This window comes from Streptomyces sp. NPDC039424 (assembly GCF_055639495.1).
In genome coordinates this window covers 643,633-757,200 of record NZ_JBVKAI010000001.1, presented here as the reverse complement: position 1 = coordinate 757,200, position 113,568 = coordinate 643,633, and the positions used below count along the sequence as shown (strand labels likewise).

96 protein-coding genes and 4 pseudogenes (1 of these 100 only partly in view) are annotated in these 113,568 nt (G+C 72.4%); 46 read left to right on the top strand and 54 right to left on the bottom strand.

From position 1 onward, the window contains the following. The 4 genes from cyc2 to ACZ7L0_RS03475 form a co-directional block, all read left to right on the top strand. Positions 1-1,269, top strand: the 3' portion of a protein-coding gene (gene cyc2 / locus ACZ7L0_RS03490; RefSeq protein WP_471240708.1) for a germacradienol/geosmin synthase Cyc2. The gene continues 906 nt to the left of window position 1, outside the view; only the last 1,269 of its 2,175 coding nucleotides appear in the window; the start codon falls outside the window, past its left edge; it ends in the stop codon at positions 1,267-1,269. An 88-nt stretch (positions 1,270-1,357) separates the two neighbouring features. After that, on the top strand, positions 1,358-1,906 hold the full coding sequence (locus ACZ7L0_RS03485) for a PDZ domain-containing protein (protein WP_471240707.1): 549 nt from the start codon (positions 1,358-1,360) through the stop codon (positions 1,904-1,906). A 112-nt stretch (positions 1,907-2,018) separates the two neighbouring features. Then, positions 2,019-3,146, top strand: a complete 1,128-nt coding sequence (locus ACZ7L0_RS03480) for a M24 family metallopeptidase (protein WP_471240706.1) — start codon at positions 2,019-2,021, stop codon at positions 3,144-3,146. A 52-nt stretch (positions 3,147-3,198) separates the two neighbouring features. Then, positions 3,199-4,143, top strand: a complete 945-nt coding sequence (locus ACZ7L0_RS03475; protein WP_471240705.1) for an aminoglycoside phosphotransferase family protein — start codon at positions 3,199-3,201, stop codon at positions 4,141-4,143. Between the two features lie 127 nt (positions 4,144-4,270). Here ACZ7L0_RS03475 and treZ read toward each other — a convergent pair whose 3' ends face one another. Then, positions 4,271-6,019, bottom strand: a complete 1,749-nt coding sequence (gene treZ / locus ACZ7L0_RS03470; protein WP_471240704.1) for a malto-oligosyltrehalose trehalohydrolase — start codon at positions 6,017-6,019, stop codon at positions 4,271-4,273. 171 nt (positions 6,020-6,190) lie between these two features. Between treZ and ACZ7L0_RS03465 the strand changes: the two genes are divergently transcribed. The 3 genes from ACZ7L0_RS03465 (at position 6,191) to ACZ7L0_RS03455 (ending at position 8,677) form a co-directional block, all read left to right on the top strand. Then, positions 6,191-6,742 (top strand): FHA domain-containing protein, encoded by a 552-nt coding sequence (locus tag ACZ7L0_RS03465; RefSeq protein ID WP_471240703.1) that lies wholly within the window; start codon positions 6,191-6,193, stop codon positions 6,740-6,742. A 196-nt stretch (positions 6,743-6,938) separates the two neighbouring features. Beyond that, positions 6,939-8,261: a M14 family zinc carboxypeptidase gene (locus tag ACZ7L0_RS03460; protein ID WP_471240702.1), complete on the top strand. Its 1,323-nt coding sequence runs from the start codon at positions 6,939-6,941 to the stop codon at positions 8,259-8,261. Further along, on the top strand, positions 8,258-8,677 hold the full coding sequence (locus ACZ7L0_RS03455; RefSeq protein ID WP_471240701.1) for an SSI family serine proteinase inhibitor: 420 nt from the start codon (positions 8,258-8,260) through the stop codon (positions 8,675-8,677). The genes ACZ7L0_RS03460 and ACZ7L0_RS03455 overlap by 4 nt, the downstream gene beginning before the upstream one ends. 53 nt (positions 8,678-8,730) lie before the next feature. Here the strand turns inward: ACZ7L0_RS03455 and ACZ7L0_RS03450 are convergent, their stop codons facing one another. Together ACZ7L0_RS03450 and lpdA are read right to left on the bottom strand one after the other, a co-directional pair. Further along, positions 8,731-9,981 (bottom strand): M14 family zinc carboxypeptidase, encoded by a 1,251-nt coding sequence (locus ACZ7L0_RS03450; RefSeq protein WP_471240700.1) that lies wholly within the window; start codon positions 9,979-9,981, stop codon positions 8,731-8,733. Positions 9,982-10,105: 124 nt separating this feature from the next. Next, positions 10,106-11,524, bottom strand: a complete 1,419-nt coding sequence (gene lpdA, locus ACZ7L0_RS03445; protein ID WP_471240699.1) for a dihydrolipoyl dehydrogenase — start codon at positions 11,522-11,524, stop codon at positions 10,106-10,108. 77 nt (positions 11,525-11,601) lie between these two features. On the opposite strand from lpdA, the gene ACZ7L0_RS03440 reads away from it, so the two are divergent. After that, positions 11,602-12,540, top strand: coding sequence for a LysR family transcriptional regulator (locus ACZ7L0_RS03440; protein WP_471240698.1), 939 nt, complete (start codon positions 11,602-11,604; stop codon positions 12,538-12,540). Between the two features lie 184 nt (positions 12,541-12,724). Here ACZ7L0_RS03440 and treY read toward each other — a convergent pair whose 3' ends face one another. Both treY and glgX read right to left on the bottom strand, forming a co-directional pair. After that, positions 12,725-15,082 (bottom strand): malto-oligosyltrehalose synthase, encoded by a 2,358-nt coding sequence (gene treY / locus ACZ7L0_RS03435; RefSeq protein WP_471240697.1) that lies wholly within the window; start codon positions 15,080-15,082, stop codon positions 12,725-12,727. A gap of 73 nt (positions 15,083-15,155) precedes the next feature. Then, positions 15,156-17,273, bottom strand: coding sequence for a glycogen debranching protein GlgX (gene glgX, locus ACZ7L0_RS03430; RefSeq protein ID WP_471240696.1), 2,118 nt, complete (start codon positions 17,271-17,273; stop codon positions 15,156-15,158). Between the two features lie 195 nt (positions 17,274-17,468). Here glgX and ACZ7L0_RS03425 point away from each other — a divergent pair, with 195 nt between their 5' ends. From ACZ7L0_RS03425 to ACZ7L0_RS03410, 4 genes are all read left to right on the top strand, one after another. Beyond that, complete coding sequence (locus tag ACZ7L0_RS03425) at positions 17,469-18,290, top strand: Tat pathway signal sequence domain protein (protein WP_471240695.1); 822 nt, start codon at positions 17,469-17,471, stop codon at positions 18,288-18,290. Positions 18,291-18,358: 68 nt separating this feature from the next. After that, positions 18,359-19,675 (top strand): copper amine oxidase, encoded by a 1,317-nt coding sequence (locus ACZ7L0_RS03420; RefSeq protein WP_471240694.1) that lies wholly within the window; start codon positions 18,359-18,361, stop codon positions 19,673-19,675. 102 nt (positions 19,676-19,777) lie between these two features. Continuing rightward, on the top strand, positions 19,778-21,019 hold the full coding sequence (locus tag ACZ7L0_RS03415; RefSeq protein ID WP_471240693.1) for an SAV2148 family HEPN domain-containing protein: 1,242 nt from the start codon (positions 19,778-19,780) through the stop codon (positions 21,017-21,019). Positions 21,020-21,133: 114 nt separating this feature from the next. Continuing rightward, on the top strand, positions 21,134-21,856 hold the full coding sequence (locus ACZ7L0_RS03410) for an exonuclease domain-containing protein (RefSeq protein WP_471240692.1): 723 nt from the start codon (positions 21,134-21,136) through the stop codon (positions 21,854-21,856). Positions 21,857-21,883: 27 nt separating this feature from the next. On the opposite strand, the gene ACZ7L0_RS03405 is transcribed toward ACZ7L0_RS03410, so the two are convergent. Further along, entirely contained in the window at positions 21,884-22,747 is an 864-nt protein-coding gene (locus ACZ7L0_RS03405; RefSeq protein WP_471240691.1) for a phosphotransferase enzyme family protein, read from the bottom strand. A 100-nt stretch (positions 22,748-22,847) separates the two neighbouring features. Between ACZ7L0_RS03405 and ACZ7L0_RS03400 the strand changes: the two genes are divergently transcribed. The 3 genes from ACZ7L0_RS03400 to ACZ7L0_RS03390 are packed head-to-tail and all read left to right on the top strand — an operon-like array spanning position 22,848 to position 25,908. Next, the gene (locus ACZ7L0_RS03400; protein WP_471240690.1) at positions 22,848-23,795 is read left to right on the top strand and encodes a carbohydrate ABC transporter permease; all 948 of its coding nucleotides are present in this window, start codon (positions 22,848-22,850) and stop codon (positions 23,793-23,795) included. After that, positions 23,792-24,625 carry a carbohydrate ABC transporter permease gene (locus ACZ7L0_RS03395; protein ID WP_471240689.1) on the top strand — a complete coding sequence of 278 codons (834 nt, stop codon included), beginning with the start codon at positions 23,792-23,794 and terminating at the stop codon, positions 24,623-24,625. Before ACZ7L0_RS03400 ends, ACZ7L0_RS03395 begins: the two co-directional genes overlap by 4 nt. Next, entirely contained in the window at positions 24,625-25,908 is a 1,284-nt protein-coding gene (locus ACZ7L0_RS03390; RefSeq protein WP_471240688.1) for an ABC transporter substrate-binding protein, read from the top strand. Before ACZ7L0_RS03395 ends, ACZ7L0_RS03390 begins: the two co-directional genes overlap by 1 nt. 87 nt (positions 25,909-25,995) lie before the next feature. On the opposite strand, the gene ACZ7L0_RS03385 is transcribed toward ACZ7L0_RS03390, so the two are convergent. Next, positions 25,996-28,245, bottom strand: a complete 2,250-nt coding sequence (locus ACZ7L0_RS03385; RefSeq protein ID WP_471240687.1) for an MMPL family transporter — start codon at positions 28,243-28,245, stop codon at positions 25,996-25,998. A gap of 349 nt (positions 28,246-28,594) precedes the next feature. Here ACZ7L0_RS03385 and ACZ7L0_RS03380 point away from each other — a divergent pair, with 349 nt between their 5' ends. Beyond that, the gene (locus ACZ7L0_RS03380; protein WP_471240686.1) at positions 28,595-29,146 is read left to right on the top strand and encodes a DUF1697 domain-containing protein; all 552 of its coding nucleotides are present in this window, start codon (positions 28,595-28,597) and stop codon (positions 29,144-29,146) included. On the opposite strand, the gene ACZ7L0_RS03375 is transcribed toward ACZ7L0_RS03380, so the two are convergent. Continuing rightward, complete coding sequence (locus tag ACZ7L0_RS03375; RefSeq protein WP_471240685.1) at positions 29,127-29,987, bottom strand: transglutaminase-like domain-containing protein; 861 nt, start codon at positions 29,985-29,987, stop codon at positions 29,127-29,129. The genes ACZ7L0_RS03380 and ACZ7L0_RS03375 overlap by 20 nt on opposite strands. 65 nt (positions 29,988-30,052) lie before the next feature. On the opposite strand from ACZ7L0_RS03375, the gene ACZ7L0_RS03370 reads away from it, so the two are divergent. The 3 genes from ACZ7L0_RS03370 to ACZ7L0_RS03360 all read left to right on the top strand — a co-directional run bounded on the left by ACZ7L0_RS03370 (position 30,053) and on the right by ACZ7L0_RS03360 (position 34,482). Next, entirely contained in the window at positions 30,053-31,072 is a 1,020-nt protein-coding gene (locus tag ACZ7L0_RS03370; RefSeq protein WP_471240684.1) for a ketopantoate reductase family protein, read from the top strand. 66 nt (positions 31,073-31,138) lie between these two features. Beyond that, positions 31,139-31,774 carry a mycothiol-dependent nitroreductase Rv2466c family protein gene (locus ACZ7L0_RS03365; protein ID WP_471240683.1) on the top strand — a complete coding sequence of 212 codons (636 nt, stop codon included), beginning with the start codon at positions 31,139-31,141 and terminating at the stop codon, positions 31,772-31,774. Between the two features lie 92 nt (positions 31,775-31,866). Beyond that, positions 31,867-34,482 (top strand): fibronectin type III domain-containing protein, encoded by a 2,616-nt coding sequence (locus ACZ7L0_RS03360; RefSeq protein WP_471240682.1) that lies wholly within the window; start codon positions 31,867-31,869, stop codon positions 34,480-34,482. A 193-nt stretch (positions 34,483-34,675) separates the two neighbouring features. Here the strand turns inward: ACZ7L0_RS03360 and ACZ7L0_RS03355 are convergent, their stop codons facing one another. From ACZ7L0_RS03355 to ACZ7L0_RS03285, 15 genes are all read right to left on the bottom strand, one after another. After that, positions 34,676-35,413 (bottom strand): sirohydrochlorin chelatase, encoded by a 738-nt coding sequence (locus ACZ7L0_RS03355; protein ID WP_471240681.1) that lies wholly within the window; start codon positions 35,411-35,413, stop codon positions 34,676-34,678. Positions 35,414-35,419: 6 nt separating this feature from the next. Next, the gene (locus tag ACZ7L0_RS03350) at positions 35,420-36,304 is read right to left on the bottom strand and encodes an ABC transporter permease (RefSeq protein ID WP_471240680.1); all 885 of its coding nucleotides are present in this window, start codon (positions 36,302-36,304) and stop codon (positions 35,420-35,422) included. Continuing rightward, complete coding sequence (locus tag ACZ7L0_RS03345) at positions 36,291-37,076, bottom strand: ABC transporter ATP-binding protein (RefSeq protein ID WP_471240679.1); 786 nt, start codon at positions 37,074-37,076, stop codon at positions 36,291-36,293. The genes ACZ7L0_RS03350 and ACZ7L0_RS03345 overlap by 14 nt, the downstream gene beginning before the upstream one ends. A 33-nt stretch (positions 37,077-37,109) precedes the next feature. Then, positions 37,110-38,222 (bottom strand): aliphatic sulfonate ABC transporter substrate-binding protein, encoded by a 1,113-nt coding sequence (locus ACZ7L0_RS03340; protein ID WP_471240678.1) that lies wholly within the window; start codon positions 38,220-38,222, stop codon positions 37,110-37,112. Between the two features lie 234 nt (positions 38,223-38,456). Next, entirely contained in the window at positions 38,457-39,791 is a 1,335-nt protein-coding gene (locus ACZ7L0_RS03335; RefSeq protein ID WP_471240677.1) for a sulfate adenylyltransferase subunit 1, read from the bottom strand. A gap of 2 nt (positions 39,792-39,793) precedes the next feature. Then, positions 39,794-40,738 carry a sulfate adenylyltransferase subunit CysD gene (gene cysD, locus ACZ7L0_RS03330; protein WP_471240676.1) on the bottom strand — a complete coding sequence of 315 codons (945 nt, stop codon included), beginning with the start codon at positions 40,736-40,738 and terminating at the stop codon, positions 39,794-39,796. Then, positions 40,735-41,271 (bottom strand): adenylyl-sulfate kinase, encoded by a 537-nt coding sequence (gene cysC, locus ACZ7L0_RS03325; protein ID WP_471240675.1) that lies wholly within the window; start codon positions 41,269-41,271, stop codon positions 40,735-40,737. Before cysC ends, cysD begins: the two co-directional genes overlap by 4 nt. 64 nt (positions 41,272-41,335) lie before the next feature. Next, entirely contained in the window at positions 41,336-42,046 is a 711-nt protein-coding gene (locus ACZ7L0_RS03320; RefSeq protein WP_471240674.1) for a phosphoadenylyl-sulfate reductase, read from the bottom strand. Next, positions 42,043-42,225 (bottom strand): hypothetical protein, encoded by a 183-nt coding sequence (locus ACZ7L0_RS03315; protein WP_471240673.1) that lies wholly within the window; start codon positions 42,223-42,225, stop codon positions 42,043-42,045. Before ACZ7L0_RS03315 ends, ACZ7L0_RS03320 begins: the two co-directional genes overlap by 4 nt. Then, entirely contained in the window at positions 42,222-43,919 is a 1,698-nt protein-coding gene (locus tag ACZ7L0_RS03310) for a nitrite/sulfite reductase (RefSeq protein WP_471240672.1), read from the bottom strand. Before ACZ7L0_RS03310 ends, ACZ7L0_RS03315 begins: the two co-directional genes overlap by 4 nt. A gap of 146 nt (positions 43,920-44,065) precedes the next feature. Then, entirely contained in the window at positions 44,066-44,149 is an 84-nt protein-coding gene (locus ACZ7L0_RS03305; RefSeq protein ID WP_361451897.1) for a putative leader peptide, read from the bottom strand. A gap of 114 nt (positions 44,150-44,263) precedes the next feature. Beyond that, positions 44,264-44,827, bottom strand: coding sequence for a GNAT family N-acetyltransferase (locus tag ACZ7L0_RS03300; protein ID WP_471240671.1), 564 nt, complete (start codon positions 44,825-44,827; stop codon positions 44,264-44,266). Positions 44,828-44,844: 17 nt separating this feature from the next. After that, a complete protein-coding gene (locus ACZ7L0_RS03295) occupies positions 44,845-46,185 on the bottom strand; it encodes a hypothetical protein (RefSeq protein WP_471240670.1) in 1,341 nt (446 codons plus the stop codon). A 185-nt stretch (positions 46,186-46,370) separates the two neighbouring features. Then, a complete protein-coding gene (locus ACZ7L0_RS03290; RefSeq protein WP_471240976.1) occupies positions 46,371-47,618 on the bottom strand; it encodes a GAF domain-containing protein in 1,248 nt (415 codons plus the stop codon). A 374-nt stretch (positions 47,619-47,992) separates the two neighbouring features. Next, entirely contained in the window at positions 47,993-49,630 is a 1,638-nt protein-coding gene (locus ACZ7L0_RS03285; protein WP_471240669.1) for an acyl-CoA dehydrogenase family protein, read from the bottom strand. 129 nt (positions 49,631-49,759) lie between these two features. On the opposite strand from ACZ7L0_RS03285, the gene ACZ7L0_RS03280 reads away from it, so the two are divergent. Together ACZ7L0_RS03280 and ACZ7L0_RS03275 are read left to right on the top strand one after the other, a co-directional pair. Continuing rightward, a complete protein-coding gene (locus ACZ7L0_RS03280; RefSeq protein WP_471240668.1) occupies positions 49,760-50,917 on the top strand; it encodes a YihY/virulence factor BrkB family protein in 1,158 nt (385 codons plus the stop codon). Positions 50,918-51,071: 154 nt separating this feature from the next. Continuing rightward, a complete protein-coding gene (locus ACZ7L0_RS03275) occupies positions 51,072-51,758 on the top strand; it encodes a helix-turn-helix domain-containing protein (RefSeq protein WP_471240667.1) in 687 nt (228 codons plus the stop codon). Here the strand turns inward: ACZ7L0_RS03275 and ACZ7L0_RS03270 are convergent. Beyond that, on the bottom strand, positions 51,741-52,142 hold the full coding sequence (locus ACZ7L0_RS03270) for a VOC family protein (RefSeq protein ID WP_471240666.1): 402 nt from the start codon (positions 52,140-52,142) through the stop codon (positions 51,741-51,743). The genes ACZ7L0_RS03275 and ACZ7L0_RS03270 overlap by 18 nt on opposite strands. Positions 52,143-52,434: 292 nt before the next feature. Beyond that, positions 52,435-53,067, bottom strand: coding sequence for a VOC family protein (locus ACZ7L0_RS03265; RefSeq protein ID WP_471240665.1), 633 nt, complete (start codon positions 53,065-53,067; stop codon positions 52,435-52,437). Positions 53,068-53,336: 269 nt separating this feature from the next. Here ACZ7L0_RS03265 and ACZ7L0_RS03260 point away from each other — a divergent pair, with 269 nt between their 5' ends. Continuing rightward, the gene (locus ACZ7L0_RS03260; RefSeq protein ID WP_471240664.1) at positions 53,337-54,200 is read left to right on the top strand and encodes an isocitrate lyase/PEP mutase family protein; all 864 of its coding nucleotides are present in this window, start codon (positions 53,337-53,339) and stop codon (positions 54,198-54,200) included. Then, positions 54,197-54,451, top strand: a complete 255-nt coding sequence (locus ACZ7L0_RS03255) for a hypothetical protein (RefSeq protein ID WP_471240663.1) — start codon at positions 54,197-54,199, stop codon at positions 54,449-54,451. Before ACZ7L0_RS03260 ends, ACZ7L0_RS03255 begins: the two co-directional genes overlap by 4 nt. Positions 54,452-54,522: 71 nt before the next feature. On the opposite strand, the gene ACZ7L0_RS03250 is transcribed toward ACZ7L0_RS03255, so the two are convergent. Further along, positions 54,523-55,569: a LacI family DNA-binding transcriptional regulator gene (locus tag ACZ7L0_RS03250; protein WP_471240975.1), complete on the bottom strand. Its 1,047-nt coding sequence runs from the start codon at positions 55,567-55,569 to the stop codon at positions 54,523-54,525. A 267-nt stretch (positions 55,570-55,836) separates the two neighbouring features. Here ACZ7L0_RS03250 and ACZ7L0_RS03245 point away from each other — a divergent pair. From ACZ7L0_RS03245 to ACZ7L0_RS03235, 3 genes and pseudogenes are all read left to right on the top strand, one after another. After that, a pseudogene (locus tag ACZ7L0_RS03245) lies at positions 55,837-56,211 on the top strand (Ig family protein); the annotation flags it as partial. A 35-nt stretch (positions 56,212-56,246) separates the two neighbouring features. Next, positions 56,247-57,193: pseudogene (locus ACZ7L0_RS03240) on the top strand (hypothetical protein). A gap of 93 nt (positions 57,194-57,286) precedes the next feature. Next, complete coding sequence (locus ACZ7L0_RS03235; protein WP_471240662.1) at positions 57,287-58,849, top strand: carboxylesterase/lipase family protein; 1,563 nt, start codon at positions 57,287-57,289, stop codon at positions 58,847-58,849. A gap of 209 nt (positions 58,850-59,058) precedes the next feature. Here ACZ7L0_RS03235 and ACZ7L0_RS03230 read toward each other — a convergent pair. The 3 genes and pseudogenes from ACZ7L0_RS03230 to mmuM form a co-directional block, all read right to left on the bottom strand. Next, positions 59,059-59,238: pseudogene (locus ACZ7L0_RS03230) on the bottom strand (substrate-binding domain-containing protein); the annotation flags it as partial. Continuing rightward, positions 59,238-59,453, bottom strand: a complete 216-nt coding sequence (locus ACZ7L0_RS03225) for a LacI family DNA-binding transcriptional regulator (RefSeq protein ID WP_471240661.1) — start codon at positions 59,451-59,453, stop codon at positions 59,238-59,240. The pseudogene ACZ7L0_RS03230 and the gene ACZ7L0_RS03225, both read right to left, overlap by 1 nt. 126 nt (positions 59,454-59,579) lie before the next feature. Further along, positions 59,580-60,506, bottom strand: a complete 927-nt coding sequence (mmuM, locus tag ACZ7L0_RS03220; RefSeq protein WP_471240660.1) for a homocysteine S-methyltransferase — start codon at positions 60,504-60,506, stop codon at positions 59,580-59,582. A 126-nt stretch (positions 60,507-60,632) separates the two neighbouring features. Here mmuM and ACZ7L0_RS03215 point away from each other — a divergent pair, with 126 nt between their 5' ends. Then, positions 60,633-62,021 (top strand): amino acid permease, encoded by a 1,389-nt coding sequence (locus tag ACZ7L0_RS03215; RefSeq protein ID WP_471240659.1) that lies wholly within the window; start codon positions 60,633-60,635, stop codon positions 62,019-62,021. 20 nt (positions 62,022-62,041) lie between these two features. Here the strand turns inward: ACZ7L0_RS03215 and ACZ7L0_RS03210 are convergent, their stop codons facing one another. Beyond that, positions 62,042-64,141 carry an autotransporter gene (locus ACZ7L0_RS03210; protein ID WP_471240658.1) on the bottom strand — a complete coding sequence of 700 codons (2,100 nt, stop codon included), beginning with the start codon at positions 64,139-64,141 and terminating at the stop codon, positions 62,042-62,044. Between the two features lie 184 nt (positions 64,142-64,325). Here ACZ7L0_RS03210 and ACZ7L0_RS03205 point away from each other — a divergent pair, with 184 nt between their 5' ends. Together ACZ7L0_RS03205 and ACZ7L0_RS03200 are read left to right on the top strand one after the other, a co-directional pair. After that, positions 64,326-65,408 (top strand): glycoside hydrolase family 43 protein, encoded by a 1,083-nt coding sequence (locus ACZ7L0_RS03205; protein ID WP_471240657.1) that lies wholly within the window; start codon positions 64,326-64,328, stop codon positions 65,406-65,408. A 1-nt stretch (position 65,409) separates the two neighbouring features. Next, complete coding sequence (locus tag ACZ7L0_RS03200; protein WP_471240656.1) at positions 65,410-66,819, top strand: RICIN domain-containing protein; 1,410 nt, start codon at positions 65,410-65,412, stop codon at positions 66,817-66,819. A 2-nt stretch (positions 66,820-66,821) separates the two neighbouring features. Here ACZ7L0_RS03200 and ACZ7L0_RS03195 read toward each other — a convergent pair whose 3' ends face one another. Then, positions 66,822-68,498, bottom strand: a complete 1,677-nt coding sequence (locus ACZ7L0_RS03195; protein ID WP_471240655.1) for a rhamnogalacturonan lyase B N-terminal domain-containing protein — start codon at positions 68,496-68,498, stop codon at positions 66,822-66,824. A gap of 188 nt (positions 68,499-68,686) precedes the next feature. On the opposite strand from ACZ7L0_RS03195, the gene ACZ7L0_RS03190 reads away from it, so the two are divergent. Next, entirely contained in the window at positions 68,687-69,739 is a 1,053-nt protein-coding gene (locus tag ACZ7L0_RS03190) for a rhamnogalacturonan acetylesterase (protein WP_471240654.1), read from the top strand. An 81-nt stretch (positions 69,740-69,820) separates the two neighbouring features. Further along, positions 69,821-71,554, top strand: a complete 1,734-nt coding sequence (locus tag ACZ7L0_RS03185; RefSeq protein ID WP_471240653.1) for a DUF2264 domain-containing protein — start codon at positions 69,821-69,823, stop codon at positions 71,552-71,554. On the opposite strand, the gene ACZ7L0_RS03180 is transcribed toward ACZ7L0_RS03185, so the two are convergent. After that, positions 71,475-72,863: a hypothetical protein gene (locus ACZ7L0_RS03180; protein ID WP_471240652.1), complete on the bottom strand. Its 1,389-nt coding sequence runs from the start codon at positions 72,861-72,863 to the stop codon at positions 71,475-71,477. The two genes, ACZ7L0_RS03185 and ACZ7L0_RS03180, sit on opposite strands and share 80 nt — an antisense overlap. A gap of 82 nt (positions 72,864-72,945) precedes the next feature. Between ACZ7L0_RS03180 and ACZ7L0_RS03175 the strand changes: the two genes are divergently transcribed. From ACZ7L0_RS03175 to ACZ7L0_RS03160, 4 genes are all read left to right on the top strand, one after another. Beyond that, positions 72,946-73,314 carry a VOC family protein gene (locus ACZ7L0_RS03175; protein WP_471240651.1) on the top strand — a complete coding sequence of 123 codons (369 nt, stop codon included), beginning with the start codon at positions 72,946-72,948 and terminating at the stop codon, positions 73,312-73,314. Between the two features lie 76 nt (positions 73,315-73,390). Next, the gene (locus ACZ7L0_RS03170; RefSeq protein ID WP_471240650.1) at positions 73,391-73,867 is read left to right on the top strand and encodes a hypothetical protein; all 477 of its coding nucleotides are present in this window, start codon (positions 73,391-73,393) and stop codon (positions 73,865-73,867) included. Next, complete coding sequence (locus ACZ7L0_RS03165; RefSeq protein ID WP_471240649.1) at positions 73,864-74,619, top strand: isocitrate lyase/PEP mutase family protein; 756 nt, start codon at positions 73,864-73,866, stop codon at positions 74,617-74,619. The genes ACZ7L0_RS03170 and ACZ7L0_RS03165 overlap by 4 nt, the downstream gene beginning before the upstream one ends. 99 nt (positions 74,620-74,718) lie before the next feature. Beyond that, entirely contained in the window at positions 74,719-75,144 is a 426-nt protein-coding gene (locus ACZ7L0_RS03160) for an NUDIX hydrolase (protein ID WP_471240648.1), read from the top strand. On the opposite strand, the gene ACZ7L0_RS03155 is transcribed toward ACZ7L0_RS03160, so the two are convergent. The 16 genes from ACZ7L0_RS03155 to ACZ7L0_RS03080 form a co-directional block, all read right to left on the bottom strand. Continuing rightward, a complete protein-coding gene (locus ACZ7L0_RS03155; protein WP_471240647.1) occupies positions 75,131-75,859 on the bottom strand; it encodes a hypothetical protein in 729 nt (242 codons plus the stop codon). The genes ACZ7L0_RS03160 and ACZ7L0_RS03155 overlap by 14 nt on opposite strands. 24 nt (positions 75,860-75,883) lie before the next feature. Further along, the gene (locus ACZ7L0_RS03150; RefSeq protein WP_471240646.1) at positions 75,884-77,269 is read right to left on the bottom strand and encodes a hypothetical protein; all 1,386 of its coding nucleotides are present in this window, start codon (positions 77,267-77,269) and stop codon (positions 75,884-75,886) included. Between the two features lie 50 nt (positions 77,270-77,319). Further along, on the bottom strand, positions 77,320-78,030 hold the full coding sequence (locus ACZ7L0_RS03145; protein WP_471240645.1) for an alpha/beta fold hydrolase: 711 nt from the start codon (positions 78,028-78,030) through the stop codon (positions 77,320-77,322). Beyond that, a complete protein-coding gene (locus tag ACZ7L0_RS03140; RefSeq protein ID WP_471240644.1) occupies positions 78,023-78,607 on the bottom strand; it encodes a TetR/AcrR family transcriptional regulator in 585 nt (194 codons plus the stop codon). The genes ACZ7L0_RS03145 and ACZ7L0_RS03140 overlap by 8 nt, the downstream gene beginning before the upstream one ends. Positions 78,608-78,661: 54 nt before the next feature. Then, entirely contained in the window at positions 78,662-79,987 is a 1,326-nt protein-coding gene (locus ACZ7L0_RS03135; protein ID WP_471240643.1) for a jacalin-like lectin, read from the bottom strand. Further along, positions 79,984-80,646: a hypothetical protein gene (locus ACZ7L0_RS03130; protein ID WP_471240642.1), complete on the bottom strand. Its 663-nt coding sequence runs from the start codon at positions 80,644-80,646 to the stop codon at positions 79,984-79,986. The genes ACZ7L0_RS03135 and ACZ7L0_RS03130 overlap by 4 nt, the downstream gene beginning before the upstream one ends. A 49-nt stretch (positions 80,647-80,695) precedes the next feature. Beyond that, on the bottom strand, positions 80,696-81,502 hold the full coding sequence (locus ACZ7L0_RS03125) for an ABC transporter permease (protein WP_471240641.1): 807 nt from the start codon (positions 81,500-81,502) through the stop codon (positions 80,696-80,698). Beyond that, a complete protein-coding gene (locus ACZ7L0_RS03120; RefSeq protein ID WP_471240640.1) occupies positions 81,502-82,305 on the bottom strand; it encodes an ABC transporter permease in 804 nt (267 codons plus the stop codon). The genes ACZ7L0_RS03125 and ACZ7L0_RS03120 overlap by 1 nt, the downstream gene beginning before the upstream one ends. 1 nt (position 82,306) lies before the next feature. After that, positions 82,307-83,308, bottom strand: coding sequence for an ABC transporter ATP-binding protein (locus ACZ7L0_RS03115; RefSeq protein WP_471240639.1), 1,002 nt, complete (start codon positions 83,306-83,308; stop codon positions 82,307-82,309). Between the two features lie 142 nt (positions 83,309-83,450). Further along, positions 83,451-86,330 (bottom strand): glycoside hydrolase family 2 TIM barrel-domain containing protein, encoded by a 2,880-nt coding sequence (locus ACZ7L0_RS03110; RefSeq protein ID WP_471240638.1) that lies wholly within the window; start codon positions 86,328-86,330, stop codon positions 83,451-83,453. A 12-nt stretch (positions 86,331-86,342) separates the two neighbouring features. Then, the gene (locus ACZ7L0_RS03105) at positions 86,343-87,215 is read right to left on the bottom strand and encodes a carbohydrate ABC transporter permease (RefSeq protein WP_471240637.1); all 873 of its coding nucleotides are present in this window, start codon (positions 87,213-87,215) and stop codon (positions 86,343-86,345) included. Beyond that, the gene (locus ACZ7L0_RS03100; protein WP_471240636.1) at positions 87,212-88,177 is read right to left on the bottom strand and encodes a carbohydrate ABC transporter permease; all 966 of its coding nucleotides are present in this window, start codon (positions 88,175-88,177) and stop codon (positions 87,212-87,214) included. The genes ACZ7L0_RS03105 and ACZ7L0_RS03100 overlap by 4 nt, the downstream gene beginning before the upstream one ends. Before the next feature lie 20 nt (positions 88,178-88,197). Further along, complete coding sequence (locus ACZ7L0_RS03095; protein ID WP_471240635.1) at positions 88,198-89,460, bottom strand: ABC transporter substrate-binding protein; 1,263 nt, start codon at positions 89,458-89,460, stop codon at positions 88,198-88,200. 250 nt (positions 89,461-89,710) lie between these two features. Further along, on the bottom strand, positions 89,711-91,585 hold the full coding sequence (locus ACZ7L0_RS03090; protein ID WP_471240634.1) for a glycoside hydrolase: 1,875 nt from the start codon (positions 91,583-91,585) through the stop codon (positions 89,711-89,713). After that, positions 91,582-92,826: an ROK family transcriptional regulator gene (locus ACZ7L0_RS03085; RefSeq protein WP_471240633.1), complete on the bottom strand. Its 1,245-nt coding sequence runs from the start codon at positions 92,824-92,826 to the stop codon at positions 91,582-91,584. Before ACZ7L0_RS03085 ends, ACZ7L0_RS03090 begins: the two co-directional genes overlap by 4 nt. Positions 92,827-92,923: 97 nt before the next feature. Continuing rightward, on the bottom strand, positions 92,924-94,177 hold the full coding sequence (locus ACZ7L0_RS03080) for an FAD-binding protein (protein ID WP_471240632.1): 1,254 nt from the start codon (positions 94,175-94,177) through the stop codon (positions 92,924-92,926). Positions 94,178-94,283: 106 nt separating this feature from the next. Here ACZ7L0_RS03080 and ACZ7L0_RS03075 point away from each other — a divergent pair, with 106 nt between their 5' ends. From ACZ7L0_RS03075 to ACZ7L0_RS03050, 6 genes are all read left to right on the top strand, one after another. Beyond that, positions 94,284-95,291: a hydroxyacid dehydrogenase gene (locus tag ACZ7L0_RS03075; RefSeq protein WP_471240631.1), complete on the top strand. Its 1,008-nt coding sequence runs from the start codon at positions 94,284-94,286 to the stop codon at positions 95,289-95,291. Then, the gene (locus ACZ7L0_RS03070; RefSeq protein ID WP_471240630.1) at positions 95,288-96,361 is read left to right on the top strand and encodes a LacI family DNA-binding transcriptional regulator; all 1,074 of its coding nucleotides are present in this window, start codon (positions 95,288-95,290) and stop codon (positions 96,359-96,361) included. The genes ACZ7L0_RS03075 and ACZ7L0_RS03070 overlap by 4 nt, the downstream gene beginning before the upstream one ends. Before the next feature lie 92 nt (positions 96,362-96,453). Then, positions 96,454-97,773: a radical SAM protein gene (locus ACZ7L0_RS03065; protein WP_471240629.1), complete on the top strand. Its 1,320-nt coding sequence runs from the start codon at positions 96,454-96,456 to the stop codon at positions 97,771-97,773. A gap of 206 nt (positions 97,774-97,979) precedes the next feature. Then, a complete protein-coding gene (locus tag ACZ7L0_RS03060) occupies positions 97,980-99,464 on the top strand; it encodes a cellulose binding domain-containing protein (RefSeq protein ID WP_471240628.1) in 1,485 nt (494 codons plus the stop codon). Positions 99,465-99,675: 211 nt separating this feature from the next. After that, complete coding sequence (gene rsgA / locus ACZ7L0_RS03055; RefSeq protein WP_471240627.1) at positions 99,676-100,776, top strand: ribosome small subunit-dependent GTPase A; 1,101 nt, start codon at positions 99,676-99,678, stop codon at positions 100,774-100,776. 79 nt (positions 100,777-100,855) lie between these two features. Beyond that, positions 100,856-102,259 carry a DNA-3-methyladenine glycosylase 2 family protein gene (locus ACZ7L0_RS03050; RefSeq protein WP_471240626.1) on the top strand — a complete coding sequence of 468 codons (1,404 nt, stop codon included), beginning with the start codon at positions 100,856-100,858 and terminating at the stop codon, positions 102,257-102,259. Here ACZ7L0_RS03050 and ACZ7L0_RS03045 read toward each other — a convergent pair. Then, entirely contained in the window at positions 102,256-102,627 is a 372-nt protein-coding gene (locus ACZ7L0_RS03045) for a PPOX class F420-dependent oxidoreductase (protein WP_471240625.1), read from the bottom strand. The genes ACZ7L0_RS03050 and ACZ7L0_RS03045 overlap by 4 nt on opposite strands. A gap of 174 nt (positions 102,628-102,801) precedes the next feature. Here ACZ7L0_RS03045 and ACZ7L0_RS03040 point away from each other — a divergent pair, with 174 nt between their 5' ends. Continuing rightward, entirely contained in the window at positions 102,802-104,061 is a 1,260-nt protein-coding gene (locus ACZ7L0_RS03040) for an SGNH/GDSL hydrolase family protein (RefSeq protein ID WP_471240624.1), read from the top strand. Here ACZ7L0_RS03040 and ACZ7L0_RS03035 read toward each other — a convergent pair. Together ACZ7L0_RS03035 and ACZ7L0_RS03030 are read right to left on the bottom strand one after the other, a co-directional pair. Continuing rightward, entirely contained in the window at positions 104,024-104,506 is a 483-nt protein-coding gene (locus ACZ7L0_RS03035) for a DUF456 domain-containing protein (RefSeq protein ID WP_471240623.1), read from the bottom strand. The genes ACZ7L0_RS03040 and ACZ7L0_RS03035 overlap by 38 nt on opposite strands. Before the next feature lie 36 nt (positions 104,507-104,542). Beyond that, the gene (locus tag ACZ7L0_RS03030) at positions 104,543-105,532 is read right to left on the bottom strand and encodes a helix-turn-helix domain-containing protein (protein WP_471240974.1); all 990 of its coding nucleotides are present in this window, start codon (positions 105,530-105,532) and stop codon (positions 104,543-104,545) included. A gap of 490 nt (positions 105,533-106,022) precedes the next feature. On the opposite strand from ACZ7L0_RS03030, the gene ACZ7L0_RS03025 reads away from it, so the two are divergent. The 3 genes from ACZ7L0_RS03025 to ACZ7L0_RS03015 all read left to right on the top strand — a co-directional run bounded on the left by ACZ7L0_RS03025 (position 106,023) and on the right by ACZ7L0_RS03015 (position 109,935). Next, complete coding sequence (locus ACZ7L0_RS03025; protein ID WP_471240622.1) at positions 106,023-107,381, top strand: protein phosphatase 2C domain-containing protein; 1,359 nt, start codon at positions 106,023-106,025, stop codon at positions 107,379-107,381. Between the two features lie 28 nt (positions 107,382-107,409). Then, complete coding sequence (locus ACZ7L0_RS03020; RefSeq protein WP_471240621.1) at positions 107,410-109,152, top strand: pyruvate dehydrogenase; 1,743 nt, start codon at positions 107,410-107,412, stop codon at positions 109,150-109,152. Positions 109,153-109,482: 330 nt separating this feature from the next. Beyond that, positions 109,483-109,935, top strand: coding sequence for an ATP-binding protein (locus ACZ7L0_RS03015; RefSeq protein WP_471240620.1), 453 nt, complete (start codon positions 109,483-109,485; stop codon positions 109,933-109,935). 95 nt (positions 109,936-110,030) lie between these two features. Here ACZ7L0_RS03015 and ACZ7L0_RS03010 read toward each other — a convergent pair whose 3' ends face one another. Together ACZ7L0_RS03010 and ACZ7L0_RS03005 are read right to left on the bottom strand one after the other, a co-directional pair. Then, positions 110,031-111,074 carry a DUF2637 domain-containing protein gene (locus tag ACZ7L0_RS03010; RefSeq protein ID WP_471240619.1) on the bottom strand — a complete coding sequence of 348 codons (1,044 nt, stop codon included), beginning with the start codon at positions 111,072-111,074 and terminating at the stop codon, positions 110,031-110,033. 311 nt (positions 111,075-111,385) lie between these two features. Then, on the bottom strand, positions 111,386-112,225 hold the full coding sequence (locus tag ACZ7L0_RS03005; RefSeq protein WP_471240618.1) for a (2Fe-2S)-binding protein: 840 nt from the start codon (positions 112,223-112,225) through the stop codon (positions 111,386-111,388). A 167-nt stretch (positions 112,226-112,392) separates the two neighbouring features. Here ACZ7L0_RS03005 and ACZ7L0_RS03000 point away from each other — a divergent pair, with 167 nt between their 5' ends. After that, a complete protein-coding gene (locus ACZ7L0_RS03000) occupies positions 112,393-113,190 on the top strand; it encodes a GntR family transcriptional regulator (RefSeq protein WP_471240973.1) in 798 nt (265 codons plus the stop codon). A 50-nt stretch (positions 113,191-113,240) separates the two neighbouring features. On the opposite strand, the pseudogene ACZ7L0_RS02995 reads toward ACZ7L0_RS03000, so the two are convergent. Continuing rightward, positions 113,241-113,451: pseudogene (locus tag ACZ7L0_RS02995) on the bottom strand (hypothetical protein); the annotation flags it as partial. Between the last annotated feature and the right edge of the window lie 117 nt (positions 113,452-113,568).

The following is a 113,568-nucleotide window of genomic DNA, read 5'->3' as shown; positions in this document are numbered from 1 at the left end:
GCGTACACCAAGGGGCTGCAGGACTGGCAGTCGGGCGGTCACGCATGGCATCTGCGCTCCAGCCGGTACATGAACGAGGGCGCCGCCCCCGCCGCACCCTGGCACGGCCCGACCGGGTCCGGCACCTCCGCCGCCGACGTCGGCGCGCTGCTCGCCTCGGCCGCCGCCGAACGCCGGCGCGCCTACTCCCACGTGCCCTTCCAGAAGGTCGGCCCGTCCCTGCTGCCCGACTTCCACATGCCCTTCCCGCTGGAGCTGAGCCCCCACCTGGAAGGCGCCCGTCCCCGGCTGACCGCCTGGGCGCACCGGACGGGCATCCTGGCGGAGGGCGTCTGGGACGAGGACAAGCTCGCCGCCTGCGACCTCCCGCTCTGCGCGGCCGGCCTGGACCCGGACGCCACCCCCGAGGCCCTCGACCTCAGCTCGCAGTGGCTCGCCTGGGGCACGTACGGCGACGACTACTACCCCCTGGTCCACGGCCACCGCCGGGACCTGGCCGCCGCCCGGCTGACCACGGCCCGGCTCTCGGCGTGCATGCCCGTCCAGGGCGAACCGGCCCCCGCCCCGGCCAACGCCATGGAACGCGGCCTCATCGACCTGTGGACGCGTACGACGGCGGAGATGACCCCCGACCAGCGGCGCACCCTGAAACGGGCCGTCGACACCATGACCGAGAGCTGGGTGTGGGAGCTGTCCAACCAACTCCAGAACCGCGTCCCCGACCCGGTCGACTATCTGGAGATGCGCCGCGCCACCTTCGGCTCCGACCTCACCCTGAGCCTGTGCCGCATGGGCCACGGCCCGGCGATCCCACCGGAGGTGTACCGCAGCGGCCCGGTGCGCTCGCTGGAGAACGCCGCCGCCGACTACGCCTGCCTCGTCAACGACGTCTTCTCGTACCAGAAGGAGATCGAGTACGAGGGCGAGATCCACAACGCCGTCCTCGTCGTGCAGAACTTCTTCGGCGTCGACTACCCGGCCGCGCTCGGCGTCGTACACGACCTGATGACCCAGCGCATGCGGCAGTTCGAGCATGTGGTGGAGCGCGAACTGCCGGTCGTGTACGAGGACTTCCGGCTGACGGCCCACGCGCGCGAGGCCATGGACGGCTATGTCGCCGACCTGCGGAACTGGCTGGCCGGGATTCTGCACTGGCACCGGAACGTCGACCGATACACGGCGGGTTACCTGGAGCGCCGCACCCACGGCTTCGTCCCGGACCGGCCTGTGGTCCTCCAGGCCGTGACGCCTGTGCCGTCCCGTCGTTGACCCCTGGGTCAGTCTCACTCGTTCGTGGCTCGTGGCGCGCCGGCGCGCCGGGTAGTGCGCCGGGGAGAGCACCAGCCGGAGGCGAACCATGGAACAGACGGCGTTGCGGCCCAAGCCGATGCCCGGTCAGAAGCGGCGGGACGGCGCTCCCACCGCACCCTCGCGACGTCCGCGCGCCCTGCGACGGCGCGGCCGGCGGACGCGGACCCTGCTGCTCGGGCTGTGCCTCGGCACGGCCCTGGTGCTGGCCGGCATCGGACTCGGCACGGTCGGCGCCAGCGTGATCGGCATGAGCAGACTCGCCGAACTGCGGCACCAGCCACCGCCGGCCGCCCCCTCCGCCGCCGCCCCGAGCCCCGTCGGGACACTGCCCGCCCCGACCCTGGCCCTGGAGGTCGTGGACGCCGAGAAGGCCGGCGCGCTGGTCGTCGGCGTCCACGTCCCGGGGCCGGGCTACGCGGCGGGCCTGGTCCGCGGCGACGTCCTCCTCCAGGTCGACGGCACCCGGGTCGACACGGCCGCCGACCTCGCCCGCGCGGTCGCCCGCGCCCGCCCCGGAGCCCGGGTCACCCTCACCGTGCGCCACGGCAGTGGCGGCTACCAGCAGCTGACCGCCGTGCCGGGAGTGGTCACCTGACCGCCCGGCTCCGGCCCCGGGGCCGCGCAACCGGCTCGCGTCGTCCTCCGTGTCCGGGCAGGATGCTCCCGTGGTCCCTGCCCAGCACCTTCCGACGTCCCCGGAGGCCCGGATGACCGGTAGCACGCCCGCGCCCTTCACCGCCGACGACTACCGGGCCCGTATGGAGCGCGCCGCGCGCGCCGCCGCCGACGCCGGCCTCGCCGGGCTGCTGGTGGCACCGGGCCCGGACCTGGTCTGGCTCACCGGCTACACCCCCACCGCGGTCACCGAACGGCTCACCGTGCTGGTCCTCGTCCCCGGCCGGGACCCCGTGCTCGTCGTCCCCACACTGGAGGCCCCGGACGCGGAGCACGCGCCCGGCGCCGCCGCCCTGACCCTGCGCGACTGGACCGACGGCAAGGACCCCTACGCCGCCACCGCCGCCCTCCTCGACACCACCGGCCGGTTCGGCGTCAGCGACAACGCCTGGGCCCTGCACCTGCTCGGTCTGCAAAGGACGCTGCCCGGTACCTCCTACGCCGCCCTCACCGACGCCCTGCCCATGCTGCGCGCCGTGAAGGACGCGGCCGAGCTGGAACTGCTGGCAGCGGCCGGAGCGGCTGCCGACGCGGCCTTCGAGGAGATCAGGAAGGTCCCCTTCGCCGGGCGCCGGGAGTCCGACGTCGGCCACGACCTCGCCGGGCTGCTGCGCCGGTTCGGACACTCCCAGGTCGACTTCACCATCGTCGGCTCCGGCCCGAACGGCGCCAACCCCCACCACGAGGTCGGCGACCGCGTCATCCAGCGCGGCGACATGGTCGTCCTCGACTTCGGCGGCCTCAAGGACGGCTACGGATCCGACACCACCCGCACCGTCCACGTGGGCGAGCCGACCGAGGAGGAGCGCCGGGTCCACGACGTCGTGCGCGCCGCCCAGGAGGCCGGGTTCCGCGCGGTGCGGCCCGGCGCCGCCTGCCAGGAGGTCGACCGGGCCGCCCGTGCGGTGATCGCCGACGCGGGGTACGGCGAGTACTTCATCCACCGCACCGGCCACGGCATCGGCGTCACCACGCACGAGCCGCCGTACATGATCGAGGGCGAGGAGCAGCCCCTCGTCCCCGGCATGTGCTTCTCCGTCGAACCCGGCATCTACCTGCCCGGCCGCTTCGGGGTGCGGATCGAGGACATCGTCACGGTGACCGAGGACGGCGGGCGCCGCCTCAACAACACCACCCGCGAGATGGTCATAGTGGACTGAGAAGGCAGAGCGGGTACCCACTGGCAAACCCCCGGACGACAACGGCGCGACCATGACCCAGGCACCGACACCCACCGCGGACACCGTCCGCCGACTGGTCCGTTCGCTGCTCAAGGAGAGCGCGGAGGGCACCCCCGGACCCGAGGTACGGCCCGTCGCGGAGGGCGGCGAGCACTCCACCTGGTGGGTCGGCAGCCGCTACGTGCTCCGCCTCGCCCCCGACCGCGACGCCGCCGCCCGCCGCCGCCGCGAACTGCGCCTGCGCGACCTCGTACGCCCGCACCTGCCCGTCGCCGTCCCGACCAGCGTGGCGCACGGCGAGTGGGCGCCCGGGCTCACCTACACGCTCGACACCTTGGTGCCCGGCGGCACGGGGGAGGAGCACGACGTCTCCGCCGTCGGCGAGGCCGACCTGGCCGGGCTGCTCACCGGGCTGCGCGAGGTACCCGTACGACAGGCCGAGGCGCTCGGCGTGCCGCGCACCGCCCCGCGCTCCCTGGAGGCACTGCGCCGGATGGCCGTGCACGCGGCCGAACGGCTCGGCTCCGCCGACGAGTTCGACCCGGCGCGGATGGCCCAGCTGACCCCGCCCGCCGCGGCCCAGCTCGCCGCGCAGCCCGGTACGGCTGTCCTGGTCCACCACGACCTGCGGGGCGAGCACCTCGTGGTGAGCGCCGACGGGCGGGTGCGCGGCGTCCTCGACTGGACCGGCACGGTCGTCGGCGACCCCGCCGAGGACATCGCCGGACTCGCCCTCGCCGTCGGCTCCCCCGCCGCCGTCCGCGCCGCCACCCTCGCCGGGTACGGCGCCCGCCCCTGCCTGCGCGGCCTCTGGCTCGCCCGCTGCGACACCGTCATCCGCCTCACCGCCCGCCTCGACGGCCGCGACACCTCCCCCCTCCCTCTCCTGCGCACCCAACTGCGACGCGCCTGGGAGGCGATCCTCCTGGAGCGGGTGACCGAGTTCCGGGAGGACGGGGAGGACGGGGAGCCGTAGCGGCCACGAGACCGGCGTCGCCGTGCACGGGACCGCCCCGCGGGGCGAGCGCGCCGACGGCGCCCGGGCGTCCGTCCGAGAGGTGGCGCGTCTCCCTGCCCGCCCCCCCCAGAGCGGCGGCGGGCCGTTACTCCTGGGTCAGGACCACGCAGGACTCCCCGGGTACCTGGAGGAGTCCGTCGGCGCCCGGGGTCTCTACCGGGTCCCATGCGGCGAGGACCTCGGCGCGGCGGGTGCCGAGGGGGATCGCCGCCGGGGCCTTGCCGAGGTTGACGGCGACCCGGACGTCGCCGCGCCGGAAGGCGAGCCAGCGGGTCTCGGCGTCGTAGGCCACCTTGGTGTCGGCGAGGTCGGGGTCGGTGAGGTCGGGCTGCTCGTGGCGCAGGGCGACGAGCCTGCGGTACCAGGCCAGCACGCGCGCGTGGGGCTCGCGTTCCGGCTCCGACCAGTCCAGGCAGGAGCGGTCCCGGGTCGCCGGATCCTGCGGGTCGGGCACGTCCTCCTCGGCCCAGCCGTGCGCCGCGAACTCCCGCCGCCTGCCCTGCCGTACCGCCTGGGCCAGCTCCGGATCGGTGTGGTCGGTGAAGAACTGCCACGGCGTGCCGGCCGCCCACTCCTCGCCCATGAACAGCATCGGTGTGAACGGCGCGGTCAGGGTGAGCGTGGCGGCGCAGGCCAGCAGACCGGGGGAGAGGGCGGCCGAGAGACGGTCGCCCTGGGCGCGGTTGCCGACCTGGTCGTGGGTCTGGCTGTAGCCGAGCAGCCGGTGCCCGCCCACGCGCGCGCGGTTCAGCGGGCGCCCGTGGTGCCGGTCCCGGAAGCTGGAGTACGTGCCGTCGTGGAAGTAGCCGACGGTGAGCGTCTTGGCCAGGGCGGCGAAGGGGGAACGGGCGAAGTCGGCGTAGTAGCCCTGGGACTCGCCGGTCAGCGCGGTGTGCAGGGCGTGGTGGAAGTCGTCGTTCCACTGCGCGTGCAGACCGAGGCCGTTCTCCGCGCGCGGGGTGATCACGCGCGGGTCGTTGAGGTCGGACTCGCCGACCAGGAACAGCGGCCGGCCCAGCTCGGCGGCGAGGCCGTCCACGGCCGTGGACAGCTCCTCAAGGAAGTGGCACGCGCGTGTGTCCCGCAGCGCGTGCACCGCGTCCAGCCGCAGCCCGTCGATCCGGTAGTCGCGCAGCCAGGCCAGCGCGCTGCCCAGGAGATAGGCGCGCACCTCGTCGGAACCGGGGGCGTCCAGGTTGACCGCGGCACCCCAGGGCGTGTGGTGCGTCTGCGTGAAGTACGGCCCGAACGCCGGCAGGTGGTTGCCGGAGGGACCCAGATGGTTGTGCACCACGTCCAGGACCACGCCCAGCCCCAGCCCGTGAGCCCGGTCGACAAAGCGCTTCAGCGCCTCCGGCCCGCCGTACGGCTCGTGCACCGCCCACAGCGAAACCCCCTCGTACCCCCACCCGTGCCGCCCCGGGAAGGGGCACAGCGGCATCAACTCCACGTGGGTGACGCCCAGTTCCACGAGGTGCTCCAGCCGCCCGGCCGCCGCGTCCAGCGTGCCCTCGCGGGTGTACGTCCCCACGTGCAGCTCGTACAGCACCGCACCCGGCAGCCCGCGCCCCGCCCATTCCTCGGCGCGCCACGCGTACCGCCCGTGGTCGACGACCGCGCTCAGCCCGTCCGGCCCGTCGGGCTGCCGCCGAGAGCGCGGATCGGGCAGCACCGGACCGTCGTCCAGCGCGAACCCGTACCGCGAGCCGTCGTCCGCCTCCGCCCGACCCGTCCACCACCCGGCCCGCTCCGGATCGCGCTCCAGCGCGCGCGTGGCGCCGTCGCACTGGAGCGTCACGCGGTCTGCCTGCGGTGCCCACACCTCGAACTGCACGGACGGTCCCCTTCGTCTGCTCACCGTGATGTAGCCCGTCCATCGTGCTGCAAACACGATCAATCCGCCCCGGAATCCTCCCTTTCCCGGCGGGTGTCGCCGGAAGTACGCGCGTGGCAGCCGTTTCCCGTTTTCTGGACACCCGGGGTTCACTGACCGACAATCACCTCCGTGACGTCGTCCTCCGAGTTCTCCACGTACCCCGCGCGGCTGTCCGACGCGGAGCGCGACAAGGCACTGCGGGTGCTCCGCGACGGCGTCGCCATGGGCCGGCTGTCGCACGACACGTTCGTGCGCCGCATGGAACTGGCGCTCACCGCCCGCCGGTCCGACGAACTCGCCGCCCTCACCGCCGACCTGCCCCAGGAAAACCGCTTCACACGTGTGCTCCTCGGCAGCGTCGAGGCGGTCTCCGGCTTCACCGTACGGCTGCGCCGGGCCTGGCAGGCCGAGCGGCTGCCCAAGCTGCTGCTGCCGCACCCCGGCAACGCCCACCCGCTGCGCATAGGCCGCGACCCCGCCAGCGGACTGCGGCTCAACCACGAGACCGTCTCCCGGGTGCACGCCGAACTCCGCCGCCAGGGCGGCATGTGGGTCCTCAGGGACCTCGGCTCCACCAACGGCACCACCGTCAACGGGCGACGGGTGATCGGCGCCGCCGTGGTCCGCGAGGGCGACCAGGTCGCCTTCGGGCGCGTGGCCTACCGGCTCGCCGCCCACTGACACCGGCCCTGTCCGCGTCGCGCTGCGGGCGTGCCTCGGGCGCACCTCGGGAGCGCCGAAGTCCGTTTGGGTCACGTGGTGTTGACGAACCCGCGAAGTCGTGACTGACTGTGCCTACCTCATGCACAAGACGTGACCCGACGGCACCGCACAGTGGAGGTGTGCTCCCCTGCCGCCCCTCCCGCGCTACCCGCCCGTGGACGAGCTCGGCGCCCGCGCCGCCGCCCTCGTCGCCCGCCACCCCGGGAACGCCCGGCTGCGCCGCGTCGGCACCTCCCGCGCGGGCACCCCCCTGTGGCTGCTCTCCGTCGGCCACGGCAGCCGGCACGTCCTGGTCGTCGCCGGACCGCACGCCAACGAACCGGTGGGCGGCGCCACCGTCCTGCGCCTGGCCGAACGCGCGCTCGCCGACCCGCGCCTGACTGAGGGCGCCGACGCCACCTGGAACCTGCTGCTCTGCCTCGACCCCGACGGCGCGCGCCGCAACGAGGGCTGGCTGGCCGGACCGTACACACTGGAGCACTACTTCCGGAACTTCTTCCGGCCCGGCTTCCTGGAACAGCCCGAATGGCTGCCCGACGGCGCCGACGCCGCCGCGATGCCGGAGACCCGCGCCCTGCTCGGCCTCCAGGACGAACTGCGGCCCCTGCTGCAGTGCTCGCTGCACGGCGTCGACGTCGGCGGCGGCTTCGTCGAGCTGACCCGCGACCTGCCCGGGCTCGCCCCGCGCGTCGCCCACATCGCGGCCCGCCTCGGCATCCCCCGCGAACTCGGCGCGTACGACACCCTGTACTGGCCGGTCCTCGGGCCCGCCGTCTACCGGATCCCGCCGCCGCGCCGGGGCGGCCTGGCCGCGGCCATCACCGAGGCGGCCGTCGAGTCGACCTGGTTCCACCCGCACCGCCACGGCACCGTGACCGCGGTCGTCGAGGCGCCCATGTGGGGCGTACGCGCCGTGGAGGACCCCACGCCGCCCGCGGACCGCGACGCGGCACTGCGCGCGATCAGCCACACGCTGCGCCAGGACACACGGCTCCTGGAGGGCGTCCTGGCCCGGATCCGGACGCGGCCGGCCGCCGCCCCGGACGCGGCGCGCCTGCTCGCCCCCGTCGAGGACCACCTGCTGGTCGGCCCCGGCCTCGCCGACGCCTGGGACCCCGACACCGACGGCGGGGCCCACCGGCTGCCCGTGCTCAGCACCGCCCACCTGGCGGCCCTGCGCATCGCGGGGCGCCGCCTGGCCCTGCGCTCGGCCGGGCTGCTGCACCGGGTGGTGCGCACCGCGGGCCACGATCCGGCCGGTGTCCTGCCGGACCTGGACCGGCTCCTCGACACCTGGTGCGCGGACTACCGCGACACCTACGGGGCCCGCTGGATCCCGGTCGCACGCCAGGCCGAATACCAGACACGTGTCGTACTGGCCGCGTTCGAACTGGCGCAGCGGTACGCACGCGTGCGTTCCCGTTCGGGTGAGTCGGGGTGGGGTACGCAGGCCGCCGTGCCGATGCATCGGGAATGACGCACACCACCACAGCGACAGCGGTACGAGGCGCCCTGCTGGCAGCGGCCGCCCTCCTCGCCATCGGCCCGGCACCCGCCGCCCAGGCGGCGCCCGGCCCCGCCGGCCAGAGCGACTGGCTCTACCTCACCGTCACCCACGCCGACGCCCGCTCCAGCGAAACGCGCAGCAGGCTGCTGCTGTGCGACCCGCCGCACGGGTACGCGCGCGCCGACCAGGCCTGCGCCGAGCTCGCGGCGGCGGGCGGCGACATCCGCGCCATCCCGCCGAAGGACGACGTCTGCCCGATGATCTACGCCCCGGTGACCGTCCACGCGCAAGGGCAGTGGCAGGGCCGCGCCGTCGACTACCGGGAGACGTTCTCGAACGCCTGCACCCTGCAGGCGCGGACCGGGGCGGTGTTCGAGATCGACTGAGCACCGGGCATCAGTGCGCATCAGGGGCGGCGTGAGGCCGGGGTGTCCCGGCCTCACGCCGCCCCTTCGCGCGCGTGCAGCGCCGCCGCGAGCACCGTGCGGGACTGGTGCTCGACCTGGTGCTCCAGGGGCACCCAGCGGGCGCGGAAGCGCTCCGCGAAGGCGTCGCACCAGGAGGCGACGAGATGCTCCAGCCGGGGTGCCGCCCGGTCGTCCGCCTCTCGCAGGACCCGCAGCAGCATCGCCGCCGCCCGCAGCGGCAGCCGCCGTCCGAAGGCGTCCACGCTGCCGACGTACGCCCTCGTGGTGTCGGCGGGCGGCGTGCCGGCCCAGTCCTGGGCCAGGCCCGGCACCACCTCCAGGGCCCACCGGGCGGCCCGCAGCAGGGGCACATCGGTGTCCTCCAGCCGGGGCAGGGCCTCGGCGAGCACCAGCTCCACCTCCAGCGCGTCCCGCAGCAGCCGGCGCGCCAGCCCCCGTATCGCCGCCGCCGGGGCGGGATGCGGCGCCGGGTCGTCCACCAGGTCGCTGGCCCACATCGGCACCTCCACCACCGCCGTCAGGCCGCCGTAGCGGTGGACGCGGTACCAGGTGCTGTGCCGGGCGTCGTCCGGCATGCTCGGGTAGGCGACGCCCGAGCCGGGGCCGGGCATCACATGCACACCGGGGCCCGACGCGGGCCAGCCCGCCGCGTCCGAGGCGCCCGTCTCCACCGGGATGTGCAGCTCCGCCGCGGACTTGGCGAACGGCTCGGCGAGCCCCGGCACGTCTTTCGTCAACTGCACCCAGCTGCCGCCCAGGTCGGTGCCGTGCAGGGTCACCTGGAGGTAGGGCCGCAGCTCGTCTATCACCCCGGTCAGGGCCCGTGTCTCGGGCGGCAGCCGGTCGGGGGGCAGGACCGACGGCGACCACTCCGGCTGCTCCGGCTGCGCGGGCCGGTAGAAGCCGCGGTGGTAGTCGAGCAGGCTGCGCGGCGCCGGGGTGACATGCAGGCTCGCCCCGTCCGGGTCCGCGCACAGCAGGAAGTGCCAGGAGGTGCCGTCCCGCAACTCCCGGTCGACGACGACCCGTTCGGCGAGCGCGAGGAGCGTGGAGCCCCCGGTCGGCTCGTTGGCGTGGGCGCCCGCCACCACCAGGACGGACCGCCGCGCATGGCCCACGGACAGCAGGTGCAGCGGTCTGCCCGCGCGGGAGACGCCCACCTGCCGCAGGGCGCACACACCGGGCTCACGGGTGGCCAACGCGCGGGCGGACGCCACCAGTTCGGCAACACTGGGGTAACGGAGCTCCGGCAGAGGACTCACCCCCGACTTGTCCGCCCGGCTTCGCCCTCCCAGTGCCGCACGGCCTCGGTGAACTGTCAAGCACGTCGCGGGGCCCGTGGGGGCGCCCGGAGGCATTCACCCGTGCCGGTACGGCCCTTCGCGCTCACTGCTGGTGCAGGCCGCGTCCGGCGAGGGTCAGGAAGGCCTCGCCGACCGCCTCCGACAGCGTCGGATGCGGATGGACGTGCCGGGCCACGTCGGACGGCTGGGCGTCCCAGCCGACGATCAGCTGGCTCTCGGCGATCATCTCGGACACGTGCGGGCCCACCAGGTGCACACCGAGCACCTGTCCGCCGCCCGGCTCGGCGACGACCTTCACCATCCCGCCCTGCCCGTGCACCATGCCCTTGGCGACCGCGGTCAACGGCATCGTGTTGACCTCGACCTCGTGCCCACGCGCGCGTGCCTCCGCCTCACCCAGGCCCACGGACGCGGTCTGCGGCGAGGAGTAGGTGACCCGGGGCACCGCCGCGTAGTCGACGGGCGCCGACGGCAGGCCCGCCAGCGTCTCGGCCACCAGCAGGCCCTCCGCGAACGACGCGTGGGCCAGCCCGAGGGACGGCGGCGGCAGCAGATCGCCGACCACGTGCACGCCCGGCACGGCCGTCTCCAGCCGCCGCCAGTCCGCCGGTGCCACGAACCCCCGCTCGTCCGGCGCCAGGCCCGCGGCGGCCAGTCCGAGGCCGTCGGTCACCGGGACGCGGCCGACGGCCACCAGGAGCCGGTCCGCCTCCACCGTGCGGGTCTCGCCGCGGCCGGTGCGCACACGCGCGCGTACGCCGTCCGAGTGCAGCTCCGCGTCCAGCAGCCGGGCCCCCGCCTGGACGTCGACACCGCGCTTCTTCAGGCCCCGCGTCAGATGGCGGCTCACATCCGCGTCCTCCAGCGGCACGAGCCGGTCGGCGGCCTCCACCAGGGTGACCTCCGCACCCATGGAGCGGTGGAAGGAGGCGTACTCCACGCCGATCGCACCGCCGCCCAGCACCAGCACGGACGCCGGGAGGCCCGGGGCGAACAACGCGTCGTCGCTGGTCACCACGCGCCGGCCGTCCGGTTCGAGCCCCGGGAGTGTGCGCGGGCGCGAGCCGGTGGCGAGCACGATGCCACGGCGCGCGGTGAAGTCCCGCACGCCGGGGGTGAATTCGCCCTCCGCATGCACCGTGCGTGGCCCTGTGAGCCGCGCGCTGCCGCGCACCACCCGCACGCCCGCGTGCGCGAGATGGGCCTCGACGCCCCGGTGGTTGCGCGCCACGATGTCGTCCCGGGTGGCGACGAGGGCGGGCCAGTCGACGGCGTCCAGCGTGGCCTTGACGCCCCAGCGCTCACGGGCCTCGGCGATGCCGTCCACGAGTTCGGCGGCGTGCAGCATCGCCTTGCTCGGGATGCAGCCGCGGTGCAGGCAGGTCCCGCCGACCTTGTCGCGTTCGACGAGGACGACCTCCAGACCCAGGGCGGCGGCGCGCAGGGCGGTGCTGTAACCGCCGGTGCCGCCGCCGATGACGATGACGTCCGGTGTGTTCATGTTCTCCACCCTCCGTCCGTCCCTCGCGATGAGTCCAAGGCAATGTTCTTGTGGAACCGATGCAGGATGCTTATGGCATGAGTCTGCGGCAGATGGAGTACTTCCTCACGGTCGTCGAAGAGGCGTCCTTCACGCGCGCGGCGGAGGTTCTGCACGTCACGCAGCCCGCGCTCTCGCACCAGATCAAGGCCCTGGAGAAGTCGGTCGGCGGCGCGCTGCTGGAGCGGCTGCCGCGCGGGGTGCGCCTCACCCCGATGGGCCGCGCCTTCCGGCCGCACGCCGAACTCGCCGTCCGCAGCGCCGTCCAGGCCCGCCGCGCCGCCCGCGCCACGGCCGGTGCCGAGGGCGGCGAACTGCATGTCGCGGCCCTGCACTCCGTCGCGGTGGGCATCCTCCCCGACGTCTTCGCCCGCTGGCACACCGCCCACCCCCGCGTCCTGCTGCACCTCCACGAGTACGCCACCTCCGAAGCCCTGCGGGAGGCGGTGGAACGCGGCACCGCCGACCTCGCCGTCGGCCCGGCACCGGCCGACTGGCCCGGCACCGTCGCACCGGTCGGCGAGGAGGAGATCGTCCTCGTGGTCCCCTTCGACGACCGTCTCGCGGGCCGTACGACGGTGACGCTGCCGGAGCTCGCGGACCACTCCTGGGTGCGCTGCGCCATGGAGCCCGTCGTGCACGGCGAGCGCTTCCTCGACCGGGCCTGCGGACAGGCCGGCTTCCGGCCGCGCACCGCCGTGCGCACCGAGCACACCTCCACCGCCGTCCGCATGGCCGCCGCCGGGGTCGGGGTCTGCGTGGCACCCTCCCACGTCGTCCGCGGCGCGGTCGGCGAGGACTGCGTCGTCCTCACCCCCGACCCACCCTGGAAGCGCACACTCACCGCCTACGCACGCGTACCACCCACCGGCGCCGCCGATGCCTTCATCACCCTCCTCCGCGAAACCTGGCCACCCCCGGGCAACCCCGTCCCGCCCACCCGCCCGCACGACCCCCTGAGCTCCGGCTGCGGTTGACCGCCCGCACGCCGCGTGTGCGTGCGACCGGTGGGGCGGAGCTTTCGTGGTCGTCCGGCGCGAGGCGTGGCCGCCCCCGGGAAGCGCCGCCCGGCCGCACGCCCCCGTAGCACCGGCTGCGGTTGACCGTCCGCACCCCGTCAGCGCCGGGCCGGGCGGCCCACCCCCGGCTCCCGCGGCATCCTCAGGCGCTGCCGACCCGTTCCAGCAACGCCACCGGCAGGGGTTCGAACAGTTCCGTCGCGGGGGCGTGGCCCTCGAACTCGCGCCCCGGGGTCAGGACGTCGGCCCACCGGCCAGGGGGCAGGGGGAGCCGTGTGTCGTCCCAGCCGCCCGCCTCGGCCAGCCGCAGCGACAGCCGGGTCACGGCGGTCACCGTCTCGCCGGATCGGGTGAAGGCCACGCAGTGCTCCGCGGCCGTGCCTTCGGCGGGCAGCGGCGCGTACGAGGCCCCGGTGCCGAAGACGTCCGGGCGGCGCGCGCGCAGCCGCAGGGCCGCCGCCGTCACCGCGCCCTTCTCGCCGGGGGCCTGAGGCGGGAACCGGACCGGCCGCCGGTTGTCCGGATCGACCAGCGCCCGGTACTCGGCCTCCGTGCCCTGGTAGAGGTCCGGCACCCCCGGCATCGTCAGATGGACCAGTGCCGTCCCGAGGACGTTGGCCCGGATGTGCACCGCCAGCAGGTCCCGCAGGGCCGCCACGCGCTCGCCGGGCGCCCCGCACGGCCCGGCCGCCACGAACGCGGCCACCGCCTCCTCGTACGGCGGCTCCTGCTCCGTCCAGCTGGTGTAGAGCCCGGCCTCCCGCGCATGCTTCAGCAGGGCCTGGGCGACGCGGTCCCGGTCCGCCGGGCCGAGCCCGAACACCGTCTGCCAGGCCGCCCAGGCCAGCTGCCCGTCCGGCACGGCCGCGCCGCCCTCCGGGGTGAGCTCCGCGAGGAGGCCCGCCCAGCGCCGCGGGCACTCGGTCAGCACGGCCAGCGCGGCGCGCACGTCGGCGCTGCGCTTGGTGTCGTGCGTCGACACCACGGTCCCGGTGGCCGGCCAGTCGCGCTGCACGCGCGCGCAGTACGCGTGGAAGTCCTCCGGGGACACTCCCGGACTGCCCGGCTCGCCGCCCACCTCGGTCGCGGACAGCAGCGGCACGTAGCGGTAGAACGCCGTGTCCTCCACGGACTTGGCGCGCAGCGCCGACGCGGTCTGCGCGAACCGCGCGCGGAACTCCGCGAGGTCCGGATCCACCCCGGCAGGCCCGGTCAGCAGCCCGCGCACGAGGTCGACCGCCTGCCCCTCCTCGGGCACGACGAAGGCCCGCCGGGCCTCCTCGGCGGCCTCCTCGGTGACGACGGCGGTCACATCGCCGGAGGCGTACGGCCGGTACACCCCGAGCCGCACCAGCAGCTCCTCCAGCGCGGTCCGCAGCGCCCAGGGAGCGCGGTCGCGCAGCGCCGGGTCCGGCGAGCCCGCGCACAGCCGGCTCGCCACCCGGGTCAGCCGGTCCGTCTCGGCGGCCAGCTCGTGCGTGAGCACCTTGTACGCCGCCCGCCGCGCCGTGGCCGGCCAGTTGCCGCCCCGGTCCGTCTGCGGGGCCGCGAACCGCTTGTACTGCCCGACCAGTTCCGCCGCCCCCGCCGGGTCCGTGAACAGGCCGTCGATGTGCCGCAGGGCGTCGTAGCCGGTGGTGCCCGCCACGGGCCAGGAGGCCGGGAGGTGCTCCCCGTCGGACAGGATCTTCTCGACGACCGTCCAGCGTCCGCCGGTCGCCTCGTGCAGCCGCCGGAGGTACCCGTCGGGGTCGGCGAGACCGTCCGGGTGGTCGACGCGCAGCCCGTCGACCACGCCCTCGCGCAGCAGCCGGAGGATCGTGCCGTGGGTGGCCTCGAACACCTCCGGGTCCTCCACCCGCACCCCGATCAGCTCCGAGATGCTGAAGAAACGCCGGTAGTTGAGCTCGGTCCGGGCCAGCCGCCACCACACCGGGCGGTACCACTGCGCGTCCAGCAGCCGGGGCAGCGGCAGGTCCTCGGTGCCCTCACGGAGCGGGAAGGCGTGGTCGTGGTAGCGCAGGACGTCGCCGTCGACCACGAGATGGCCCAGCTCCTCGCCGACCGGACGCCCGAGCACCGGCAGCAGCATCTGCCCGCCCTGGGCATCCCAGTCGATGTCGAACCAGCGCGCGTACGGCGACTTGGGGCCCTCGCGCAGGACCTCCCACAGCGCGCGGTTGTGGCGCGGGGCCAGGGCCATGTGGTTGGGCACGATGTCCACGACGAGGCCGAGGCCGTGCCCGCGCGCGGTCCCCGCCAGTGCCCGCAGGCCCTCCTCGCCGCCCAGCTCCTCGCGCACGCGCGCGTGGTCCACCACGTCGTACCCGTGCGCGGAGCCCGGGACGGCCTCCAGGACGGGAGACAGGTGCAGGTGCGACACGCCGAGCGACGCCAGATACGGGACGGCCGCCGCAGCGGCCGAGAAGGGGAACTCGGGCTGCAGCTGAAGCCGGTAGGTGGCCGTCGGTACCGCCGGATCGGGTAGCTCAGATGTCATGCAGACCTACGTACCCATCCCGCCGCCTTTCGTGTCATCCACCCCGCAGCTCCCCACGCGCGCGTGACGGCTTTCAGGCAGGCCGCCGCAGCACCACCATGCCGCGGTCCGGCAGGGTGAGCCGGTCCCCGGCCTGGATCTTGGCGTCCGCGGCGGGGGGCGTCCCGTCGGCGCGGGCCGTGTCGACGACCACCTGCCACTGCCGCCCGTGGTTGACCGGCACCACGAAGTCCAGGGACTCGGGCGAGGGGTTGAACATGAGCAGGAAGGAGTCGTCGGTGATGCGCTCCCCGCGCGCGCCGGGCTCGGAGATCGCGTTGCCGTTGAGGAACACGGTCAGCGCCGAGGCCTGCGCCGAGTCCCAGTCCCGCTGGGTCATCTCCCGGCCGTCCGGGGTGAACCAGGCGATGTCGGACAGGTCGTCGTGGGTGCCTTCCACCGGCCGCCCGTGGAAGAAGCGCCGCCGCCGGAAGACGGGGTGCTCCTTGCGCAGCCACACCAGCGCCCGCGTGAAGTCCCGCAGCTCGCTGCCGCCGCCCTCGGACCCGGGCCACTGGACCCAGGACACCTCGTTGTCCTGGCAGTAGGCGTTGTTGTTGCCGCCCTGGGTGCGCGCGAACTCGTCCCCGTGGCTGATCATGGGCACGCCCTGGGACAGCATCAGCGTCGCGATGAAGTTCCGCATCTGCCGGGCGCGCAGCGCCAGCACCCCGGGGTCGTCGCTCTCGCCCTCCGCCCCGCAGTTCCAGGACCGGTTGTGGCTCTCGCCGTCCTGGTTGTCCTCGCCGTTGGCGTCGTTGTGCTTGTCGTTGTACGACACGAGGTCGTGCAGCGTGAACCCGTCGTGGCAGGTGACGAAGTTGATCGAGGCCAGCGGGCGCCGCCCGTCGTCCTGGTAGAGGTCCGAGGAGCCGGTCAGCCGGGAGGCGAACTCCGCGAGCGCGCGCGGCTCGCCCCGCCACAGGTCCCGGACCGTGTCGCGGTACTTGCCGTTCCACTCCGTCCACAGCGGCGGGAAGTTCCCCACCTGGTAGCCGCCCTCGCCCACGTCCCACGGCTCGGCGATCAGCTTCACCTGGGAGACCACGGGGTCCTGCTGCACCAGGTCGAAGAACGACGACAGCCGGTCCACCTCGTGGAACTGCCGGGCCAGGGTCGCCGCGAGGTCGAAGCGGAACCCGTCGACATGCATCTCGGTGACCCAGTACCGCAGCGAGTCCATGATCAGCTGCAACACGTGCGGGGACCGCATGAGCAGGGAGTTCCCGGTGCCCGTGGTGTCCATGTAGTAGCGGGGGTCGTCCGCCAGGCGGTAGTACGAGGGGTTGTCGATGCCCCGGAAGGACAGCGTCGGGCCCAGGTGGTTGCCCTCCGCGGTGTGGTTGTAGACCACGTCCAGGATGACCTCGATCCCGGCCTCGTGCAGGGCCCGGACCGCCGACTTGAACTCCAGGACCTGCTGGCCGCGGTCGCCCCAGGAGGCGTACGCGTTGTGCGGGGCGAAGAAGCCGATGGTGTTGTAGCCCCAGTAGTTGTTCAGGCCCATGTCGACCAGGCGGTGATCGTTGACGAACTGGTGTACGGGCATCAGCTCCAGCGCCGTCACCCCGAGCTCCGTCAGGTGTTCGATGACCGCCGGGTGCGCGAGCCCCGCGTAGGTGCCGCGCAGCTCCTCCGGCAGACCCGGGTGGCGCATGGTCAGGCCCTTGACATGGGCCTCGTAGATCACCGTGTGGTGGTACTCGGTGCGCGGGCGCCGGTCGTCGCCCCAGTCGAAGTACGGGTTGATCACCACCGACGTCATGGTGTGCGGCGCCGAGTCCAGGTCGTTGCGGCTGTCGGGGGCGCCGAAGTGGTAGCCGTACACCTCCTCGCCCCATCGGACCGACCCGCTCACCGCCTTCGCGTACGGGTCGAGCAGCAGCTTCGCCGAGTTGCAGCGCAGGCCGCGCGCGGGGTCGTACGGTCCGTGCACCCGGAACCCGTACCGCTGTCCGGGCATGACGCCGGGCACGTACGCGTGCCGCACGAACGCGTCGCTCTCCCGCAGTTCCACCGCCGTCTCCGAGCCGTCGTCGTGCAGCAGACACAGCTCTACTCGGTTCGCGGCTTCGGTGAAGACCGCGAAGTTGGTCCCGGCGCCGTCGTACGTGGCGCCGAGCGGATACGCCTCTCCAGGCCAGACCTGCATGGATACGACTCTCCCAGGTGTGCCGCGCGGCCGGGGGTGCCTTGACCACGAGTCTCCCGGAAAGTGATGGAACCACCTGTGACTTACGCCCCTCTTACCGGGCGACCAGCGCACACGAGGGCTCGCAGAGGCCCGTGTGCCGAACCAGTGGGGCAGAAACGTACTCCCGGGACCAGGGGGAGTAGGGGGAAAGACGTGCGCGAGACAGTGCGCCGCCATCTGGGCAAGGTGGTGGCCGGCACGGCCATCGCGGTGGCCGGTACCGCCGTGATGGTCGGAATCACTCTGCCGGGGACGGCGGGGGCGAACGAGTCGGGAGGGACGAACGGCGGCGGCACTCAGGCCGCCCAGCAGTCGGGCCAGGGCCAGGACAACGGCGCCGCCCGGCCCGGCGTGGTCGAGCGGGCCCCGTCCGAGGGCGAGAAGGGCACCGGCGGCGACCCGCTCACCGACGACGAGGTCCAGCGGGTCGAGAAGATCGCGCTGAACCAGCAGGCGCTCACCTCGGGCAAGGGCGTCGACGGCGACCGGGGCCCGCAGCGCCTCACCGTCGACCTCGCCGACCCGGAGGCCGACGAGCTGGACGACCCGAACGCACCGCGACGGGCCGACGTGACGTTCTACGACTACAAGAACGACACCCTCGTCACCAAGACCGTGAACCTGGAGACCGGCAAGGTCGAGCAGACCGGCACCCAGCACGGCGTCCAGCCGCCGCTGAGCCGGGCCGAGAACGTCGAGGCGGCCAGGCTCCTGATCGCCGACCCGCTGGGCGCGGGCCTCAAGGCGGACTACAAGGACGCCACCGGACACGCACTCACCTCCCCGGACCAGCTGCTGTTCAACGGCGCGGTCTACCGGGCCACTCCGGGCGCCCAGCCCGCCGTGCTCGACAAGTGCGGCGAACACCGCTGCGTGCGCCTGTTCCCGAAGGTCAAGAACGGCCCGTGGATCGACGCCAGGTCGTTGATCATCGACCTCAGCGCCCGCAAGGTCGCCCAGCTCGACCGCGGCTGAGCCGCCCTCCGGACACGTCGTCCGTCCACCTTTCGAACCTGCACCTCCTGCGAGGGAGTCACCTCTTCATGCGCGCGAACAAAATCCGTCATGCCCGCAGCCGGGCCGCCGTGGGCCTGACCGTGGCCGCGCTGGCCGCCTGTGTCACAGCCGGCGCGGGGCCGGCCGTCGCCCAGCCGAGGGCCGCCGCGGCGGCCGCCGACTGCAGTGCCGCCTACAAGATCGAGCAGAAGCTCTCCAGCGGCACCACCTGGCGGATGTGCTGGCGTTACGACAGCAAGGCCGGTCTCGTCCTGGAGAACGTCTCCTACCAGCCCAAGGGCGAGACCGCGCCGATCAAGGTCCTCAACAGCGCCCGGCTCGCCCAGATCGACGTCCCCTACGACGACGGCAGCGTCGAGTACGACGACCTGACGGGCTTCGGCTTCGCCCAGGGCCTGGTCAACCTGGCGCCGGGCGAGTGCCCCGGCGGCACCATCAAGACCGTCAAGGTCCCCGACGCCTGGGACCCCCAGCACCCGAACGTCAACGGCCTGTGCACCACCACCCGCTCCCGCGGCCACGCCTACCGCATGCAGGGCGACAGCGCGAACAAGGTCTTCCAGGCCCAGGGCAAGGACCTGCTCGTCTACACGGTCAACCAGGTCGGCTGGTACGAGTACATGACCGAGTGGCGCTTCCAGGACGACGGCACGGTCAACATGAACGTCGGCGCCACCGGCAGCCTCTCCTACGACGACTACGACGCCGGTGACGGGCGCGGCTGGCCCATCGGCAAGGGCGCCAAGGCCTACGCCACCAGCCACAGCCACAACGTCTTCTGGCGGCTGGACTTCGGCCTCGACGGCTCCTCCAAGAACAAGGTCGAGCAGTACGACTCGGCGGTCACCGCGCCCGCCCGCGGCCAGGCCGCCCCGACCAACAAGACCACCCGCACCAAGGTCACCAAGGAACTCGCGGGCGACGCCAAGACCTACCGCTGGTGGCGGATGGTCAGCGCCACCGGCAAGAACAAGGACGGCCACGCGCGCTCGTACGAGATCGTCCCCGGCACCACCACCCGGTACCCGGGACGCAGCTTCACCAAGCACGACGTGTACTTCACCGAGTACAACAAGTGCGAGCAGTTCGCCAGCAACAACCCGGGCAACTGCCCCTCCGGGGCGGGCAAGACCGTCGACAAGTGGGTCAACGGCCAGACCCTCACCCACCCCGTCGTGTGGATGAACGTGGGCTTCCACCACATCGCCCGGGACGAGGACCAGCAGCCCATGCCGATCCACTGGCAGGGCTTCGCCATCGCTCCGCGCGACGTCACCGCCATGAACCCGCTCACTCCCGACGAGCTCGCGTGGCAGAACGGGCACTGGCGCCCGCGCAGTTGAGAAACGACCTGTCCATCCGGCTGCACCGTCGACCGCTTGCGGAGTACCCTTCCTTGATCGTTGGCACGGGAAGAGCTCGGGGGAGCGGAAGGCGGTGCACGGGTGGGCTCGGGAGGGCTGGAGCTGCCCCCTGGTGACGAGGGTCACGAGGGGAGCTCCACGGACGTCCCGCCCGGCGCGGTGTCCCTGGCGCGGCCGATGGACGCGGCGGGTTCCATCGGGCCGGAACTGGACTGGGACGCCGACGCCTGGCACGAGGTGCGCACCCGCGCCCAGCGGGCCGGCCGCGCCTACATCTGGCTGAACCTCGTCGAACAGCGGCTGCGCGCGGTGGTGGCCGCCGTCCTGCGGCCCATCTACGAACCCGTCCACGGCGACGACTGGGTGGTGGCCGCGGCCGGACCCGCCGGCCAGGAGTGGGTGCAGCGCGCGGTCGCCGTGCGCGAGGTCAGCCGCCGCAAGGGCTATCTGCTCGACCCGGCAGACGACAACGTGCTCAGCTTCCTCACGCTGCCCCAGCTGCGCGAGCTGATGGTGCAGCACTGGCCGTGCTTCGAGCCCTACTTCGACGAACGCCGGGACGTCGAGCTCGCCCTGGACGAGCTGGAGGTCACCCGCAACGTCGTCTCCCGCAACCGGGCCCTTTCCGAGGCCGTCCTGGCCCAGGCCGAGCGGGCCTCGGCCCGGCTCCTGGAGATGCTCGGCGCGGGCGGCGACGTACCGTCCGCGCGCCGGCTGCCCGTGGACGCGGTCGAGAGCCTGGTCGGCGACCGGTACGCGGACGTGGTCGCCGTGCACCCCGACCGGGTGCGGCTCATGCGCCAGTTCCCCGCCGAGGACCTCTTCGGCGGTGCCCGCCGCCTCGACGCCATCGGCATCGGCCTCAACCTGCTCGTGCAGAACTTCTCCGGACGGCGGCTGGTGCGCCTCGCGGAGACCGGCTGCCGGGTGCGGCTGCTCTTCCTCAACCCGGCCTCCAGCGCGGTGAAGCGGCGCGAGCGCGAACTGGGGATGAAACGGGGCGAACTGAGCCGCTCCGTGGAGATGAACATCCTGCACATGCGCCGGGTGCGGTCCCGGCTGCGGGACCCGGACGCCTTCGCCATCCAGGTCTACGACGAGACACCGCGCTTCACCGCCTACCTCGTGGACGGCGACGGCTCCGACGGCATCAGCGTGGTGCAGTCCTATCTGCGCGGGGCGCGGGGGATGGAGTCGCCGGTGCTGGTGCTGCGCAACGGCAGCCGGGTGGTCAAGTCGGACGACGTGGGCGAAGGCGGGCTCTTCGCGACATACCGCGAGGAATTCGAGCTGGCTTGGGCGGATTCACGACCGGTGTCCTGAACTGTCCCCGGGGGTACAGCGGAACGCGGACCTCGGATTGTCAGTGGCGCGTGCGAGGGTGGAAACCACTGAGAGACCACCGGGGGAACGCACCACCAAGAAGGGGGGCCGCCCATGGGCTGGCACCGGGAGCTGCTGATCGGCTTCGACCTGGAGACGACCGGGACGGATCCGCGCGAGGCGCGCATCGTCACGGGGGCCGTGATCGAGGTCAGGGCCGGGCAGCCGATAGGACGCCGGGAGTGGCTGGCGGATCCGGGCGTGGAGATCCCGGCCGACGCGGTGGCGGTGCACGGCATCAGCAACGAACGCGCGGCGGCCGAGGGTGAGCCGGCCGACCGGGTCGCGGACGCCATCGCGGACGTCCTCACGGGGTACTGGAAGACCGGCGTGCCGGTCGTCGCCTACAACGCGGCCTTCGACCTCACCCTGCTCTCCGCCGAACTGCGGCGCCACGGCCTGCCCTCGCTATCCGAGCGCCTCGGCGGCCTCGACCCCGCCCCGGTCCTCGACCCGTACACCATCGACCGTCAGGTCGACCGCTACCGCCGCGGCAAGCGCAACCTCGAAGCGGTCTGCACCGAGTACGGCATCGTGCTCGACGCCGCCCACGACGCCACCTCCGACGCCCTCGCCGCGGCCCGCCTGGCCTCGGCGATAGCCGACCGCCACCCCAAGATCGCGGCCCTCGGCCCGGCACTGCTGCACCAGCGCCAGATCGAGTGGTACGCGGCGTGGGCGGCGGACTTCCAGAACTTCCTGCGGGGCAAGGGTGACGCGGACGCGGTGGTCGACGGGACCTGGCCGCTCAAGGAGCCTGCGGACGAACGGGTCTGAACCCGCCCCCGGGCACGGGGACACGGCTCAGAAGGGATACCACCGCACCGTCTCGTCCCCGTCCCGCAGCGACGCCACCCGGCGCTCGAACTCGGCCAGCGCCTTGGGGTTCGCCGGGGCGTGCTGGGCGACCCAGGCGCAGCTGGCCGTCTCGCGGGCGCCGCGCAGCACCGAGCAGCCCTCCCACTCCCGTACGTCCCAGCCGTAGGCGCCGGTGAAGGAGTCGTAGGCCTCGGCGGGCAGGCCGTAGCGGTCACGGGAGAGGGCCATCACCACCAGGTCGTGCTCACGCAGGTCGGCGGAGAAGGTCTCCAGGTCGACCAGGACCGGGCCGTCGGGGCCGACGTGCACGTTGCGCGGCAGCGCGTCCCCGTGGATGGGCCCCCGCGGCAGCCGGGGCGTCAGCGCGGCGGCAGCCGCCGCGAAGCCGTCCCGCCGCTCCCGCAGATACGCCGCGTCCGCCGGGTCGATCGCGTCGCCCGCCAGCCGCAGCCAGCGCTCCACACCGCCCAGCAGCTCGCGGGGCGGCAGTGCGAAGGAGGGGGAGGGCAGTGCGTGCACGACCCGGAGCAGTTCGGCCAGATCGCGCGGCTCGGCGGGCCGTACGGGCTCGGGCAGCCGGTGCCACACGGTCACCGGGTGTCCCTCCACCAGCAGCGCCTCGGTCCCGGCCGCCCGTACCGCCGGCACGCCCGCCCCCGCCAGCCATGCCGCGATGGCGAGCTCCCGCCGCGCCCGGTCCAGCAACTCGGCGTCGCGGCCCACCTTGACGACCAGGTCACCGGCGGCGAACACCGCGTTCTCGCCCAGGGCGAGGAGCCGCGCGTCCCGGGCCGGACCCGGCAGAACTCCCGCCGCGGCCAGTACGTCCCGCGCCCGTGCCTCGTCCATCGTCCGCCTCCGTGTCCTGTCCCGATCCCGACCAGTCTCGCATTCACACAGGTAGGGCCGGGTGCGCGGTCCCTTGACGGAATACCGCGCCTTCACGACCATGAACGCGCCAACCGAGTCGCGCGAAGGGGATGATTCCGTGACATTGGTGGTGAAGGCCGGGCGGTCGCCGCATCGCGTGTCCGATCGCGGCGCCTGGTTCCTCGTCCTGCCCGCCCTGATCCCCATCCTCGTCCTGAGCGTCGGGCCGCTGCTCTACGGCATCCTGCTGGCCTTCACGGACGCCCAGTCGGGCCGCACCGAGCCCACCCGGTGGATCGGCGCCCTCAACTTCCGCGACCTGCTGCACGACACGCTGTTCTGGGAGTCGTTCCGGATCGGGCTGGTGTGGGCGGTCGGGGTGACCGTGCCGCAGTTCCTGCTGGCGCTGGGCCTCGCCCTGCTGCTCAACCAGGAGTTACGGCTGCGCTGGCTGGCCCGCGCCCTCGCCATCGTCCCCTGGGCCATGCCCGAGGTGGTGGTCGGCATCATGTGGCGGCTCGTCTACAACCCGGACGCGGGCGTCCTCAACGAGACCCTGCGCGACCTCGGCCTCGGCGACGGCCGGGACTGGCTGGGCGGGCTGGCCAGCGCCCTTCCCGCCGTGATCGTCGTCGGCGTCTGGGCCGGGATGCCGCAGACGACGGTCGCCCTGCTCGCCGGGCTGCAGAACACCCCGCGCGAACTGCACGAGGCGGCGGCGGTGGACGGCGCCGGCGCCTTACGCCGGTTTCGCACCGTCACCTGGCCCGCCCTCGGACCGGTCGCGCTCGCCATCACGGCGCTCAACCTTATCTGGAACTTCAACTCCTTCGCCCTGGTTTATGTGCTGACCAACGGCGGCCCCGGCGGCAGAACGCGGCTGCCGATGCTGTTCGCCTACGAAGAGGCCTTCCGCTACGGCCAGTTCGGCTACGCGGCGGCCATGGGATGCGTGATGGTCGCGGTGATCTCGGTGCTCCTCGCCGTCTTCCTGGTGGGCCGGCTGCGCGGAGGTGATCACGCGTGAGGACCCGCACCGGCGCCCGGGCGGGCCAGTACGCCGCCCTGCTGGCCTATCTCGCCTTCCTCGCCTTCCCCCTCCTGTGGCTGCTGTCCACCGCGTTCAAGTCCCCCCGCGAACTGGGCAGTCCGCACCCCACCTGGATCCCGCGGGACCCGACCCTGGCCAACTTCCGGCAGGCCTTCGACGAGCAGCCGCTGCTGCAGGCCGCGCTCAACTCGCTGTTCGCGGCGGCCGGGGCCGCCGTGATCGCCGTCCTGCTCGCCACCCCGATGGCATACGCCATGGCCCGGCGCCGCACCGCGCTGTCCAGGGCCGCGTCCGCGTGGGTGGTGGTCAGCCAGGCGTTCCCGTTCGTACTGGTGATCATCCCGCTGTTCCTGGTGCTGAAGAACCTGCGGCTGATCGACTCCGTGCCCGGCCTGGTGATGGTGTACGTGGTGTGGGCGCTGCCGTTCGCGCTGTGGATGCTCGTCGGATACGTGCGGGCGGTCCCGGCCGAGCTGGAGGAGGCCGCGGCGGTCGACGGGGCGGGGCGCCTGAGGACCCTGGTGTCGGTGACCGCGCCGCTGCTCGCGCCGGGAATCGTGGCGACGGGACTGTTCGCGTTCGTCACCGCGTGGAACGAGTTCTTCTTCGCGCTGGTGCTGCTGAAGACGCCGGAGAAGCAGACGCTGCCGGTCGTCCTCACCCACTTCATCGGCGCCGAGGGCGTCGCGGACCTCGGCCCGCTGGCCGCCGCGGCGTTCCTCGCCACGCTGCCCTCGCTGGTCGTCTTCGCCCTCGTCCAGCGCAGGATCACGGGCGGCATGCTCGCCGGGGCGGTGAAGAGCTGATGCGCGACCGACTCGCCACCGCCCTCGTCGCCCTCCTCCTCCTGCTGCTGGCGGGCTGCTCCTCGGGCGGCACGGACACCGGCGGCCGGATCACCCTCCGCTTCCAGTCCCTGGCCTGGCAGGAGGACTCGGTCGCCGCGACGAAGCAGCTGGTGAAGGAGTGGAACGCCACCCACCCGGACATCCGGGTCGAGTACGTCCAGGGCAGCTGGGACAGCGTCCACGACCAGCTGCTCACCTCCTTCGAGGGCGGTGAGGCCCCCGACGTCATCCACGACGCCTCCGACGACCTGGCGGACTTCGCCTACGGCGGCTACCTGGCCGACCTGACGGACCTGCTGTCCTCCCGCCTCAAGTCCGACATCCCCCGGCGCAGTTGGCGGACGGTGACCTTCGACGACGGCGTCTACGGCGTGCCGTTCCTTCAGGAGCCCCGGGTACTGATCGCCGACGCGGACCGGCTGAAGCGGTCCGGCGTGCGTATACCGACCCCCGAACGCCCCTGGAGCTGGGCCGAGTTCCGGCAGGTGACCAAGCGGCTCAGCGGCGGCGGGAAGTACGGCGTCGCCTGGCCGCTGAAGGAACCCGTCTCCGCCACCCTCAACCTGTCGCTGTCGGCGGGCGGCCGGCTCTTCCACCGGGACGCGGACGGCAAGGTGACCGTCCGCTTCGAGGCCGCCGACCAGGTGGTGCCGCGCACCGTCCACGACCAGGTCGCCACCGACCGCAGCGCACCCGGCTCGACGCTGGGCAGCGGCGGATCGGACACGCTGCCCGGCTTCTTCGGCGGCACCTACGCCATGGTCCCGCTGGGCTTCTCCTACCGGCAGCAGATCGCCCAGCAGGCGCCGAAGGGCTTCCGTTGGCAGGTGCTGCCCGCCCCGGCCGGGGCCGACGGGCTCACCCAGGGCGTCAGCCCGCAGACACTGTCCATCGCCGCCGACAGCCCCCACAAGAAGGAGGCCGCCGCGTTCGTCGACTTCCTCCTGCGGCCGCGGAACATGGTCCGGCTGGCCCTGGGGGACTGGATGCTGCCCACCGGCACCCGCGCCCTCGCCGACCCGGCCCTGCACACCGCGAAGGACGGCTGGGCCACCGGTACCGCCCTGGCCGCCCATCTCAGCCCGGCGCCCGCCCAGTCGGTCCGCGGCTACCCCGAGTGGAAGGACAAGGTGGCCACCCCGGCCTTCCAGGAGTACTACAGCGGGGCCATCGGACTCGACGAGCTGCGCCACCGGCTGGAGAAGGACGGCAACCTGGTGCTCGCCCGGTACCAGCGGTGAACGGGCGCCGTCGGACGCCGGCCGGATGACGCCAGTGGGCCCGCTGGTTCCCCCGGGATACCAACGGGCCCACGATCAGGGGCGGGATCAGACGGTCAGCCGCTCGTTCCGGTCCCGCACGGGAGCCGCCGCCGCCTCGGGCGACTCGTCGTGGGTGAGGTCCGGCAGCCGGTGCAGCCACTTCGGCAGGTACCAGTTGCGCTCACCGAGCAGCGCCATCACGGCGGGCAGCAGCACACCGCGGATGACCGTCGCGTCGATCAGCACGGCGGCGGCGAGACCCACGCCCATCTGCTTCATGGACTGCATGGACAGCGTGCCGAAGATCGCGAACACGGCGACCATGATGACGGCGGCGCTGGTGACGACCCCGGCCGTGGTGACCACGCCGTGCTGGATCGCGTCCTTCGTGCTCCGGCCGCGCAGCCGGGCCTCGCGGATCCGGGAGACCACGAACACGTGGTAGTCCATGGACAGGCCGAACAGGATCACGAAGAGGAACAGCGGCAGCCAGGTGACGATGGCCCCGACGCCCTCCGCGCCCACCAGCGAGGCGCCCCAGCCGTGCTGGAAGACCGCGACCAGGATGCCGTAGGCCGCGCCCACCGACAGCAGGTTCAGCACGATCGAGGTGATCGCCACGGTCAGCGAGCGGAACGACAGCAGCATCAGCAGGAAGGCGAAGACGACCACGAACGCGAAGACCGGGACGACGGACCCGAGGAGCTGGTCGTTGAAGTCGTGGTTGCCCGCGACCTGTCCGGTGATCGGTGCCTCGACGCCGTCGAGCTCGCCGAGGGTGGCCGGGCGCACCTCGTCGCGCAGCTTCTCCAGGCTCGCTCCCGCCTTGTCCTGGTCGGAGCCGCCGACCAGCGGGACGTAGACGAAGGCGATGTTCTGCGCGTCGTGCAGCTTGATCTCGACCGGGCCGCGCGAGGCGCCCGAGCTGATCGCCCGTTCCTTGAACCGCGCGAGCGCGTCCTTCACCTCGGGAGCGTTGATGTCCTTCGCCTTGACGATCACCTCGGCCGGCTCCGAGCCGCCCGGGAAGGCGTCGTTGACCCGGTTGTACGTCTGCACGATGGGCAGCGAGTCGCCGAACTCCTGGTCCAGGGTGAGGTTCTGGGTCTTCATGCCCAGCGCGGGAGCCGTGACCGCCAGCAGCGCGCCCGCCGCGACCACGACGGAGAGGACCGGCTTGGCCAGGACGCCGCGCAGGACCGCGGTCCAGAACCGGCTCTCCCCGTTGCCCTTGCCGCCTCGACGACGCCGGCCGAGGAAGGGGAGGCGGCCCTTCTCCACCCGCTCGCCGAGCAGCGACAGCAGCGCGGGCAGTACGGTGACCGACCCGACCATGGCGACCGCGACGACCATCAGCGAGGCGAGGCCCATCGCCTCGAACGAGGTGAGACCGGTGAAGAGCATGCCCGCCATGGCCACGCACACCGTGACACCGGAGACGACGATCGCCCGGCCGCTGGTGGCGGCGGCGATCCTGAGAGCCGTCTGCGGGTCGCGGCCCGCTTCGCGCTCCTCGCGCTCACGGCGCAGGTAGAACAGGCAGTAGTCGACGCCGACCGCCATGCCGACCAGCAGCATCACGGAGTTGGCGGTGTCGCTCATCGGCTGCACATGGCTGACGATGCCCATCAGGCCCATCGTCGCCATGATCGCGGTGATCGCCAGGGCCACCGGCAGCAGCGCCGCGACCAGCGCGCCGAAGGCGATGAGCAGAATGCCGAGGGCCACCGGCACCGCCGAGTACTCGGCCTGCTGGAAGTCGTCCCCGAAGGCGTCGCTGAACGTCTTCATCATGCTGGCGCCGCCGATCTCCTCGATCCGCAGCGACGTGTGGTCCTTCTGGACGCCCTCCACGGCCTTCATGACGGGCTCCACCCGGTCACCGGCGGTGTCGGAGTCGCCGCGCATGTCGAACTGCACCAGCGCGCTGCGGCCGTCCTTGGAGACGGTCCCCGTGTCGTACGGCGACGTCACGTCCGTGACCTTGCCGGTCGCGTCCACCGCCTCGACCACGTCGGCGACCGTGGCCCGGAACTCCGCGTCGGTGGCCTTGGCCCGGCCGTCCCTGGCCTGGATCAGGACCGTCTCGCCGGCGGGCTCCTCGATCCCGGCGTCCTTGATGATCCTGGCGGCGGTGTGCGTCTCTCCCTTGAGCTGGTCGCTCTCGTCGACGTCGACCCGGCCCGCCGCCGAACCGAGTCCCATCGCCAGGACGACGAACAGCACCCATATGCCGACGGCCGCCCAGCGGTGCCGGGCGCTCCAGCCGCCGGCGCGGGCTGCCAGACCCCGCACCCGCGTGTCTCCGTTCCCCATGACGGGCTTTCCCCCTTGTTCCGCTCCGTACGTGCGTTCGTTACGAAGGTATGGGCCGGATAAGGGCATCTCGTCGTACTGCCCGGTGAAGTACGAGGCCGTTCTCTCACCGCTGGGGAGGATGTTGGCCCCTTACATCTACCGGCGGTTCTAGGGGGCGGCGTTCAGGGTGTCCGTTCCGTCGGCAGAGATCCCGGTTGTGATGACGAAAGCTTGTTGAACAAGTCACAGGTGCGTGTAGAGGTTGATCCGCCCCCGCCCCATCGGCCAGAGTTCCGTGCAGCCCGGCCACGGGCGCGGCCGTCGTGCCCACCCCCACGGGGCACGACGGCCGCTCTATGGTGTCCGCATGACGACGTACGCGGCGCTGCTGCGCGGAATCAACGTGGGCGGCGCGAAGAAGCTCCCGATGGCCGAGCTGCGGCAGCTGATGACGGGCCTCGGCCACGACGGCGTCCGCACCCATCTGCAGAGCGGCCAGGCCGTCTTCACCACCGGCCGCGGTGACGAGGAGTCCCTGGCCGCCGAGCTCGCCCGGGCGATCGAGGAACGCTTCGGCTTCCGAGTCGACGTGATCGTGCGCGGCCACGCCTATCTGAAGGCGGTCGCCGAGGCCTGCCCCTTCCCGGCCGCCGGCCTGGAGGCCAGACAGCTCCACGTCACGTACTTCTCCCAGCCCGTAACCGCCGAGCGCTTCGCGGAGATCGACCCGGCCGCCTACCTCCCCGAGGAGTTCCGCCTCGGCGACCGCGCGCTGTACCTGTACGCCCCCGACGGACTGGGCCGCTCCAAACTCGCCGAGCACCTCGGCAAGCCGCGCGTCAACAAGGGGCTCACCGCCACCACCCGCAACTGGAACACCGTCATGAAGCTGGTGGAGCTCACGGCCGGGGAAGGGTGACCTCGCGCGGGCCCAGGAAGGGAGCGTGGGAGAGGATCTCGCGCGGCACGGTGAGCCGGGGGTCCGCGTACAGACGGCGGAGCTCCTCGGGGGAGCGGGCCGTGGCCACGGCGTCGACCAGGGCGAGGTCGTCCTCGCCGAGCGAGTCGTAGCTCTGCGTGCCGGCCAGCCCCCAGCCGTCCCAGGGCAGCGGCTCGACGCCATGGAGCGCCGCGAGGTCCAGCACGACACTGTTGAGCACGAGCCACCTCCCCCGCAGGCCCGGGTCGATCCAGACGCCGAACGTCTCCGGGTCGGCCGCTCCCGACCGGCAGGCCCGCCACGCCTCGCCCGCGACGAGGAACCGGTCCCGCGGGACGTCCAGCGGGTCGAAGGGCACGTCGTAGAAGCCGGTGTACACCTGCGGGTCGGCCAACCGCCAGGAGCCGTCCGGGAGCCGGTACTCGCTCACCCAGTGGTCGTCGTGGAAGCCCTCGACGAAGTAGGTGGCGTAACCGCCGCGCAGGCGGGCCGGTGTCCCCGTGGCCCGCAGCAGCGAGCACAGCAGCAGCGCGTAGTCCCGGCAGGTGCCGACGAACCGCTCGTCCCAGGACCGCTCCTCGGTGAGCGGTGCGTCCTTGCGGGCGCGCAGGATCCGCAGCAGCTCGGTGACGTACCGGGACTCGGCGTCGTGGTGCAGCCGCTCCCGGGGGATGTCGTGTCCGAGGCGCTCACCCTCCAGCCGATGGAGGATCAGGCCGCGTACCAGCGCGGTGAGTTCACGCGGATCACGCGGCAGGGCGGTGACGTCCAGGTCTCCGGGATCGCTGTACGGCGTCTGCCGCAGGTAGGTGTCGTCCATGCCCCGGACCCTCGTCCTTGCCCCGGGGGCAAGGTCAACCCCGCCCGTGTGCCAGGCTCGTCCGCATGCGTTACATCATCATCGGGGCAGGGGCGGTCGGCGGCACCGTCGGGGGGCGGCTGGCCCAGGCCGGTCACGAGGTCGTGCTGGTCGCGCGGGGCGCGCACCGGGCGGCGCTCGACGAGGGCGGGCTGCGGCTGAGAGTGCCGGAGGGCGAGCTGACGTACCGGCTGCCCGTGGTCGACGGACCGGAGCCGCTCGGCGCGCTGCGCGCCGACGACGTGCTGGTGCTGGCGGTGAAGACGCAGGACAGCACGGAGGCCCTGGAGACCTGGGGTCCGGTGCCGGTCGAGGGCGGCGGTACGGCGGCCGAGCGGCTGCCGCTGCTGTGCGCGCAGAACGGCGTGGAGGGCCAGCGCCTGGCCCTGCGCCGGTTCCGGCACGTGTACGGCGTCTGCGTCTGGCTGCCCTCCACCTTCGTCGAGCCGGGCACCGTCTCCGCCGCCGGATCCCCGCTCACCGGCATGCTGCACCTCGGCCGGTATCCGCACGGCACCGACGACCGCCTCCGGCGGATCGCCGCCGACCTGGCCGAGTCCCGCTTCGAGGCCCCGGTGGTCGAGGACGTGACACGGTGGCAGTACGCCAAGCTGCTCGGCAACCTCGGCAACGCGATCGAGGCGGTCAGCGGGCCCATCGACAGCGACGCCGGCCGGGCGCTGTACGCCCGGGTGCGAGCCGAGGGCGAGGCCGTGCTCGACGCGGCCAAGATCCCGTACGCGAGCACCGAGGAACAGGCGGCGGCCCGCGGCGACAAGATCACCCTCGTCCCCGTCGACGGCGCCCCGCGCGGCGGCGGCTCCTCCTGGCAGTCCCTCACCCGCGGCACCGGCACCATCGAGGCCGACTACCTCAACGGCGAGATCGTCCTCCTCGGCCGCCTGCACGGCATACCGACCCCGCTGAACGAACTGCTGCAGCGGCTCGCCAACCGCTTCGCCCGGGAGCGCAGACCGGCCGGATCGATGCCGCTCGAAGAACTGGCCCGGCTGGCCGACGCGGACACCTCGGACACGGACGGCTGAATGGACCAAAGAAAGAGTGATCGATTGGGTCCGGGCACTGCGCCGATCGAGGGCTAGCGTCGTGGCATGACGCATTCCGAGACCGATCACACCGGCGCGTCCGTCCGCATCGACTTCGCCTTCGACGCCGCCTGCCCCTTCGCCTGGATCACCTCCCGCTGGCTGCTGGAGGTCGAGCGTCTGCGCCCGCTCGACCTCCGCTTCCATGCCATGAGCCTGTATCTGCACAACCTCGGCAACGAACTGCCGCACTGGTACCGGGACCTGGTCGACCGGTCGATCGGCCCGGCCCGGGTCGCCGTGGCCGCCGCCGAACGGCACGGCGAGAAGGTGCTGCGCGACCTGTACACCGCCTTCGGCACCCGCGTCCACGAGCGCGGCGTGCAGGACTTCGACGTGGTGATCGCCGAGTCCCTCGCCGAACTCGGGCTTCCGGCCGACCTGGCGGCCACCGCGCACGACGCGTCGTACGACGAAGCGGTGCGCCGCGGCCACGAGGCCTGGACCGAGCCGGACTCGGGAGGCTACGTGGGCACGCCCACCCTCCATGTCGACGGCACGGCGTGGTTCGGACCGGTGCTGCGCGCCGTCCCGCGCGGGGAGGCGGCGGCCGGGCTCTTCGACAGCTTCCGGGTCCTGGCCGCACACCCCGATTTCTTCGAGCTCAAGCGCACCCGAACGGGGTCACTGTCCTTCGACTGACATCCCTCAGTTGACGCTGCCTCATTGACGGTGACTCGTCAATGCTCCTACCTTTCCCGGGTCGGCACACGCTTCCCATCCGGGAGAGATATATGCCAGCACACTCAAATCCCGCCTTACTGGCCCTGGTTTCCGCCGTTGCGCTCCTCGGGGCCCAGCCACTCACGGCTACGGCCCAAGAGGCCATTACCTCCGATGTATACGTCTCGCCTGTCGGCAACGACCACGCCGACGGCACCGCCCGGCACCCCGTCCGCACCCTCCGGCACGCCCGCGACCTGGTCCGCGCCAGGGTCGCGGACCTGCGCGGCGACCTCACCGTCCACCTCGCGCCCGGAACGTACCGGCAGACCGGGCCGCTGGTGCTCGACGCCCGCGACTCGGGCACCAACGGCCACCGGGTCGTCTGGCAGGGCGACGGCGAGCGCACGGTCGTCAGCGGCGGTCGCCGGGTCACCGGCTGGCACCGGGTCCCGGGCCGCACGGGAGTGTGGTCCGCACCCGCACCCCAAGGGCTCACCGACACACGGCAGTTGTACGTCGACGGGGTACGCGCCCAGCGGGCCCGCGGCGCCGTGCCGGTGACCCTCACCCAGACCGCGACCGGCTACACCGCCTCCGCCGGCACGATCGCCCACTGGAAGCACCCCACGGACGCCGAGTTCGTGTACACCAGCGGCGAGGCCCTGTGGAACGTCGAGCGCAACGGCCTGGGCCAGTGGACCGAGCCGCGCTGCCGGATCGCCGCCGCCGAGGGCACCACCCTCACCATGGCCCAGCCCTGCTGGGACAACTCCAACAAGCGGGTCGAGTTCCCCGACATCCCCGGCCGCACGGTCAGCATGGTCGGCCCCGGCCATCTCACCAACGGCGGCAAGCCCTCGTACGTCGAGAACGCCCACGAACTCCTCGACCAGCCCGGCGAGTGGTACCTCGACCGGAGCGCGCGGACGGTCTACTACCTGCCCCGCGAGGGGGAGGACCTCGCCCGCGCCGACGTGGAGGCAGCCGCCGCCCAGAAGCTGGTCGACGGACGCGGCAGCGCCGACGCGCCCGTCCACGACATCGCCTTCCGCGGACTGCGGTTCAGCTACGCCACCTGGCTGACCCCGTCGAGCCCCGAGGGCTTCTCCGAGATCCAGGCCGGCTACACCGTCACCGGCGAGCGGGGCTGGGCCACACAGGGCCTGTGCCAGTACGTCGACGGCGGCACGTGTCCCTTCGCGTCCTGGACGAAGATGCCGGGCAACGTCTCCTTCGCGTACGGGCGGCGCATCGAGTTCAGCGACGACGTCTTCGCCCACCTCGGCGCCGCCGGGCTCGACCTGGGCACCGGCTCCGAGGACTCCACCGTCAGCGGCAGCGTCTTCACCGACATCTCCGGCAACGGACTCCAGATCGGCGGGGTGGACGGGCGGACACCCGCCTCCGGCGTCCAGGTGACGAACAACCACCTCTACGGACTGCCCCGCGAGTACCACGGCGGCGTCGCCGTCCTGGGCGGCTACACCCGGCACACCACCATCGCCCACAACCAGATCGACCACGTCGGCTACAGCGCCGTGTCGATGGGCTGGGGCGGCTGGCCCGACAAGATCGGCGACCCGGCGACCCCGAACCCCAGCCACGACAACACCGTCCGCGAGAACCTGATCTTCGACTACCTGCAGATGCTCGACGACGGTGGCGGCATCTACACCCAGGGCCTGACCGGCACCTCCATGGCCGACGGCGAGAAGGTCACCGGCAACGTCATCCACGACCAGTGGGGCCTCGGCAAGAACGTCTACACCGACAACGGCTGCACCTACGAGACCGTCCAGGGCAACGTCCTCTACCGCGCCTCCTACGCCAACGTCGCCTCCCGCCACACCGACTACCGCGACGACCTCGGCAACAACGACCCGACCCTGGTCAAGGACAACTGGTGGGAGGAGGGCACCGCCGACGGCGACAACAAGGGCCTGGTGACCACCGGCAACAAGATCATGACGGCACCGTCCGACGTGCCCTCCGCCGTACTGGACGACGCGGGACTCCAGCCGCCCTACCGGGCCCTGCTGAACCGCCCCGTCGGCGCCCCGTCCGTCCCCGAGGCGCCCTCCCGGGTCGGCACCGCCACTGCGGGCCCGGACGCGCTGTACGTCACCTTCAACCCGACGTTCGCGGACGGCGGTTCGCCGGTGACCTCGTACACCGCACGCGCCTACGACGCGACCGGCGGGCAGGTCGGCGAACAGACCGTCGGCGCCGCCGGGTTCCGGCGTACCGCGCTGGTCCGCGTCGGCGGGCTGCCGTCGTCCGGCGGGCCGTTCACCGTGACGGTCACCGCGGGCAACGCCCACGGCGAGAGCGCCCCGTCCCTCGCGTCCGCGCCGCTCACCCCGGCCGCCGCGCACGTCCTCCCGGGCGCGCCGACGAGCCCCAAGCTGCGTACGGCGGCCACCCGGGCCACCCTCGCCTGGACCCCGCCCACCACGACCGGCGACGCCAAGGTCGTCGGCTACCGGGTGACCGTCTCCGACGGCCGCGACCCGGTCGACGTCACCGGCCGGGACGTCCTGGTCACCCAGCCCTCCGCCAAGGGCATGTTCCGGGTGATCGGCGCACTGCGGCCCGGCACCTCGTACACGGTGACCGTCGCGGCGGTGACGGCGGCGGGCACCGGGCCCGCGGCCGAGGTCACCGCCACCACCCCCGCCACGTAGGTTCCCGGCACCCGGATCCCCGGCACTGTGACACATCCGCCGCAAGAAACGCAGAACCAAGTGCCGGGCACGGCAAGAAGGTTCGGGAGAGAGCCGGACGCCGTGCACCGGCTCGCGGTCGTCCGCGAACCGGCGTCACAGGGGAATGTCGGACCGCGGGCGACCGCACGACCCGTGCCCGGCCACCGCCGCCTCAGGCGCCCAGCACCGACAGCACCGGAACCCGCGCCGCGTCGTACCGCTCCAGCAGCACCCGCGCCACCTCCGGCGCGGGGCCGAGGACATCGGCCAGGACGTCCGCACCGGCCGCGCCCCGCGCGATGCGGTCCGGCAGGAAGCCCGGGGCAAGGACGTACGGCGCGACCGCGACCCGACGGCAGCCGAGGGCGCGCAGCTCCCGCACCGCGTCCTGCGTGCGGGGAAGGGATGCGGAGGCGAACGCAGGCCGCACGGCGCACCAACCGGTGTGCCGCCACTCCCGCGCGATGTCAGCGATCACTGCGATCGCCTCCGGGTCGGAGGACCCCGCCGAGGCCAGCACGACCCCGGTCGAGGACTTGTCGGCGGGCGTCAACCCCGCCTCGTACAAACGGCGTTCCAGCGCCGACAGCAGCAGCGGGGAGGGGCCCAGCACCTCCGCCTGCCGGATCCGCAGCCGCGGCGGCGCATCCCGCAGGACCGCCGGGATGTCCGCCTTCGCATGGAAGGCGCGGGTCAGCAGCAGCGGCAGCGCCACCACGTCCCGCACGCCCCGAGCCGCCAGGGACTCCAGCACCCCGTGCACGGAGGGGACGTTGAAGTCCAGGAACCCGGTCTCCACCCGCAGCCCCGGCCGCAGCGACCGTACCCGCCGCACCAGGGCGTGCACGGCCCGGGCGTGCCGCGGGTCGCGGCTGCCGTGGGCGATGACGAGAAGGACCGGGTCACGCATGGCGGTTCAGCTCTTCACCAGCAGGCCGCGGCTGCGCAGCACCCACCGCTCCAGCGGGCTGAAGATCAGCAGGTCGATGGCGATGCCGACGAACAGGATCAGGAAGATGGCCTCGAACACCATGGCCATGGAACTGGCGTTGCGGCCGTTCTCCAGCAGTGCCCCCAGGCCGATGCCCAGGTCGGGGGAGGAGGCGATGATCTCCGCCGCCATCAGCGAGCGCCAGGAGAAGGCCCAGCCCTGCTTCAGCCCCGCCAGATAGCCCGGCAGCGAGGCCGGCAGCACGATGTGCCACGCGCCCTTCAGACCCGTCGCGCCCATCGTGCGCCCCGCCCGCAGGAACAGCGGCGGCACCTGGTCGATGCCGGACACCAGGCCGTTCGCGATGGACGGGACCGCCCCGAGCAGGATCACCGCGTACATCATCGAGTTGTTCAGGCCCAGCCAGATCACGGCCGGCGGCACCCATGCCACGGACGGCAGCGACTGCAGGCCGGACAGGACCGGGCCGATGGCCGCGCGCACGAACCTCACCCGCGCCACCAGCAGACCCAGCGGGGTACCGATGGCCAGCGCGAACAGGAAGCCCAGCAGACCGCGCGAGACGCTGGTCCAGATGTAGTCGAGCAGCTTGCCTTCCAGCCAGGCGTCCTTGAACTCGCCCCCCACGTCGGCGGGGGAGGGCAGCTTCGTCGGATCGTCGACGATCTTGAACGAGATCAGGGCCTGCCAGATGACCAGGACCACCACGGTGGCCAGCAGCGGCGGCAGGATCTTGCTGGTGAAGGTCTGCCGGAACGGCACGCGGCCGGTGGCGGTGACCTCCAGGGCGTCCAGGCCCGCCTCGACGCTCCCCGCGTCCGCGACGCTCTTCGTCTCAGTGCTGGCCATGGCGGCGGATCTCCCCACGCAGGACTTCGGTGATCTCGATGGACAGTTCGGCGACCGGCGCGTCCTCGATGCGCCGCGGCTGCGGGATGCCCACCTGCCACTCGCGGGCCACCCGGCCCGGGCGGGACGACAGCAGGACGACCCGCTGGGCGAGTCGCACCGCCTCGCGCACGTTGTGCGTGACGAACAGCACCGACAGCCCCGTCTCCTCCCAGATCCGGGTCAGCTCGTCGTGCAGCAGGTCACGGGTGATCGCGTCCAGCGCCGCGAACGGCTCGTCCATCAGCAGCAGCTGACTGTCCTGCGCCAGCGCGCGGGCCAGGGCCACACGCTGGCGCATACCGCCGGACAGCTCGTGCACACGCTTGCCGTACGAGCCCTTCAGCCGGACGAGTTCGAGCAGCTCCTCGGCCTTGCCGCGCCGCTCGTTCTTCGCCACGCCCCCGAGCTTCAGGGCGAGTTCGATGTTCTTGCCCGCGGTCAGCCACGGGAACAGGGCGTGCTCCTGGAACATCAGGGCGGGGCGCCCGTTGGTCCGGATCGTGCCGGCGGACGGGGCGTCGAGCCCCGCCACCAGGTTCAGCAGGGTGGACTTGCCGCAGCCCGAGGCCCCCAGGAGGGTGACGAACTCGCCGGGCGCGACATCCAGCGTGATGTCGTCGAGGACGAGTTGCTGCCCGGCGGGCCCGGCGAAGGACTTCGAGACGTGCTCGATGCGGGCGGCGTACTCGACTGCCTCGGCGTCATCGGCCTTGGCGAGGGCGGTTGCCATGGTCGTCACCTCCTGGGAACTCTCGGATCCGGCTTACTTGACGCCGAGACCGGCGTCGTCGACGGTGCTCTCGCCCTCGGCCTTGAGGACCTTGTTCAGCAGCGTGAGGTCGTAGATGCCGTCCAGCTTCGGGTTCTCCAGCAGGCCCGCCTTGACCGCGTGCTGCGCCTCGGTGTTGAGCGTGGAGGCCAGCGGGTCGTTCGTGATCTGGATGGACTTCCACGCCGGGTCCAGGACGTCGGCCGGCAGCTCCTTGCCGGAGTCGGTCCCCAGCTGCTTGTTCGCCGCGGCCTTCGCCTCGTCGGGATTGGCGTTGATCCACTTGTTGGTCTCGACCGAGGCCTTGAGCACGGCCTCGACGGCCTTCGGGTGCGCCTCGAGGAACTTCTGCGACACGATGATGTTCGTGATCACGAACTTCTTGTCCGGCCACAGCGTGGACTCGTCCAGCAGCACCTTGGCGCCCTCGGCGACCAGCTTGGACGCGGTCGGCTCCGGCACCCAGGCGCCGTCGATGGAACCGGCCTTGTAGGCGTCCGGGGTCACCTTGTTGTCGGTCCGGACGACCGACACGTCACCCTTGCCGCTCTCGGCGTCGACCTTCCAGCCCTGCTCGGCGGCCCAGTTGAGGAAGGCCACGTCCTGCGTGTTGCCGAGCTGCGGGGTGGCGATCTTCTTGCCCTTGACGTCCTTCAGGGACTTGATCTTCTTCGGGTTGACGACGAGCTTCACGCCGCCGGACGCCGAACCGCCGATGATGCGCAGGTTCTTGCCGGCGGACTTGGTGTAGCCGTTGATCGCCGGGGACGGGCCGATCCAGCCGATGTCGATCGCACCCGAGTTCAGGGCCTCGATCTCGGAGGGACCGGCGTTGAAGATCTGGTACTTGGCCTCGGTGGCGCCGAGCGACTTCTGGAAGTACCCCTTGTTCACGCCCACGAGTGCGGTGGCGTGCGTCAGGTTGCCGAAGTAGCCGATCTTGACGGAGTCGAGACCGTCGATCTTCTTGGCGCCGGCGGCCACCTTCTGGCCGGAAGAGTCGTCCTTGGAGTCGGACCCGTAGCCGCAGGCGGCGAGCGTGAGGAGGGGAAGTGCGGCTACGGCGGCTATGCCGCGGCGAAGAAACGTTGAGCGGTTGGCAGGCACGGGAGGTGTTCCTCTCGTTGGCCCGGCGGTCACGGTCTCTCAGGTCGTGGCCGGGAGTTCGGCAAGGGGTCTTCGTCGCTTCCGGGACGTCGGGTGGGGGGACGGGGCGCGCAAGCGGTGCGCGTACGTCAGCGCACACATCGCGCCACTCCGCCCTGCCCGCTGCCGAGGGCGCCGCTGCCGACGCGGCCGCCCTCCTTCGCGAACGTCGAGTAGAAGTCCGTGGTCGTCATGTCAGAAGTCCCAGCCGTCGTCTTCGGACTCGTCCTTGACCGGCTCGGGGGAGGCGAACGACTCGCCGACCATGCCCGCGGTGAGCGTGGTGCCGTCGCTGGGGTCGATCAGGATGAAGGAGCCCGTGCGACGCGAGTCGGAGTAGGAGTCGGCCGGCAGCGGCTCGGCGGTGCGGATCTTCACCCGGCCGATGTCGTTGGCGACGAGGTGCCCCGGGTGCGGGTGCAGGGACAGGTCGGCGAGCGTGAGCCGGGACGGGATGTCCTTGACGATCGCCTTGACCGTGCGGGTGCCGTGCTTGAGCAGCACCCGGTGGCCGACGGTCAGCGGGGCGTCGGCGACGTGGCAGACCGTGGCCTCGATGTCCTGGGTGGTGGCCGGGGCGTCCTTGGTCGGCACGATCAGGTCGCCGCGCGAGACGTCGATGTCGTCCTGGAGCAGGACGGTCACCGACTGCGTCGTCCAGGCCACGTCGACCGGCTCGCCGAGCAGGTCGATCCCGGAGATCCGCGTCGTACGGCCGGACGGCAGGACCGTCACCTCCTCGCCCACGCGGAAGGAACCGGCCGCGATCTGGCCCGCGTAGCCCCGGTAGTCCGGGTGCTCGGCGGTCTGCGGCCGGATCACGTACTGCACGGGCAGCCGGGCGTGGCAGTGCGCCAGGTCGTGGCTGACCGGGACGGTCTCCAGGTGCTCCAGCACCGTCGGGCCGCCGTACCAGTCCATGGTGGCGGACGGCTCCACCACGTTGTCCCCGGCGAGCGCGGAGATCGGGATCGCGGTGACCTCCGGGACGCCCAGCTCGGTCGCGTACGCCGTGAACTCCTCGGCGATCGCGGCGAACACGGACTCCTGGTAGTCGACGAGGTCCATCTTGTTCACCGCCAGGACCACGTGCGGGACCCGGAGCAGGGCCGCGATGGCGGCGTGCCGGCGGGTCTGCTCGACGACGCCGTTGCGGGCGTCGACCAGCACCACCGTCAGTTCGGCGGTGGAGGCGCCGGTGACCATGTTCCGGGTGTACTGCACATGGCCCGGGGTGTCGGCCAGGATGAAGCGGCGGCGGGGCGTGGCGAAGTAGCGGTAGGCCACGTCGATGGTGATGCCCTGCTCGCGCTCGGCGCGCAGCCCGTCCGTGAGGAGCGCGAGGTCGGGACCCTCCTGGCCCCGGCTCGCGGAGGCGCGCTCCACGGCCTCCAGCTGGTCGGTGAGGACCGACTTGGAGTCGTGCAGCAGGCGGCCGACGAGGGTGGACTTGCCGTCGTCGACGGAGCCCGCGGTGGCGAACCGCAGCAGGGTGGTGGCCGAGAGCGCCTCGGTCGTCGTCGTGCTCATGCTTAGAAGTACCCCTCGCGCTTGCGGTCTTCCATCGCGGCCTCGGAGAGCTTGTCGTCGGCGCGGGTGGCGCCGCGCTCGGTGAGCCGGGACGCGGCGATCTCGGTGATGACGGCGTCCAGCGTGGTCGCGTCGGAGTCGACCGCGCCGGTGCAGGACATGTCACCGACGGTCCGGTAGCGGACCAGGCGCTTGACGACCGTCTCGGTCTCCTTCGGGCCGCCCCACTCGCCGGCCGTCAGCCACATGCCGGCGCGCTGGAACACCTCGCGCTCGTGCGCGAAGTAGATGTCCGGCAGCTCGATGCCCTCGCGGGCGATGTACTGCCACACATCCAGCTCGGTCCAGTTGCTGAGCGGGAAGACGCGGACGTGCTCGCCGGGCGCGTGGCGTCCGTTGTACAGGTTCCACAGCTCGGGCCGCTGGCGGCGCGGGTCCCACTGGGAGAACTCGTCGCGCAGCGAGAACACCCGCTCCTTGGCGCGCGCCTTCTCCTCGTCACGGCGTCCGCCGCCGAAGACCGCGTCGAACCTCTCGCTCTGGATCTTCTCGGTGAGCGGGAGTGTCTGGAGCGGGTTGCGGGTGCCGTCGGGACGTTCCTTGAGCACACCGCGGTCGATGTAGTCCTGTACGGAGGCCACATGGAGGCGCAGTCCATGTGCGGCGACCACACGGTCCCGGTAGTCGATGACCTCCGGGAAGTTGTGTCCCGTGTCCACATGCAGCAGCGAGAAGGGGATCGTCGCCGGGGCGAACGCCTTCAGCGCCAGGTGCAGCATGACGATGGAGTCCTTGCCACCGGAGAACAGGATCACCGGGTTCTCGAACTCGCCCGCCACCTCGCGGAAGATGTGCACCGCCTCGGACTCCAGCGCGTCCAGGTGGCTGAGGGCGTACGGGCTGTGCGTGCCCTCGTCGCCCTCCTTGGTCTTGGCGACGGTCGTCATGCCAGTCCCCTCTCGCTCAGCAGGGCGTACACCGAGGCCGCGGACTCCGGCACGCTCTGGTGCTGCGACTCGATGCGCAGGTCGGGCGCCTCGGGCTCCTCGTACGGGTCGTCGACCCCGGTGAGCCCGCTCAGCTCGCCCGCGGCCTGCTTGGCGTACAGCCCCTTCACATCACGGACGGAGCACACCTCGACCGGGGTCGCCACGTGCACCTCCAGGTACGCCGTGCCGTTCTGCTGGTGCCGCTTGCGCACCGCGTCGCGGCTGTCCGCGTAGGGCGCGATCACCGGTACCAGGGCCTTGACGCCGTTGCGCGCCAGCAGCTCGGCGACGAAGCCGATGCGCTGCACGTTGGTGTGCCGGTCCTCGCGGCTGAAGCCGAGGCCCGCCGAGATGAACTCGCGGATCTCGTCGCCGTCGAGCACCTCGACGAGGTGGCCCTCCTCGCGCAGCCGGCCGGCCAGCTCGTACGCGATGGTGGTCTTGCCGGCACTCGGCAGACCCGTGAGCCAGACGGTGGCTCCGGTGGTCACGTGGTTCTCCCTGTTCGTCGGGGAATGCGCGGAATGCGTGGAATACGTGGAAATCACAGTCATGTCAGCCGTGCAGCCCGCACTCGGTCTTGCTCCGCCCGGCCCAGCGGCCGGCGCGTGCGTCCTCCCCTTCGAGGACCCGGCGGGTGCACGGGGCGCAGCCCACGGAGGCGTAGCCGTCCATCAGCAGCGGGTTGGTCAGTACGCCGTGTTCGGCGACGTAGGCGTCCACGTCGTCCTGCGTCCAGCGGGCGATCGGGGAGATCTTGACCTTGCGGCGCTTGTCGTCCCAGCCGACGACCGGGGTGTTCGCCCGGGTCGGGGACTCGTCGCGGCGCAGGCCGGTCGCCCAGGCCCGGTAACTCTTCAGGCCCTCCTCCAGCGGCTGCACCTTGCGGAGCTTGCAGCACAGGTCGGGGTCGCGGTCGTGCAGCCTGGGCCCGTACTCGGCGTCCTGCTCGGCGACCGTCTGCTTCGGGGTCAGCGTGATGACGTTGACGTCCATCACGGCCTCGACCGCGTCGCGGGTGCCGATGGTCTCCGGGAAGTGGTAGCCGGTGTCGAGGAACACCACGTCCACGCCCTTGAGGACCCGGGACGCCAGATGGGCGACCACCGCGTCCTCCATGGAGGAGGTCACGCAGAAGTCCTTGCCGAAGGTGTCCACCGCCCACTGGAGGATCTCCAGGGCGGAGGCGTCCTCCAGGTCGCGTCCCGCCTGCTCGGCGAGCGCCTTCAGCTCGTCGTCGGTACGCGCTTCCTGAGCCGTCGTCATATCCGGTCATCCCCTCCGTGGTCGGCTCGCTGAAGACCCCGGGCCAGCAGCCCGAGGAACTTCAGCTGGAATGCGCGGTTGCACGCTCCGCATTCCCAGGCGCCGTGGCCCTGCTCGTTCGGACGCAGGTCCTCGTCGCCGCAGTAGGGGCAGTGGAAGGGGGCGGCCCGCTCGCTCACGACAGGGCCTCCTCGCTGGCGCGGGCGGCCCAGACGGCGAACCGCTCGCCGTCCTCGCGCTCGGCCTGGAACCGCTTGAGGACCCGCTCGACGTAGTCCGGGAGCTCCTCGGACGTCACCTTCAGTCCGCGCACCTTGCGGCCGAAGCCGGCCTCCAGACCGAGGGCGCCGCCGAGGTGCACCTGGAAGCCCTCGACCTGCTCGCCCTTGTCGTTCAGGACCAGCTGGCCCTTGAGACCGATGTCCGCCACCTGGATACGGGCGCAGGCGTTCGGGCAGCCGTTGAGGTTGATGGTGATCGGCTCGTCGAAGTCCGGGATGCGGCGCTCCAGTTCGTCGATGAGCTGGGAGCCGCGCACCTTGGTCTCGACGATGGCGAGCTTGCAGAACTCGATGCCGGTGCAGGCCATGGTGCCGCGCCGGAACGGGGAGGGCTTGGCGGTGAGGTCCAGCGCCTCCAGGGCCTCGACCAGCGAGTCGACCTGCGCCTCCTCGACATCGAGGATGATCATCTTCTGTTCGACGGTGGTACGGACCCGGCCGGACCCGTGCGCCTCCGCCAGGTCGGCGATCTTCGTCAGGGTGGTGCCGTCGACGCGGCCGACCCGCGGGGCGAAACCGACGTAGAAACGGCCGTCGTTCTGGCGGTGCACACCGACGTGGTCGCGCCACTGCTGGACCGGCTGCTGAGGTGCGGGGCCGTCGACGAGCTTCCGCTGCAGGTACTCGTCCTCCAGCACCTGCCGGAACTTCTCCGCGCCCCAGTCGGCGACCAGGAACTTCAGGCGGGCGCGGGTCCGCAGCCGCCGGTAGCCGTAGTCACGGAAGATCGACAGCACGCCCTCGTAGACGTCCGGCACCTCGTCCAGCGGCACCCAGGCGCCCAGCCGCACACCCAGCTTGGGGTTGGTCGACAGGCCGCCGCCGACCCACACGTCGAAGCCCGGCCCGTGCTCGGGGTGCCGGACGCCGACGAAGGCCACGTCGTTGATCTCGTGCACCACGTCCAGCAGGGGCGAGCCCGAGATGGCCGTCTTGAACTTCCGGGGGAGGTTCGAGTACGCCTTGTTGTTCAGGACGCGGCGCTTCATCTCCTCCAGCGCCGGGGTGCCGTCGATGATCTCGTCCTCGGCGATCCCGGCGACCGGTGAGCCGATCATCACACGGGGCGTGTCACCGCAGGCCGTGACCGTGGACAGCCCGACGGCCTCCAGCCGCTGCCAGATCTCGGGCACGTCCTCGACCCGGATCCAGTGGTACTGGACGTTCTGCCGGTCGGTGATGTCGGCGGTGCCGCGCGCGAACTCCTGCGAGATCTCACCGATGACCCGCAGCTGCCGCGTGGTCAGCCGGCCGCCGTCGATGCGCACCCGGAGCATGAAGTACTCGTCGTCCAGCTCCTCCGGCTCCAGGATCGCGGTCTTGCCGCCGTCGATCCCGGGCTTGCGCTGGGTGTACAGCCCCCACCAGCGCATACGCCCACGAAGGTCGTTGGGGTCGATCGAGTCGAAGCCGCGCTTGGAGTAGATCGTCTCAATGCGTGTCCGCACATTGAGACCGTCGTCGTCCTTCTTGAACTGCTCGTTGCCGTTGAGCGGGGTGTGGTGGCCTACGGCCCACTGACCCTCACCGCGGTGACGACTCACCTTGCGGCGGGGCGCGGAGGCGGCGGGGTTCTGTGGGGTGGCGGCCATGGTTCTACGTCCTTCGGGACAGGCGGAAAGCGGCTCTGACCTGCGCATGCGGGCGCATCGGGGCATACGTGCGCGTCGTTGCGCACAGGGAGAGGAAGGGGTGTCGGCGGTGCTGGGGCCGTGGCCCAAGGCCACTGCGGGAAGGGTCAGCTCGCTCGACAGATGGCGCTGGACATGCGGCCGAGATCGACGTGCCGCCGACTCACCAAGGCAATTCCAGTTCCGGACATGACGAAAGCGTGTCACGGGGATCTCTGGCCAGTCCACCGTTATCCGCATTCTGGACACGCCTGTCCCGAATGCTGGATGTTGTGATCTGTGTCATGCGCGGTACGCGCTTGTCGTCAAGCCCCCGGCCAGGGCCCCGGCGCCGCCACCTCCCGCTCCTGATCCACCTTCGTGTCGAAGAGCCGGAAACCCCGCCTCAGGTAGTTGTCCATGGCGAACTCCCCGTCCTTGCTGCACGTGTGCAGCCACACCCGCTTCGTCGGCGCCCGCCCGCTCCACCGCTCGCCGAGGTCCCATGCCCGCGCCGTTCCGTGCGCCAGCAGATGCCCCCCGATCCGCCGCCCCCGGAACGCCGGGATCAGCCCGAAGTACGCGATCTCCACGACGCCGTCGTCCTGCGGGTCCAGCTCCACATAACCGGCGGGCGTGCCCCGGTCGTACGCCACCCAGGTCTCCACACCCGGCCGGCCCAGGTACTCCAGCCACCGGTCGTAGCTCCAGACGAGCCGGTCGGTCCAGCGGATGTCGCCACCGACCGAGGCGTACAGGAAGCGGCTGAACTCGGGGGAGGGGACCTCGGAGCGGACGATGCGGACGTCGCCCTCGGGGGCGGCGGCCGGGAGGAGGTCCGCCGGGGACGTCTGCTCCAGGGACCAAGTGGTGACCGTGACGCTGCTCATGCAGGCCAGGGAATCATCTACCCCAGGGAGCTGTCGATGGAGGCCAGCGGCAGGGAGAACAGCATGCGGTCCGTGACCGACCACACCTCGCCCGTCTCCTGCCAGTAGGACAGGGACCCGGCGCCCTCCGCCCAGCAGTGCCGCGTGGCGTCGGAGCCGCAGTGCGCCGCCTTCGCGCCCTTGGCGTCCTGGCGCCACAGAGTGCCGTGGCCGTCCTGGTCACCGGGCGGGTGTCCGAGGTACCAGACGGACCGTGCCGCGCCGGCCGGCCGGTACGACAGCACGCCCCGGACTCCGGACGCCCCGGTCCGGTAGGCCTCGACCGCGTCCACCCCGCCCGCCGCGTCCGTGGCGAGCAGGCCGCCGCGTGCCGGGTCGGCGCTGAAGGAGTACCGCCACAGCCGGGTGTGGCGTTCGCTGCCGGCGGGGGTCGCCTCGCTCACGGCCAGGCTGTCGGGCGCCGTGCCGCGGTCCAGGGAGAGGCCGCCCGGACAGGGGATGCCGCGCTCCGCGGCGGCGCAGGGCCCGGCCGCGAAGCGATAGACGCCCACGGCCGGCATCACATATGCGTAACCGTCCGCCGACCAGCCGCCGGGCACCCGGCCGATCCGCGGGCCGTCGACGGTGGTGCGCTGAATGCGGTTCAGGTCGTAGACGTACAGCGCCTCGGCCGCGCCCGTGTCGGTGGTGACCAGCAGCTTGTCCTCGTACCAGACCATGCCGGAGACATGTGACACGAGACCGCGGTAGTCGCGGCCGTCCTCGGTCGGGACCACCGGCAGCACCCAGCGGTAGACCGGACGGAGCAGGTCGTTCGCGTCGACGAAGGCGATCCGGGCCAGGCCCCGCTCGGCGGCGGGACCGGTCGTCGCGCTGTGCGTCCAGCCCGTGAGGATCACGCGGTTGGCGCCCCACAGGCCGTCGTCGTCCGCGTCACCGGACGTGGTCACGGACGCCGGCTTCCAGCCGTCGGTGGCGGTGTCGGCGGGATCCCAGCAGTACCCGCGGGTGGCCTCGGGGGCGACGGGCAGCGACTCCCGTTCACCGGAGGTGCAGTCGGCCGCCTCGCGCAGGGTGCGGTCGGCGCTGTCCAGGACGGTGTCGACGCCGACCGGGCGGCCCATGGCCGCGGCCAGCCGGTCGAGTGAGCGGGCCGGTATCAGCTCCTCCTGGAGCCGCAGTTCACCCGTCCCGGCAGAGGAGGTCAGCGGCTTCAGGGCACCCGGGTCGTGGGCGACCGTGGCCTGCGAGGCACTGATCAGGGTGGCGGCCGCGGTGAGCGCGAGGGCGGTGCCGGCCAGGACCGCGCGCAGCGCCGCGCCCCGTCTGCGCCGACGGTGTCTGCCGCGTTGCTTCATGTCTCCTCCCGAGGCGGGCCAACTGCGCCGGACGGTCCGTACGTTGACCGAGGAGCAGGTGGGGAGGCCCGTAGGGGGGATGCTACGGCAGTTGGGGGTGTCACAGGCCGAAGACCCCGCAAATATGCGGAAGATGCCCCCTCGGATGTGCTCAATGTGCCGTATATGGTGAAGTTCGCCTCTTTTCAGAGAACGGGCGGCGACGTCCGTCCCCCGATCACCGCCGGCGCCGTCGAGTGCGGCAACAGCTCGTGCGGGTCGTCCGGCAGCAGCACCTCGACCTCCGCGTCCTCGCAGAAACGATACGGCCGGTGTTGCAGGAACGCCCCGAGATACCGCCGCACCCGGGACATCTCCGCCCGCACCGTCACCGTACGCGACGGGTCCCCGAACAGGTCCGCGGCCAGGCCCGCCGCGCTTCGGCCGGTACGGTGCCGGGCCAGCAGATAGAGCAACTCGGCGTGCCGGGGGCTCAGTTCCCGGGACCAGGAGCCCGCGCCCCCGGTGACCGTCACCGTCCAGCGGCGCGGCTGCGCCAGATCCAGCACGATCCGGACCGCGCCCGGCGGCGGCTCGTCGACCGCGCGCACCAGCCAGCCCCCCGCCAGCGGCTCCACCGAGCACAGACCGAGCGCGGGCAGCCACCGGCGGCCCGCCGACAGCGCCGTGGGCAGCCCGACACGCGGCGTGTACGGCATCCCCGTGACCGCGGCGGTCCAGCCGTCCCGGTCCGCCACCACCGCCTGCCCGCCGACCCGGGCCAGCACCGGCGCCGCCTCGGCGCGCAGCCGCTCCAGCGAGGTCAGGTGCAGCTCCCTCAGACGCGCCTCGGCGAGCTTGGCCACCGAGTCCACCCAGGCCAGCGTCGCCGGGTGCATCGTCTCCAGCGGGCCGCTGACGTCCACCACACCGAGCAGCCGACCGTCGCGGGGGTCGGTGATCGGGGCGCCGGTACAGGTCCAGGAGGTGTGCGAGCGGACGAAGTGCTCACCGGCGAAGACCTGGACGGGCCGCCGCACCACCACCGAGGTGCCCACGCCGTTGGTGCCGACGACGTCCTCCCGCCAGTCGGCGCCCACCTCCAGGCCGAGACCGTCGGCGTTGCGCAGCACGGCCGCACTGCCCTCCCGCCACAGCACCCGGCCGTCGGCGTCCGCGACCACCATGATGTGCCGGGCGACGTCCGCGACCGACAACAGCCCCTCCCGCAGCACCGGCAGGACCTGCCCGAGCGGCGACTCCTCCCGTCTGCGCCGCACTTCCTCCCGGGACAGCAGCCCGCCCCGGAAACCGCGGTCGGGGTCGACCCCGCCGCGCAGCATGCGCCCCCAGGACTGCTCGATCACCGGGCGGGGCGCGAGCGGACTCGGCCGCCCGGCGAGCGTGGCCGCGCGCACCTCCCTGAGCACCCGCGCCGCCCGCGACACGTCCATGGCGGCGAGCCGCGCCAGATCCAGCGGCGAGTCGGCCACGGAAGTCCTCCCGGAGAGATGCGCCGGCAAGCGGTTGTCACACGGTCCGGGCGGCGCTTTCCGGCCCGACCACCCCTCCCATAGTGCCCGTTGGGAAAGGCCGGGGACACACAGTCCATCCACAGGCACCGCCAAGTTGCAACCCCTTGCAACCCTGGTGGACGGACCCCGCGGTGGCCGAAACTTGAGCAGCGCCGCCCCGGGCGGCGCCGTGGCCTGCAACGGGCCGTGAGCGGGGGTGGTGCCGTGTCGGCGCAGCACCACTCCCGCGTCAACGCCCTGCCCGGCGGACCGGGCCGGGCGCGAACGGACACGAACCCGGGGGCCACCGGCCCTCAGGACACCGGGCGGGCCCGCTCCACCACGGCGGCCAGATTCAGACCGTACGGCAAGGTGCCGAAGGCCGCCCCCCAGTCACCGCCCAGCCGGGAGGCGCAGAACGCGTCGGCGACCTCCGGTGGCGCGAACCGCACCAGCAGCGACCCCTGCAGGACCAGCGCCAGCCGCTCCACGAGCCGCCGGGCGCGCCCCTCCGCGCCCTCCAGTTCGCCGAGTTCGGACAGCAGGTTCTTCACCGCCCCGTCCAGCCGGTGGTCGGCGCCGCGCGCCCGGCCGACCTCGATCAGATAGGCGTCCAGCGCCCCCGGCTCACGCTGCAGCGCCCGCAGCACGTCCAGCGCCTGGACATTGCCCGCGCCCTCCCAGATGGAGTTGAGCGGCGACTCGCGCACCAGCCGGGGCAGGCCCCACTCCTCGACGTAGCCGTTGCCGCCCAGGCACTCGGCGGCCTCCACCGTCACCGGTGTACACCGTTTGGTCACCCAGTACTTGGCGGCCGGCACCGCCAGGCGCAGCAGCGCCCGCTCCTGCTCGCCCCCGTCGTCGTAGGCGGCCGCCAGCCGCATCGCGAGCGTGGTGGCGGCCTCCGACTCCAGCGCGAGGTCGGCGAGCACATTGCGCATCAGCGGCTTGTCGATCAGCTTGCCGCCGAAGGCCTCCCGGTGGGCGCAGTGGTGGACGGCCTGCGCCACCGCCTGCCGCATCAGCCCGGCGGAGCCGAGCGCGCAGTCGAGCCGGGTCGCGGCGACCATCTCGATGATGGTCCGCACCCCCCGTCCCTCCTCGCCGACCCGGCGCGCCCAGGTCCCGTCGAACTCGACCTCGCCGGAGGCGTTCGACCGGTTGCCGAGCTTGTCCTTGAGCCGCTGGATGAGGAAGACGTTGCGGGTGCCGTCCCGCAGGACCCGGGGCACCAGGAAGCAGGTCAGCCCGTCCGGGGCCTGGGCGAGCACCAGGAACCCGTCCGACATCGGCGCCGAGCAGAACCACTTGTGCCCGGTCAGCGTGTACGTCCCGGCCTCGGCCAGCGGCGTCGCCGTGGTGGTGTTCGCCCGGACGTCGCTGCCGCCCTGCTTCTCGGTCATGCCCATGCCGAAGAGGGCTCCGGCCTTCAGATGGGCGGGCCGCAGCTCACGGTCGTAGATCGTGGAGGTCAGCCGGGGCTCCCACTCGGCGGCGAGCTCCGGGTCGGTGCGCAGCGCGGGCACCGCCGCGTGGGTCATGGACAGCGGGCAGCCGTTGCCCGCCTCGACCTGGCTCCACAGGAGGAACCCGGCCGCCCGCCGCACATGCCCGGCCGGGCGGGTCCAGGCGGTGGTCAGCCCCGCCGAGACGCCCTTGCCGAGCAGCCGGTGCCAGGCGGGATGGAACTCGACCTCGTCGATGCGGTGACCGTGGCGGTCGTGGGTGCGCAGTCTGGGCGGGTTTTCGTTGGCCAGTACCGCCCATTCCTGCACCTGGGCCGAGCCCGAGGTCTTGCCGAGCCCGGACAGCTCGTCGAGCACCTCCTCGCGCAGGCCGGGGTCGGTATGCCGCTCGACCGCCTCGGTCAGGGCCCGGTCGGCGGCGAAGAGGTCGTATCCCACCAGCGGCGGCGGCTGGTTCGTCACGGTGTGCGTGCTGGTACCTGCCATGTCAGCGAACCTACCCGGGGCGGCGGCGGTAATGGCCCCAGCGTGGCACAGGACCGTCCACGGGCGCCTTCCGCCCGGGCCGCCGCCCGGAAGGTGAGCGCGGCCCGGTGCGACGGATACCGTTAGGTCGTGCAGCCAGCAAGTGAAACCCCCGAGCGGCCCGGCGGCCGGCTCCACCGGGCCCGAGCCCTCTACCGGAACGTCTCCAAGCGCAGGACCGCCTGGCTGCTGCTCAAGGACACCGTCAACTCGTGCATGGAGTACCGCATCCTCGGCCTGGCCGCCGAGGCGGCGTTCTTCACACTGCTGTCCGTGCCGCCCCTGCTGCTGAGCCTGATCGGGCTGCTCGGCTACGTCGACGACTGGACCGGCGCCGACACCATCCAGAGCCTGGAGACCAACCTCCTGGAGGCCTCCCGCACCGTCCTGTCCGACAAGGGCGTCAAGGAGATCGCCGAACCCATCCTGCACGACGTGATGCAGGGCGGCCGCCCGGACGTCATCTCCATCGGCTTCCTGTTCGCCCTCTGGTCGGGCTCCCGGGCGGTGAACGTCTTCATCGACACCATCACCGTGATGTACGGCCTCGACGGCGTCCGGGGCATCGTCAAGACCCGGATCATGGCCTTCATGCTGTTCATCGTGGCGCTGCTGATCGGCTCGGTGGCGCTGCCGCTGATGGTGGCGGGCCCGGACGCGGTGGTGCGGATCGTGCCCTGGTCGGAGACGGTGGTGCAGGTCCTGTACTGGCCGGTGGTGATCATCCTCTCGGTCGCCTTCCTGACGACGCTGTACCACGTGTCCGTACCCGTGCGCTCCCCGTGGATCGAGGACGTGCCCGGCGCGCTGGTCGCCCTGGCCATGTGGGTGCTCGGCAGCTTCCTCCTGCGGATCTACCTCACGAACACGATCGAGGGCGCCACGATCTACGGCTCCCTCGCCGCCGCCGTCGCGGTCCTGCTGTGGATCGGCGTGTCCGCGTTCGCCGTCCTCGTCGGCGCCGCCGTCAACGCGGCCATCGACCGGGTCTGGCCGGCCGCCGCCACGGCCGCCGCCCGCGCCGCCCAGGAGCGGCTGCGCGAGGTCCAGGTCGCCGAGTACGTCGCCCGCGCGGCCGCGGCCCGCGAGGCCGACCCCGACGACCCCGACATGCCGTCCGAGTTCCCCGAGCGCTGGTCCCGCTTCCTTCCCCCGGAGGACGTGACGGCACGGCTGCGCACCCATGTGAAGAGCCACCACAACGCGCACCACAAGCCGGGCGGGGACACGGCACCGCCGGAGAAGTGACCGGGCCGCCCTTGGCGCGGAGGGCTTGGGCGCTGTCTTCCTCGTCGTCTTCCTCGTCGTTTTCCTGGTTGCTCTCCCAGTCGTTTTTCACCCGGTCGTCCTCCTCGTCGCCGAGCGGGCGTGAGGGGCGCATCGGCGGCGTAGCCTGGCGTACGTGTACGAGGAGCGGGCGTCCCGGCTGACCGGCGCGGTGGTGTGGCGCCGCACCCTGGAGGACCCCGCCGCGCGGCCCGTACTGCCCGACGGGTGCATGGACCTGCTGTGGAGCGAGGGACGCCTGCTGGTCGCGGGCCCGGACACACGCGCCCACGTCCCCGAGGGGCCGCCGCGCCGCTGGGCGGGCGTCCGTTTCCACCCCGGCACCGCGCCCGGCTTCCTCGGCGTCCCGGCGTACGAACTGCGCGACCGCCGCGTCGACCTCGCCGACCTGTGGCCCGCCGCCGAGGTCCGGCGCCTGGCCGCCCGCGTCGAGGCGGCCCGGGAACCGGCGACGGCCCTGGAGGACATCGCGCTGCGGCGGGCGGCCGGTGCGGGCCCGCCCGATCCGCTGCTCGGACGGCTCGTCGCGGCGCTGGACAGCGGCCGCCCGGTCGCCGCCACCGCCGACGAACTCGGCCTCGGCGCACGCCGCTTGCACCGCCGCTGCCTGACCGCCTTCGGCTACGGCCCCAAGACGCTGGCCCGGGTGCTGCGGCTGCAACGGGCGCTCGCCCTCGCCCGCGCCGGGGTGCCGTTCGCCGAGACGGCCGCCCGGGCCGGGTACGCCGATCAGCCGCACCTGGCCAGGGACGTACGGGAGTTGGCGGGGACGACGCTGAGGGAGCTACTGGGCGGCCGGTAGCGGCGCGAACAGGTCGACGCCGTTGCCGTCGGGGTCGTGCACGGTGGCGTACCGCTGCCCCCAGAAGGCGTCCCACGGCTTCAGCTCCCCGTGGTGGCCGGAGCCCACCAGATCCTCGTACACGGCGTCGACGTCGGCGGGTGTCTCGCACCGGAAGGCGAGCGAGACCCGGCCCCCGCCGGCCGGTGGCCGCCACCCGGGGTGGAAGGAGCGGATGGTGTCCTCGGTGTCCAGGGCGAGGGTCAGCCCGCCGGGCAGCCCGGCCTCGACATGCGGCTGTTCCTCGGCGCCCTCCGGGAAGACGAGCCCGAGGCGACGGTAGAAGGCGAGCGAGGCGGCCAGGTCGGAGGCCACCACGCCGATCACTGCGCATCGTGGAGTCATGCCGTCACCGTAGGCCGGGCCCCGGCCGACGGTCTTGAACGAATCGGACATCACCCGGCGCACACACGTACCCCGGCGCGGCCCGGGCCGAGGCCCCCGCCCACCCGGTCCGGTCGCGGCCGGCGGCACCCGGTCGCGGACATCGCGCTGACCGTCGGCCTGCTCGTCGTCGACGGCATCGCGGCCGTCATCGCCCTCCTGGCCGGCATCGACTTCGACGGACGGCAGCGCACGGGTGCTGGTCGGCCTGGCCGGCCAGGTCGTCGTGGCCGCCGCCGTGGCCGGGGCGTCCTCAGCGGAAGGTGACCGGCCCTTTCGGGGTCCGAACGGTGAAGGAAAGGCCCACCGGTCCTTCCGCCAGGACCAGTTCGGTGTCCAGGGCGGACAGCAGCTGCCGGACGCCGTCCGGGTCGGGGGCGGTGGCGGTCAGCTCCAGCAGGGGAGTGACGGGCAGGCCGGAGGCGGCCGGGTGGCGTGAGGCGCCCCAGTCGATGAGGAAGGGGACCAGACCGGAGTGGTGCGCGGCGTCGCTGCCGGTCAGCCGCCAGCTCAGCAGCGTGCCGTCCGGGGTACGGCGGCTCATCGGGTACACCGGGCCGGGGTCGTAACCGCGGGCGCGGGCCGCCGCGAGCGCGCCGTCCAGGTCGGGCGGGCTGATCGCCCAGGTCACCGTGCGCGGCCCGGCCGGCCCGTCGACCCCGAAGGGCCGGGGGGCCTCCGGGGCGCCCTGCTCCGGGTCCGGCCCGATGATCTCCAGATAGCTGCGCCCGCCCAGCCCCACCAGGTGGTTGCGGGTGCCGAGCCCGACATGCACCCCGCCGGGCGCGGGCGTCACACCCGTGCGCCGGGCGAAGTCGGCGACCGTCGCCGCGAGGTCCGGCGTCACCAGGACGAGGTGGTCCAGGAAGGGAGGAATGCGGTTCATTCCGGCCGAGGCTACGGTCATCCCCGGTCCCCTACAAGGGACTTGACGCCGCTCGGCGGCACAGGGCCCCGCGTCGTGGCCGCCCGACCGCTCCGGCCGGGCCGCGTGACGTTTCTCCGGTGAACCGGTTGCTCCATCGGGGTGAGTAAAGCCCGCGTACAGAGAGCACCACGAGAACACCACGAGATGATCTTGTCTTGGCAAAGGGCTGTTGCGACGCGGCGCCACTCTCGGCGACCGCGCAACCCACCCACACAAGGAGCCGGACCTTGACTCACGGGAAGAAGCTGCGCGAGCGGATCGCCGGGCCGGGGACCACCCCACTGATCGGCGTGTACGACATGTACTCGGCGTCTATCGCGGCGAAGCACTACGACGGGATGTTCGTCTCGGGCTTCGGCTTCGCGGCCTCGTACTACGGGCTGCCGGACATCGGATTCATCGCCTGGCCGGACATGGTCGCGTTCGTCCAGCGGCTGCGGGGCGCGTTCCCGGACCACCACCTGCTGGTCGACATCGACGACGGGTACGTCGATCCGGAGGTCGCCTGCCACGTCGTCGAGGGCCTGGAGCGGATCGGCGCCTCCGGCGTGATCCTCGAGGACCAGAAACGTCCCCGCCGCTGCGGGCACGCCGACGGCAAGCAGGTACTGCCGCTGGAGGAGTACCTGGAGAAGCTTCAGCAGGTCCTCGCCACCCGCCGGGACCTGGTGGTGGTGGCCCGCACGGACGCCACCGACGAGCACGACATCCTGCACCGGGCCGAGCGGCTGGCCGCCACCGACGCCGACGTGGTCCTGGTCGACGGGGTGCGCAGCGTGGCGTGGATCCGACGGATCCGCGAGGTCGTCGGCGACAAGCCGCTGCTGTTCAACCAGATCGCGGGCGGCAAGTCGCCGCGCCTGTCGCTGAGCGAACTGTCCGACCTCGGCGTGGACGTGGCGATCTACAGCACCCCGTGCCTGTTCGCCGCACACGAGGCGATGGACACCGCGCTCACCGGCCTGAAGGAGGCCGACGGCCGGCTGCCCGAGGTGGACCCCGCGAGCGGCGTCGGCGTCAAGGCGGCCACCCGGCTGCTGGAGCGCAACATCGCCCGGCACCGGTCCGCTCCCGAGGGTGTGGGCGTGTGAGCCGTGCCGCACCCCGGCTGCGTACGGCGACGGCGGTCGCCGCGGCCCTGCTCGGCACCGCCGCCGCGCCCGCGTCCGCGGGCGGCGGCCTGATCACCGTCATCGACAACTCCGGGGCCGACTCGGTCCTCGAAATCGACCGCACCGGCAACGTCCAGACCGGCAGCGGCACCGCCGGCAGCGACCACGACGGCAGCGCCGTCGACCTGATGGCGGCCCTCGCCGGCGCCGCGGACCGGGACGGCGACTGACCGCGCGGCGACGAGACGGCGGCCGGGCACCCCGTGCGGGAGGTGCCCGGCCGTCTCCCCGTCCGGGTGCCTCAGCGGGCGGGCGGCGCCGTGCTGCCCCTGGTCACCAGCCGCGTCGACAGCTCCGTGCGGGTCCCCTCCGGGCGCTCGCCGTTCATCATCCGCACCAGCAGCCGCAGGGCCGTCGCCGCCATCTCCGACAGCGGCTGGCGGACCGTGGTCAGAGCCGGGTCCGCCCAGCGGGCCTCGGGCAGATCGTCGAAGCCGACCACGCTGATGTCCTCGGGCACCCGCAGCCCCCGCTCGGCCAGCGCCGCGCACACCCCGAGCGCCATCCGGTCCGAGCAGACGAACACGGCCGTCGGCGGCTCGGGCAGGTCCAGCAACTCGCTCGTGTGCAGGCGGGCGGCGGTCTCGTCGAAGCCCGCGTACCGGACGTACCCGGCCCGGTGCCGCACCCCGGCCGACGCGAGCGCGGAACGGTAGCCGGCCACCCGGGCGCTGCTGCACATCGTGCGCCGGTGCCCGGCGATCACGGCCACCCGCTCGTGGCCGAGGCCCAGCAGGTGCTCGGTGGCGGTCACCCCGCCCTGCCAGTTCTGCGCCCCGACCGAGACCACGCCGGGCGGCGGCTCGTGCACCGGGTCGATCATCACGTACGGAATGCGGTGCTGGTCGAGCCAGGCGTACTGCGACGCGGACAGCTCCGCCAGGTTGAACAGCACCCCGGAGGACCCCCGCACGGTGAGCTTGTCCAGCCAGCCCCGCTCCGGCCGGCCGCCCCGGGTGCGGTTCAGCCCGGCCGAGACCACCACCTCCAGACCCGCCTCGTGCGCCGCCTCCTCCACCCCGTGCAGCACCGCCCCCGACCAGGAACTCGCCAGCGAGTGCACCACGAGGTCCACCAGGCCGGGCGCCTTCGCCGCGTCGAAGCGGGGTCTGCGGACGTAACCGAGCCGGTCCAGCGCCTCGGTGACCCGCCGACGGGTCTCCGGCGCCACGTCCTCGCGGCCGTTGACCACCTTCGACGCGGTCGGCACTGAGACCCCCGCCTCGCGGGCCACCACGGCCAGCGTCGGACCGGCCGCCACGCTCGCGCTCCCCGCCGTACGGACCATCGCCGAAACCGCCTTCCCGGCCCGCCCGAGGGCCATCGAAAGTTGCGACCAACGCTGCTTCCGCGGCCCGAACACCGACCGTGCAGAAAGCGCTTCCTACGATAGGTGCGCGTCAACACGGCGGGAAGACATGGGAAATCACGGGATCACGCCAGGCGGCACTTTCGAAACCTCGAACAGCGGAACCGGCCGGTCCGGCGTACACGTGAGCCGGAACCCCGTGAAGTCCGCCGTGAACGCCGCGTCCACCAGGTCCACGGCATGAAGCTCTCCCGGGACGGCGCCACCGCCGACCGGGTCGGACTACTCATGACCAAGTCCCTGTCACCGTTCGACCAGGCGGCGGGCCTGATCGTCACCGGCGGCACCACCGCGCAGCTCATGCTCCGTCCGACAGCGGCCGGCGCATCCGCCTTCACCGCAACGACCACCGTCCAACTCCCCTCCCTCCTACGGCTGAAGCGCACCGGGACCACCTTCACCGCCTCCGTCTCCACCGACGACGGCGCCACCTGGACCCCCCTCGCCGAGGGCACGATCCCCGGCTTCGGTGACGCCCCCTACCACGTGGGCCTGGTGGTCTGCTCCCGCAGCCCGCTGACCCTCGGCACCGCACGATTCGGCGAGGTGATCATCACCTAGCCGTCCTTCCCCCCCCAGACGGGAGCCGCACCCCCATGAGCCGCACCTCCCCCCACCACCGCGACACGGTGCTGAGCCGCCGCGGTCTACTGAAGACCGTCGGCGGTCTCACCGCCGGCCTCGCCCTGGCCGGCACCTCGACCGCCACCGCCGCCCCGGCCACCTTCACCCACCCCGGCATGCTCCACAACCAGGGCGACATCAACCGCGCCAAGGTCCGGGTCGCCGCGGGCGACGACCCCTGGCTGTCCGGCTGGAACAGGCTGACCGCCAACTCCCACGCCCAGTCCACCTGGACGCCCAACCCCCAGGCCACCGTGATCCGCGGCGGCACCGGCGAGAACTACGGCACCCTGTACAACGACATCGCCGCCGCCTACCAGAACGCCCTGCGCTGGAACGTGGCCGGCACCACCGCACACGGCGACTGCGCCGTACGGATCCTCAACGCCTGGTCGTCCCGACTCACCACCGTCACCGGCAACGCCGACCGCTACCTCGCCGCCGGGATCTACGGCTGGCAGCTCGCCAACGCCGCCGAACTCGTCCGCGACCACCCCGATTTCGACCTCACCGCCTTCCAGCGGATGATGACCGACGTCTTCTACCCGCTCAGCACCAGCTTCCTGACCCACCACCGCACGACCTGTACTCGTACGACGACCGCAGGTTCATGAAGGCCGCCCAGTACGTCGCCAAGTACAACCTCGGCGACGACGTCCCGTTCACCACCTACACCCGGGGCACCGGCCAGAGCTGCGCCCAGCAGTCCCAGACCGCGATCTCCTCGGCCTCCCGGGGCCAGGCCCGCCCCGTGTGGGCGATGCTCCACTACCACTACAACCGGCGCCTGTACCTTGACGACCGGTACATCGCCCGGATGGCCGCCACCGTCGCCCCGGAGGGCGGCGGCGGTGACTACGGCTCCACCAGCGGCGGCTACGACCAGCTCGGTTTCGGCACCCTCATGTACGCCAAATAGCCCTCCCGCCGCCCCCGTGCGCCGGAATACCCGGGACGGATGTGGTGCTGTGGTGTTACTGGTGCACGAGCGCTGCGAAGGGCTGGTGGGCACATGACGGCAGACCGGACGGACCCCGTCGTCAGAACGCCGTACGGGGCGGTGCGCGGCAGGTACGAGCACGAGATCGCCGTCTTCCGCGGCATCCCGTACGCCGCCCCGCCCTTCGGGCCCCGCCGGTTCCGTCCGCCCGAGCCGCCCGAGCCCTGGGACGGCGTGCGCGACGCGGGCGCCTTCGGGCCGACGGCGCCGAAACCGCCGTACTCGGAGGCGTTCGCGCAGTACCTGTCCGACCCGGTGGTGCCCGGCGACGACTGCCTCAACCTCAACGTATGGACCCCCGACCCGGACCCCGCCGCCCGGCTCCCCGTCCTCGTATGGCTGCACGGCGGCGCCCTGACCAGGGGCTCCTCCGCCGTGCCGGTCTACGACGGCCGGGCCTTCGCCCGGGACGGCGTCGTCCTCGTCTCCGTCAACTACCGGCTGGGAGTAGAGGGCTACGGACTGTTCCCGGACACCCCCGCCAACCCCGGACTGCGCGACCAGCTGGCCGCCCTGCGCTGGGTGCACGCCTCGATCGCCGCCTTCGGCGGCGACCCCGACCGGGTGACCCTGGCCGGACAGTCGGCCGGGGCGATCAGCACCGGCGCCCTGCTCGCCGCACCCCAGACCCAGGGCCTGGTCCGGCGGGCGGTGCTGCAGAGCGGGTCCCCGGACGCCTCCGACCGCGCCAAGGTACGGCGGATGGTGCGCCGCATGGCCAACCGGCTGAAGATCCCCGCCACCGCCGAAGCCTTCGCCGCCGTCGACCGCGAACTGCTGCTGCGCACCCAGGCCGAGATCGGCCGGCGCAGCAGCCCGGTCCTCGGCGGTCCGGCCTTCGGCATCGTCGAGGACGGCGACCTCGTCCCGCGCGACCCGCTCCAGGCCCTGATCGAGGGCGAGGCCGCCCCGGGCGTCGACCTGCTCATGGGCTGGACCCGGGACGAGTACCGGCTGTGGCTGGTGCCGGGCGGGCTGATGGAGCACGTCGACCGGCTCGGCACGGTCGCCCTGGCCGGCGCCATGGCCCGCTGCCACTGCGGCCACGAAGTGCCACGCGGCTACCGCGCCCTGCACCCGGACGCCGGCCCCGCCGAGATCGTCGGCCAACTGGTCACCGACCACCTGCTGCGCGTCCCGCTGCACCGCCTGGCCGACGCCCGCCCCGCCTCCTCGTACGTCTACGAGTTCGCCTGGCCCTCCAACCTCCCTGGCCTGGAGGCCTGCCACGCCCTGGAACTCGGCTTCGTCTTCGACACCGGGGCCGTCCCCGAGTCCGCCCGCCTGGCCGGCGAGGGCGCGCCGCAGGAGCTGGGCGACACCATGCACGGGGCGTGGGTGCGGTTCGTGACCACAGGGGATCCCGGATGGGAGCCGTGGGATGCCACCCACCCGGTCCGGATCCTCGGCGACGGCACACCGTATACCGCATACGGGCCACGGGATCCCGAAGTCGACCTGTGGTCGACCGTCGCCGGACCACCGGATACGGTCCACGGCACCCACCTGCGCGGCGCCGAACTCGCGGCGACCGTACGCCGGCTGCGCCGGTCGGTCGGCACCCGCCTGCACTGAGACGTCAGCGGCTCCGCACCGAAACGCCGGTCGCCCGACAGCGTCAGTGACCCGTCAACATCAGTCGTCCGCCGCGCCCGACGGCTTCGCCACCGAGTCCCGCACCACCACATGCGGCCCAGCAGCAGATGCTCGTCGGCCGAGTCGGCGGTGTGGCCCAGGGCGGTACGCACGGCCAGGCGGCCCAACTCCCCGTAGGGGACGTGCACTGTGGTCAGCGCCGGGTACAGGTCACGGGCGAACGGGATGTCGTCGTACCCGGCCAGCGAGACGTCGCCCGGCACGTCCAGGCCCGCGTCGTGCAGGGCGGTCAGCGCGCCGGCCGCCACCATGTCCGTCGCCGCCACCACCGCCGTGAACTCCAGCCCCCGCTTCAGGGCCTGCCGCATCAGGCGGTGGGCGTGCCGGCCCCGGCGACGGCCTTGGCGCGCGCGTCGGCGACGTAGTCCATCTCGCGCACCGCCCGCAGGACGCGCGTACGGGTGGCCGCGCTCACCGGGTACACCCCGCCCAGCACCCGGGACACCGTCGACGCGGACACCCCCGCCCGCGCCGCCACGTCCCGGATGGTGCTGCGCGCCGCGTCCTCGCTCTTCCTGGTCATCCGCCTGGTCCCCTCTCCCCGCCCCTCGGGAACAGGGGCAACACGACGGCAACCGGTTCCCCCGCGCCGGAGGCTAGCAGCGGCACCGGCCGGGTAGGAGGGCTTTCGGCCCGCGGGAAGACCCGGTCAGGCGGCGGTCAGCGTCCGGGCGATCGACGTGATCGCCTCCGGCCCCACCCGGCAGCAGCCGCCGATCAGCCGCGCGCCCGCACCCCGCCAGGACTCGACCTGCTCGGCCGTGAAGGTGGAGCGGCCGTTCCAGGCGCGCGCCCCGGCGTCCCAGGCCTCGCCGCTGTTGGGGTAGACGACGACCGGCTTGCCGGTCACCCGGGCGGCGGTCGCGACGGCGTACTCCACGTCCTCGGGGGCGCAGCAGTTCACACCGACCGCGATCACCTCGTCCGCGTCGGCGGCCAGGGCGAACGCCTCCTCCAGCGGCTGGCCCACGCGGGTACGAGCCCCGTCGACGGTATACGAAAGCCAGGCGGGTGTATCCAGTCCGCGCACCGCCCGCAGCAGCGCCGCCGCCTCGTCGGCGTCCGGGACCGTCTCCAGGGCCAGCACATCGGGCCCGGCCGCCGCCAGCACCTCAAGACGCGGCCGGTGGAAGCGCTCCAGCTCGGCCACGCTCAAGCCGTACCGTCCCCGGTACTCGGAGCCGTCCGCGAGCATCGCCCCGTACGGGCCGACCGAGGCCGCCACCCACAGCGGGCGGGCGACCCCCTTGCCGTGGGCCAGGCGGGCCGCCTCCCGGGCCAGTTCGACGCTCAGGGTGAGCAGCCGGGCGGCCTCCGCCCGGTCGATCCCGCGCTTGGCGAAGCCCTCGAAGGTGGCCTGGTAGCTGGCGGTGATCGCCACGTCCGCGCCCGCCTCGAAGTAGGCGAGATGCGCGTCGGTGACCGCCTCCGGTTGCTCGGCGAGCAGCCGCGCCGACCACAGCTCGTCGCTCAGGTCGTGCCCGGCGGACTCGAGCTGGTTGGACATGCCGCCGTCGAGCACGACGGTGCCGGCGGCGAGGGCTTCGGCGAGCGGGGGAGGGGTGTCGCTGGTCATGCCCCGACGCTAGTCGAAGCGGACGGAGCCGGACGAGTGTGTCCAGTAAATGAACAGACAGTCCAGCATGTGGGATGCCGGGTTACGATCACGCCCTCCCCACCCCCGTCCCCCTCCGGATCCGCCATGACCGCTCCCAGCCCCACCGAGGCCACCGAGCCGGGCGACCCCGCCCCGGCCACCGCCGCCGCTCGCGCTCCCCGCCGCACCTTCGGCCTGGCCGCCGCCACCGCCCTCGTCATGGGCAACATCATCGGCGGCGGCATCTTCGCGCTGCCCGCGACCGTCGCCCCGTACGGCACGGTCAGCCTGTTCGCCTTCCTCGTCCTGTCCGTCGCCGCTGTGCTCCTCGCGCTGCTCTTCGGCAAGCTGGCCCGGCGCAGCCCGGTCACCGGCGGGCTGTACGTCTACCCGCGCGACGCCTTCGGCCCGTTCGCGGGCTTCCTGTCGGCCTGGTCGTACTGGACGATGTGCTGGGTCAGCATCGCCGCCCTCGCGGTCGCCGTCGTCGGCTATGTCGACGTCCTCATACCCCTGCACGGCGACCACCTCGCGGAGGGCCTCGTCGCCCTCGCCGCGCTCTGGCTCCCGGCGGCCGCGAACTTCGCCGCCACCCGCTGGGTCGGCGCCGTGCAGATCGTATCCACCATCCTGAAGTTCGTACCGCTGCTGCTGGTCGCCACCGTCGGCCTGTTCTTCGTCGACACCGACAACTTCGGCCCGTTCAACGCCTCCGGCGACAGCGTCCCCGGCGCCGTCGCCGCCTCCGCCGCGCTGCTGCTGTACAGCTTCCTCGGCGTGGAGTCGGCCGCGGTCAGCGCGGGCGAGGTCGACGACCCCGAGCGCACCGTCGGCCGCGCCAGCGTCCTCGGCACGCTCGGCTCCGCCCTCGTCTACCTCCTCGGCACCGTCGCCGTCTTCGGCCTGGTCCCGCACGACCGGCTGGTCGACTCGGGCGCGCCCTTCGCCGACGCGGTGAACGCGATCACCGGCGGCCACTGGGGCGGCACCGCCATCGCCGTGGTCGCCGTCGCCTCCATCACCGGCTGCCTCAACGGCTGGATCCTGATGGCCGCGCAGATGCCGTACGCCGCCGCCCGCGACGGACTCTTCCCGGCGCCGTTCGCGAAGGTCGGCAAGGGCGGAGTGCCCGGCTTCGGCGTCTGGGCCTGCGCGGTCCTCGGCACGGTCCTGATCGCCCTGAACTACACGGCGGGCCCGGACACCACCTTCCGCGTCCTCGTCCTGATCACCACCTTCACCGGCTGCGTGCCGTACCTGCTCTCGGCGGCGGCCCAGCTGTACCGGCTGGCCCGCGGCACCCGCGAGCGCGTCCGCCCCGCCGGCCTCGTCCGCGACCTGATCGTCGCCGCCCTCTCCTTCGCCTTCTCCTTCTGGCTGATCGCGGGCGCCGGCTACGCCGCCGTCTACCAGGGCGCGCTGTTCCTGTTCGCGGGCATCCCGGTGTACGTGTGGCTGAGCGGACGCCAGGAGACGCCGGAGGCCGTCGCCTAGCGCCCAGCGGGCCCCGAGGATCAGTGCGCCGCGTGGCGTCCGCCGCCGCGTCCTGCCTTGGCGGCCCGCAGGCGCAGGCCCGCCGGGAACGCCAGCCCGCCCAGCAGCCCGAGCGCGAGGACGTACGGCCACCAGCCGAAACCGTCGGCCGTGGCGCTCGCGTCACGGGTGCCGGCCACCGCCGGGCGGCCGGAGGCCTCGGTGCGGCTCGGCGCGGGGCTGCCGGCCGTCGCCGCCGTCAGGACGACGTCGTTGCCGTCGCCGCCCCGGTAGCTGATCCGGAAGGTGGTGTCGGCGAGCTTCACCTTCGCCCCTTCCTTCAGCCCGGAGAAGGCGCCGGCGATCTTCGACCGGCCCGTGTGGTCGAGCACGGTGACCTCGTGGGCGGGCTTCGACCCGGCGGCCGACAGATCGAGCTTCCCGGCCAGCCGTACGGCGCCCGCCGCCTTCAGCGGCTTGTCGCCCAGGACCAGTCGGCCCGTGCCGCTCTGGGTGTAGGCGCCGCTCACGGTGAGGCCGCCCGCGACCACGCCGTCGTTGGTCACCGCGCCCTTCACCGTGCCCTTGCCGGTCAGCGTGGTCGCCACCCGCAGGCCCGCCGAGCCCACGTCCAGCTTCGCCCCCGCCGCGGTGAGCCTGATCGCCCTGCTGTGGGCGAGAGTCGCACCGGAGCGCAGCGCCAACGTGCCCTTCCTGACCGTCGTCGCCCCCGTGTACGTCACCCCGCTCCCGGTCAGGGTCGCCGTCGCGGCCCCCGCCTGGGTGAGCGACCCGCTGCCGCTGATCCGCGACAGCACCACAGCCTTGTACTTGTTGTTCAGTATGAGCGAGCCGTTGTCGACGATTCTGTAGAGATCGCCCTCGGTATACAGTCCACCGTCGCCACCGGACCGGCCGCTGCCCAGCCGCAGCACGGCGTTCTTCTCGACGGTCGTCGAGCCGTTGTAGTACTGGACGGCGGCGAAGGTGACGTCGTTGCCCTTCGTGCCCTTGATGACGATGTCGCCGGCACCGGGCGCGGCCAGCGTGTCGTGGTACTCGCCGCCGCCGATGGGGGCGCCCAGGGTCACCGGGCCGTCGTAGTCGAACGTGAGCAGTGAACGGGAGCGCGCCGCCAGCAGGTTGATGTAGACGGTCTCGGCGGTGCCCGGCATGAAGATCTTGTTGGTGGTGCCGTCGCCCCACTGGACGTTCGCGCCCTTGATGTTGGTGCCGCGCTTGTTGACGTTCTTGCGCGCGGGCGTCCAGTTCAGGGCCGGGTCGCTGAGCGAGGGGTTGGTGTCGCCGCCCCGGTCCGACCAGCTGTACTGCCCGGTCAGGACGACCTTGCCGCCCGGCCGGGACTGCACGTTGATGTCGCTGCCGTACTCGCGCTGGTAGAAGTCCATCCCCATGGTGACGGTCTGGCCCAGCGGGGTGTCCACGGTCCAGGTGCCCTGGTTGAGGACCTTGCGCACGTTCGGCAGCGAGGTCGCGTACTCCGGCCGCCCGGCGTTCAGCTGCGTGCCGTTGTCGATCACCCCGGAGAAGGGGTGGGTGCCGGAGAGGTCCCAGGTACCCCAGAGGAACCTCGGCTCGGTGATCAGCCCGGAGCCGCTGACGGTGCCGAGGTTGTAGGCGCTCTTGAGGGACAGCCGCAGGGTGCCGTCGACCCGGATGTTGTCCTGGTTGAGGCGGAACGCCGGGGTGTTGTACGGGAAGTGGTCGATCAGCCCGGTCGTGCCGCCGTCGCCGTACTGCAGGGTCGCCCCGCGCTCGACCGTGATCGCCGGCTGGTCCGGGTTGCCGACGGTGACGTACGGGTGGTTGCCGCCCCGCGTCCTCACCACCTGCCGCTGCCGGGACTTCGGCAGGGTGAAGTCGCTGTCCTTCGTGAGGACCAGTGTCCCGCCGCCGCGCACGGTGAGGGTTCCCTCGCCGTGGAACGCGCCGTCGTACGTGGTCGTCCCGGACGGCACGGTGACCACCGTGTCGCCGGTGAGCGTCACGTCCCGGTCCGCGAGTACGTCGGCGGTGACGTCCCGGGTGCCCGCGGCGGACGCGGGGGGAGCGATGACGAGGAGGGCGACCGCCGCGAGGGCGCCGGAGGCCGCTGCTGCTGTGTGGATATGGCTGCGCACGGCTCTGGAGACGGTCGGGCATGCGCCCCGATAACAGAAATCCGCGACCCGGCTCCCCTCGCAGAAATCGCTTACCGTCTCGTCCCGTCCGACCCGTTGACCTCCTGGTTGCCCACCCTTACCTTTTCGGCGTTCGTAATACCACATGGCGTCCGCCATTTCGAACCGCCGAGAGGCAGTCCGCATGAGCCGCGAGTACGACCTGCCCCAAGTCCCCAGCCGGAGAGCGGTGCTGAAGGGCGCCGCAGCCGGTGCCGTCCTGGCCGCCGTGTCCGGCGCCCCGGCCGCGTCCGCCGCGTCCGCGCACCGGAAGGCGGCCCCGTACGTGAACCCCCTCGTCCCCCAGCGGGCCGACCCGCACATCACCCGCCACACCGACGGCCACTACTACTTCACGGCCACCGTCCCCGAGTACGACCGCATCATCCTGCGCCGCTCCCGCACCCTGAACGGCCTCACCACCGCCACCGAGTCGGTGATCTGGCGGGCCCACGCCACCGGCCCGATGGGCGCGCACATCTGGGCGCCGGAACTGCACCGCATCGACGGCAAGTGGTACATCTACTTCGCCTCCGCGCCCGCCGAGGACGTGTGGGCGATCCGCATCTGGGTCCTGGAGAACGCGAACCCCGACCCGTTCAAGGGCACCTGGGTGGAGAAGGGCCAGATCAAGACGGCCTGGGAGACCTTCTCCCTGGACGCCACCACCTTCACCCACCGCGGCACCCGCTACCTCGCCTGGGCCCAGCACGAACCCGGCATGGACAACAACACCGCCCTGTGGCTGTCGGAGATGGCCGACCCCTGGACCCTGACGGGCCCCCAGATCCGGCTCTCCACACCCGAGTACGACTGGGAGTGCGTCGGCTACAAGGTCAACGAGGGCCCGTACGTCCTCCAGCGCAACGGACGGGTCTTCCTCACCTACTCGGCCAGCGCCACCGACTACCACTACTGCGTCGGCCTGCTGACCGCCGACGCGCGCGGCGACCTCATGGACCCGGCGACCTGGTCCAAGTCGCCGGTCCCCGTCTTCACCAGCAACGACACCACGCGGCAGTACGGTCCCGGCCACAACTGCTTCACGGTCGCCGAGGACGGCCGCACCGACGTCCTCGTCTACCACGCCCGCCAGTACAAGGAGATCACCGGCGACCCGCTGAACGACCCCAACCGCCACACCCGCGTCCAGAAGCTCCGCTGGAAGCCGGACGGCACCCCGGACTTCGGCGTCCCCGTGGCCGACACCGTGAAGGAGAGTGCGTGAGATGAGACGTGCGTACGCGATCCTGCTCGCGCTCTGTCTGGCGCTGGCCGGCGCCCTGACCACCGCGGGACCCGCCCAGGCGGCGGCCCAGACCGTCCCCAACGGCACCCGGTTCACGGACACCTCGGGCGCCGCCCTGCACGCCCACGGCGGCGGCGTCCTCAAGGTCGGGTCCTATTACTACTGGTTCGGCGAGGACCGCAACTCCGACAACACCTTCCGCTACGTGGACGCCTACCGTTCCACCGACCTCAAGAGCTGGGAGTTCCGGGGCCACGTCCTGACCCAGTCCAGCGCCGCCGAGCTGGCCACCGCATACATCGAGCGGCCCAAGGTCGTCTACAACGCATCCACCGGCAAGTTCGTCATGTGGATGCACAAGGAGAACGGCACCGACTACAGCGAGGCCCGCGCCGCCGTCGCCGTCTCCGACACCGTCGACGGGACGTACACCTACCAGGGCAGCTTCCGCCCGCTGGGCCAGTACATGTCCCGGGACATCACCACGTTCGTCGACACCGACGGCACGGCCTACATGGTCTCCGCCGCCAACGAGAACTACGACCTGCACATCTACAAACTCACCACCGACTACACCGGCATCGCCGGCCTGGTCGCCAACCCCTGGCCGGGCGGCCACCGAGAGGCCCCCGCGCTGTTCAAGCGGGGCGGCGTCTACTTCATGCTGACCTCCGGCGCGACCGGCTGGGGCCCCAACCAGCAGCAGTACGCCACCGCGACCTCCCTCGCCGGCCCGTGGACGTCGATGACGAACATCGGCGACTCGACGGCCTACGGATCGCAGACCGCATACGTTCTTCCCGTACAAGGCACGTCGGGTACGTCGTACCTCTACATGGGCGACCGCTGGGGCAACTCCTTCGGCGGCACCGTCAACGACTCCCGCTACGTGTGGCTGCCGCTGACATTCCCGTCCTCCACCACGATGTCCATGTCCTGGTACCCGGAGGTCACCGTCGACACGGCCGCCGGGACGGTCACCGGCACGAGCGCCACGTACAACACGCTGATCGCGCGGCACAGCGGCAAGTGCGCCGACGTGACCAGCCAGTCGCTGTGGCAGGGCGCCCAGATCAAGCAGTACGACTGCAACGGCGGCAACAACCAGAAGTACTGGTTCAAGTCCGTCGGCAGTGGCTACTACCAGCTGACGGTCAGGAACAGCTCCCTGTGCGTGCAGGAGAACGCCGCCACCGTCACCCAGGAGAACTGCGGCTCGGCCACGAATCAGCAGTGGTCGCTGACCACTTCCGGCTCCTACGTGACCGTCAAGTCCCGCGCGAGCGGCAAGTGCCTGGACGTGTCCGGCGCGTCCACCGCCAACTCCGCCGCGATCATCACGTACACCTGCAACGGAGCGACCAACCAGCAGTGGACGCGCGGAACCTGACGTCAGGCCAGTAGGTCGATGGCGTCGATCGACGTGCCCGCGCTGAGATAGGACGTCGTCCCCGAACCGCTCACCACGTGGATCTTCAGCGTGTTGTAGGCGCTGGTGTCCGTCAGCCAGGCGGAGGCCGGAACGCTGTAGCTGAAGGTGTGGTTGTTGCCCCGGTACGAGCCCACGGTCAGTGACCGGGTGCTCGGCTGGGTGGGCGGGGAGGGGATGGCGGAGGTCCAGGTGTCGTTGACGACGACCTGCGGGCGGCCGTTGGCGTAGGCCGTCGTGACGCCGATGCGCAGGGTGTGCGCGGCGGCGGCCTGGGCGGCCGTCAGCCGGAAGTGGACGACGATGCCGCTGTTGACGTCCTTCCAGAGGTAGCAGGGGAAGGCGGACGTCTCGCTGCCGCCGCCGATCACCACATTGCCGGTCCAGGACGCGGCGCGGACGTCGGAGGGATGCGCGTATGTCATCAGGTCCGCGTTCTTGAATCCGCTCGGGGTGCCGTTCCAGTCGCCGATCCGCCAGATGGCGCCCGCGTTGCCCGGGTCGTTGGAGGACGGGACGGCGATCGTGTTCAGTGTGGTCGTCGCGCCCGCGGACACGGTCACCGATGTGCTGTATACCGCCAGTTCGCCTTTGTAGACAGTCAGCGTGTAGACACCCGGCAGTACACCGCCGACCGAGAAGTACCCGTCCGACGCCCGCGCCGGCCCCCAGTACTGCGCCGCCGAGTTCGCGAGCCCCACGGTGTACGGATACGCCGTGTTCCGCCCGGAGACGCCGACACCCGCCACCCGGCCCCGGCCGCTCGGCGCTACGTACCCGGAGATGCCCAGCGAGTCCGCCCACGAGGTGGTCAGGGTGCCCGGGAACAGCGACGAGGAGGGCGCCCCGCCGTCCGTGAAGGCGATGACGTACGGGCCCTGGAGGCCGTAGCGCTCGGCCTCGGTCTGGTTCTCGCCGTAGTACAGGATCTCGTACAGGCCGCCGCCGTCCGCGCTCTGGTGGCGCAGCAGGGAGCGGTAGAACGGACCGCCGGAGGCCTTCTCGTGGTTGCTGCGCACGATCCACAGGCCGACGCCGCCGGCGCTCCAGCCGAGGTAGTCGTAGTCGATGACGCGCAGCTTGGAGTAGTGCTTCGAGCGGGTCTGGCCGTCGGACTTCGCGAACACGTCGGACGCCTCGACGGTGCTGGTGGTGTACGTGTAGGAGTCGGGCTGGTCGTTGGGGAACAGGCCCGCCCTGACGCGCACGATGTACCGGGTGGCGCTGACCGAGGAGTCCGCCTTGTTGGTCCACAGGTAGATGTTGTTCTCGCCGCTGCGGGCCGCGTAGTAGTGCTTCAGCGTGCCGTACGCGACCGAGATCAGGATCGTCGTCCCCGACTGCCTGACGCTCACCGTGGAGGTGCCGAGGCCCGACTCGATGTGCGAGTTCTTGCCGCCGTAGCCCTGGTACTCGGTGCCGCGGTAGACCAGCGAGGTCAGGTCGCCGTTGGTCTTGCTGACCTTGAAGACCAGGTTGGCGCCGGTGTCGACGACGTAGTTCGAGCCGTCGTCGGTGTAGCCGAAGCTCGCGGCGGACGCGGTGGCGGCGAGCGGTCCGGCGAGGGCGGCCGAACCGGCGGCGGCCGCGCCGAGCACGAAGGTACGGCGTCCGACCGGTCTGTTCACGGATCCGGACATGGGGGTGCCTCCTTCGGGAGGTGTGGGGGTGCGGGTGTCTGGCAGGGTGACAGTTGAATCGATTTCGCGAAAGGGCTTTCACAGGCCGGGAATCGGCAATCTTGTGAAATCCGCCGAAGGGCTAGAAAGCGCTTGTGCAGAGCGGTACGGTCCAGCGGCCAGGTCTTGTCGCCGGGACGGAGCCAGGAGTGAGACGTTTCAACGGTGTGCGTACGGCCGCGCTCGCGGCGATGACGCTGACGGCCGTGCTGTCGGCCGCGCCCGCGCACGCCCACGACCGCCGGCCGCCCCTCGGCATCGAGAACTGCACCGCCACCGCCTGCCACTTCGACGTCCCACCCGGCACCTACGACGTGAAGGTCGTCCTCGGCGGCGCGACCGCGTCCAGCACGGCCGTCGGCGGCGAGACCCGGCGCTCCCTGCTCCCCGAGACCGCCGTCGCCGCGGGCGAGCGCATCACCCGCACCTTCACCGTGAACGTCCGCACTCCCGAGGGCGAGCCGGCCGGCGCCGACGGAACGCCCGGCCTGGACCTGGCACTCGGCGGCGTCGCCCCCGCTCTGGCCGGCATCAGGGTCACCCCCGCGAAGCACGCCCGGCAGATCCTCCTCGTCGGCGACTCCACGGTCTGCGACCAGCCCGCCGACCCGTACTCCGGCTGGGGCCAGCAGCTCCCGCAGTACCTCGGCAAGGGCCTGTCCGTCGCCAACTACGCGGATTCCGGCGAGAGTACGGTCAGCTACCTTCAGGACCCGCGGCTGTGGGCGACCGTGCGGCCGCTGATCCACCCGGGCGACCTGGTCCTCATCCAGTTGGCGCACAACGACAAGACGACGGATGAAGCGACGTACCGGGGGAACCTGGAGACCATGGTGGCGGGTGTGCGCGACAGGGGCGGCGAGCCGGTCCTCGTCACCCCCATTGTGCGCCGCTGGTTCAGCGCCGACGGCACCCTGAACAACGACACCGCCCTCCTCGTCAACGGCCTCGGCGTCAACCACCCCGAGGTCGTCCGCCAGGTCGCCGCCGCCGAGGACGTCCCGCTGATCGACCTGACCGCCAGGACCAAGGCGCTCGTGGAGTCGCTGGGCGTGGAGGGCTCGAAGGCGCTGTACCTGTACAACGAGAAGAAGGACAACACGCACACCTCCGTGCACGGCGCGACGGTCTACGCCGGACTGGTCCGCGACGAACTCCTCGCCCGGCATCTGGTGCCCAAGGGCAGGGTGCGGGTGGGATGAGACCCTGGGGCGCCCCGACCGGAACCGGGGCGTCCCAGGCCACCACCGCCTCGGACCCGCCCGGAAGGAAACGCCCCGCTGATGCACCTCCCCGCCGACGACCGCGTCCTCAGCCCGCGCACCGGCTACACCCGTGCCCACTGGGAGGCGGCCGCCGACGCCCTGCTCGCCGCGGTGGAGCCGTACGCCACCGCCGACCGCGCCCTCTACCACCTCCCCGGTGACCGCGAGAGCTGGTCGGGCCGCCTCTCCGACGGCCTGGAGGGCTACGCCCGCACCCTGCTGCTGGCGGCCTTCCGCCGGGACGAGAACGCGCTCGGGCGCTACGCCGAGGGCCTCGCGGCCGGTACCTCCGGCGTCTGGCCCCGCATCGAGGACCGCGGCCAGTCCCTGGTCGAGGCGGCATCCATCGCGCTGGCCCTGCGACTGACCCGCCCGCTGCTGTGGGACCGCCTGGACGACGCCGTACGGCAACGGGCGGCGGCCTGGCTGGCCGACGCGCTGAGCGCCGAGCCCTGGCCCTGCAACTGGGAGTTGTTCCCGGTCACCGTCGGCGGCTTCCTCCAGGAGATCGGCTTCGAGGCGGACGCCGCCCGCAAGGCGATCGACCACGGGCTGGAGCGCATCGAGCAGTGGTACGTCGGCGACGGCTGGTATACCGACGGCGACGGCCGCAAGTTCGACTACTACAACGGCTGGGCGATGCACCTCTATCCGGTGCTGCACGCCTGGCTGGCCGACGACGCCGGCCTGCTCGACCTGTACGGCGGCCGGCTTCAGGCCCATCTCGCCGACTACGCCCGCCTGTTCGGCGGCGACGGCGCTCCGATGCACCAGGGGCGTTCCCTCACCTACCGCTTCGCGACGACCGCCCCGCTGTGGCTGGGCGCGCTCACGGGCCGCACACCGCTGGCGCCCGGGGAGACCCGCAGGCTCGCCTCGGGCGCGCTGAGGTACTTCCTGGACCGGGACGCGGTCGACGACCGCGGTCTGCTGACCCTCGGCTGGCACGGCCCCGACGAGGCGGTCCTGCAAGGCTATTCGGGGCCCGCGTCGCCGTACTGGGCGAGCAAGGGGTTCCTCGGTCTGCTCCTGCCGCCGGAGCACGAGGTGTGGACGGCGGCCGAGGAGCCGGGCCCGGCGGAGCGCGCCGACGCGGTGACGGCGCTCGCGGGCCCCAACTGGCTGCTGCAGTCGACGCGTTCGGACGGGGTGGTGCGACTGCACAACCACGGCAGCGAGGACATCCGCTACGACCCCTACTACACGCGGTTCGCCTACTCCACGGTCACCCGGCCGCTGGGCTCGCCGCCCGACAACACCGTCATGGTGGGCGGCGACCCGGTCCGCACCGGCATCGTGCCGCTGGGAGCGGGGGAGGGCTGGGCGGCCTCCCGGTACACGGTGGGATCCGGGGCCGGGGTGACCAGCCTCGTCGTGGCCGACGGCGCGGTGGAGGTGCGGGCCCATCTGGTGACCGGCGCGGATCCCGGCACACAGGTGCGGGTCACCGGCTGGGTGCCGGGGGAGGACGAGGAGGCCGAACTTGTGCCGGTGCACAACCTGTCGGGCGGGTCCGGGGTGACGGGGGACGGGCCCACCCTGTTCGTCGCCCTGGCCCGCCTCACCGCCGAACCGGACCCCCTGCCCCTCCCGGACCTGGTGTCCGTGGAGGTGCGAGGGGCCCACGAGCTGAGCGTCCGCTGGGCCGGCGGCGCGGTCAGGGACTTCCGGTTCAGGGCGTCAGACGGGCGATCCGCAGACTCGTCGTGGTCGGTGACGCCCCGGGGAGCTTGGTCGCGTAGGACGGGGTGACGGGCGCGTACGCCCAGGTGAGGGAGCCGTCCTCGAGGACCGCCAGGTCACCGGTGATCCGCGCGCTCACCACCGTGTCCGCGCCGGCGAACCTGCCGTTCCAGTCGACGAGACGCAGATGGGTGCCCGCGAAGGTGCCGGTGCAGGTGCCCTCGGCGCACTTGGCGTTCTTCAGGGACTCCCAGGACAGCAGGAGCTTGTCCTTGCCGTACGGGGCGAGATGCACGTTGACGTGCTCGGTGCCCTTGGTGCTGGACAGGTAGACCGCCTTGCCGGGGCCGGAGTCGCGGTTCTTGAGGAAAGCGATCGCCACCTGGTGGGTGGAGGTCTTCGGGGTGACCGTCCAGCCGCGTCCGCTGGAGTCGTCGGGGTTCTTCCTGGCGGAGGCGGCGCCACGGGAGGCGAAGGCGGTCGCGTACCTGCCGGTGGACGACTTCACCAGGTCACCCGTGCGGCCGGGGAAGGTACCCCCGCAGTACCCCGCCCAGCACTGCTCGCGCTGCACGACCGGAGCCTCGTCCGGGGCGCCGATCCCGGTCGACACGAAGAGCCCCGAGCGCCAGTCGTCGAAGCAGAGGGAGGTGAAGGCGCCGGAGGACTCGGCGTGCAGGGCGATGCCCTCGTTGTGGCTGCACCCCCAGGCCCAGCCGCCGCTCAGCTTGGCGCCCTTGGGGCTGACGTACGACAGCTTGTCGCCGTAGTGCCCGTCGGCGAATCCGCCCGCGCCGTGCACCACGAAGTAGGCGCCGTACTTGCTGCCGTTGAAGGTCAGCTTGCCGTCCAGCAGCGGGGCGGTGTCGTGGGAGGAGGTGCCGGTGAGCTTGGTGGACCAGGTCTTCCTGCCGCCCCTGTAGCGGACGATCGCGGCGGCCGTCTCATGCCACTTGTTGGTGTCCGGTACCCGGGTGAGCAGCGCGAAGCCGTTGTCGTGCGCGACGAGGCCACCGACCTCCTTGGCGCCCTTGACGACCGTGTCCGCGCCCGAGCGCTTCCCGGCCGGGGTGAGCGGCGTGACATGGACGCCGTCCGCGGCGGGCCAGGCCACGCGCAGGGCCCCGTCGGGGGCGACCGCGGTGGCGGTGCGGTTCCACTCCCGGGTGTTGTTGTAACCCGCCTCCAGATACGGGAACTTGGCGGGCAGGCTCACCTTCGTGGTGCTCACGGCCAGCGCGGGCGAACCGGCCGGCGCCGCCCCGGCGGTCGCGTACCACGCCCCGGCGAGCAGCCCGGCCGCCGCGAGGCCGCCGATCGCGGGTTTGCGGGCCACCCGGACCCGGCGGTGGCCTGTCGTACGTCGTGCAGTTGTCATGACCGCCGGTCGCCGCCAGGCCTCGAATAGGTTGCCGAAATTCGTTCACCCTTTTTTACGGGGGTCGACAAGAATCGCACCCATGACTTCCAAGATCCGCCACATCACGGTCGGTTGCGCCGACGCCCACGCGCTCGCGACCTTCTGGTCCCAGGTCCTGGGCCTTCCCCTGCACGAGGACGACCACCCGGGCGACGAGGAGGCGCTGATCGAGGAGGCGGGCCTGCTCTTCGTCACCGTGCCGGACGCCAAGACCGTCCGCAACCGCGTGCACCTCGACCTCCAGCCGCAGGACCGCACCCGCGACGAGGAGGTCGAGCGCCTGCTCGCCCTCGGCGCCACGCTGTTCGACGACCACCGCAGGCCCGACGGCACCGGCTGGGCGGTCCTCACCGACCCCGAGGGCAACGAGTTCTGCGTGGAGCGCAGCGCGGGGGAACGCGCGGCCTAGGCCGTGTCCGCCCCGCGACGCCCGGCGCGGACACTTCGGCCGCCACCGAAGTGATCCGCCCCTAGCGTTTCCGGGCATGAGCGACACCGCATCCCGCACCCCCGCCGCACTCGACACCCCCGCCCGAGCCGTCACCGGCACGGTCGACCATGTGCTCGCCCTGGCCGCCACCTGGACCGCCTGGGACGGCACGCCCGCCCGGGCCGACGACCGCGTCTACACCCCGCACAAGGCGATCCGCCGCGTGGCCGACCACCTGATCGACCACCTGGCGGAACTGGAGTCCCGGCTGGCGGGCGCGGACCCCCAGCCCGACCACTGGCACGCCTCCGCGATCACCACCGCGGCCGATCTGGCGCCCTTCACCGCCGAGGACCTGGACGAGGCCCGCAGCCGCCTCACCCGCCTCGCCCGCGTCTGGGCGCACCGCCTGGACGCGCTGACCGAGGAACAGCTCGACTCCTCGCCCGGCGAGGGCTGGAGCTTTCGTCGACTCGCCCACCACCTCCGGGAGTCCACGTACTACGCCGACGCCGTGGGCGACCTGTCATGACGGCCTTCGCCGGCCTGCACCGCCCGGGCGATCCGCTGCTCCTGCCCAACGCCTGGGACCACGCCTCGGCGGCGGCCCTCGCGGCCCGGGGCTTCCCCGCGATCGGCACCACCAGTCTCGGCGTCGCCGCCGCCGTGGGACTGCCCGACGGCGCCGCCGCCACCCGCGAGCACACCCTGCGCCTCGCCCTCGTCCTCGGCACCGAGCCGTTCCTGCTGTCCGTGGACGCGGAGGGCGGCTTCGGCGACGACCCGCAGGAGGTGGGCGAGTTCGCGCGCGAACTGTGGGCGGTCGGCGCCGTCGGGGTCAACCTGGAGGACGGGCTGGGCCCGGCCGACCGGCACGCGGCGAAGATCGAGGCGGTGAAGTCGGCGGCGCCCGGCCTCTTCGTGAACGCGCGGACCGACACGTACTGGCTCGGCGACGGGCAGGACACCCTGCCGCGCCTGGACGCCTACCGACAGGCCGGTGCCGACGGCGTGTTCGTCCCCGGCCTGACCGACCCCGGGCGGATCGCCGCGCTGGTACGGCACCTCGAGATCCCCCTCAACATCCTCTACTCGCCCGCCGGGCCCACCGTCGCCCACCTCGCCGACCTCGGGGTGAGCCGGATCAGCCTCGGCTCCCTGCTCTACCGCCGGGCGCTGGGCGCCGCGCTGGACGCGGTGGCCGGCATCGCCGAGGGGCGGGCGCCGCGGGGGACGACACCCTCGTACGACGCCGTACGGGCGCTGGGGCGTCGGCCGGGATGAGAGCGACGGCACTGCCCGGTTCGCCCTGCCCTGGTACGGTGGATGCTTTCGTGGGTATCAGACCCTTTGGACTCATCACCGGCGAGGGACCGAGGAACCATGGACATGGAGATCCCCGGCGAGAGGCGGCTGGCGGCCGCCGTCGTGATGGACGAGCAGGGGCGGGTGCTCCTGGTGCGCCGCAGTGAGCGGGAGCGGTTCCTGCCACGGGTGTGGGGCGTGCCGTGCGGGAAGCTGGAGCCGGGGGAGAGCCCCGAGGACGGCGCCCTGCGCGAACTGAAGGAGGAGACCGGCCTGCTCGGCGAGGTCCTCCGCCGGGTCGGCGAGTCGTCCTTCCTCAGCGACTACCGCGGGCACGAGGTCAAGAACTGGCAGGACAACTTCCTGGTCAGGCCGCTCACCCGGCACGTCACCCTCCCCGAACCGGACCAGGCGTACGCCTGGTTGCCCCCCGCCGGGCTGTCCACGGTCGACATCGACGCGTACAACCTCGACGTCGTACGCCAGGCACTCACGAACTCCTGAGCAGCTCCGCGAGAGCGCTCAGCGCGGCCAGATAGTCGCCCACGTCCATCGGCACCTTGGGCACCGCCCCCGGATGCGGCCCCGCCGCCGTGAACACATCGGTGTGGCGCCGCCGTTCGGCGCCCGTCTCCAGAAACAGCGTCACCGTCGTCGCGTCCGTGTCGCACCAGGCGCGGTGCAGGGTGTGCGCGGGCAGGGCGTAGGAGCTGCCCGCCGCGTACCGTCCCTCGTGCGCGAGCCGCAGCCGGGCGCGTCCGGCGGGCCGCAGCAGCCAGTCGGCCGAACGGTCCGACAGGGACTCCTCGTAGCGGTCGGCGCCGATCCCGCCCTCCCCGGCTCCCGTCTCGTACAGCTCCATGGCGAGCCTGCCCCTGACGACGTAGGAGGCCAGCGGCGAACGGTGGTTGTGCACGTCCTCCCTGCCGGGCGCCGCCGCTCGCGGATGCCACACGTGGGCGCGCAGCATGTGCTGGGGGCCGCCGTCGATCAGCAGCAGCTTGTCGAAGCCGAGGACGTGCCGGTACGACAGCCGGGCACAGCCCTCCGGATCGCCCTCGCCCGAGGCGAGTTCGGCGATCAGCTCCAGCAACCGGTCCGGGTCACCGAGTTCGGCCACCACGCCGCGCGCCGCGGCGGTCGCGACGTGTTCGGGCAGCTCACCGTCCAGCGCCCCGGCCAGCAGCCGCCGTGCCGCCAGAACCTGCCGACCGCCCATGCACACCCCACTTCTGACAGCAGCTCACTCAACCGGCTGATACATCCATACGGCATGGGCCCGCAGCGCCGAAAGACCTTGATACGTCATCCACATGGGCCGGCGCAGCTCGGCTCCGTCGCTCCGCCCCCAGCTCCAGATGCCGTCCGTCTGCCCCGCCCACACGGCGGCGACCGCACCCTCCAGCCGCTCCCGCCACTGGGCCTGGAGCCCGTCCGCGCGGGCGACGTCGCGGGCGCCCGGGGTGAGCAGGGCGCGCACCATCCACGAGGCGGTGAAGTGCCGTACGTTCAGCACCTCCTGGCGGATGGGGTCGTCGGTGCGCGGCCGGCGGATCTCCTCGCGCAGGTTCTCCACGTCCAGGCAGGCGTGGTGCGGGGCGTCCGGGCAGGCCAGCAGCCAGCGCACCCCGTCCTGGCGGGCGGCCCGGGCCCCGGCCGTCTCGCCCAGCACCCGGGCCGCCCGGTCCAGGGCGACCACCGCCTGCGCGGTGTGCAGCGGCGACGGGGGGCCGTAGGAGGGCTGGAGGCGGTAGCCCCAGCAGCGCAGGTGCTCGCGGCGCTCGTCGTCGATCGCGCCGTCCACCAGGGTCTCCCGCAGCAGCGGCAGCAGTGCCGAGCGAGGCGCCGCGCGCAGCAGCCCGCGCAGCACGGTGGTCACCACGTGCGTGGACTCCCGTCCCATCGGGTCGAGTTCACGGGTGAAGGCGGCGGAGCACCGGGTCACCTCCGCCGCGAGCCGCTCACCGGAGGATCCCGCCCGCGCCAGCGCGCCCAGCACCAGCGCCGTCACCTCCGGACGGGCCTCGGCGCCCTGCGAGCGCGCCGACCAGCCGCCGCCGGGCAGCCTCAGCCGCCACAGCGTGTCCACCAGGTCGCCGGTGTTCAGCCGCCCGTCGGGCACGCCCAGGTCGAGCATGATGTGCAGGCCGTACGCGGTGCCGACCGGCGTGGGCGGCCACGGGGCGGACTCGCCCAGCGAGTGCGTCCAGCCGGTGAGCCGCCCGCGGGCCGGGTCGTCGACCACCCTCACCTGCTCGACCAGCGTCTCGTACGCGGCGGCGAACACCCCGGGCAGCGGTCCGGGCGCGGCGGTCGCCGCCCGCACGGGCAACGCCACCGCCCGGCCCGGGCGGGCGGACCGGGCCTTGAGCAGCGCCGCCGCCAGCCAGGCCGCGAGGCCCGTGCCCACCCCGCTCACCACGGAGACCAGCCACTTCGCGAGCTCCCCGCCGAGGGAGCCGGGCAGCACCCCGAACAGGAACTGGAACACCCCGTACCCGGCGGCGGCGCACCCCAGGCTGCCCAGCCAGCCGACGAAACGCGCCGGGGGCGAGCCCGTGCCGTCCGGGGACGCGGGGCCGGCGCCGGGGGATCTCAACGGCCCTCGTCCGAGCTGCTGTTGCGACAAGGCGCGCTCCCTCCCCCAGGGCGGCACGTGACACCCGCGAAGCTTCCAGTCTAGGTGGTCAGGGGTGCCTCAGGGGTGTCGACCGGAACCAGCGTTTCCGCGAGCCGGTCGGCGAACGCCACGGGATGTTCGAGCGCGCCGAGGTGCCCGCCGGGGAACTCGGCGAAGACGCCACCGGTCCGTTCGGCCACCGACGCGGCCGCCTCGTACAGGACCTGACCCCGGGAGTCGGTTCCGGCGGCCACGGTGAGGCGGCCGGGGGAGGCGGTGAAGTCCGGTGCGTACGAGGTGAAGGGGCGCAGGACGTGGGCGAGGAAGACACCCATGGGGCTCTCGGGGGCCGCGTCCGATGCCTCCAACGCCTCGATGAGCCGGGTCCGTCGGGCCGCCCCGTCCGGCAGCAGCGTCACACACGGCGGCTCGTGCGCGACCACGTGCCGCAGCCGCCCGCGGTGCCGGGCGAACAGGTCGAGGGCCGCGATGCCGCCGGAGCTGGTCCCGAGGACACTGGCGGACTCGCCCGCCGCGAGCACCTCCTCCAGTACCGCGTACGCCCCCTCGCTCCAGTCCGCCACCCGCTGGTCGGCGACCGGCCGCCCGAGCCTGCCGTGCGCGAGGCCGAGGGGGTCGTACGTCACCACGGTGAACCGCTCCGCCAGCCGCTCGGTGACCGGGCCGAGCCCCATCGGATGCCCGGCCCCGCCGGGGATGACCAGCAGGACGGGCCCGCTGCCGGTGACGTCGTAGTGCGGTTCACTCATCGGTCTTCTTCTCCCGTGGCCAGTGTTCCAGGGCGATGTGCAGGGCGTCGATCGCCCGGTCCCAGGAGGCCTGGACGTCGCGGGGCGCGCCGAAGCCGCCCGCCGACTCCAGGGCGCAGTAGCCGTGGAAGGTGCTGCGCAGCAGGCGTACGGCGTCGGTGAGGTCGGGTTCGTCGAGGCGGTAGGCGCGCAGCATGCCGTAGGTGACCTCGGCGGTGCGCCGCAGCGCGGGGGAGCCGGCCAGGAGGTTCTGGTCGATCCGGATCTGGGTGGCCGCGTACCGGCCGGGCCGCTCCAGGGCGTACGCCCGGTACGCCCCGGCGAAGGCGGCCAGCGCCTCCTTCCCGGCCCGTCCCGCCACGGCCTCCGCGATCCGGTCGACCATCTCGGCGCCCGCGAACAGCGCGAGCCGCGTCCGCAGGTCTCCCAGGTTCCTGACGTGCGAGTACAGACTCGCGTCCTTCACCCCGAAGCGGCGGGCCAGTGCCGACAGCGTGACGTTCTCGAATCCCACCTCGTCGGCGAGTTCCGCCGCCGCCGCGACCAGGCGGTCGGCGGTGAGTCCGGCGCGGACCATGAGACACCTCCTAGGTTTCCTAGGGGAAATCCTAGGGCACCTAGGTTTCGCGGGTCAGCCGATCGGCGCGTACAGCACGCCCAGCTTGTCGATCTCGTCGCCCGAGCGGCCGGTGAAACCGGCGATCTGCCAGCCGGAGGGGGCGGTGAGGGTGGTGGCGTCGGTGGTCGCGGTGCCGGAGGAGAGGGTGCGGCCCTTGTCCGTGGTGAACGCGGCCGAGAAGATCCGGGTGCGGCCGTCCTTCTGGCCCTGGGTCAGCCTCACCGAGGTGAGGTGCTCGCCGGAGGCGAGGGTGAGGGAGGCCGCCGTGCCGCCCGTGCCGCCGTGGGAGAGGACCGTGCCGCCGTCGTGGGTCAGGGACACCGCGTCCAGGCGGCTGCCGCCGCGCAGGGTCAGGGTGCGGGGGGAGACGGCGGACGGCAGGTCGTCGGCGTCGTTGAAGGCCGTGCCGTGCGGGCCGCCGAAGAAGTCGCTCGCCCTGAGCTTGGAGTCGAGGGTGTAGGAGAAGTCGACGGTGTGCGGGAAGTGGTCGGAGAGATTGCCGCCGGAGGAGTCCAGGAAGGACGCCCACTCGTCGTTGTAGCGGGTCGCGGTGAGGGACACGAGGGGGCTGCCCCGGTAGAGGACCTTGTCGACCACCTCGCAGTCGTTCGGCGGGGCCGAGGCCGGGCACAGCAGCGGGTCCGCGCCCAGCGCCGGCGCGGTACCGCCCTTGACCAGCTTCACCCACGCGTCCGTCAGGCCGTTGTCGTTCACCAGCGTGCGGATGTTGTCGCCGGTGCGCGTGTAGCGGGTGTTGGTGTCCCCCATGACGATCACCGCGTTGCCCGCCGAGTTGGCCTGGATGAAGGCGGAGAGCTGCGCGATGTTGGCGCGGCGGGCGGCGAGGGCGTCGTCGGTGTCGTCCGCGTTGGGGTGGGCGTTGTACAGGTCGACGTAGACGCCCTCGGCCAGCCGTACCCGGGCCAGCGTGAAGCCCTTCGGGGTCAGGCAGTTGGTGCCGGTGCAGTTGTTCCACCTGACCCGTTCGAAGTCCTCGAAGGGGTGGTCGGAGAGGGTGTTGAGCCCGTCCCCGATGCCCGCGCCGCCGCTGGTCGCGGTGCGGTACGGGTGGTGGTCGCCCGCGTACAGCGCCGCGTGGTAGTTGAAGTCCTCCTGGACGTTCACGATGTCGTACTTCGCCACCCGGGGCGAGATCAGCGGGGTGTTGGTCGCCGGATGGCTGGAGCTCAGGCCCTCGGGGAGGCCCGCCACGTTGTACGTCAGGACGTTGAAGGTGCCGGATGCGGAGGCGGCGGCCGCCGCCTGGGACGCGCCCGTCGTGGTGAGCCCGGTGAGGGTGAGCAGGGTGGCCGCGAGAGTGCCGAGGAGTCTCTTCATGTTGGCCATGTTCCTGTCAACCGGGCCGGTTTTGGAGGGTAGTTGAGAAAACTGTTCAACATTTCCCGGTGACCGGTGAGTGGCGCCGGCGGGCAGTCCGCCCGCAGGGCGGCCAGGGCCGACCAGGCGGCGTCGCGTTCCTCGTGGTCGTAGACCCGGGGCGTCGGGCCGCCGGCCGGGGTGAACACGACGTAGCACAGGGGGAGGTACGACAGCGACCCCCACTCCTCCCGCACATGGGCGCGGGCCAGGACCCGGCCGCAGCGCGTACAGCCGATCCACGGGACGAGGAAGAGGTCCGGCGCCGGATGGCCCGGCAGGACCGGCCCGGCGGGCAGCGGTTCCCCGGCGCCGTCGGGCCACACCCGCAGCACGGCGGCGTCCGGCGCCGGCCCGCACCGGGCGATGTCCGCACCGAGCTGGTCCCACACGCCCCACTGCTCGGCCATCACCGCCAGTTCGGCCCGCGCCCGCTCGTCGACGGCCACACCCTGTTCGAGGATCCGCTCGACCAGCACCATCAGCGCGCCCTCCTGCTCGCCGATGTCCCAGCCCGCCCGCACCTCCTCCACGTCCACCGGATCGGGCAGCAGGGCGGCCAGCCGGCTCCACAGGGCGGCTTCGCCGGCGTACGACGGGGGCACGGGTGTGTCGGTCATGCCGGAACTCTCGCACGCGCCACCGACAGTGCCGCGCCCGCGCGCCCCGTCACCCGTTCACCCCCGTGTAGTGCCCTAGGCTCCACCGCCACAGCAGCCGGGACAGCAGATACGCGACGACGCCCACCAGCGGCGAGGCGGCGGCCAGCCAGTACGGCGCCCCGGCGTGGTGGCCGTGGCCCGTCAGCACCGCCGCCGGGAAGTAGGCGACGAAGGCGAGCGGCAGGCCGTACGTCAGGAAGCCGCCCACCGCCTGCGGCAGGACGTTCAGCGGGTAGCTGCCGAAGGTGCCGAGCAGCTCCTCCAGCCAGCGGCCCCAGTACCCGGCCGCCGGGAAGCGCAGCGAGGCCGCGGCGACCACCGTGAACAGGGCCGCCTCCAGGAGCATCCCGCCGAGGACGGCCGCGACCAGGTAGGTGATCCGGCCCGCCGTCCAGTCCAGGTGGCTGCGGCCGAGGGCGCCCGCCATCAGACCCGCCGCCACCGTCAGGTCGCCGATCGCGTTGGTCGGGAAGAACTGCAGCTGGATCTGGCGGTGGACCGGCATGGGCCGCAGCAGATACCCGTCTATCTTCCCCTCCTGGATGTGCCGGCCCAGACCGTGCACCCGGCCCAGGAACAGCACGAACAGCCCGTGCGCCAGCATGCGGGTGGCCGGGATGAGGAGGACGTCGGAGCTGTCCCAGCCGCCCATACCGGTGAACCGGGTCAGCAGCACCGTCGCGAAGACGATCACCGACACCTGCCAGATGGCGCCGATCGCGATCATCATCAGGAACTCGGTGCGGTACTCCAGCTGGGCACGGAAGTTGAGGCGCGTGATGCGCCAGGCGATCCGTACGGCGTTCACGGGCATCAGCCTCCCTGCGAGACGACACGGCGGCCGGCCCGCCGCCACAGAAACCGGGTCACCGCCCACAGGGCCACCACCCAGCCCGCCTGGACGGCGAGTTGGGCGCCCGCGTCCGACAGCGGGATCCGTCCCACGTACAGCGACAGCGGCACGCTCAGCGTGGCCTGGAAGGGCAGGAAGCCGCTCAGCACCACGAACCAGTGCGGGAAGAACCACAGCGGCGCGTACACCCCCGACAGCAGGTTCTGCGCGAAGACGAGGATCAGGATGGCGGCGTCGTTGCGCAGGGTCCAGAAGCACAACAGGTCGATGAGCAGCATGACGTAGTGCAGCACCCACTGCCCGAGCAGCAGGCTGAGCGCGAACACCCCCGCCACCGCGGCCGACCGGGGCGGCTGCACCACCCCGGCCGCCAGGCAGACGGCGTATCCGGCGAGCGCCCAGACGAACCCGTACAGCTGCTCGCCGAGGGCGCGCAGCGCGTAGTAGCGGTGGGGCGGCAGCGGGCGCAGGTACCAGTACACGATGGTGCCGTAGTGGAGGTGCTGGACCACCGTGTCCCGGGCCGCGTACTGGTCCAGCTCGCGCAGCCGGGAGGCGAGTACGGCCAGGACGGCGTACGTCACCGCCTGGTCGCGGGAGAGCCCGGCCGTCGTGCCGGTGTGCGCGTACAGGCCGCGCCACAGGGACGCCACCAGCACGACCTGGACGGTGAGCCGCAGCAGGGCGGCCGTGACGCGGGGCGGGGTGTACAGCTCGCCGAGCGGGGTGACCCGGGCGGCGCGCCAGGCGACGGGGACGGCCATGTCACACCGCCTCGGCCTGCACGTAGGCGGCCCGCATGACGTCTTCCAGGTCGGCCTCGTCGAGGGCGATGTCGGTCACCTCGTGGCGCTCCACGACCAGCTTCAGCGCCTGGTGGACCGTCGGCGCGGCGGCGCCCTCGGGGCCGAACACCACCTGCGGGCCCTCACGCCGCACCACCGCGACGCCCGGCAGCGCGGCCACCTCGGCGTGCGGATCGGCGAGCGTCACCCGCACCTGCCAGGTCGAGCCGAACCGGCGGCGGATCTCGTCCAGCGTGCCGTCCAGGACCAGCCGCCCGTGGTTGACCAGCACCACGCGCTCGGCGAGCCGCTCCACCTCGGTCATGTCGTGCGTGGTCAGCAGCACCGTACGGCCGCGCTCGGACACCTGGTACCGCAGGAACTCGCGGACCTGCTCCTTCACCACCACGTCCATGCCGATGGTCGGCTCGTCGAGGAAGACCACCGGCGGATCGTGCAGCAGCGCCGCCGCCAGGTCGCAGCGCACCCGCTGGCCCAGCGAGAGATGCCGTACCCGGGTGTCCCAGAAGGAGGACAGGTCCAGCAGTTCGTCGAACTCCGCGAGCCGCGTGGCGTGTTCGGCCTTGGGTACCTCGTAGATGTCCCGCAGGATCGCGAACGACTCGCGCACCGGCAGGTCCCACCACAACTGGGTGCGCTGCCCGAACACCGCCCCGATGTTGCGGGCGTTGCGCTCCCGTTCCTCGTACGGCACCACACCCGCGACGCGCGCCTCGCCGGCGGTCGGGGTGAGGATGCCGGTCAGCATCTTGATGGTCGTGGACTTGCCCGCGCCGTTCGGGCCGAGCAGGGCGAGGAGTTCACCCGGGGCGACGTCGAAGCTGATGTCGGAGACGGCGTGCTTGGCGACCCGCTCGGGGTTCACCAGGGACCTGAGCGCCCCCGCGAAGCCGGGGCGGCGGACGGTGGTGTGGAAGGTGCGGGAGAGACCGCGCACCTCGATGTTACCGGTCACATTCATGGCCAGACGTGTCTCCTTCGGCAGCGGGAACGGGCGGGCGGACACTCGGAGGACACAAGCCCACACCCGCGTACGTCACACGCGCCACTTCTTTTACAGGCGCTTGTCCGTACACGGGTGCGGGGCGTGGGGTCAGGACAGGTCAGGACCCCGTCGGTCCGCCGGTCTCGGCGAAGACGAACGAGAACTCGGCCGGTTCGGCGAGCAGGTAGTACTCCGGCAGCGGGCCAGGACCGCAGGACTGCGAGCCGATGCCGTGCTGGCCGTGGTCGAGGTGGACCCACACCGTGTCGCCCGGGGCGAGGTCGCTGCGGTGGGTGGCGGCGTCGAGCTGCTCGGTGGTCCAGCGCCGGGCGCTGAACCAGAACTCCGGGTCGCCCTCGACGCGCAGCCCGCCGAGCTCCGCCCAGCGGACGTCGGCGCGGGCGCCGTTCTCCTGCGGACGGACATACGGCGTCTGCATACCGTCGACCGTCGACTGCCAGCGGCCGACCATCGACGCCGCCCGGGTGTCCGGATACGCCTCACCGGGACCGCCGCCGAACCACGTCACCTCGTCGGTGCCGGAGCCGGACAGCCCGAGGCGGATACCGAGCCGGGGCAGCGGTACCGTCCAGTCGCCCTCGGGTGTCACGGATACCGTCAGCTGTAGACGATCTCCGTCGGACGTCCAGCGGTACACCGTCGACAGCCCCACCTCCCAGGCGGCCGGCGCCACCCGCGTACGCACGGTCAGCGCGTCGTCGCCCACCTCCACCGCGTCCAGCCGGTGTTGCATACGGTGCAGGCCCAGCTTGCGCCAGAGCATGCCGTAGCGGATGTCCGTCTGCCAGGCCGCGCCGTCGTCGTTGTCGGTGGTCGCCCGCCACACGTCGAGGCGCAATCCGGTGACTCCGACCGAGCCGATCGTCCGCAGCGCCCCGGTGCGGGCGTCGAAGGAGGCCGGGCCCAGGGTGATCAGCCGGTCGTCGAGGACCGGCCCGGCGGTCGCGGCCACAGACGGCACCTGTCGTGCCGACCCGGGGAACTGCCCCCACGCCACCACATGGTCCTTCGGTCCCCACGCGGTGTCGGCGGCGAGCAGCGCCCGTACCGTCCACAGCGTCTCACCGCTCCTCAACGCGGGTGGCTCCGGCAGCTTCACGTCGGCCGACTCGCCGGGCGCCAGCGCCGGAACGGACAGCGAGCCCGACTCGACCGTCTCGCCGTCCACCTGGAACGACCATTCGAAGACCAGCGCGGACAGATCGGCGAAATCGTACCTGTTGGTGACGCGTACCGTGCCGTCCGAGCCGTCGCCCTCGATCCGGACCGGCTCGATCACCTTCTTGTACTCCAGCAGCCCGGGGGAGGGCCGCCGGTCGGGGAAGAGCAGCCCGTCGCAGACGAAGTTGCCGTCGTGCAGCTCCTCGCCGAAGTCGCCGCCGTAGGCGAAGCCGTACCGCTCGTCCTTGATGCCGTGGTCGATCCACTCCCAGATGAAGCCGCCCTGGAGCCGGTCGTAGGACTCGAGGATCCGCTGGTAGTCGGCGATGCCGCCGGGGCCGTTGCCCATGGCGTGCCCGTACTCGCAGAGGATGAAGGGGAGTTCCCGGCGCCGGTGCGTGCCGCCGTCCAAGCCGCGGCCGATCCGCTCGACCTCGGCGTGGTCCGCGTACATGCGTGAGTACATGTCCGTGTCACGGCAGTCGATGTCGCCCTCGTAGTGCACGAGCCGTGCGGCGTCCCGGCCGTGGATCCACTCGGCCATGGCGGTCAGACCGCGGCCGGTGCCCGCCTCGTTGCCGAGCGACCAGATGACGATGGAGGGGTGGTTCTTGTCGCGCTCGACCATGCGGGCCGCGCGGTCCAGCAGGGCCGGGGTCCAGCGGTCGTCGTCGACGGGGTTGTCCCGCCAGGCCTGCTCGGTGAAGCCGTGGGTCTCCAGGTCGCACTCGTCGATCACCCACAGCCCGTACTCGTCGCACAGGTCGAGGAAGGCCGGGTGCGGCGGGTAGTGGGAGGTGCGGACGGCGTTGACGTTGTGCCGCTTCATCAGCAGCACGTCCTCGCGCATGGTCTCCAGGTCGAGGGCGCGGCCCTTCTCCGGGTGCCACTCGTGGCGGTTGACGCCCTTGAAGAGCACCGCCTTTCCGTTGACCTTGATCAGGCCGTCGGCCAGTTCGACCGTGCGGAAGCCGATGCGCAGCGGCACCCGCTCGCCCTCGGTGGCCAGCACGCCGTCGTACAGCTTCGGGGTCTCCGCAGACCACGGTTCGACCGGGACGGTCGCCGCCTCGCCGGTCGCGATGTCGATGCCCAGGTCGGGCACGGTGACCCGGCCGTCCACGTCGGAGTCGACGCGCAGGGTGCCCACGCCGCCGACGTGGTCGTAGGAGGCGTGCACGAAGAAGTCCAGGACGGCGCCGGCCGGGCGGTGCAGCAGGGTGACGTCACGGAAGATGCCGGGCAGCCACCACTGGTCCTGGTCCTCCAGGTAGGAGCCCGCCGACCACTGGTGCACACGGACGGCCAGGACGTTGCCGCTCGGCTTCAGCAGGTGCCCGACGGCGAACTCGTGCGGCAGCCGCGAGCCCTTGAACTCGCCGATGTCGGTGCCGTTCAGCCAGACGCGGGCGCATGACTCCACCCCGTCGAAGCGCAGCACCGCGCCGCCCTCCTCCGGCCAGTCCTCAGGCAGGTCGAAGACGCGCAGGTGGTCGCCGGTGGGGTTCTCGGTCGGCACGCGCGGCGGGTCGACGGGGAAGGGGTAGAGGTGGTTGGTGTAGATGGGGGAGCCGTGGCCCTGGAGCACCCAGTGGCCGGGGACCGTGACCTCGGCCCAGTCCCCGGCGTCGTACCCCTCCGCGGCGAAGCCGTCGTCCTGCGCGTCGGCCGTCCCCGACAGCCTGAAGCGCCAGTTCCCGTTCAGCGTGAGGGACTTCGCGTCGGAGGACCCGTACCAGGAGCGGGGCGGCAGGGCCCCGCTGCCCGGGGAGACGTCCTCGACGTAATCGATGGCCGTGGTCGTGCGGAAAGACATCGGTCTCCTAGCTCATCCCTTGATGCCGGTCTGCGCAACCCCCTGCACCAGCCAGCGCTGGAGGAAGAGGAACACGAACACCAGGGGCAGGATGGAAATGGCGGTGGCCATGAAGATCAGGTGGTAGTTGACGGTCTGGTTGGTCATGTACGAGGAGAGGGCGACCTGGACCGTCCAGGCGCTGGGGTCCTGGCCGATGACCAGCGGCCACAGGAAGGCGTTCCAGCCGCTGATGAACGTGATCGTGGCCATCGCGGCGAAGAAGTTCAGCGAGTTCGGTACGACGATGCGCCAGTACGCGCCCCAGTAGCCGAGCCCGTCCACGCGTGCCGCCTCCTCCAGCTCCTTCGGGAACCCCAGGAAGTACTGCCGGAAGAGGAAGCAGGTGAAACCACTGAAGAGGCCCGGGATGATGAGACCGCGGTAGGTGTCGACCCAGCCGAGCGACGAGACCAGCACGAAGCTGGGCACGAAGGTGACGGCTGTGGGGACCATCAGGGTCGCGAGGACGGCGTAGAAGACCTTGTTGGCGTGCCGGTAGGGGATGCGGGCGAGGCCGTAGCCGGCGAGGGAGCAGACCAGGAGGGTGCCGAGGGTCATCAGGACCGCGACGATCAGGGAGTTGACCATCGACCGGCCGAAGTCGACCGTCACGTCGTCGAACGGCTCGGTGATGTTGCCCCACTGGATGTGGCTGGGGAACCACTTCCAGTTCTCGCCCGTGATCTCCGGGTCCTGCATCAGCGAGTTGCGGACGATCAGGTAGAAGGGCAGCAGGAAGAGCAGCGCGGCGACACCGACGGCGACGTAGACGCCGGTGTTGCCGATGACGCTGCCGCGCTTGACGCGGCGCGGCCGGTCGACCGGAGGCATGGTGGTGGTCACTTGGACTCCTCACCCCTTCCGAAGCCCATGATCTTGCCCTGGAAAAGGGTCACGACGCAGATCAGCACGGTCAGGATGACCGCGCCCGCGCTGCCCTGGCCGTAGTCCTGGTTCACACCGATGGCCGTCTTGTAGAGGATGACGAGGGGCGGCTGGCCCCATGTGGCCTTGCCCATCAGGTTGAAGAACTCGTCGAAGGCCTGGTAGGCCGCGACGAGCAGCAGCAGGATCACCGCGGTGGTGGTGGCCCGCAGCTGCGGCAGCGTGATGTGGCGGAAGGTCTGCCAGCCGGGCTTGGCGCCGTCGATGGCGGCCGCTTCGTACAGTTCCGACGGGATGTTCTGGAGCGCCGCCAGGAACAGGATCATGTAGAAACCGGCCTGCAGCCACAGGCGCAGCGTCACGATGACCAGCCAGTACCAGGGCGGGCTGGGGTTGGCGAGCCAGGCCACCTGGTCGGCGCCGAACCAGCCGATGACGGTGTTGGCCATACCGAAGCGGACACCGTTGAAGATGGACATCTTCCAGATCAGCGAGGCGGCCACGTAACTGCACGCGGTGGGCAGGAAGAACACCGAGCGGAAGAACGCCCGCATGAACCGCAGCCGGTGCACCAGCAGCGCGAGGCCCAGCGACAGCGCCCAGGTGAGCGGCACGATGAAGGCGGCGAACACGGTGAACGTCACCAGCGAATTGGTGAAGTTGGGGTCCGTCAGGACGGTCTTGTAGTTGTCGAGGCCGATGAAGTCGCTCGGCGTGACGGTGAACCGGGCGTCGAAGAAGCTGAGCCAGATGCTCCAGCCGATCGGCACGAAGACGAAGATCACCAGGCCGATCAGGAACGGGCCGGTGAAGAGCCAGAAGTTGAGGGTGGGATTGCCCCGCAGACCCCGCCGCGGCCGGGCCTGGGAGGCCTTGGCCGGGGCGGGGCGGGTGACCCCGCGTGTGGTGGTGGTCGACATGTCGCTCGCGCTCCGCCGGACTATCCGAACAGCTTCTTGAGCTCGCGGTTCACCTTCTTGTCGCAGGCGTCGAGCGCCGCCTCCGGATTCTGGTTCTTGCGGACGCAGTTGGCGATGACGTCGTTGAGGGCGGTGATCATCGCCTGGGTCCAGCCGATGTTGTCGAAGTGCCCGTAGGTGTTGAAGAGCTTCACGCCCTCGGCCGGCAGACCGGACTGGAGCTTGGTGGCCTGCTGGGCGATGGAGGTGCGCGGCGGGATGTGGAAGCCGTACGAGGTCGCGAAGTCCTCCTGGTACTTCTTCTGCTCGATCCACAGCCACTTCACGTACTCCTTGGCCGCGTCGACGTTGTCGCCCTTGGCGTTGACGAACATCGACCAGCCGCCGTTGGTGACCGACGGCTTGCCGCCGCTGCCGACCTTGGGGAACGGGAAGATGCCGAGGTCGTCGCCGAGCGCCTTCTGCATCGTGGGCATCCCCCACATGCCGCCCCACTGGATGGCGCACAGTCCCTGGTCGAGCGCGGACGGGTCCCACCAGTCGGCCGGGGCGTCGAGAAGCAGGTGGCCGCTGGTGAACAGGCCGCGCAGCTGCTTGAGGCCCTCGACGACGGCGTCCGTGTGGTAGGCGATCTCGTTCTTCTCGTCGAGGGTGTCGGCGCCCGCCGACCAGATCAGGTTGCTCTGGATGGGCGTCAGGTCGTTGCCCAGGAACAGACCCTTCACCTTGCTGGTGGTGAGCTTCGCCGCGGCCTCGATCAGCTCTTCGAGGGTGGTCGGTACGGAGACGTTCGCCTTCTCCAGCATCGACTTGCGGTAGAAGAAGAACTGCGGGTCGTCGATCATCCGTATGCCGTAGATCTTCCCGTCGACCGTGTGCGACTTGATGTCGGCCGGGTTGAAGTCGTCCTTGACCGGGTCGATGAGGTCGGTCAGATCGGCCACCTGACCGCTCTTGACGAGCTGGATCTGCGGGTGGAACTCGAACACGTCGGGCGCGTTCTTGGTGAGCAGCGCGGGAAAGAGCTTGTTCTCGAAGTTGCTGCCGGTGATCCACTGAGTGTTCACATGGGCCTTGTCGTACGCCGCCGCGTACCGCTTGACCGCCTGCTCGACGCCCGCCTCGCCGTAGGCGTGGAAGTACTGGGTGAGGTTCTTGCCCGAACCGCCGCTTCCGCCACGGCCGTTGTTGCTGCCGCACGCGGCCAGCGTGCCGGCGGCGGCCAGGCCCGCGGCGGCCTTGAAGATTGATCGGCGGTCCCAGTTGCTGCTCATTGCCGACATGCTGACGTCCTTGTCTCGATGTGTGCGGCTGCGGCTCTACGGCTCAGCGCGAGATGGCTCAAATGGGTTGCGGAGCGGGACGTTAACCTTCGGCTAAGGCTTCGGCAAGGGGTTGGACGAAGTCTGCGCGAAACGTTGTGTCCGGTTCGGAATGACGAACGTGGGGGGTGGACCGGCGGTCTGCCGGGGGTGCGTCGGGGGGTGAGGGCCGCCGGGTCAGGGATGGCCGGCGGCCCTCGGTCCCGGGGTGTTACGCCTTGTTCCAGGCCTCGTTGGGCCCGCCGTTGCAGCTGTAGAGGATCACCTTGCCGCCGTCGGCTGTCGCCTGCCCGCTGACGTCCAGGCACTTGCCGGTCGCCTCGCTCAGGATCTGCCCGTTGGCGTTCAGCAGCCAGCGCTGACCGGCGTCACCGGTGTAGGCGGCGGTTGTCGTCAGCCCCGAACTCCCGGCCGTCAGATACCCGTTGGCGCCCTTCAGGGCACCCTTGGCGTCGTACGACCAGGACTGGCCGGCGCCGCCCGTGCAGGTGCTGATCGCGGCTCCCGAGGCGTCCGCCGTCAGGCACTTGCCGGACTGCTTGCCCTGCCAGGCGCCGGTGACGGCCGAAGTGCCGTGTCCCTTCTGGTCGAAGACGTACGTCGTCACGGAGCGCGCGGCGAGCGTGGCGGACACCGTGCCGCCGCTGACGGACGGCTTGGCGGCCTTCGCCCAGTTCTCGGTGGTCGACGTGCGGACGGCCTGTGTGGCCCGCACCGGCGCCTTGCTGTTGAAGTGCAGGTCCAGCGCGGTGTCGGTCGTGTTGTGGTTGTTGACCACCACGACCCACTTGCCGTCCCGGTCGTACGACGACACCTCCACGCCGCTCGGCGCCCCGGTCACGTTGTGCGCGACCGAGCCCGGTTTCACGAACTTGCTGTACTGGCCCAGCGCGTAGTACCGCTTGGTGAAGTACAGCGTCTGGTTGCCGTTCGTGGCGTAGTCGGGGTCGTAGTAGATCAGGCCGTCGTTCCAGCCCTCGTCGTTCCTGGTGGACGGGTCGCTGCCGTACCCGCTCGCGAGCGCCACCCACCACTGGAACGCCGAGTCGTGGGAGCTCGCGAAGTCCTTGTAGACGATCCTCGACATCAGCAGGGCGTTGTCGATGGTCGGGTCGTACTCCTGGTTCCAGCCCGTCGAGCCCTTGCCGAAGCAGCAGATCTCCGTGGCCCAGGACTTCTTGCCGACCGCCTTCGCGGTCTCGTAGACGTTGCCGAGCTGGCCGTCGTCGGGGTTGTTGTAGGTGTGGTGGGCCAGCGCGGACACGTACTGCGCGGTGCCGGGCTGCGAGATCCACTGCGGGACCTCGGTGGTGAACTGGACCGTGCTGCTGGACTCGTCGGCGATGACGCCGGTCTTCTGGTGCCGGGACTTCTGCTCGGCGCCCAGCGCCCGCACGATGTCGTCGCGCTGGTCGGGCGGCACCTGCATGCCCTCCTGGCCGCAGCTGCCGAAGTCGTTGTCCGGCTCGTTGAAGGGGCTGATGTGGTCGAACCTCGCGCCCTGCTCGGCGAAGTGGGCCGTGACGTCGGCTATGTACTTCGCGAAGTCGGCCGTGTTCTCGGCCTTCAGCCGTCCGCCGCAGCTCTGCCCGTTGGTCGTCCACCGGGCGGGCGCGCTGTTGACGAAGCCGATCAGGTCCTCGACGCCGTACTCCGCGGCGTACTTCAGGAACGTCCGGCCGCCCTTGTCCTTGCTCCAATCGTACGATCCGTCCGGCTTCAGGAAGTCCTCGGGGGCGCGGGCCGGCGTGGTGACGGCGGCGCCGCCCCCGCCGATGTTGTAGCGGTACGAACTCAGGTCCAGGCCCTGCGAGGAGAACAGCAGCTTCGCCACCCGGGCCTGGACCTCGGGCGCGAAGTGCTGCAGGTCGTTGACCCACCAGGCGCCGGAGGCACCGATGTCGTCGATGGTCTGGGCGGCGTGAGGGGAGACCTCGGCCGCCGTGGGGGTGGCGGCCGAGGCGGTCGGGGCGGATACGAGGGGGCCGGCGACAGTGAGCGCGGCTGCGGCTGTCAGCAGCACCGCTCTCCTGGAGCGGGGTGTCGTGGTGCGGGGGTGAGACACGTGCAACCCTTCCGTCGTCATGAAGGTGGTGCGGTACGGCTCCTTGCGGGGATGGTGCGTTTCGCTGCCCTCTGCCCGACGGACTGCAGGGCGCCTTCGAGCGCGAACGTCGCCGCGCCCAGGGACACCGGGTCGGTGGGGATCGGGGAGAGGACGATCTCGGTGGCGGCCAGCGGTCGCCTGAGCGCGTGCCGGGCGACGGCCTCGCGCACCTCGTCGAGCAGCGGCTCACCGAGCCGGGCGGCGACCCAGCTGCTGAGCACGACCACTTCGGGGTTGAGCAGATTGACCAGGTCGGAGATACCGGCGCCGAGGTAGCGGGCGGTGTCCCGGACGACCTTGACGGCCACCGGGTCGTGCGCGGCAACGGCGCGGGCCAGGGCGTCGATGGTGGCCGTCTGGTCCTCGGGATGCAGCAGCGTGCTCTGCGGGCTCAGTTCCCGCAGGTTCTGCATGATGCCGGGCGCCCCGACGTACGTCTCCACGCATCCGTGGTTGCCGCAGTGGCACAGCCGGCCGTCCAGGACGAGCGTGGTGTGGCCCCACTCGCCGGCGCTGTTGCTGACCCCCCGGTGCAGCCCGCCGCCGAGCGCGAGTCCGGCGCCGACCCCCGTGCCGAGGTTGACCACCACGGCGTCCCCGCGCCCGCGCGCGGCCCCGAACCACAGCTCGGCCACCGCGCAGGCGCGCAGCGGGTTGTCCAGGTAGAGGGGGTAGGCGATGTGCTCGGAGAGCAGATCGAGCAACGGCACGTCGTGCCAGTCCCAGTTGGGCGCGTACTCGGAGATGCCGGTGTCCCGGTCCACCTGCCCCGGAACGCTCACCCCGACGCCGAGCACCCGCGCCGCCTCGACCCCGGCCTGCGCGACCACCGAACCGACCGCGGCGGCGACGTGGCCGACCACCTGCTCCGGGCGGCTCTCGCCCGGGCGCATGTCCTCGTCGGCGCGGGCGAGCACGTTCAGCGCGAGGTCGAAGAGCTCCACATGGACGTACGTCTCCGCGATGTCCACGCCGATCAACGCGCCCCCCGACGCGTTGACGGCCACGAGTCCCCGGGGGCGGCCTCCCGCCGAGTCCTCGAACCCGACCTCGGTGATCATCCTCAGGTCGAGCAGCTCGCCGACGAGCGTGGCGACCGTGGCCAGGCTCAGGCCCGTGGCGGCCGCCAGCTCCTGCCGGGAGGTGGGAGACTCGGCGATGATCTGGCGCAGCACCTCGTAGCGGTTCGCGGTGCGGATGTCCCGTGATGTGCGCTTCACGAAAAGCTGCCCCTCCCATCGCTGCCAGGCCGGCCGGGACGACGTCGGCACCGGCGCGGCGCAAGGCTATGGGCTGCCGAGACCTTTCGACAAGGGGTTAGGAAAGGGGCTTTATAAAGGTCGCCCGGAGGAAGGCGTTGGTGAACTTGCCGCTGGGATCCAGCAGGCGGGCCAGCGCCAGGAAGTCGCCGAGGCGTGCATACCGTCGACGCAGTGTGTCCGCGGAGATCGTATACACCTTCCCCCAGTGCGGCCGTGGCTCGAAGACGTCCAGCGCCTCCTCCACCCGGCGCACCACCGGCAGCACCGCCGACGCGTCCTCGATCCAGGTGAAGTGGACGGCCACCGAGTCCCGCCCGTGGGCCGGGCTCAGCCACTGCCGGTCGGCGGCGACCGTCCGCACTTCGCAGGTCTGCAGTACGGGGGCCACCGTCTCCCGGATCTCGTCGATCGCATACAGCACATCGAGGGCCGCCGACCGCGGCAGCAGATACTCCGACTGCAGCTCCGCCCCGCTGCTCGGCGTGAACTCCGCCCGGAAGTGCGGCAGCCGCTCGTGCCACGGCCCCGGCACCCCGAACTGCTCGGTGCAGTTCACCGCCGGCATACCCGGCACCGGATGCAGCGCCTCGGTCGCGGGCCGGGCCCACGGGAAGTCCACCGGCGCCTGGTCGGTGCGCCGCTTCACCCACACCTGCCGGAAGCCCGCCGCCCGCGCGTCGGTGAACAGGCTCACGCTGTACGCGGCCCCCGCCACCGCCTCGAAGTCCAGCCCCGCCAGCCCAAGCTCGGTGAAGAGGTGCTGCTCGACCTCGTACGCCGGTTCCAGGTCCAGGGTCAGCGCGGTGACCACGCCGAGCGCGCCGAGGGAGGTCACCGCGCCGTCGAAGCCCTCCTCGCCGCGTGCCAGCGTCACCGTCGAGCCGTCCGCGACGACCAGTTCCACCGCGCGCACCGCCGAGGCCAGCGGCCCGTTGCCGACCCCCGAGCCATGGGTGCCGGTCGCCACCGAACCGGCCACCGAGATGTGCGGCAGGGACGCCATGTTGGGCAGGGCGAGACCGCGCGCGTGGACCGCGCGGGCCAGTTCCGCGTACCGGACGCCGCCCGAGACGCGTACCGTACGGGCCGCGGTGTCGACGTCGAGTACCGGCGGCAGGTCCGCGATCGACAGCAGGACGCCGTCGGGGCCCGGGTCGGCGATCGGGTTGAAGGAGTGCCCGCTGCCCAGCACCCGCACCTTCGCGCTGCCGGCGACCAGGGCCCTCAGCGTGTCCGGTGAGTGCGGCCGGTGGAACTCCTTCGCCGTGTAGGTGATGTTGCGTGCCCAGTTGGTGACCGCCCGAGTCATCCCTGCCCCTCCCGGTGAGTGCGTGTCCATTGACCCTCTCATTCACCGCCACCTACCGTAGAGACCGGTTGCTATCCGCGCGTCACCGAGCCGGAAGGTCACTTCCTTGCCCGAGCGTCCCCAGGCACTGTTCGCCATGACCGCCCAGAACGTGCCGCACATTTTCCCGCCGGAGGTGCTCGCGCGGCTGCGTGAGTACGTAGAAATCGATCCCACTCTGGTGGCGCAGGACTTCACCGACCCCCGGATCCGGGAGACGCTCGCCCGCACCGAGGTCCTCATCACCGGCTGGGGCTGCCCCCGCCTGGACGCGGCGGCCCTGGACGCGGCCCCCGAGCTGCGCGCGGTGCTGCACGCGGCCGGTTCCGTCAAGGGCTTCACCACCCCCGAGGTCTGGCGGCGCGGCATCGCGGTCTCCTCGGCGGCGGCGGCCAACGCGCTGCCCGTCGCCGAGTACACCCTCGCCATGATCCTGCTCGCCGGGAAGGACGTGTTCGGCTACCGCGACCAGCTCCGCACCCGGCGCGACTTCCCCTACGGCGACATCCTCCCCGGCATCGGCAACTACGGCCGCCGCGTCGGCGTCGTCGGCGCCTCCCGCATCGGCCGCCGGCTGATCGAGCTGCTGCGCCCCCACGACCTGAGGGTGAGCCTCGCCGACCCGTACGTGGACGAGGCGGAGGCCGCCCGGCTCGGTGTCCCCCTGGCCGGACTGGACGAACTGCTCGGCACCTCGGACATCGTCACCGTGCACGCCCCGCAGACCCCGCAGACCCGTCACCTGCTCGGCGCCCGCGAACTCGCCCTGATGCCCGACGGATCGGTCCTGATCAACACCGCGCGCGGCGCGCTCGTCGACCACGACGCCCTGGTCGCCGAGCTGCGTACCGGACGGCTGAGCGCCGTCCTCGACGTCACCGACCCCGAACCGCTGCCCGCCGACTCGCCCCTGTTCGGCCTGCCCAACGCCTTCATCACCCCCCACCTCGCCGGCTCCCAGGGCAACGAGGTGGCCCGCCTCGGCCGCACGGTCGCCGAGGAGGCCGAACGGCTGCTCGGCGGCGGCCCGCTGGAGTACGCGATCGACCACACCGCGCTGGAGCGGGCGGCGTGACGACGGCGAAGCGGACGCAGCCGGCGGCCGGCCAGGACGCCTCGACCGTGCGGGACGTGGCCGCGCGGGCCGGGGTCTCCGCCTCCACCGTCTCCCGCGTCCTGGGCGGCACCTACCCGGTGGCCGCGGCCACCCGCGCCAAGGTCCTCAAGGCCATGCGCGAGCTGGACTACGTGGTCAACGCGCACGCCCGCGCCCTCGGCGGCGCCACCAACAAGACGGTCGCCTTCGTCGTCGACGACGTCACCGGGCCGTTCTACGCCCACATCGCGCGCGGGGTGGAGGAGCAGGCCTCCGAGGAGGGCCGGCTGTGCATGCTGTGCACCACGCACGGCGACCCGCGCCGCATCCTCGCCGTCGTCGAGACCATGCGCGAGCAGCGGGCCGACGCGGTGATCGTGGTGGGCGGCGCCTGGGAGGACAAGGCCTACCAGGACCGTATGACCCACTTCGCGCACGCCCTGGACCGGGCGGGCTCCCGGCTGGTGCTGGTCGGCCGGCCGCCGCTCGGCGCCGGCGTCCCCGCCACGGTCGTCGACTACGACAACGAGGGCGGCGCCTTCGCCCTGACCACCCACCTGCTCTCCGCGGGCCACCGGCGCATCGCCTACCTCGGCCGGGTGCCCGGCCTGTCCACCAGCGGCCAGCGCGTCCGGGGCTTCACCCGCGCCCATGAACTCCTCGGCCTGGCCCCGGACCCCGCCCTGATCGTCGACGGCGTCTTCGCCCGCTCCTACGGTTACCGGGCGACCCGTGAACTCCTCACCTCCGGGAAGGAGTTCACCGCGATCTTCGCCGCCACCGACATGATCGCCACCGGGGTGGTCCAGGCCCTGCGCGAGGCCGGCCGGCGCATACCCGACGACATCGCCGTCGCCGGATACGACGACATCCCGGTCGCCCGCGACGTGTATCCCGCCCTGACCACCGTGCACGTCCCCCAGGAGGAGCTGGGCCGCGCCGCCGTCCGGCTGGCCCTGCACCGCGACGAGCTGCCCGACAGCCAGCACCTGGTCCTGGGCACCCACGTGGTGCTGCGGGAGTCGACACGGCGGGCGGGCGGCGGCTGACCCGCCGCACCTTTGGGGGGACCCGGCCGGGCAGCCGTACAGGCGGGGGCATACCGTGAGGAGTCGAACGCCTGAGCCGGGAGGAGATTCGGATGGGCAGCCGCACCGCGCTGGTCGAGGATCTGATGGAGCGGTTCCCGCATGTACCGCGGGAAGCCGTCTTCAAGGAGGACCTGCTCCGGGGCGGGGTCGCCTTCGACGCGTCCGCGCTGTCCGACAACGAGAGCGGCGAGGTCAAGCCCAAGTCGTACTTCATCTTCTCCTTCGACCACGGCACCCTGCCCGAGCTCGGCGAGGCCGCGCTCCGGCGGCCCCCCGAGGAGATCATCCTCACCGGCGGCCCCTACGACCTGCGCCGCACCGTCGTCTCCGTGCGGGTGAACCCGTCCTCGCCCTACCGGGTCGCCGCCGACGACGAAGGGCTGCTCGGGCTGTACCTCGACGGCCAGCGGATCGCCGACGTGGGCGTGCCGCCGATGCCCGAGTACTACCGGCACACCCTCTCCAACGGGAAGTCCGTCATGGAGGTCGCCCCGACCATCCAGTGGGGCTACCTCATCTACCTCACCGTCTTCCGGGTCTGCCAGTACTTCGGCGCCAAGGAGGAGTGCCAGTACTGCGACATCAACCACAACTGGCGCCAGCACAAGGCGGCCGGGCGGCCGTACACGGGTGTGAAGGACGTCGAGGAGGTCCTGGAGGCGCTGGAGATCATCGACCGGTACGACACCCAGAAGGCGTCCACCGCCTACACCCTCACCGGCGGCGCCATCACCAAGACGGTCGCCGGGCGCGACGAGGCCGACTTCTACGGCCACTACGCCAAGGCCATCGAGGAGCGCTTCCCGGGCCGCTGGATCGGCAAGGTGGTGGCCCAGGCGCTGCCGCGCGACGACGTACAGCGGTTCAAGGACTACGGCGTGCAGATCTACCACCCCAACTACGAGGTGTGGGACCGCCGTCTGTTCGAGCTGTACTGCCCGGGCAAGGAGCGCTACGTCGGCCGGGACGAGTGGCACCGGCGGATCCTGGACTCGGCGGAGGTCTTCGGCGCGCGCAACGTCATCCCCAACTTCGTCGCGGGCGTGGAGATGGCCGAGCCGTTCGGCTTCACCACGGTCGACGAGGCCATCGCCTCGACCACCGAGGGCCTGCGCTTCTTCATGTCGCACGGCATCACACCCCGCTTCACCACCTGGTGCCCCGAGCCCACCACCCCGCTCGGCAAAGCCAACCCGCAGGGCGCGCCGCTGGAGTACCACATCCGCCTGCTGGAGGCGTACCGCGCCACGATGGACGAGTTCGGCCTCGCCTCGCCCCCCGGCTACGGACCGCCCGGCCCCGGCCGTGCCGTGTTCTCCGTCAGCTCCTTCATGGACAGCCTTCCGGCACAGGAGCCGGCCCAGGTATAAAAACCGGGCGCGGACGTTGAGTCGGAGGGCGGTCCGCGTCCGTACACAAGGCCGGAGACGGGGGCGGCCGAAATGGCAACCGGTTTTTGAATATGCCGCTTGTCAGTTGTGTCGATGACGTGAAAAGCTCGGGCCCTGCCGCGAGGTTCCCCCCAACTCCTTTGCCGATGTGGCGAGTTGACCTCGTTCGTGGATGCAGGAGACCCATGCCCGACCTGCCGAAGCCCCAGGACGCCGCCGAGGCCGCGCTGTTCTCCGAGTGCTGGGACGCGGTCCTCTCCTACGCCGACCTGTGCACCTCCGGCGCCGCCTCGGCCAACCAGCTGGCCACGGACGCGTTCGCGCTCGGTATACGCGAGGCCCGCGCCGCCGAGGCCGCGCCCGGCCGCGGCGCCGGCCGCCGCCCGGCCCGGCTGCCCATGATCCCCCTGCTGCTCACCGCCGTCCGCACCACGGCGGCGACCTGGGAGGCCGACGGCCAGGGGCACAAGCTCGACCCGGACCTCCGGCTGTGGCTCAACTCCGACAAGGCCGCCCGCTACACCGGGCTGCCCCTGCTGCGCCCGGTCGCCCTGCGCGGCCTGAGGGACATGCAGGAGGCGGACGCGTCGCTGCTGTGGCTGGCCGAGGTGGAGGCGCTGCCGCTGCCCGCCGTCGCCCGCCGCCTGGGCCTCGACCCGGCCGCCGCGGCCCGGGAACTGGACCAGGTACGCGCCCTGTTCCGGGACCGCGCCCACCGCGCCCACCTCGACTCGCCGATGGACGCGCAGTGCCGCAGCTACGCGCGGCTCCTGGACGCGGTCACCCGTTCGACCGCCGCCGACACGCCCGTGGACCTCTCCCGGCACCTCGCCACCTGTGTGCAGTGCGCGGAGGCCGCCGCCTGCCTGCGGCTGCACGGCGGCGGCGTGCCCGCGGCCCTGGCCTCAGGCGTGATCGGCTGGGGCGGTCTCGCCTATCTGGAGCGCCGCCGCCGGGCCGCCGAAGTGCGCCTGGGCGCGGGCGGCCCCGCGAAGCCGGACCGGGAGAGCGGGGAGCCGGGGGAGGGCACGGGCCGTACCCGCGTCGCGCGCCATGGGCTGCTCGCCGCCGCGGTCCTGCTGTCGGTGCTGGCGCTCGGCGTGTCGATGATGCCGTTCGGCGGCTCCGGCGACGACACCGCGGCAGCCCACGACGACCGTCAGCCGGTCGCCGACCCGAGCCCCTCCCTGCCGTCCGCGGCACCGCTGCCCTCCGCCCCGGCGTCCCGCTCCGCCGCCCCGGCCGCGTCCGGGACGACCAGCAAGTCCGACAGGTCCGACCCGGCCGACCCCGACCCGGAGCCGCAGGGGACCTCGTCCTCCACCGCGCACGAGACCTCCGGCAGCAGCGAGGCCGCGCCCGCATGCCGGGTCGAGTACGAGCTCGTGAACCAGTGGCCCGACGGCTTCCAGGCCACCGTCACCATCACCTCCAGCGAGGCCCTGACCGGCTGGCGCGTCGCCTGGTCCTTCCGGGACGGCCAGCAGGTCGGCCAGATGTGGGACGCCGGCGTCACCCAGCACGGCTCCCGGGTCACCGCCACCGCCGCCGACTACAACAAGTCCGTCGCCCCGGGCGGCAGCCTCTCCTTCGGCTTCCTCGCCTCCTGGCAGGGGACCAACTCGGCGCCGTACGGCTTCACGCTGAACGGCGAGGCCTGCGCGAAGTAATTCGGTTGACGGGGCCGAGGGAGCCCCGGCTAGGGTGTGATCGTTGTCGCCGACGTGAGACAGGAGGTGTGACCGATGGCTGTCACTGTGCTGGGCGCTGCCCGCATCCCGAAGACCGTCAAGTCCACCTCCGTGGCCGCCGGCTGATCCCACACCAACTTCTCCGCGTGCGTACGCGGCTGCCGGGGCCACCCTTGTGAAGGGTCACCCCTTGACTTCCAGCTTTGCCTTTTCTTCCGCTTCCTCCCTCGTTCCCTACGGCTGGGACGAGGCCTGGGCGGACGAGTTCGCCCCCTTCGCGTCCGAGGGCCTGCTGCCCGGGCGTGTGATCCGGGTCGACCGCGGCCAGTGCGACGTGGTCACCGCCGGCGGGGTGGTGCGGGCCGACACCGCCTTCGTCACCCCGCACGATCCGATGCGGGTCGTGTGCACCGGTGACTGGGTCGCCGTCGACCCCGGCGGCAACCCGCGCTACGTACGGGCGTATCTGCCGCGCCGGACCGCCTTCGTACGGTCCACCTCCTCCAAGCGGTCCGAGGGGCAGATCCTCGCCGCCAACGTCGACCACGCCGTCGTCGCCGTGTCGCTCGCCGTCGAGCTCGACCTCGGCCGGGTCGAGCGGTTCCTGGCCCTCGCCTGGGAGTCGGGGGCGCAGCCGGTGGTCGTGCTGACCAAGGCCGACCTGGTGCCGGACCCGGTGGCGCTGTCGTACCTCGTCCAGGACGTGGAGACGACGGCGCCGGGCGTGCCGGTGCTGACCGTCAGCGCGCTGCACGGCGAGGGGCTCGACGTCCTCGTCGCGCTGGTCGGCGGCGGTACCTCCGTGCTGCTCGGGCAGTCCGGCGCGGGCAAGTCCACGCTCGCCAACGCGCTGCTCGGCGAGGAGGTGATGGACGTCCGGGCCGCGCGGGACGTGGACGGCAAGGGCCGCCACACGACGACCACCCGCAACCTGCTCGCGCTGCCCGCCGGGGGCGTGCTGATCGACACCCCCGGGCTGCGCGGGGTGGGCCTGTTCGACGCCGAGGTGGGCGTCGGGCAGGTGTTCTCCGAGATCGAGGAGCTGGCGAGGGAGTGCCGGTTCCACGACTGCGCGCACGAGAGCGAGCCGGGGTGCGCGGTGCTCGCCGCCGTCGCCTCGGGAGAGCTGCCGGTGCGGCGGCTGGAGAGCTACCGCAAGCTCATGCGGGAGAACCAGTGGATCGTCGCCAAGACCGACGCACGGGTCCGGGCGGAGCTCCGGCGGGACTGGAAGCGGAAGGGCGCCATCGGCAAGGCCGCGATGGAGGCCAAGCGGAGGGGATGGCAGTAGCGCCCGGGGCCGCCGTCGCCGTACCTGGATGTCCGTTTTCCGCCAGCCGGGGGTCCGCTCCGCGCGCACACTGGACGGCATGACGGACGAGGACACCAGGTACGAGGCCGTGCGCAGCCGGGACGCCCGGTTCGACGGCGAGTTCTTCTTCGCCGTCGAGACCACCGGGATCTACTGCCGGCCCAGCTGCCCGGCGGTGACCCCGAAGCGGCGCAACGTGCGGTTCTTCGCGACGGCCGCCGCCGCGCAGGGGGCGGGGTTCCGGGCGTGCCGGCGGTGCCGGCCGGACGCCGTGCCCGGGTCCGCCGAGTGGAACGTGCGCGCGGACGCGGTGGGCCGGGCGATGCGGCTGATCGGCGACGGCGTCGTCGACCGGGAGGGCGTCGCCGGGCTCGCCGCGCGGCTGGGATACAGCGCGCGGCAGGTGCAGCGGCAGCTCACCGCCGAGCTGGGCGCCGGGCCCGTCGCGCTGGCCCGGGCGCAGCGGGCGCACACCGCGCGGGTGCTGCTGCAGACGACCGGGCTGCCGGTCACCGAGATCGCGTTCGCGTCCGGGTTCGCCAGTGTGCGGCAGTTCAACGACACGATGCGGGCGGTGTACGCCGCGACGCCGAGCGAGTTGCGGGCCGCCGCGCCGAGGGGACCGGGCCGGGGCCGCCGGGCCGCCACTCCCGGTGCCGGGATCCCGCTGCGGCTCGCCCACCGGGGGCCGTACCAGTCCGGTGCCGTCTTCGACCTGCTGCGGCGCGAGGCCGTACCGGGTGTCGAGGAGGTGAGCGGCGCGGTGGGCCGCCGCACCTACCGGCGCACGCTGCGGCTGCCGTACGGCACCGGGATCGCCGCCGTCGAGGAGCGCGCGGGCGCGCCCAGGGCGGGGCCGGCCGCCCACCCCGGCGGCTGGCTCGACGCCCGGCTGCACCTCACCGACCTCCGGGACCTGACGACCGCCGTGCAGCGGCTGCGGCGGCTGTTCGACCTGGACGCCGACCCCTACGCCGTCGACGAGCGGCTCGGCGCCGACCCGGAACTCGCCCCGCTGGTCGCCGCCCGGCCCGGGCTGCGCTCGCCCGGCACCGCCGACCCGGCGGAACTCGCGGTGCGGGCGCTGGTGGGACGCGAGGAGGCCGAGCTGCTCGTACGGCGGTACGGCAAGGCGCTGGACGCCCCCTGCGGCAGCCTCACCCATCTGTTCCCGGAGCCCGCCGTGCTCGCCGAGGCCGAGCCGCACGGCACCCTGGGCACGCTGGCCGCCGCGCTCGCCGACGGCACCGTACGACTGGACCCGGGAGCCGACCGGGAGGACACCGAGGCGGCGCTGCTCGCCCTGCCCGGCATGGACCCGGCCGTCGTCGCCACCGTCCGCGTCCGCGCCCTGGGCGACCCGGACGTGGCCCCGCCCGGCACGGACGTCCCGGACACCTGGCGGCCCTGGCGCTCGTACGCCCTCCGGCACCTGGCGGTGGCGGGGGAGCCGGCCGACTAGCCCGCCTCCAGCCCCCAACTGTGGATCCGCCGCGGATGGACCCGGATCACCTCCTCGCTGAAGTGCGGGCCCAAGTCGTGCGGGCCGACGAGGAGTTCGGCCTCGCCGCGGATGTCGACGCCGCGCACCGTCCACGGGTCGAGGCTGACGATGTCGTCCACGACGAGGGCGACCTTCGGGTTCTTCCGCAGGTTGCGCCACTTCTTGCTGCGGCCCATCGCGAAGCCGCCGATCAGGATGGTGCCGTCGTCCTGCGGGAAGAAGCCCACGGGGTTGGCCTGCGGCTGACCGTGCGGGTCGACGGTGGCCAGCCGTCCCAGCCGCTGCGATCGGAGGTAGGCGCGCTCGGCCGCGCTGAATTCGGTCATGCGGGCAGCCAAACACGCCCCCGCGCCCGCGCGCATCGGCTCTTCGTCCTAGGCCGTCGGCCTGCTCCGCCCTGGGCCGAGCGAGTGGTGCTGCCGGTGATGCTCCGTCAGCGCCGGTCGCGCGTGTGCCACCGTCGCCTGCGGCCGACAGGAGCGGGAAGGGCGGGCGGGGTCATGGGCAAGGGCAAACGGGTCCTCGCGGCGGCGGTCCTGGCGCTGGCGGGTACGGCGACGACGGCCGGGCCCGGGTCCGCCCTGCCCTCGTCCAGGCCCGCTCCGCCGGTCTGGACCGGCACCTGGGAGGCCGCCCCGTCCGGTGTCGCGCCGCCGTTCCCGGGCGCCGCCGTCCGCAACGTGGTGCACGTCGGTGTCGGCGGGCGGGTCCTGCGGGTGCGCCTGAGCAACCGGTTCGGCAGCGCCCCCCTGACGCTCGGCGCGGTCACGGTCGCCCTGCGGCGGGCGGGCGGCCCGGACGCCGTGCCCGGGTCGATGCGCACCGCCACCTTCCGCGGCGCCCGGACCGTCGTCGTCCCGCCGGGCCGGGATGTGGTCACCGATCCGGTGCGGCTGGCCGTACCGTCCGCCGCCGACCTGCTCGTCACGGTCGCGACGCCCACCGACTCCGGGCCCGCCACCTACCACCGCACGGCCCTGCAGACCGGCTACCTCGCCCTCGACGGCGCCGGCCGGGCCGCCGACGAGGACGGGAGCGGGTACCCGGTCACCACCGGCCACTGGTACTACGTCACCGGTGTCGACGTGCGCGGCCCGGCCGCCGGCAGCGTCGTCGCGTTCGGCGACTCCCTCACCGACGGCACCTGCACCACCCCCGACACCAACCACCGCTGGCCCGACCGCCTCGCCGAACGCCTGCGCGCGCTGCCCCCGTCCCTGCGCCCCGGCGTCCTCAACGCCGGCATCGCCGGCAACCGCCTGCTGCTCGACGGCACCGGACCGAGCGCCCTGACCCGGCTTCGCGCCGACGCCCTGTCGCGGGCCGGGGCGCGGGTGCTGATCGTGCTGGAGGGCATCAACGACATCATCAAGGGCAGGCCGCAGGCCGGCGACGCGCACGCCATGGCGGACGCCTACCGGACGATCGTGGCCCGCGCGCACGCCCGTGGGATCCGGGTCGTCGGGGCCACCCTCACCCCGTACGGCGGACACCCCGCCTTCACCGCGGCACGGGAGGCGGTACGGCAGGAGGTCAACGCCTTCATCCGGGCGGGCGGCGCCTTCGACGCCGTCGCCGACTTCGACGCCGCCGTCCGCGACCCGGACCGGCCGCAGCGGATCCGGCGCGCCTACGACTGCGGCGACCACCTGCACTTCAACGACGCGGGCGCCCGCGCCCTGGCCGACCGGGTCGACCTGGGCGCCGTCCTGTGGTGGGCGGTCAGCCCCGCAGCACCGCCGCGAGCCACGCCCCGGTGATCAGCAGGCAGGCGAGGAGTTCGGCGAGCACGCCGGAGCCGCCCGAACGCATCGCCGTGCGCAGCGCCGCCATGGCCGCGACGTGCCCGCCCAGGCGCCGGCGTTCGTACACGTAGATCCCGGCCATGAATCCGGGGATCGCGCCGAGCACCGGAAGCAGGAGGAAACCGAGGAACGCCCCGGCCCCCGCGTACACCCCCAGCAGCGGGGTGGCACCGGTCGCGCGCAGCCGCCGGGGCGGGAGCGCCCGGCGCACCGCCAGGGAGAGGAGCAGCACGGCGGTGGCGCCCGCCAGCACGGCCCACGCCACCGGCCGCGGGTCCTTCAGCGCCCACCACAGGACCGCGGCCCACACCAGCCACGATCCCGGCACCCCGGGCACCAGCACTCCGCACAGGCCGAGCACGATCACCAGGCCGACCAGCAGGAGTTCCCACGCTCCCATCCGACCAGCGTGCCGGAGCGGAGCGGGAGGCGCAGGTCACGGGCGGCTGTCCCGGGCCACCCAGCCCCGCTCGTAGGCGTGCCAGCCCAGCTGCAGCCGGGTCGTCACACCGGTCAGTTCCATCAGCCGCTTCACCCGCCGCTGTACGGTCCTCAGGCCGAGGCCCAGCTGTTTGGCGACGCTCGCGTCCGTCAGCCCGGCCAGCAGCAGCGACAGCACCTCCAGATCGGTGGCGTCGGGGCCGTCCGGCCGCTGCTCACCGGGCCCCGACGCGCCGAGCCGCAGCGGCAGCGCCTCCCGCCACACCGATTCGAACAGGCCGGACAGCAGTTCCAGCAGGCCGCTGGCGTGCACCACGAGGGCGGCGGGTTCGGCGCTGTGCGAGGTGAGCGGGACCATCGCCAGGGACCGGTCGGCGACCACCAGTTTGGTCGGCACCCGGTCGGTCACCCGCACCTGCTCGTCCCGGCCCAGCGCCGCCGTCAGCTCGGTGACGCCGTCCGGCAGGTCGAGCACCGGCCGCTCGACGACCACCCGGTAGCGCACGCCCCGCCCGGCCGCCTGCTCCTCGGCGTGGTTGTCCGCGCCGGAGACCACGACCGGGTCGCCGGTGACCAGCGCGCACACCTCGTCGCTCGCGCCGAGCTGGAGCTGCAGAAAGCGCTGTGCGACCGCGCAGGCGCCGGTGACCACCTCGACCAGGTCGTGCACGGCGGGTTCGGCGGCCGACGCCCGGTACTCCTCGGCCAGCAGCACCGCCGCCAGCTCGGCCTTCTCCAGCTCGTGCCGCCGCTGGGTGAGCAGCGCGCCCAGCGCCACGCCGGGCGGGGCGGCGACCCAGCGGCCGGGCCGGGCCGAGGACTGGGCCGCCAGCCCCTGCCGCTCCAGCCGGCGCAGCGCGCGCTCGGTGTCGGGCTCGGCCAGGGTCAGCCGCCGCGCCAGATCAGGCACGTCGGCGGCGCCCACGGAGACCAGTGCCCGGTAGGCCGACTCGTGCGTCTCGTCCAGCCCTATCCCTGCCAGCATCAGCCCCTCGTCCCTCCCCTTGAGACCCCCGACGACCCCGGCGCGGTCCGGGCCGTGGCGGAAACCGGCCACGACGCAAACCCGCCTCGGCACATCATCGCCGTACCACCGGTCACTCTGCCAAGGTGTCGTCACCGCGATGTCGATCATCACCGGCGGATCCGCGGCCGGTTTCACAGCCGATCACCAGGGAAGCCGGTCAACCTGCGGAGCGGCCGTCCGGTTGCGGTGGACCCGGCCGCGTGGACGGTGGCCCGGGCCCATGACGTGCGCGAGCGCGCGAAGGGGATCCGGGGCCGGGTCACTCCGTGTCGCCGGGCGGTCCTCCCGTGGGGGGTGGGGCCGCCCGGCGGCCCGCTTCCCGCGGCAACCCTCGTCCCACGCACGGCTGTTCGATGACGTACCTGACATGCGGTCAACGGCCGGAAGGTGCGCCGGATTTTCGGGATGCCCCGTTTTCATACGGCCCGTGCGGTGGACAATTGGGGGCATGAACCAGCAGGGGGGCAGGCCCGCCCGTCGCGAGGACGACTGGTGGGGACAGCTGTACGACGACTCGACCCCGGACACGGGGCCCACGGCCCAGGCCGATTCCCTGGACGACCGGTTCGCCTCGGCGGCGGGCGCGGTCGGCGTCCCGCCACAACCCGGGACGCGGGAAGCGCAGACCACGGCTTCACCGGAGGGCCGCTCCAAACGCCCTCCCGGGGGCGCGGTCCCTACCCAGCGCGCCGCCGACCCGCCCCCACGCCCCGCCGCACCCCCGAAGCCCGCCGCACCCCCCTCCCCGCCCCCGGCCGCGCCGGAGGCCACCGCCGAGACCCCCCAGGCCGCCCACCCCGCCACCCACCTCGACCTCCCCGCCCCGCAGCCCCCCGCGGGCGTCGACTACGTGGGCTCCGGTCCGCCGACCTACGACCCCGAACCCACGGCGCTGCCGGCCGCCGACCCGGAGGAACTGGGCGACCTGGTCGCCGACACCGTGCTGGACGGGGCGCGCTACGGCACCTGCACACTGCGGGCCGCCTCCGTGCGCGGGGACTCCCCGCGGTACCGCGGGGAGCCGCGCCGCGACTCGCTGCTGACCGCCCGGTTCGGCAGCGGCGAGCAGGCCCTGGTCCTGGTGGCGATGGCGACCGGGGCGCGGGCCACGCCGGACGCGCACCGGGCGGCGGCCGAGGCGTGCCGGTGGATCGGACGGGCGGTGGGGCGCAGTCACGCACGACTGGCCGAGGACATCCGGGCCGGTCGGCGCGGCGACCTCAAGTCCGGGCTGCACCGGCTCACCGACCGCAGCCTCGGCCGGCTCCGCGCCAGCGCCACCGAACAGGGCGTCGACCCGGAGGAGTACGCGGCCACGCTGCGCTGTCTGCTGCTGCCCGCTCACCCCGACTGCCGTACGCGCGTGTTCTTCGGCGTCGGCGCGGGCGGACTGTTCCGGCTGCGCGGCGACGAGTGGCAGGACATCGAGCCGCAGGTCTCCACCGTCCCGGCGGCCGGCGAGCCCGTCGTCGGCTTCGGCTCGCCCCCGGCCGAGACCCCCGAGGGCGACCGGCTCACCATGGACCTCGGCATCCCGACGCCGCCGAGCCCCTTCGAACCGGCCCCGCAACCGCCCCGGGAACCCTTCCGCTTCCGCGCCTCCATCGCCCGACCGGGTGATGCGCTGCTGATGTGCACGTCCGGCCTGGCCGACCCGCTGCGCGGCGAGGCCGCCCTCTGCGCCTACCTGGCACGGCGCTGGTCCGGCCGCACCGCGCCCGGCCTCGCCGCGTTCCTCGCCGACACGCAGGTACGGGTGAAGGGCTACGCCGACGACCGTACGGTGGCGGCCGTGTGGGAGGCGTAAGCCGGCACCTTGTGGGTTCATGTAATCCATGGCCAAGCAGAACGTCGCCGAGCAGTTCGTCGACATCCTCGTCCGCGCCGGTGTGCGCCGTCTGTACGGCGTCGTCGGTGACAGCCTCAACCCGGTGGTGGACGCCGTCCGCCGCAACTCCGCCATCGACTGGATCCACGTACGCCACGAGGAGACCGCCGCCTTCGCGGCCGGGGCCGAGGCCCAGGTCACCGGGCGGCTGGCCGCCTGCGCCGGCTCCTGCGGGCCCGGCAACCTCCACCTCATCAACGGGCTGTACGACGCCCACCGCTCCATGGCCCCGGTCCTCGCCCTCGCCTCGCAGATCCCCTCCAGCGAGATCGGCCTGGGCTACTTCCAGGAGACCCACCCCGACCGGCTGTTCGCCGAGTGCAGCCACTACAGCGAGCTGATCTCCAGCCCCCGGCAGATGCCCCGGCTGCTGCAGACCGCGATCCAGCACGCCGTCGGCCGCAGCGGGGTGAGCGTGGTCTCCCTGCCCGGCGACATCGCCGCCCAGCCCGCGCCCGACAAGGCCGCCGAGACCGCCATCGTCACCTCGCGGCCCACCGCCCGGCCCGCCGACGCCGAGATCGACCAGTTCGTCCGGATGATCGACGAGGCCGACCGGGTCACCCTGTTCTGCGGCAGCGGCACGGCGGGCGCGCACGCCGAGGTGATGGAGTTCGCCGAGAAGATCAAATCGCCGGTGGGGCACGCGCTGCGGGGGAAGGAGTGGATCCAGTACGACAACAAGTTCGACGTCGGTATGAGCGGTCTGCTCGGCTACGGCGCCGCCTACGAGGCCACCCACGAGTGCGACCTGCTGATCCTGCTCGGCACCGACTTCCCGTACAACGCCTTCCTGCCGGACGATGTGAAGATCGTCCAGGTCGACGTGCGGCCGGAGGTGCTGGGCCGTCGCTCCCGGCTGGACCTGGCAGTGTGGGGCGATGTGCGCGAGACGCTGCGCTGTCTGATCCCGCGGGTGCGGACCAAGGACGACCGGCGCTTCCTCGACCGGATGCTGAGGAAACACGCGGACGCGCTGGAGGGCGTCGTCAAGGCGTACACCCGCAAGGTCGACAAGCACGTGCCGATCCACCCCGAGTACGTGGCCGCCGTCCTGGACGAGGTCGCCGACGACGACGCCGTCTTCACCATCGACACCGGGATGTGCAACGTCTGGGGCGCCCGCTACATCTCGCCCAACGGCCGCCGCCGGATCATCGGTTCCTTCTCCCACGGCTCGATGGCGAACGCGCTGCCGATGGCGATCGGCGCGCAGTTCACCGACCGCCGGCGGCAGGTGGTGTCGATGTCCGGGGACGGCGGCTTCACCATGCTGATGGGCGACTTCCTGACCCTCGTCCAGCACGACCTGCCGGTGAAGGTCGTGCTCTTCAACAACTCCTCCCTCGGCATGGTCGAGTTGGAGATGCTGGTCGCGGGCCTGCCCTCGTACGGCACCGCCAACACCAACCCCGACTTCGCCGCGGTGGCCCGCGCCTGCGGCGCGTACGGGGTGCGGGTGGAGAAGCCCAAGCAGCTCGCCGGGGCGCTGAAGGACGCCTTCCGGCACAAGGGGCCCGCCCTGGTCGACGTCGTCACCGACCCCAACGCGCTGTCCATCCCGCCGAAGATCAGCGCCGACATGGTCACCGGGTTCGCGCTGTCCGCGTCGAAGATCGTGCTGGAGGGCGGGGTCGGGCGCATGCTCCAGATGGCGCGCTCCAACCTGCGCAACGTACCCCGGCCTTGAACCGGCACTCGGAGGATGGGCGGATTCCGGCCAGTTTCCCGGAGCCCGCGACGGCCGCCGGGACGGGAAGCGGGTGACCTCGGCCCGGGGTGACGGGACGCCCGTGACGTCGTACAGCGGCCCGTTTGTCCTGAACGCGGTTGCCATGGCGCTGGAGCCGTGCCTCAGCGGCGGTGCACCCGTGGCCGAACCGCTGGTCGTCGGCGATCCGGCATGACTGGCCCCCGGCACACGGGGCATGGATCCCCGTGAACGTGTTCGATCAGGAGGGGTAACGGCAACGGCGTGCGGGCGGGGGACATGAAGAGGCAGGCACGAGGGGGCGGTCCCGTGGCCATCGGGGCCTCCTCGGCGAAGCAGGCGGGGGAAGATGCCGACAACGTCACGGAACACACGCGAGCGCCCCAGCTCCGGCGCAGACTCGGCCGGGCGGACCTGCGGGCGGTGCCCGAGGCCCGCAGGGCGCTGCGCGAACTCCTCGGACACTGGGGGAAGCCGGGGCGCTTGGACATAGCGGAACTGCTCACCAGTGAACTCGTCACCAACGCGCTCGTCCACACCGACCACGACGCCGTCCTGACGGCGGTGGTCGGACCGCACGGACTGCGCGTGGAGGTACGGGACTTCGTCGCCCGCAGGCCCCGCCTGTGCATGCCGGACGCCGACGACGGCACGCACGGCCGGGGTCTGCTGCTGGTGCAGTCCCTGGCGGACGCCTGGGGTGTACGGGCGCACGGGGTGGGGAAGTCGGTGTGGTTCGAGCTCGACGCGGAGGCCGCGTGAGCGGGACGGGCGCGTGAACCGGACGGACGCGTGAACGGGACGGGGCGTGACCGTGAAGGTCACGCCCCGTCCCGTGGTGTCCGGCTTCTCGCGGGTCAGCCGAACTGCTGCTCGAGGTCCTTGAGTTTGCGCTCCAGGGAGTCGAGGCGCGGCAGGGCCATCGTGTCGTCCTCCGCGGTCAGGTCGACCGTGAGGGGGTCAGCCCCTTTGCGGACCGGCTGAAGGGAGGGCCGAGAGCGTACGGGCAGTTGCTCCGGCGCGGATATGGCAGGCTCCGCGGTGACCTGGGCGGAGCCGCGCTCCACCGCCTGCACCTCCACCTGGCGGCCGGAGCCGCGCCCGACGATGCCCCGGTGACCGCGGCTGATCGCCTTCAGCTGGGCACGCTCGACGCGCTGCTGCTCGCGCCTGCGCTGACGCGTCTCGTCCTTCTGGCGCTTGTCCTCGCGCACCTCCTCGACCGCCTCGTCCAGGCTCCGCACACCCTCCAGGAGCATCAGCGACCAGGCGCTGTAGGTCTCGCGGGGCGCCCGCAGCCAGCGCACTATCCGGATCTGCGGCAGCGGGCGCGGCACCAGACCCTGCTCGCGCAGGGCGGCCCGGCGGGTCTGCTTCAGCGCGCGGTCGAACAGGACGGCCGCCGACAGGGACATGCCCGCGAAGAAGTGCGGAGCCCCCGCGTGACCGGCGCCCCTGGGCGCGTGCACCCAGTTGAACCAGGCCGCCGCGCCCGCGAACGTCCACACGAGTATCCGGGAGCCGAGCGCCGCGTCGCCGTGGCTGGCCTCGCGCACCGCGAGCACGGAGCAGAACATCGCCGCGCCGTCCAGGCCGAACGGCACCAGGTACTCCCAGCCGCCGGTCAGGCCGAGGTTCTGCTCACCGAAGCCGACCAGTCCGTGGAAGGAGAGGGCTGCGGCCACCGCCGCACAGCAGAACAGCAGGACGTAGGAGGCCGTGCCGTAGACGGCCTCCTTGCGCCTGCGGCGCTCCTCGCTGCGCTCCCACGAGTCGTCCGCGCTCGCGCTCTGACCGGAGGAGCGCTTGCCGCGCGCCAGCACCGCCACCGCCGCCAGCATGCCCAGGAGCAGTACGGCGCCCGGAAGCAGCCAGTTCAGCGATATGTCGGTCAGTCTCATCTGGGGTCCCTTGCATTGGGATAGGGCGTAACGCCCGCCATAGTGGCCCAATCCCAGCGGCCCTCAGGGGGTTTCGGGGCAAGAGGCCGCCAAGGAGGTGCAAGGGGATGCCCAGGGCGGCGTTCTGCTCGAACTGCCGCGTGAGGGGCGGGAGTTGAGTTCGAATAAGAGTACCCGTACGGATGGTTCCTCGGAAAGTTCCCGCGACGGGTGGGGAATGTGTGAATCGCTGTCCCGTGCGGGGATTCCGATCGGGCTCGGGTCGCGGCGATCCTAGTGGACGGGCAGGCGTGCTCCGACCTGAGGGAGCGTCAAGCGGCAGCGGTGGCGGTGAGTTTGGCGATCCGGTCGGTGTCGCAGGTGCGCGGGCAGGTGGCGCAGGTGTCCTCAGGGCGCAGGGTGTAGAACATGCAGCAGCTCACCCGGTCCCGGGTGGGCAGCGGCTCGCCGTCCGGTCCGGTGAGGGTGCGGAAGGCGGCGGAGCCTATGTACGGCCGGGTCGCCCCGGGCAGCAGCAGTTCCAGCTCCCGCACCGCCCGGTCCCGCTCCCGCTCGCCGAGCAGATGGGCGATGTACCACAGCCCCTCCACCAGCTCGTCGGTCGCCATGCCCCACAGCGCGCGCCCGCGCCGCCGCATCCGCGGCCCGAACCCGGTGAGCACGGGCTCCAGGTGCTCGGCGACCGAGGCCCGCACCTCGGCGCGCAGCGCCTCCTCGTCCGGCACCACGACCGCGCCGGGCAGCGCCGCCGCAGGGTCGCCCGGGAGGCAGGCGAAGGAGGCGACGCGGACGGCCATCCGGCCGGCGGCGCGGTCGTACGAGACGTGGGTCACGGGCAGCCGGGGCACCCTGCGGTGCAGGAACCACGGCACGGTGATCAGCAGGCAGGCGGGCCAGGCGTAGCGGTGCAGCCCGAAGCTCGCCACCACGTCCGGGCGGGCCCGTTGTCCGTAGTCCCGCAGTACCTGGGTCTCGTCCCAGGCCAGGAAGTCCGTCAGCTCGGTCCCGCCCTCCGCGAGCGCGGCGGCCGCGGTCCAGTCGCCGCCGCGCGGGGCGGGGTCCCGGGGGCCCAGCTCCGTGACGGTCAGGCCCGGGTAGGCCGCGGTGAGGCGGGCGTACGCGGCGGAGACGGGCGAGGCCGGGACGGGCATGGGAGCACCACCGATCGGGGAATGGGACACGGGCGAGCGAGGTAAGCCTTACCTTACCGATCGGACGGCGAAGTTTGAACTGTCGACTTGTGCGCCTATCGTGCTTGACGGACGAGTAACAACCCGTCGTAATGACCCCAAGTGCCGACAAGCCGGAGGAGGACCCCGTGAAGCAGGGCGTGCAGGGCTCCGCCGGGTCGGGCACGCCGGATCGCGGGGCCGGGGTCCGGCTGCCCGCGCAGCCGCGCGCGCAGGACGTGGACCGGGAACGGGGCACGGCCGCCCAGACCGCCCGGGGCGAGCACACCCACGGCGAGCCGTCCGTCGCGCACCCCCGGCCGGTCGTCCAGCGGGCCTCCGTGCGCGGGCAGATCCTGGACGCCCTGCGCACGGCGCTGGTGGCGGGGGAGCTGAAGCCCGGCGAGGTGTACTCCGGGCCCGCGCTCGGCGAGCGGTTCGGGGTCTCCGCGACGCCCGTGCGCGAGGCCATGCAGCAGCTCGCCCTCGAGGGCGCGGTCGAGGTCGTGCCCAACCGGGGGTTCCGGGTGGTGGTGCGCGGCGCGCGGGAGCTGTCGGAGCTGGCCGAGGTGCGCGCGCTGATCGAGGTGCCGGTGATGCTGCGGCTCGCCCGTACGGTGCCGGCCGAGCGGTGGGCGCAACTGCTGCCGCTGGCCGAGGACACCGTCCGCGCGGCGGCCTCCGGGTGCCGGGCCACGTACGCGGAGTCCGACCGGGCGTTCCACCGTGCCGTACTGGGCCTGTCCGGCAACGAACAGCTCGTCCGGATCGCCGAGGACCTGCACCGGCGGGCGCAGTGGCCGCTGGTCGGGGGCCCGGTCCGGCACGGCCGGGCCGACCTCGTGGCGGACGCGGCGGAGCACACCGCGTTGCTGGACGCCCTGATCGCACGCGATCTGACGGTGGTCCGGGAACTGGTGGCGGAGCACTTCGCGGGCGCGGGCTGAGCGGCGGCTCCGCTTCGGCGGTACGTCAGCCCGGCCCAGCCGTACCGGCACTACGCCGTAGCCGCCCCCGGAGCCGGTGGAGCCAGTTGGTGGGCCAGCCAGGTGGGGACGCCGCCGAGGAGGCGGAACAGGCGGCGGGCCTCCTCTCGCAGGCGGGATGCCTCCGGCTCGGTCTCGGTGTCGGCGGGGGAGGTTGGCGCGGGGGCCGTGTCGGCCAGGTCTCAACTCCTCCGGGATGCGGAGGGTCTGGGGGAAACCGTGCCCCGAGTTCCGGGGCTACGCGGTAGCCGCCCCCGGAGCCGGTGGAGCCAGTTGGTGGGCCAGCCAGGTGGGGACGCCGCCGAGGAGGCGGAACAGGCGGCGGGCCTCCTCTCGTAG

Coding starts and splice junctions, on each gene's coding strand:
- ACZ7L0_RS03350 (WP_471240680.1), bottom strand. CDS start 36,304: ATGGCCAGCACTGAGACGAAGAGCGTCGCGGACGCGGGGAGCGTCGAG.
- ACZ7L0_RS03265 (WP_471240665.1), bottom strand. CDS start 53,067: ATGAACCGCATTCCTCCCTTCCTGGACCACCTCGTCCTGGTGACGCCG.
- ACZ7L0_RS03045 (WP_471240625.1), bottom strand. CDS start 102,627: ATGACCGAATTCAGCGCGGCCGAGCGCGCCTACCTCCGATCGCAGCGG.
- ACZ7L0_RS03215 (WP_471240659.1), top strand. CDS start 60,633: ATGACCGCTCCCAGCCCCACCGAGGCCACCGAGCCGGGCGACCCCGCC.
- ACZ7L0_RS03375 (WP_471240685.1), bottom strand. CDS start 29,987: ATGGACGACACCTACCTGCGGCAGACGCCGTACAGCGATCCCGGAGAC.
- ACZ7L0_RS03120 (WP_471240640.1), bottom strand. CDS start 82,305: ATGGCCGTCCCCGTCGCCTGGCGCGCCGCCCGGGTCACCCCGCTCGGC.
- ACZ7L0_RS03310 (WP_471240672.1), bottom strand. CDS start 43,919: ATGGCCGCCACCCCACAGAACCCCGCCGCCTCCGCGCCCCGCCGCAAG.
- ACZ7L0_RS03480 (WP_471240706.1), top strand. CDS start 2,019: ATGACCGGTAGCACGCCCGCGCCCTTCACCGCCGACGACTACCGGGCC.
- ACZ7L0_RS03365 (WP_471240683.1), top strand. CDS start 31,139: ATGACGCATTCCGAGACCGATCACACCGGCGCGTCCGTCCGCATCGAC.
- ACZ7L0_RS03125 (WP_471240641.1), bottom strand. CDS start 81,502: ATGCCCGTGAACGCCGTACGGATCGCCTGGCGCATCACGCGCCTCAAC.
- ACZ7L0_RS03030 (WP_471240974.1), bottom strand. CDS start 105,532: ATGCTGGCAGGGATAGGGCTGGACGAGACGCACGAGTCGGCCTACCGG.
- ACZ7L0_RS03270 (WP_471240666.1), bottom strand. CDS start 52,142: ATGACTCCACGATGCGCAGTGATCGGCGTGGTGGCCTCCGACCTGGCC.
- glgX (WP_471240696.1), bottom strand. CDS start 17,273: ATGCAGGTCTGGCCTGGAGAGGCGTATCCGCTCGGCGCCACGTACGAC.
- ACZ7L0_RS03040 (WP_471240624.1), top strand. CDS start 102,802: ATGGGCAAGGGCAAACGGGTCCTCGCGGCGGCGGTCCTGGCGCTGGCG.
- ACZ7L0_RS03170 (WP_471240650.1), top strand. CDS start 73,391: ATGAGCGACACCGCATCCCGCACCCCCGCCGCACTCGACACCCCCGCC.
- ACZ7L0_RS03020 (WP_471240621.1), top strand. CDS start 107,410: ATGGCCAAGCAGAACGTCGCCGAGCAGTTCGTCGACATCCTCGTCCGC.
- ACZ7L0_RS03185 (WP_471240653.1), top strand. CDS start 69,821: ATGCACCTCCCCGCCGACGACCGCGTCCTCAGCCCGCGCACCGGCTAC.
- ACZ7L0_RS03360 (WP_471240682.1), top strand. CDS start 31,867: ATGCCAGCACACTCAAATCCCGCCTTACTGGCCCTGGTTTCCGCCGTT.
- ACZ7L0_RS03110 (WP_471240638.1), bottom strand. CDS start 86,330: ATGTCTTTCCGCACGACCACGGCCATCGATTACGTCGAGGACGTCTCC.
- ACZ7L0_RS03390 (WP_471240688.1), top strand. CDS start 24,625: ATGCGCGACCGACTCGCCACCGCCCTCGTCGCCCTCCTCCTCCTGCTG.
- ACZ7L0_RS03205 (WP_471240657.1), top strand. CDS start 64,326: ATGAGCCGCGAGTACGACCTGCCCCAAGTCCCCAGCCGGAGAGCGGTG.
- ACZ7L0_RS03175 (WP_471240651.1), top strand. CDS start 72,946: ATGACTTCCAAGATCCGCCACATCACGGTCGGTTGCGCCGACGCCCAC.
- ACZ7L0_RS03140 (WP_471240644.1), bottom strand. CDS start 78,607: ATGGTCCGCGCCGGACTCACCGCCGACCGCCTGGTCGCGGCGGCGGCG.
- treY (WP_471240697.1), bottom strand. CDS start 15,082: ATGACATCTGAGCTACCCGATCCGGCGGTACCGACGGCCACCTACCGG.
- ACZ7L0_RS03345 (WP_471240679.1), bottom strand. CDS start 37,076: ATGGCAACCGCCCTCGCCAAGGCCGATGACGCCGAGGCAGTCGAGTAC.
- ACZ7L0_RS03295 (WP_471240670.1), bottom strand. CDS start 46,185: ATGAAGCAACGCGGCAGACACCGTCGGCGCAGACGGGGCGCGGCGCTG.
- ACZ7L0_RS03135 (WP_471240643.1), bottom strand. CDS start 79,987: ATGAAGAGACTCCTCGGCACTCTCGCGGCCACCCTGCTCACCCTCACC.
- ACZ7L0_RS03080 (WP_471240632.1), bottom strand. CDS start 94,177: ATGACTCGGGCGGTCACCAACTGGGCACGCAACATCACCTACACGGCG.
- lpdA (WP_471240699.1), bottom strand. CDS start 11,524: ATGAACACACCGGACGTCATCGTCATCGGCGGCGGCACCGGCGGTTAC.
- ACZ7L0_RS03420 (WP_471240694.1), top strand. CDS start 18,359: ATGCGCGCGAACAAAATCCGTCATGCCCGCAGCCGGGCCGCCGTGGGC.
- ACZ7L0_RS03130 (WP_471240642.1), bottom strand. CDS start 80,646: ATGACCGACACACCCGTGCCCCCGTCGTACGCCGGCGAAGCCGCCCTG.
- ACZ7L0_RS03155 (WP_471240647.1), bottom strand. CDS start 75,859: ATGGGCGGTCGGCAGGTTCTGGCGGCACGGCGGCTGCTGGCCGGGGCG.
- ACZ7L0_RS03455 (WP_471240701.1), top strand. CDS start 8,258: ATGACGCACACCACCACAGCGACAGCGGTACGAGGCGCCCTGCTGGCA.
- ACZ7L0_RS03100 (WP_471240636.1), bottom strand. CDS start 88,177: ATGTCGACCACCACCACACGCGGGGTCACCCGCCCCGCCCCGGCCAAG.
- ACZ7L0_RS03335 (WP_471240677.1), bottom strand. CDS start 39,791: ATGAGCACGACGACGACCGAGGCGCTCTCGGCCACCACCCTGCTGCGG.
- ACZ7L0_RS03385 (WP_471240687.1), bottom strand. CDS start 28,245: ATGGGGAACGGAGACACGCGGGTGCGGGGTCTGGCAGCCCGCGCCGGC.
- ACZ7L0_RS03200 (WP_471240656.1), top strand. CDS start 65,410: ATGAGACGTGCGTACGCGATCCTGCTCGCGCTCTGTCTGGCGCTGGCC.
- ACZ7L0_RS03485 (WP_471240707.1), top strand. CDS start 1,358: ATGGAACAGACGGCGTTGCGGCCCAAGCCGATGCCCGGTCAGAAGCGG.
- ACZ7L0_RS03025 (WP_471240622.1), top strand. CDS start 106,023: ATGAACCAGCAGGGGGGCAGGCCCGCCCGTCGCGAGGACGACTGGTGG.
- ACZ7L0_RS03195 (WP_471240655.1), bottom strand. CDS start 68,498: ATGTCCGGATCCGTGAACAGACCGGTCGGACGCCGTACCTTCGTGCTC.
- ACZ7L0_RS03320 (WP_471240674.1), bottom strand. CDS start 42,046: ATGACGACGGCTCAGGAAGCGCGTACCGACGACGAGCTGAAGGCGCTC.
- ACZ7L0_RS03370 (WP_471240684.1), top strand. CDS start 30,053: ATGCGTTACATCATCATCGGGGCAGGGGCGGTCGGCGGCACCGTCGGG.
- ACZ7L0_RS03235 (WP_471240662.1), top strand. CDS start 57,287: ATGACGGCAGACCGGACGGACCCCGTCGTCAGAACGCCGTACGGGGCG.
- ACZ7L0_RS03180 (WP_471240652.1), bottom strand. CDS start 72,863: ATGACAACTGCACGACGTACGACAGGCCACCGCCGGGTCCGGGTGGCC.
- ACZ7L0_RS03225 (WP_471240661.1), bottom strand. CDS start 59,453: ATGACCAGGAAGAGCGAGGACGCGGCGCGCAGCACCATCCGGGACGTG.
- ACZ7L0_RS03475 (WP_471240705.1), top strand. CDS start 3,199: ATGACCCAGGCACCGACACCCACCGCGGACACCGTCCGCCGACTGGTC.
- ACZ7L0_RS03115 (WP_471240639.1), bottom strand. CDS start 83,308: ATGAATGTGACCGGTAACATCGAGGTGCGCGGTCTCTCCCGCACCTTC.
- ACZ7L0_RS03250 (WP_471240975.1), bottom strand. CDS start 55,569: ATGGTCCGTACGGCGGGGAGCGCGAGCGTGGCGGCCGGTCCGACGCTG.
- ACZ7L0_RS03400 (WP_471240690.1), top strand. CDS start 22,848: ATGAACGCGCCAACCGAGTCGCGCGAAGGGGATGATTCCGTGACATTG.
- ACZ7L0_RS03090 (WP_471240634.1), bottom strand. CDS start 91,585: ATGACGACGGAAGGGTTGCACGTGTCTCACCCCCGCACCACGACACCC.
- ACZ7L0_RS03285 (WP_471240669.1), bottom strand. CDS start 49,630: ATGGCAGGTACCAGCACGCACACCGTGACGAACCAGCCGCCGCCGCTG.
- ACZ7L0_RS03050 (WP_471240626.1), top strand. CDS start 100,856: ATGACGGACGAGGACACCAGGTACGAGGCCGTGCGCAGCCGGGACGCC.
- ACZ7L0_RS03060 (WP_471240628.1), top strand. CDS start 97,980: ATGCCCGACCTGCCGAAGCCCCAGGACGCCGCCGAGGCCGCGCTGTTC.
- ACZ7L0_RS03440 (WP_471240698.1), top strand. CDS start 11,602: ATGAGTCTGCGGCAGATGGAGTACTTCCTCACGGTCGTCGAAGAGGCG.
- ACZ7L0_RS03410 (WP_471240692.1), top strand. CDS start 21,134: ATGGGCTGGCACCGGGAGCTGCTGATCGGCTTCGACCTGGAGACGACC.
- ACZ7L0_RS03300 (WP_471240671.1), bottom strand. CDS start 44,827: ATGAGCAGCGTCACGGTCACCACTTGGTCCCTGGAGCAGACGTCCCCG.
- mmuM (WP_471240660.1), bottom strand. CDS start 60,506: ATGACCAGCGACACCCCTCCCCCGCTCGCCGAAGCCCTCGCCGCCGGC.
- ACZ7L0_RS03145 (WP_471240645.1), bottom strand. CDS start 78,030: ATGAGTGAACCGCACTACGACGTCACCGGCAGCGGGCCCGTCCTGCTG.
- ACZ7L0_RS03405 (WP_471240691.1), bottom strand. CDS start 22,747: ATGGACGAGGCACGGGCGCGGGACGTACTGGCCGCGGCGGGAGTTCTG.
- ACZ7L0_RS03380 (WP_471240686.1), top strand. CDS start 28,595: ATGACGACGTACGCGGCGCTGCTGCGCGGAATCAACGTGGGCGGCGCG.
- cysD (WP_471240676.1), bottom strand. CDS start 40,738: ATGACGACCGTCGCCAAGACCAAGGAGGGCGACGAGGGCACGCACAGC.
- ACZ7L0_RS03095 (WP_471240635.1), bottom strand. CDS start 89,460: ATGTCGGCAATGAGCAGCAACTGGGACCGCCGATCAATCTTCAAGGCC.
- ACZ7L0_RS03355 (WP_471240681.1), bottom strand. CDS start 35,413: ATGCGTGACCCGGTCCTTCTCGTCATCGCCCACGGCAGCCGCGACCCG.
- ACZ7L0_RS03290 (WP_471240976.1), bottom strand. CDS start 47,618: ATGGACGTGTCGCGGGCGGCGCGGGTGCTCAGGGAGGTGCGCGCGGCC.
- ACZ7L0_RS03005 (WP_471240618.1), bottom strand. CDS start 112,225: ATGCCCGTCCCGGCCTCGCCCGTCTCCGCCGCGTACGCCCGCCTCACC.
- ACZ7L0_RS03035 (WP_471240623.1), bottom strand. CDS start 104,506: ATGGGAGCGTGGGAACTCCTGCTGGTCGGCCTGGTGATCGTGCTCGGC.
- ACZ7L0_RS03160 (WP_471240648.1), top strand. CDS start 74,719: ATGGACATGGAGATCCCCGGCGAGAGGCGGCTGGCGGCCGCCGTCGTG.
- ACZ7L0_RS03305 (WP_361451897.1), bottom strand. CDS start 44,149: ATGTCCGGAACTGGAATTGCCTTGGTGAGTCGGCGGCACGTCGATCTC.
- ACZ7L0_RS03165 (WP_471240649.1), top strand. CDS start 73,864: ATGACGGCCTTCGCCGGCCTGCACCGCCCGGGCGATCCGCTGCTCCTG.
- ACZ7L0_RS03010 (WP_471240619.1), bottom strand. CDS start 111,074: ATGAGACTGACCGACATATCGCTGAACTGGCTGCTTCCGGGCGCCGTA.
- ACZ7L0_RS03065 (WP_471240629.1), top strand. CDS start 96,454: ATGGGCAGCCGCACCGCGCTGGTCGAGGATCTGATGGAGCGGTTCCCG.